The 110,129-nt window shown below is 66.9% G+C and carries 107 protein-coding genes (2 of these 107 only partly in view); 61 read left to right on the top strand and 46 right to left on the bottom strand.

Annotated elements, in window-relative coordinates; genetic code table 11:
• The 5 genes from ACXU4B_RS07840 to ACXU4B_RS07820 all read right to left on the bottom strand — a co-directional run.
• On the bottom strand, positions 1-829 hold the 5' portion of the coding sequence (locus tag ACXU4B_RS07840; RefSeq protein ID WP_205746537.1) for a sterol desaturase family protein. Its footprint begins 305 nt before the window's first position; only the first 829 of its 1,134 coding nucleotides appear in the window; the start codon lies at positions 827-829; the stop codon falls past the left edge of the window.
• A gap of 175 nt (positions 830-1,004) precedes the next feature.
• Complete coding sequence (gene murU, locus ACXU4B_RS07835; protein ID WP_131409326.1) at positions 1,005-1,718, bottom strand: N-acetylmuramate alpha-1-phosphate uridylyltransferase MurU; 714 nt, start codon at positions 1,716-1,718, stop codon at positions 1,005-1,007.
• Positions 1,715-2,728: an aminoglycoside phosphotransferase family protein gene (locus tag ACXU4B_RS07830; RefSeq protein ID WP_131409324.1), complete on the bottom strand. Its 1,014-nt coding sequence runs from the start codon at positions 2,726-2,728 to the stop codon at positions 1,715-1,717. Before ACXU4B_RS07830 ends, murU begins: the two co-directional genes overlap by 4 nt.
• A gap of 217 nt (positions 2,729-2,945) precedes the next feature.
• Positions 2,946-4,280 carry an ammonium transporter gene (locus ACXU4B_RS07825; RefSeq protein ID WP_131410449.1) on the bottom strand — a complete coding sequence of 445 codons (1,335 nt, stop codon included), beginning with the start codon at positions 4,278-4,280 and terminating at the stop codon, positions 2,946-2,948.
• A complete protein-coding gene (locus ACXU4B_RS07820; RefSeq protein WP_131409322.1) occupies positions 4,270-4,608 on the bottom strand; it encodes a P-II family nitrogen regulator in 339 nt (112 codons plus the stop codon). Before ACXU4B_RS07820 ends, ACXU4B_RS07825 begins: the two co-directional genes overlap by 11 nt.
• 333 nt (positions 4,609-4,941) lie before the next feature.
• On the opposite strand from ACXU4B_RS07820, the gene ACXU4B_RS07815 reads away from it, so the two are divergent.
• From ACXU4B_RS07815 to ACXU4B_RS07795, 5 genes are all read left to right on the top strand, one after another.
• A complete protein-coding gene (locus tag ACXU4B_RS07815) occupies positions 4,942-5,376 on the top strand; it encodes an SUF system Fe-S cluster assembly regulator (protein WP_131409320.1) in 435 nt (144 codons plus the stop codon).
• Between the two features lie 50 nt (positions 5,377-5,426).
• Positions 5,427-6,905: a Fe-S cluster assembly protein SufB gene (gene sufB / locus ACXU4B_RS07810; RefSeq protein ID WP_131409317.1), complete on the top strand. Its 1,479-nt coding sequence runs from the start codon at positions 5,427-5,429 to the stop codon at positions 6,903-6,905.
• 162 nt (positions 6,906-7,067) lie between these two features.
• Positions 7,068-7,838, top strand: a complete 771-nt coding sequence (gene sufC / locus ACXU4B_RS07805; protein ID WP_131409314.1) for a Fe-S cluster assembly ATPase SufC — start codon at positions 7,068-7,070, stop codon at positions 7,836-7,838.
• Positions 7,835-9,154: a Fe-S cluster assembly protein SufD gene (gene sufD, locus ACXU4B_RS07800; RefSeq protein ID WP_131409312.1), complete on the top strand. Its 1,320-nt coding sequence runs from the start codon at positions 7,835-7,837 to the stop codon at positions 9,152-9,154. The genes sufC and sufD overlap by 4 nt, the downstream gene beginning before the upstream one ends.
• Positions 9,155-9,212: 58 nt before the next feature.
• Positions 9,213-10,460 carry a cysteine desulfurase gene (locus ACXU4B_RS07795; RefSeq protein ID WP_131409309.1) on the top strand — a complete coding sequence of 416 codons (1,248 nt, stop codon included), beginning with the start codon at positions 9,213-9,215 and terminating at the stop codon, positions 10,458-10,460.
• Positions 10,461-10,556: 96 nt separating this feature from the next.
• Here the strand turns inward: ACXU4B_RS07795 and ACXU4B_RS07790 are convergent, their stop codons facing one another.
• Entirely contained in the window at positions 10,557-12,593 is a 2,037-nt protein-coding gene (locus tag ACXU4B_RS07790) for a M13 family metallopeptidase (protein ID WP_131409306.1), read from the bottom strand.
• A gap of 164 nt (positions 12,594-12,757) precedes the next feature.
• On the opposite strand from ACXU4B_RS07790, the gene ACXU4B_RS07785 reads away from it, so the two are divergent.
• The gene (locus ACXU4B_RS07785) at positions 12,758-13,306 is read left to right on the top strand and encodes a GNAT family N-acetyltransferase (RefSeq protein ID WP_131409303.1); all 549 of its coding nucleotides are present in this window, start codon (positions 12,758-12,760) and stop codon (positions 13,304-13,306) included.
• On the top strand, positions 13,303-13,623 hold the full coding sequence (locus tag ACXU4B_RS07780; RefSeq protein ID WP_131409301.1) for a non-heme iron oxygenase ferredoxin subunit: 321 nt from the start codon (positions 13,303-13,305) through the stop codon (positions 13,621-13,623). Before ACXU4B_RS07785 ends, ACXU4B_RS07780 begins: the two co-directional genes overlap by 4 nt.
• Positions 13,624-13,701: 78 nt before the next feature.
• Here the strand turns inward: ACXU4B_RS07780 and ACXU4B_RS07775 are convergent, their stop codons facing one another.
• The 5 genes from ACXU4B_RS07775 to ACXU4B_RS07755 are packed head-to-tail and all read right to left on the bottom strand — an operon-like array spanning position 13,702 to position 18,790.
• Positions 13,702-14,511: a MipA/OmpV family protein gene (locus ACXU4B_RS07775; RefSeq protein ID WP_240734039.1), complete on the bottom strand. Its 810-nt coding sequence runs from the start codon at positions 14,509-14,511 to the stop codon at positions 13,702-13,704.
• Between the two features lie 12 nt (positions 14,512-14,523).
• Positions 14,524-15,459, bottom strand: a complete 936-nt coding sequence (locus ACXU4B_RS07770; RefSeq protein WP_131409299.1) for an efflux RND transporter periplasmic adaptor subunit — start codon at positions 15,457-15,459, stop codon at positions 14,524-14,526.
• A complete protein-coding gene (locus tag ACXU4B_RS07765) occupies positions 15,456-16,214 on the bottom strand; it encodes an ABC transporter ATP-binding protein (RefSeq protein WP_131409295.1) in 759 nt (252 codons plus the stop codon). The genes ACXU4B_RS07770 and ACXU4B_RS07765 overlap by 4 nt, the downstream gene beginning before the upstream one ends.
• A 3-nt stretch (positions 16,215-16,217) precedes the next feature.
• Positions 16,218-17,351: an ABC transporter permease gene (locus ACXU4B_RS07760; protein ID WP_131409294.1), complete on the bottom strand. Its 1,134-nt coding sequence runs from the start codon at positions 17,349-17,351 to the stop codon at positions 16,218-16,220.
• Positions 17,351-18,790 (bottom strand): TolC family protein, encoded by a 1,440-nt coding sequence (locus tag ACXU4B_RS07755; RefSeq protein WP_458910854.1) that lies wholly within the window; start codon positions 18,788-18,790, stop codon positions 17,351-17,353. The genes ACXU4B_RS07760 and ACXU4B_RS07755 overlap by 1 nt, the downstream gene beginning before the upstream one ends.
• Positions 18,791-18,993: 203 nt before the next feature.
• Between ACXU4B_RS07755 and ACXU4B_RS07750 the strand changes: the two genes are divergently transcribed.
• Together ACXU4B_RS07750 and ACXU4B_RS07745 are read left to right on the top strand one after the other, a co-directional pair.
• The gene (locus ACXU4B_RS07750; protein WP_425481381.1) at positions 18,994-19,698 is read left to right on the top strand and encodes an MtnX-like HAD-IB family phosphatase; all 705 of its coding nucleotides are present in this window, start codon (positions 18,994-18,996) and stop codon (positions 19,696-19,698) included.
• Between the two features lie 55 nt (positions 19,699-19,753).
• Positions 19,754-21,163 carry an aspartate aminotransferase family protein gene (locus tag ACXU4B_RS07745; RefSeq protein WP_131409286.1) on the top strand — a complete coding sequence of 470 codons (1,410 nt, stop codon included), beginning with the start codon at positions 19,754-19,756 and terminating at the stop codon, positions 21,161-21,163.
• A gap of 132 nt (positions 21,164-21,295) precedes the next feature.
• On the opposite strand, the gene ACXU4B_RS07740 is transcribed toward ACXU4B_RS07745, so the two are convergent.
• Both ACXU4B_RS07740 and ACXU4B_RS07735 read right to left on the bottom strand, forming a co-directional pair.
• Positions 21,296-22,702 (bottom strand): sensor histidine kinase, encoded by a 1,407-nt coding sequence (locus ACXU4B_RS07740; RefSeq protein ID WP_131410445.1) that lies wholly within the window; start codon positions 22,700-22,702, stop codon positions 21,296-21,298.
• 44 nt (positions 22,703-22,746) lie between these two features.
• The gene (locus ACXU4B_RS07735) at positions 22,747-23,436 is read right to left on the bottom strand and encodes a response regulator (RefSeq protein WP_131409284.1); all 690 of its coding nucleotides are present in this window, start codon (positions 23,434-23,436) and stop codon (positions 22,747-22,749) included.
• Between the two features lie 227 nt (positions 23,437-23,663).
• Here ACXU4B_RS07735 and ACXU4B_RS07730 point away from each other — a divergent pair, with 227 nt between their 5' ends.
• From ACXU4B_RS07730 to ACXU4B_RS07700, 7 genes are all read left to right on the top strand, one after another.
• Complete coding sequence (locus ACXU4B_RS07730) at positions 23,664-24,308, top strand: PepSY-associated TM helix domain-containing protein (protein WP_131409282.1); 645 nt, start codon at positions 23,664-23,666, stop codon at positions 24,306-24,308.
• A 12-nt stretch (positions 24,309-24,320) separates the two neighbouring features.
• The gene (locus ACXU4B_RS07725) at positions 24,321-24,836 is read left to right on the top strand and encodes a DUF2271 domain-containing protein (protein ID WP_131409279.1); all 516 of its coding nucleotides are present in this window, start codon (positions 24,321-24,323) and stop codon (positions 24,834-24,836) included.
• 14 nt (positions 24,837-24,850) lie between these two features.
• Positions 24,851-25,663, top strand: coding sequence for a DUF4198 domain-containing protein (locus ACXU4B_RS07720; protein WP_131409277.1), 813 nt, complete (start codon positions 24,851-24,853; stop codon positions 25,661-25,663).
• A gap of 2 nt (positions 25,664-25,665) precedes the next feature.
• Complete coding sequence (locus tag ACXU4B_RS07715) at positions 25,666-26,658, top strand: FAD:protein FMN transferase (RefSeq protein ID WP_131409274.1); 993 nt, start codon at positions 25,666-25,668, stop codon at positions 26,656-26,658.
• On the top strand, positions 26,655-28,301 hold the full coding sequence (locus ACXU4B_RS07710) for a sulfite reductase subunit alpha (protein WP_240734038.1): 1,647 nt from the start codon (positions 26,655-26,657) through the stop codon (positions 28,299-28,301). The genes ACXU4B_RS07715 and ACXU4B_RS07710 overlap by 4 nt, the downstream gene beginning before the upstream one ends.
• Before the next feature lie 153 nt (positions 28,302-28,454).
• Positions 28,455-30,605, top strand: a complete 2,151-nt coding sequence (locus ACXU4B_RS07705) for a M1 family aminopeptidase (RefSeq protein WP_165583163.1) — start codon at positions 28,455-28,457, stop codon at positions 30,603-30,605.
• Positions 30,605-31,522, top strand: a complete 918-nt coding sequence (locus ACXU4B_RS07700; protein WP_338069382.1) for a hypothetical protein — start codon at positions 30,605-30,607, stop codon at positions 31,520-31,522. Before ACXU4B_RS07705 ends, ACXU4B_RS07700 begins: the two co-directional genes overlap by 1 nt.
• Before the next feature lie 28 nt (positions 31,523-31,550).
• Here ACXU4B_RS07700 and ACXU4B_RS07695 read toward each other — a convergent pair whose 3' ends face one another.
• From ACXU4B_RS07695 to ACXU4B_RS07680, 4 genes are all read right to left on the bottom strand, one after another.
• Complete coding sequence (locus tag ACXU4B_RS07695) at positions 31,551-32,120, bottom strand: HutD family protein (protein WP_131409269.1); 570 nt, start codon at positions 32,118-32,120, stop codon at positions 31,551-31,553.
• A complete protein-coding gene (locus tag ACXU4B_RS07690; RefSeq protein ID WP_131409266.1) occupies positions 32,117-32,656 on the bottom strand; it encodes a GNAT family N-acetyltransferase in 540 nt (179 codons plus the stop codon). The genes ACXU4B_RS07695 and ACXU4B_RS07690 overlap by 4 nt, the downstream gene beginning before the upstream one ends.
• Positions 32,653-33,141: an SET domain-containing protein-lysine N-methyltransferase gene (locus ACXU4B_RS07685; RefSeq protein WP_131409264.1), complete on the bottom strand. Its 489-nt coding sequence runs from the start codon at positions 33,139-33,141 to the stop codon at positions 32,653-32,655. Before ACXU4B_RS07685 ends, ACXU4B_RS07690 begins: the two co-directional genes overlap by 4 nt.
• A 90-nt stretch (positions 33,142-33,231) precedes the next feature.
• Positions 33,232-33,591, bottom strand: coding sequence for a ComEA family DNA-binding protein (locus ACXU4B_RS07680; RefSeq protein WP_131409261.1), 360 nt, complete (start codon positions 33,589-33,591; stop codon positions 33,232-33,234).
• 216 nt (positions 33,592-33,807) lie between these two features.
• Here ACXU4B_RS07680 and ACXU4B_RS07675 point away from each other — a divergent pair, with 216 nt between their 5' ends.
• From ACXU4B_RS07675 to ACXU4B_RS07665, 3 genes are all read left to right on the top strand, one after another.
• A complete protein-coding gene (locus ACXU4B_RS07675) occupies positions 33,808-35,232 on the top strand; it encodes a M20 family metallopeptidase (protein ID WP_131409259.1) in 1,425 nt (474 codons plus the stop codon).
• Between the two features lie 131 nt (positions 35,233-35,363).
• Complete coding sequence (locus ACXU4B_RS07670; RefSeq protein ID WP_131409257.1) at positions 35,364-36,077, top strand: YggS family pyridoxal phosphate-dependent enzyme; 714 nt, start codon at positions 35,364-35,366, stop codon at positions 36,075-36,077.
• Between the two features lie 248 nt (positions 36,078-36,325).
• A complete protein-coding gene (locus ACXU4B_RS07665) occupies positions 36,326-37,045 on the top strand; it encodes a C40 family peptidase (protein ID WP_131409255.1) in 720 nt (239 codons plus the stop codon).
• A 68-nt stretch (positions 37,046-37,113) separates the two neighbouring features.
• On the opposite strand, the gene ACXU4B_RS07660 is transcribed toward ACXU4B_RS07665, so the two are convergent.
• Positions 37,114-37,755: a Rossmann-fold NAD(P)-binding domain-containing protein gene (locus ACXU4B_RS07660; protein WP_131409252.1), complete on the bottom strand. Its 642-nt coding sequence runs from the start codon at positions 37,753-37,755 to the stop codon at positions 37,114-37,116.
• 291 nt (positions 37,756-38,046) lie between these two features.
• On the opposite strand from ACXU4B_RS07660, the gene ACXU4B_RS07655 reads away from it, so the two are divergent.
• The 3 genes from ACXU4B_RS07655 to ACXU4B_RS07645 are packed head-to-tail and all read left to right on the top strand — an operon-like array spanning position 38,047 to position 40,854.
• Positions 38,047-38,697 (top strand): rhomboid family intramembrane serine protease, encoded by a 651-nt coding sequence (locus tag ACXU4B_RS07655; RefSeq protein ID WP_131409249.1) that lies wholly within the window; start codon positions 38,047-38,049, stop codon positions 38,695-38,697.
• Positions 38,698-38,727: 30 nt separating this feature from the next.
• Positions 38,728-40,110, top strand: a complete 1,383-nt coding sequence (locus tag ACXU4B_RS07650) for an amino acid permease (RefSeq protein WP_131409246.1) — start codon at positions 38,728-38,730, stop codon at positions 40,108-40,110.
• A gap of 45 nt (positions 40,111-40,155) precedes the next feature.
• Entirely contained in the window at positions 40,156-40,854 is a 699-nt protein-coding gene (locus tag ACXU4B_RS07645) for an aspartate/glutamate racemase family protein (RefSeq protein ID WP_131409244.1), read from the top strand.
• 15 nt (positions 40,855-40,869) lie between these two features.
• On the opposite strand, the gene rapA is transcribed toward ACXU4B_RS07645, so the two are convergent.
• A complete protein-coding gene (rapA, locus tag ACXU4B_RS07640; protein ID WP_131409242.1) occupies positions 40,870-43,710 on the bottom strand; it encodes an RNA polymerase-associated protein RapA in 2,841 nt (946 codons plus the stop codon).
• A 475-nt stretch (positions 43,711-44,185) separates the two neighbouring features.
• Between rapA and ACXU4B_RS07635 the strand changes: the two genes are divergently transcribed.
• From ACXU4B_RS07635 to ACXU4B_RS07610, 6 genes are all read left to right on the top strand, one after another.
• Entirely contained in the window at positions 44,186-44,776 is a 591-nt protein-coding gene (locus ACXU4B_RS07635; RefSeq protein ID WP_425481405.1) for a GspH/FimT family pseudopilin, read from the top strand.
• On the top strand, positions 44,776-45,321 hold the full coding sequence (gene pilV / locus ACXU4B_RS07630; RefSeq protein ID WP_240734036.1) for a type IV pilus modification protein PilV: 546 nt from the start codon (positions 44,776-44,778) through the stop codon (positions 45,319-45,321). Before ACXU4B_RS07635 ends, pilV begins: the two co-directional genes overlap by 1 nt.
• Complete coding sequence (locus ACXU4B_RS07625) at positions 45,318-46,352, top strand: PilW family protein (RefSeq protein ID WP_240734035.1); 1,035 nt, start codon at positions 45,318-45,320, stop codon at positions 46,350-46,352. Before pilV ends, ACXU4B_RS07625 begins: the two co-directional genes overlap by 4 nt.
• Before the next feature lie 118 nt (positions 46,353-46,470).
• A complete protein-coding gene (locus ACXU4B_RS07620; RefSeq protein ID WP_131410437.1) occupies positions 46,471-47,046 on the top strand; it encodes a pilus assembly PilX family protein in 576 nt (191 codons plus the stop codon).
• Between the two features lie 71 nt (positions 47,047-47,117).
• Positions 47,118-50,822 (top strand): pilus assembly protein, encoded by a 3,705-nt coding sequence (locus tag ACXU4B_RS07615; protein ID WP_131409238.1) that lies wholly within the window; start codon positions 47,118-47,120, stop codon positions 50,820-50,822.
• 11 nt (positions 50,823-50,833) lie between these two features.
• Entirely contained in the window at positions 50,834-51,337 is a 504-nt protein-coding gene (locus ACXU4B_RS07610) for a type IV pilin protein (RefSeq protein ID WP_131409236.1), read from the top strand.
• 146 nt (positions 51,338-51,483) lie between these two features.
• Here the strand turns inward: ACXU4B_RS07610 and ACXU4B_RS07605 are convergent, their stop codons facing one another.
• Both ACXU4B_RS07605 and ACXU4B_RS07600 read right to left on the bottom strand, forming a co-directional pair.
• Entirely contained in the window at positions 51,484-52,161 is a 678-nt protein-coding gene (locus ACXU4B_RS07605; protein ID WP_131409234.1) for a Fe2+-dependent dioxygenase, read from the bottom strand.
• Between the two features lie 87 nt (positions 52,162-52,248).
• A complete protein-coding gene (locus ACXU4B_RS07600; RefSeq protein ID WP_205746536.1) occupies positions 52,249-54,567 on the bottom strand; it encodes a catecholate siderophore receptor Fiu in 2,319 nt (772 codons plus the stop codon).
• Positions 54,568-54,908: 341 nt separating this feature from the next.
• On the opposite strand from ACXU4B_RS07600, the gene panE reads away from it, so the two are divergent.
• The gene (panE, locus tag ACXU4B_RS07595) at positions 54,909-55,841 is read left to right on the top strand and encodes a 2-dehydropantoate 2-reductase (protein WP_131409230.1); all 933 of its coding nucleotides are present in this window, start codon (positions 54,909-54,911) and stop codon (positions 55,839-55,841) included.
• Between the two features lie 98 nt (positions 55,842-55,939).
• On the opposite strand, the gene ACXU4B_RS07590 is transcribed toward panE, so the two are convergent.
• The 3 genes from ACXU4B_RS07590 to ACXU4B_RS07580 all read right to left on the bottom strand — a co-directional run bounded on the left by ACXU4B_RS07590 (position 55,940) and on the right by ACXU4B_RS07580 (position 59,494).
• The gene (locus ACXU4B_RS07590; RefSeq protein WP_131409228.1) at positions 55,940-58,066 is read right to left on the bottom strand and encodes a M13 family metallopeptidase; all 2,127 of its coding nucleotides are present in this window, start codon (positions 58,064-58,066) and stop codon (positions 55,940-55,942) included.
• Positions 58,067-58,276: 210 nt separating this feature from the next.
• Positions 58,277-58,951, bottom strand: a complete 675-nt coding sequence (locus ACXU4B_RS07585; protein ID WP_131409226.1) for a DUF502 domain-containing protein — start codon at positions 58,949-58,951, stop codon at positions 58,277-58,279.
• Between the two features lie 48 nt (positions 58,952-58,999).
• Entirely contained in the window at positions 59,000-59,494 is a 495-nt protein-coding gene (locus ACXU4B_RS07580) for a DUF4442 domain-containing protein (protein ID WP_131409224.1), read from the bottom strand.
• Between the two features lie 193 nt (positions 59,495-59,687).
• On the opposite strand from ACXU4B_RS07580, the gene ACXU4B_RS07575 reads away from it, so the two are divergent.
• A complete protein-coding gene (locus ACXU4B_RS07575) occupies positions 59,688-61,682 on the top strand; it encodes an alpha/beta hydrolase family protein (protein ID WP_131409222.1) in 1,995 nt (664 codons plus the stop codon).
• A 64-nt stretch (positions 61,683-61,746) separates the two neighbouring features.
• On the opposite strand, the gene trxA is transcribed toward ACXU4B_RS07575, so the two are convergent.
• Positions 61,747-62,613 carry a thioredoxin gene (gene trxA / locus ACXU4B_RS07570; protein WP_131409220.1) on the bottom strand — a complete coding sequence of 289 codons (867 nt, stop codon included), beginning with the start codon at positions 62,611-62,613 and terminating at the stop codon, positions 61,747-61,749.
• Positions 62,614-62,763: 150 nt separating this feature from the next.
• Here trxA and ACXU4B_RS07565 point away from each other — a divergent pair, with 150 nt between their 5' ends.
• The 8 genes from ACXU4B_RS07565 (at position 62,764) to nadD (ending at position 71,495) form a co-directional block, all read left to right on the top strand.
• Positions 62,764-63,405 (top strand): paraquat-inducible protein A, encoded by a 642-nt coding sequence (locus tag ACXU4B_RS07565; protein ID WP_131409218.1) that lies wholly within the window; start codon positions 62,764-62,766, stop codon positions 63,403-63,405.
• Positions 63,402-64,025: a paraquat-inducible protein A gene (locus ACXU4B_RS07560; protein WP_131409216.1), complete on the top strand. Its 624-nt coding sequence runs from the start codon at positions 63,402-63,404 to the stop codon at positions 64,023-64,025. Before ACXU4B_RS07565 ends, ACXU4B_RS07560 begins: the two co-directional genes overlap by 4 nt.
• The gene (locus ACXU4B_RS07555) at positions 64,018-65,706 is read left to right on the top strand and encodes a PqiB family protein (protein ID WP_131409214.1); all 1,689 of its coding nucleotides are present in this window, start codon (positions 64,018-64,020) and stop codon (positions 65,704-65,706) included. The genes ACXU4B_RS07560 and ACXU4B_RS07555 overlap by 8 nt, the downstream gene beginning before the upstream one ends.
• A complete protein-coding gene (locus tag ACXU4B_RS07550; RefSeq protein WP_131409212.1) occupies positions 65,703-66,317 on the top strand; it encodes a PqiC family protein in 615 nt (204 codons plus the stop codon). The genes ACXU4B_RS07555 and ACXU4B_RS07550 overlap by 4 nt, the downstream gene beginning before the upstream one ends.
• Before the next feature lie 129 nt (positions 66,318-66,446).
• Positions 66,447-69,203, top strand: coding sequence for a leucine--tRNA ligase (gene leuS, locus ACXU4B_RS07545; RefSeq protein ID WP_131409210.1), 2,757 nt, complete (start codon positions 66,447-66,449; stop codon positions 69,201-69,203).
• A 5-nt stretch (positions 69,204-69,208) separates the two neighbouring features.
• Positions 69,209-69,757: an LPS-assembly lipoprotein LptE gene (locus tag ACXU4B_RS07540; protein WP_131409208.1), complete on the top strand. Its 549-nt coding sequence runs from the start codon at positions 69,209-69,211 to the stop codon at positions 69,755-69,757.
• A gap of 6 nt (positions 69,758-69,763) precedes the next feature.
• Positions 69,764-70,774 (top strand): DNA polymerase III subunit delta, encoded by a 1,011-nt coding sequence (gene holA / locus ACXU4B_RS07535; protein WP_131409206.1) that lies wholly within the window; start codon positions 69,764-69,766, stop codon positions 70,772-70,774.
• Between the two features lie 82 nt (positions 70,775-70,856).
• On the top strand, positions 70,857-71,495 hold the full coding sequence (nadD, locus tag ACXU4B_RS07530; protein WP_131409204.1) for a nicotinate-nucleotide adenylyltransferase: 639 nt from the start codon (positions 70,857-70,859) through the stop codon (positions 71,493-71,495).
• A gap of 15 nt (positions 71,496-71,510) precedes the next feature.
• Here nadD and msrB read toward each other — a convergent pair whose 3' ends face one another.
• Together msrB and ACXU4B_RS07520 are read right to left on the bottom strand one after the other, a co-directional pair.
• Positions 71,511-72,131 (bottom strand): peptide-methionine (R)-S-oxide reductase MsrB, encoded by a 621-nt coding sequence (msrB, locus tag ACXU4B_RS07525; protein WP_131409202.1) that lies wholly within the window; start codon positions 72,129-72,131, stop codon positions 71,511-71,513.
• A 29-nt stretch (positions 72,132-72,160) separates the two neighbouring features.
• The gene (locus tag ACXU4B_RS07520; protein WP_131409200.1) at positions 72,161-73,882 is read right to left on the bottom strand and encodes a cytochrome c biogenesis protein DipZ; all 1,722 of its coding nucleotides are present in this window, start codon (positions 73,880-73,882) and stop codon (positions 72,161-72,163) included.
• Positions 73,883-74,365: 483 nt separating this feature from the next.
• Here ACXU4B_RS07520 and ACXU4B_RS07515 point away from each other — a divergent pair, with 483 nt between their 5' ends.
• Both ACXU4B_RS07515 and ACXU4B_RS07510 read left to right on the top strand, forming a co-directional pair.
• Complete coding sequence (locus tag ACXU4B_RS07515) at positions 74,366-74,890, top strand: sigma-70 family RNA polymerase sigma factor (protein WP_240734090.1); 525 nt, start codon at positions 74,366-74,368, stop codon at positions 74,888-74,890.
• Positions 74,891-74,895: 5 nt separating this feature from the next.
• Positions 74,896-75,555 carry an NrsF family protein gene (locus tag ACXU4B_RS07510; RefSeq protein ID WP_131409196.1) on the top strand — a complete coding sequence of 220 codons (660 nt, stop codon included), beginning with the start codon at positions 74,896-74,898 and terminating at the stop codon, positions 75,553-75,555.
• A 318-nt stretch (positions 75,556-75,873) separates the two neighbouring features.
• Here the strand turns inward: ACXU4B_RS07510 and ACXU4B_RS07505 are convergent, their stop codons facing one another.
• Positions 75,874-76,053 carry a hypothetical protein gene (locus ACXU4B_RS07505; protein ID WP_131409194.1) on the bottom strand — a complete coding sequence of 60 codons (180 nt, stop codon included), beginning with the start codon at positions 76,051-76,053 and terminating at the stop codon, positions 75,874-75,876.
• Between the two features lie 65 nt (positions 76,054-76,118).
• Here ACXU4B_RS07505 and ACXU4B_RS07500 point away from each other — a divergent pair, with 65 nt between their 5' ends.
• The 7 genes from ACXU4B_RS07500 (at position 76,119) to ACXU4B_RS07470 (ending at position 81,406) form a co-directional block, all read left to right on the top strand.
• On the top strand, positions 76,119-76,475 hold the full coding sequence (locus tag ACXU4B_RS07500) for a hypothetical protein (RefSeq protein ID WP_131409192.1): 357 nt from the start codon (positions 76,119-76,121) through the stop codon (positions 76,473-76,475).
• Between the two features lie 91 nt (positions 76,476-76,566).
• A complete protein-coding gene (locus ACXU4B_RS07495; RefSeq protein ID WP_131409190.1) occupies positions 76,567-77,634 on the top strand; it encodes an NAD(P)H-dependent flavin oxidoreductase in 1,068 nt (355 codons plus the stop codon).
• Between the two features lie 75 nt (positions 77,635-77,709).
• Entirely contained in the window at positions 77,710-78,102 is a 393-nt protein-coding gene (gene rsfS, locus ACXU4B_RS07490) for a ribosome silencing factor (RefSeq protein ID WP_131409188.1), read from the top strand.
• An 85-nt stretch (positions 78,103-78,187) separates the two neighbouring features.
• Complete coding sequence (gene rlmH, locus ACXU4B_RS07485) at positions 78,188-78,658, top strand: 23S rRNA (pseudouridine(1915)-N(3))-methyltransferase RlmH (RefSeq protein WP_131409186.1); 471 nt, start codon at positions 78,188-78,190, stop codon at positions 78,656-78,658.
• 92 nt (positions 78,659-78,750) lie between these two features.
• Positions 78,751-79,200 carry a GNAT family N-acetyltransferase gene (locus tag ACXU4B_RS07480; protein WP_131409185.1) on the top strand — a complete coding sequence of 150 codons (450 nt, stop codon included), beginning with the start codon at positions 78,751-78,753 and terminating at the stop codon, positions 79,198-79,200.
• Positions 79,201-79,293: 93 nt separating this feature from the next.
• Positions 79,294-80,805, top strand: coding sequence for an acetyl-CoA hydrolase/transferase family protein (locus ACXU4B_RS07475; protein WP_131409183.1), 1,512 nt, complete (start codon positions 79,294-79,296; stop codon positions 80,803-80,805).
• A 31-nt stretch (positions 80,806-80,836) separates the two neighbouring features.
• Entirely contained in the window at positions 80,837-81,406 is a 570-nt protein-coding gene (locus tag ACXU4B_RS07470; protein ID WP_131409181.1) for a Maf family protein, read from the top strand.
• An 11-nt stretch (positions 81,407-81,417) separates the two neighbouring features.
• Here the strand turns inward: ACXU4B_RS07470 and ACXU4B_RS07465 are convergent, their stop codons facing one another.
• Positions 81,418-82,236, bottom strand: a complete 819-nt coding sequence (locus tag ACXU4B_RS07465; protein WP_131409179.1) for a CPBP family intramembrane glutamic endopeptidase — start codon at positions 82,234-82,236, stop codon at positions 81,418-81,420.
• A gap of 212 nt (positions 82,237-82,448) precedes the next feature.
• Between ACXU4B_RS07465 and ACXU4B_RS07460 the strand changes: the two genes are divergently transcribed.
• Positions 82,449-84,005 (top strand): TerC family protein, encoded by a 1,557-nt coding sequence (locus tag ACXU4B_RS07460; RefSeq protein WP_131409177.1) that lies wholly within the window; start codon positions 82,449-82,451, stop codon positions 84,003-84,005.
• 69 nt (positions 84,006-84,074) lie between these two features.
• Here ACXU4B_RS07460 and ACXU4B_RS07455 read toward each other — a convergent pair whose 3' ends face one another.
• Positions 84,075-84,470: an MAPEG family protein gene (locus ACXU4B_RS07455; RefSeq protein ID WP_131409175.1), complete on the bottom strand. Its 396-nt coding sequence runs from the start codon at positions 84,468-84,470 to the stop codon at positions 84,075-84,077.
• A 117-nt stretch (positions 84,471-84,587) separates the two neighbouring features.
• Between ACXU4B_RS07455 and ypfJ the strand changes: the two genes are divergently transcribed.
• Together ypfJ and ACXU4B_RS07445 are read left to right on the top strand one after the other, a co-directional pair.
• A complete protein-coding gene (gene ypfJ / locus ACXU4B_RS07450) occupies positions 84,588-85,445 on the top strand; it encodes a KPN_02809 family neutral zinc metallopeptidase (RefSeq protein WP_131409173.1) in 858 nt (285 codons plus the stop codon).
• Between the two features lie 86 nt (positions 85,446-85,531).
• Complete coding sequence (locus ACXU4B_RS07445; protein WP_131409171.1) at positions 85,532-85,897, top strand: YkgJ family cysteine cluster protein; 366 nt, start codon at positions 85,532-85,534, stop codon at positions 85,895-85,897.
• A gap of 13 nt (positions 85,898-85,910) precedes the next feature.
• On the opposite strand, the gene ACXU4B_RS07440 is transcribed toward ACXU4B_RS07445, so the two are convergent.
• Complete coding sequence (locus tag ACXU4B_RS07440) at positions 85,911-86,690, bottom strand: anti-sigma factor family protein (RefSeq protein ID WP_131409169.1); 780 nt, start codon at positions 86,688-86,690, stop codon at positions 85,911-85,913.
• On the bottom strand, positions 86,677-87,249 hold the full coding sequence (locus tag ACXU4B_RS07435) for a sigma-70 family RNA polymerase sigma factor (RefSeq protein WP_131409167.1): 573 nt from the start codon (positions 87,247-87,249) through the stop codon (positions 86,677-86,679). Before ACXU4B_RS07435 ends, ACXU4B_RS07440 begins: the two co-directional genes overlap by 14 nt.
• 178 nt (positions 87,250-87,427) lie before the next feature.
• Here ACXU4B_RS07435 and ACXU4B_RS07430 point away from each other — a divergent pair, with 178 nt between their 5' ends.
• Both ACXU4B_RS07430 and ACXU4B_RS07425 read left to right on the top strand, forming a co-directional pair.
• Positions 87,428-88,369: a metallophosphoesterase family protein gene (locus ACXU4B_RS07430; RefSeq protein ID WP_131409165.1), complete on the top strand. Its 942-nt coding sequence runs from the start codon at positions 87,428-87,430 to the stop codon at positions 88,367-88,369.
• A complete protein-coding gene (locus ACXU4B_RS07425) occupies positions 88,366-88,701 on the top strand; it encodes a cupredoxin domain-containing protein (RefSeq protein WP_131409163.1) in 336 nt (111 codons plus the stop codon). The genes ACXU4B_RS07430 and ACXU4B_RS07425 overlap by 4 nt, the downstream gene beginning before the upstream one ends.
• Here ACXU4B_RS07425 and ACXU4B_RS07420 read toward each other — a convergent pair.
• Both ACXU4B_RS07420 and ACXU4B_RS07415 read right to left on the bottom strand, forming a co-directional pair.
• Entirely contained in the window at positions 88,688-89,488 is an 801-nt protein-coding gene (locus ACXU4B_RS07420; protein ID WP_131409161.1) for a dioxygenase family protein, read from the bottom strand. The genes ACXU4B_RS07425 and ACXU4B_RS07420 overlap by 14 nt on opposite strands.
• A gap of 151 nt (positions 89,489-89,639) precedes the next feature.
• A complete protein-coding gene (locus tag ACXU4B_RS07415) occupies positions 89,640-91,496 on the bottom strand; it encodes a DEAD/DEAH box helicase (protein WP_131409160.1) in 1,857 nt (618 codons plus the stop codon).
• Positions 91,497-91,616: 120 nt separating this feature from the next.
• Between ACXU4B_RS07415 and ACXU4B_RS07410 the strand changes: the two genes are divergently transcribed.
• The 3 genes from ACXU4B_RS07410 to rimJ are packed head-to-tail and all read left to right on the top strand — an operon-like array spanning position 91,617 to position 93,821.
• Entirely contained in the window at positions 91,617-92,366 is a 750-nt protein-coding gene (locus ACXU4B_RS07410; protein WP_131409158.1) for an SDR family NAD(P)-dependent oxidoreductase, read from the top strand.
• A 58-nt stretch (positions 92,367-92,424) separates the two neighbouring features.
• Positions 92,425-93,273 (top strand): S-formylglutathione hydrolase, encoded by an 849-nt coding sequence (fghA, locus tag ACXU4B_RS07405; protein ID WP_131409156.1) that lies wholly within the window; start codon positions 92,425-92,427, stop codon positions 93,271-93,273.
• Positions 93,270-93,821 carry a ribosomal protein S5-alanine N-acetyltransferase gene (gene rimJ, locus ACXU4B_RS07400; RefSeq protein WP_131409154.1) on the top strand — a complete coding sequence of 184 codons (552 nt, stop codon included), beginning with the start codon at positions 93,270-93,272 and terminating at the stop codon, positions 93,819-93,821. The genes fghA and rimJ overlap by 4 nt, the downstream gene beginning before the upstream one ends.
• Positions 93,822-93,854: 33 nt before the next feature.
• On the opposite strand, the gene ACXU4B_RS07395 is transcribed toward rimJ, so the two are convergent.
• Together ACXU4B_RS07395 and ACXU4B_RS07390 are read right to left on the bottom strand one after the other, a co-directional pair.
• A complete protein-coding gene (locus ACXU4B_RS07395; protein ID WP_131409152.1) occupies positions 93,855-95,183 on the bottom strand; it encodes a DEAD/DEAH box helicase in 1,329 nt (442 codons plus the stop codon).
• Between the two features lie 141 nt (positions 95,184-95,324).
• A complete protein-coding gene (locus ACXU4B_RS07390) occupies positions 95,325-95,990 on the bottom strand; it encodes a class I SAM-dependent DNA methyltransferase (RefSeq protein ID WP_240734032.1) in 666 nt (221 codons plus the stop codon).
• Between the two features lie 159 nt (positions 95,991-96,149).
• Here ACXU4B_RS07390 and ACXU4B_RS07385 point away from each other — a divergent pair, with 159 nt between their 5' ends.
• Both ACXU4B_RS07385 and ACXU4B_RS07380 read left to right on the top strand, forming a co-directional pair.
• The gene (locus tag ACXU4B_RS07385; protein ID WP_131409150.1) at positions 96,150-97,394 is read left to right on the top strand and encodes an MFS transporter; all 1,245 of its coding nucleotides are present in this window, start codon (positions 96,150-96,152) and stop codon (positions 97,392-97,394) included.
• Positions 97,395-97,442: 48 nt separating this feature from the next.
• Entirely contained in the window at positions 97,443-97,928 is a 486-nt protein-coding gene (locus tag ACXU4B_RS07380; RefSeq protein WP_131409148.1) for an FKBP-type peptidyl-prolyl cis-trans isomerase, read from the top strand.
• A gap of 1,040 nt (positions 97,929-98,968) precedes the next feature.
• Here the strand turns inward: ACXU4B_RS07380 and ACXU4B_RS07375 are convergent.
• The 4 genes from ACXU4B_RS07375 to ACXU4B_RS07360 form a co-directional block, all read right to left on the bottom strand.
• Positions 98,969-99,397 carry an organic hydroperoxide resistance protein gene (locus ACXU4B_RS07375; protein ID WP_131409146.1) on the bottom strand — a complete coding sequence of 143 codons (429 nt, stop codon included), beginning with the start codon at positions 99,395-99,397 and terminating at the stop codon, positions 98,969-98,971.
• A 3-nt stretch (positions 99,398-99,400) separates the two neighbouring features.
• Positions 99,401-99,859, bottom strand: a complete 459-nt coding sequence (locus ACXU4B_RS07370) for a MarR family winged helix-turn-helix transcriptional regulator (RefSeq protein WP_131409144.1) — start codon at positions 99,857-99,859, stop codon at positions 99,401-99,403.
• A gap of 78 nt (positions 99,860-99,937) precedes the next feature.
• Complete coding sequence (locus ACXU4B_RS07365) at positions 99,938-100,507, bottom strand: C40 family peptidase (protein ID WP_131410432.1); 570 nt, start codon at positions 100,505-100,507, stop codon at positions 99,938-99,940.
• A 95-nt stretch (positions 100,508-100,602) separates the two neighbouring features.
• Positions 100,603-101,955 carry a hypothetical protein gene (locus ACXU4B_RS07360; protein ID WP_205746535.1) on the bottom strand — a complete coding sequence of 451 codons (1,353 nt, stop codon included), beginning with the start codon at positions 101,953-101,955 and terminating at the stop codon, positions 100,603-100,605.
• Positions 101,956-101,985: 30 nt separating this feature from the next.
• On the opposite strand from ACXU4B_RS07360, the gene ACXU4B_RS07355 reads away from it, so the two are divergent.
• The 4 genes from ACXU4B_RS07355 to ACXU4B_RS07340 all read left to right on the top strand — a co-directional run bounded on the left by ACXU4B_RS07355 (position 101,986) and on the right by ACXU4B_RS07340 (position 105,909).
• Positions 101,986-103,266: an NAD(P)/FAD-dependent oxidoreductase gene (locus tag ACXU4B_RS07355; RefSeq protein WP_240734031.1), complete on the top strand. Its 1,281-nt coding sequence runs from the start codon at positions 101,986-101,988 to the stop codon at positions 103,264-103,266.
• A gap of 58 nt (positions 103,267-103,324) precedes the next feature.
• On the top strand, positions 103,325-104,671 hold the full coding sequence (gene gorA / locus ACXU4B_RS07350) for a glutathione-disulfide reductase (RefSeq protein WP_131409142.1): 1,347 nt from the start codon (positions 103,325-103,327) through the stop codon (positions 104,669-104,671).
• A 22-nt stretch (positions 104,672-104,693) separates the two neighbouring features.
• Complete coding sequence (hutG, locus tag ACXU4B_RS07345) at positions 104,694-105,473, top strand: N-formylglutamate deformylase (protein WP_131409140.1); 780 nt, start codon at positions 104,694-104,696, stop codon at positions 105,471-105,473.
• A 187-nt stretch (positions 105,474-105,660) separates the two neighbouring features.
• Positions 105,661-105,909 (top strand): hypothetical protein, encoded by a 249-nt coding sequence (locus tag ACXU4B_RS07340; protein ID WP_131409138.1) that lies wholly within the window; start codon positions 105,661-105,663, stop codon positions 105,907-105,909.
• A 64-nt stretch (positions 105,910-105,973) separates the two neighbouring features.
• Here the strand turns inward: ACXU4B_RS07340 and ACXU4B_RS07335 are convergent, their stop codons facing one another.
• The 6 genes from ACXU4B_RS07335 to ACXU4B_RS07310 all read right to left on the bottom strand — a co-directional run.
• On the bottom strand, positions 105,974-106,402 hold the full coding sequence (locus ACXU4B_RS07335) for a RidA family protein (RefSeq protein ID WP_131409136.1): 429 nt from the start codon (positions 106,400-106,402) through the stop codon (positions 105,974-105,976).
• Positions 106,399-107,067 carry a carbonate dehydratase gene (gene can / locus ACXU4B_RS07330; protein ID WP_131409134.1) on the bottom strand — a complete coding sequence of 223 codons (669 nt, stop codon included), beginning with the start codon at positions 107,065-107,067 and terminating at the stop codon, positions 106,399-106,401. Before can ends, ACXU4B_RS07335 begins: the two co-directional genes overlap by 4 nt.
• Positions 107,068-107,077: 10 nt before the next feature.
• Positions 107,078-108,529, bottom strand: coding sequence for an aldehyde dehydrogenase (locus ACXU4B_RS07325; RefSeq protein WP_131409132.1), 1,452 nt, complete (start codon positions 108,527-108,529; stop codon positions 107,078-107,080).
• Positions 108,530-108,599: 70 nt separating this feature from the next.
• Positions 108,600-109,388 (bottom strand): SDR family oxidoreductase, encoded by a 789-nt coding sequence (locus ACXU4B_RS07320; protein ID WP_131409130.1) that lies wholly within the window; start codon positions 109,386-109,388, stop codon positions 108,600-108,602.
• A 22-nt stretch (positions 109,389-109,410) separates the two neighbouring features.
• Positions 109,411-109,725 carry a hypothetical protein gene (locus ACXU4B_RS07315; protein ID WP_131409129.1) on the bottom strand — a complete coding sequence of 105 codons (315 nt, stop codon included), beginning with the start codon at positions 109,723-109,725 and terminating at the stop codon, positions 109,411-109,413.
• 44 nt (positions 109,726-109,769) lie between these two features.
• On the bottom strand, positions 109,770-110,129 hold the final stretch of the coding sequence (locus tag ACXU4B_RS07310; RefSeq protein ID WP_131409127.1) for a MalM family protein. 510 nt of this gene lie beyond the right edge of the window; the window shows 360 of its 870 coding nt (coding positions 511-870); the start codon falls outside the window, past its right edge — the gene reads right to left on this strand; the stop codon is at positions 109,770-109,772.

The following is a 110,129-nucleotide window of genomic DNA, read 5'->3' as shown; positions in this document are numbered from 1 at the left end:
TGTACAGCGCCGTGCCGAACAGCACGTCCCAGACCGAAAGCACCTGCCCGAAATTGCAGTTGTGCAGCTTGGGGCGCGTCGGATCGACCAGCATGTGGTGCAGTCGATGGAACTTCGGTGCCACGAACACGCGGTTGAACACGGGTCCGAAGCCGATGCGCACGTTGGCGTGCGAGAAGTTCTGCACCAGTTCGCCGACCAGTACCAGCCAGGCGAACTGGTCCGGTTCCACGCCCATCACGATGCCGACCGTGGCCAGGATCATCGACTGGATGAAGCCGTCGATCAGGCTGCCGCGGTCGTTGGTCCAGCAACTCATCTGGCGCGTGCTGTGGTGCATGCTGTGCAGCGCCCACCACCACGGCAGCGCATGCTGCAGGCGATGCATCCAGTAGTACACGAAGTCGTAGACGACGTAGTAGCAGAAGAACAGCAGCAGCGGGTGTGCTTTCAGCCCCGGCAGCCAGTGCGTGATGGCCAGGGGCGAGGCACTGGCGTCGCCGGGTCCGGTGTCGGGGCCACCGAAGTAGTTGGCGACCGGCGTCAGCACGAGGTAGCTGAAGACGGGGAAGATGCCGACCAGCATCATCACCGTGTACTGGAAGTCGACCCGGGTGAGCTTGCGGTCGGTCCAGCGCTCCGCCGGCACCAGGCTTTCCAGCGGGCGGAACACCAGGCCGATGATGCCCAGCTGCAGGGTGGCGATCAGCAGCGATTCGGCGATGTCCAGGGGATCGCCGGCCAGGCCATCGATATGCAGGAACTGCAGCAGCGGAAGCACGCCATGGCTCGCAAACCAGCTGACCAGGTGGGACCACAGTTCGGACATCTTCGACACCTTGCAATGAGAACGAGGCGGTCCTGCAGGCAAAGCCGGGAGGGCGTGGCCGGCCGGGTGGCCTGTCGTGCGCAAGGCACGCGTTCTACAGAACCGAGGAGTTTAGGATAACGCCGCCTGCCGGAGGCATCCAGCCGGCAGGATTTTGCGCCGGGTCACCTTTCGCTCAGCTGCCGCTGCGCAGGCGCGCGTCCAGTTCCGCCAGGCGCTGGGGCGTGCCGACATCGGTCCAGGCGCCGCGGTGATGGCTGCCGCCGAGCTTGCCCAGTGACATGGCGTGGTGCAGCAAGGGCCGCAGTTTGAAGGCGGGCGGGCGATGTGCGTCGTCTCCCGCGGGAGCGATCAGCTGCCGCCAGCCGTCGAGGAAGGCGGGGCGGAACACGCCCAGGCCGCTGTAGGTGAGGCCGGGCCGCGCCTCGTCGTCATGCAGCAGGCCGTGCTCGTCCAGCCAGAAATCGCCATGCGGATGGTGGGCCGGATTGTCCACCATGAGCAGATGTGCCAGGCCTTTCGGCTCAGCGGGCAGGCTGGCGAAATCGGCGTCGGTCCAGACATCGCTGCTCAGCGCGATGAAGGGCTCCGGCCCGAGCAGGGGCAGTGCGTTGAGCATGCCGCCGCCGGTTTCCAGCGGAGTCGGCCCCTCATAGGCATAGCGAATGCGCAGGCCCCAGCGCGAACCGTCGCCCAGCGTTTCGGGAAACTGTTCGGCCAGGTGCGAGGTGTTGATCACCACGTAGCGCACGTCGATGGCGGCGAGCTTTTCCAGGTGCCACTCGATCAGCGGTTTGCCGCCGGCTGGCAGCAGCGGCTTGGGCGTGTGGTTGGTGAGCGGACGCATGCGCTCGCCCAGGCCCGCCGCAAAGATCAGCGCGTGCCTCATGCGGCCGTGGCCTGCGTCAGGTCACGGCCGTGCGCATGTCGCTCAAGCAGCGCGACGAAGGCGGCCAGCTCCGGATAGCTGCGCGCCACCGACACGACATACTGGTAAACGCGCGGCACGTCGGCGAGATAACCCGGTTTGCCATCGCGGTACCACAGCCGATAGAACTGGCCGAGCACGCGGATGTGGCGGTGCATGCCGGTGAGGTCGAACCAGCGCAGGAAGCGTTCGCGGCCCACGCTGCCGTCGATGAGCCCGGCCTCTCGCAGGCGCAGGCGGTATGACTCCACCCAGCCTTCGACGCGTTCGCGCGGCCAGACGATATAGGCGTCGCGCAACAGCGAGGCGAGGTCATAGGTGACCGGCCCGGCGAGGGCACCCTGGAAATCGATCACGCCGGGATTGTTGCTCTCTACCAGCAGCAGGTTGCGACTGTGGAAATCACGGTGAACAAAACAACGCGGCTGTTCCAGCGCATTGCGGATGACCACGTCGAAGGCGGCTTCCAGCACGTCCCACTCATCGCAATCCGGGGTGTGGCCAAGATGGCGGCCGAGGAACCATTCCGGCATCACTTCCAGGCCGCGCACCAGCATCGCGTGATCGAACGGCGGCAGGTCGCTGTAGTCCATGCGGGTCTGCATGCGCAGCAGCGCGTCCATGGCATCGCCATAGAGCCGGTCCGCGTTGTCATGGGTCAGGGTCGGCAGGTACAGGCGCGAGCCGAGGTCCTCGATCAACAGGAAGCCTTGCTCCAGGTCTTTCGCCTGCACCGCGGGCACATGCAGCCCGGCCGCAGCGAGGCGCTCGCCGATCGCCAGCCACGGGCGCGGGTCTTCCAGCGCCGGCGGCGAGTCCATCACGATCCAGCTCTGCCCATTGTGGCGCGTGCGCCAGTAGCTGCGGAAGCTGGCGTCGGCCGAGGCCGGTTCGAGGATCAGGGTAGCGTCGCCGAGGGTGGCACGGGTCCAGGCGAGGCGGGCGGCGGCGCGGTCGGAAGCGGTGGTCATGGCGTACGGCGAGTGATGAGGCCTGCAGCTTAGCGGCTCTTCGCGCTTCCTTCCTCTCCCCTGGGGGCGACCCGAAAGCAGTTCCTGTGGGAGAGAGGACCGAGGTGAGGCGAGGGCGCTTGCGGGAATGCTGCTACAAAGCCAGCTTCGATCGAGTCTTTGCGCAAGATTGGCCCCTCACCCCAACCCTCTCCCCTGCGGGGAGAGGGCGCACGGATCACGACAGGTTGTAGGCCTTCTCTTCATGCAGGGCCAGGTCGAGGCCGAGCTGCTCCTGTTCCTCGTCCACGCGCAGGCCCAGCGTCCAGTCGATCAGCTTGAGGATGAGCAGGCTCAGCAGCGCGCTCCACACGACGGTGAAGCCGACGCCCTTGGCCTGGATCCACAGCTGTCCCCACGGCGAAGTGACCGTGCCGAAGCCACCCAGCCGGGGCGACGCCAGCGGGCCGGTGAGGAGGGCGCCGACGATGCCGGCGATGGCGTGCACGCCAAACACGTCCAGCGAGTCGTCATAGCCCAGCCGGTGCTTGAGCCGCGTGGCGCTGAAAAAGCACACGATGCCGGCGACCAGGCCCAGCACCAGCGCGCCACCCGGACCGGCCGTGCCCGCGGCGGGCGTGACGGCCACGAGGCCCGCCACGGCGCCCGACACAATGCCCAGCACGCTCGGTCGTCCATGCGCCAGCCATTCGGCACCGAGCCAGCCGAGCGCGGCTGCGGCCGTGGCTACCTGGGTCACCAGCATGGCCATGCCGGCGCTGCCGTTGGCGGCGACCGCCGAGCCCGCGTTGAAGCCGAACCAGCCCAGCCACAGCAGACTGGCGCCGACCACCGTGTAGCCGAGGTTGTGCGGCGGCATCGGCACGTTCGGATAGCCGCGACGCCTGCCGATGACCAGGCAGGCGACCAGGCCGGCGATACCGGCATTGATGTGCACCACGGTGCCGCCGGCAAAATCGAGCACGCCCAGGTCACCCAGGAAGGAACCCGGCCCGCTCCATACCATGTGCGCCACCGGCAGGTAGACGATGCTCAGCCACAACCCGCTGAACCACAGCAGGGCGCTGAACTTCATGCGCTCGGCGAAGGCGCCGATGATCAGTGCCGGGGTGATGATCGCGAAGGTCAGCTGGAACATCACGAACACGCTTTCCGGCACGGTCTGGTAGCGCGAATCGGGTTTCAGGCCCGCCAGCAGGATGCGATCCAGGCCCCCGATGAACGAGTGCAGGTTGGTCGCGCCGGCCTGCATGCCTTGCGTGCTGAAGGCCAGCGAGTAGCCGTAGAACAGCCACAGCACGGTCACCAGCGCCGTGATGGCAAAGCATTGCATCAGGATCGACAACAGGTTCTTGGCGCGCACCATGCCGCCGTAGAACAGCGCCAGCCCCGGGATGGTCATCAGCAGGACCAGGGCGGTAGCGGTGAGCATCCAGGCGGTGTCGCCGCTGTCGATATGGGCGGGGGCGGCCGCCTGCGCCAGCGCCGGCAGGCTGGCGAACAGGCCGGACAGGCCAAGCGCGGCCGTGCAGGCCTTGCGGTCAAAGCGCATCGGCATCGACCTCCTGCGTGCGGATACGAATGGCTTGTTCCAGCGCGCTCACGAAGATCTTGCCGTCACCGATCTTGCCGGTGCGTGCGGCCCCCATGATGGCTTCGATGGCGTGGTCGAGCTGTTCGTCGGCCACGGCCACTTCCAGTTTCAGCTTCGGCAGGAAATCCACCACGTATTCCGCGCCGCGATACAGCTCGGTATGCCCGTGCTGGCGGCCGAAGCCCTTGACCTCGGTGACGGTCATGCCCGTCACTCCCGCGTCGGTCAGCGCCTGGCGTACGTCGTCCAGCGTGAAAGGCTTGATGATCGCCGTGATCCATTTCATCCCCATCGCTCCCCGTGCGGTCTGTATGTGGCAGTGCAGCATGATGCGTGCCACGGGGTGGTCCGGCGCAGGCGTGCGCGCTGCCCGCCCGGGTGCCGGCCTGCCGGCGAACGCAGGAATCGAGTGTCTTCAGTGGGTTGCAAAGGTGCCGGGCCCCCGGCCTCGCGGTGGTGACGGCGCGGGGTGGCGCTGGCGGGAGATCCTGCTTGCGCAGGAATGGGGCGTTGGCGTGTCCATGCGCCCCCTTTTGGTGCGGCGCTACCACGTTGACCGGCGTATCATTAATCAGTACCATTTTGGTCCCGATTCCCGCAGCCCTGGCCAAGCCTCCCCATGCTCCGCGTCAGCCGCCTGACCGACTACGCCACGGTGGTGATGACCTGCATCGCCGCCCATCCCGACGACGTGCTCAGCACGGCGCAGATCGCCGATGAGGCGCGCCTGGAGCTGCCCACCGTGAGCAAGCTGCTGAAGTCGCTGGGCCATGCCGGACTGGTGGAATCGTTCCGCGGCGTCAACGGTGGTTACCGGCTGGCGCGTCCTGCGCACGAGATCACCCTGGCCCAGATCGTCGAGGCGCTGGAGGGTCCCATCGGCATGACCGAATGCAGCCTCGCCGAAGGCCTGTGCGACCGCGAGTCGCAATGCGGCGTTCGCTCCAACTGGCAGCACGTAAACAGCATGGTCGACACCGCGCTGCGCGCCGTCAGCCTGTCCGACATGCTCAAGCCACCCAGTCGCCGCATCGACGCGACCCTGATCGGATGAGCCCCCGGCCATCCACCACGCCAGCGACCGACACCGACACGAATGCCATCATGACCATCGAAACCTCCGAACGCAGCGACATTTCCCCCACGCTCCGCGACAACGCCGAAGTCGCGGCCGCGCTGGGCCGCCGCTACGAGGCTGGCTTCGTCACCGACATTGAAACCGACAGCCTGCCGCCGGGCCTGTCCGAAGACATCATCCGCCAGCTGTCCGCGCTCAAGCAGGAGCCGGAATGGATGACCGAGTGGCGCCTGAAGGCGTACCGTCACTGGCTGACCATGCCGACGCCGCACTGGGCCAAGCTCAAGATCGGGCCGATCGACTTCCAGTCGATCAGCTACTACGCCTCGCCGAAAAACCGTCCGAAGTCGCTGGACGAAGTCGACCCGAAGCTGCTGGAAACCTACGACAAGCTCGGCGTGCCGCTGCACGAGCGCGCCAGGCTGGCCGGCGTGGCAGTGGATGCGGTGTTCGACTCGGTCTCCGTCGGCACCACCTTCCGCAAGGAACTGGCCGACGTCGGCGTGATCTTCTGCTCGATGAGCGAAGCCATCCGCGAATACCCCGAGCTGGTGCAGCAGTACCTCGGCAGCGTGGTACCCACGGGCGACAACTATTTCGCCGCGCTCAACTCGGCGGTGTTCTCCGATGGCTCGTTCGTGTTCATCCCCAAGGGCGTGCGCTGCCCGATGGAGCTGTCCACCTATTTCCGCATCAATGCCGGCCACACCGGCCAGTTCGAGCGCACCCTGATCATCGCCGAAGACGGCGCCTACGTGTCCTACCTCGAAGGCTGCACGGCGCCGATGCGCGACGAGAACCAGCTGCACGCGGCGGTGGTCGAGCTGGTCGCGCTGGAGAAGGCGCAGATCAAGTATTCCACCGTGCAGAACTGGTACCCCGGCGACGAGAACGGCGTCGGCGGCATCTACAACTTCGTGACCAAGCGCGGCGACTGCCGCGGCGACGACTCCAAGATCTCCTGGACCCAGGTGGAAACCGGCTCGGCCATCACCTGGAAATACCCCAGCTGCGTGCTGCGCGGCGACCGCTCGGTGGGCGAGTTCTACTCGGTGGCGCTCACGCACCATCGCCAGCAGGCCGACACCGGCACCAAGATGATCCACATCGGCAAGGGCACCAAGTCCAAGATCGTGTCCAAGGGCATCAGCGCCGGCCGCAGCAACAACAGCTACCGCGGCCTGGTGAAGGTGGAGAAGGGCGCCGAAGGCGCGCGCAACTACACCCAGTGCGACAGCCTGCTGATCGGCAAGAAGTGCGGCGCGCACACCTTCCCGTACATGGAAGTGAAGAACCCCAGCGCCATCGTCGAGCACGAGGCGACCACCTCCAAGATCTCCGACGACCAGATGTTCTATTGCCGCAGCCGCGGCATCGGCGAGGAAGACGCCGTGTCGATGATCGTCGACGGCTTCTGCAAGCAGGTGTTCCGCGAGCTGCCGATGGAATTCGCGGTGGAAGCGAAGAAGCTGCTGGAAGTGTCGCTGGAAGGCGCGGTCGGCTGATGATTTTCCTTCTCCCTCCGGCGGCCCGAAGGTCGTCCCCGTGGGAGAGAAGGTGCCCAAAGGGCGGATGAGGGTACGGCGCGCGCAAACGTCGCGGCGATGCCGAACCCTCTCCCCAACCCCTCTCCCGGTGGGAGAGGGGCTCCAGACCAGGAACGAGACATGCTGAAAATCGAAAACCTGCACGCCCGCGTCGAGGGCAAGGACATCCTCAAGGGCCTCACGCTCACCGTCAACGCGGGCGAGGTGCACGCGATCATGGGGCCGAACGGCGCCGGCAAGTCCACGCTGGGCCACGTGCTGTCCGGGCGCGACGGTTACGAAGTGACCGCCGGTACGGTGACCTTCAACGGCGTCGACCTGCTGGCGCTCGAGCCTGAGGCACGTGCCGCCGCCGGCGTGTTCCTGGCCTTCCAGTACCCGGTGGAAATTCCCGGCGTCAACAACACCTACTTCCTGCGTGCCGCGCTCAACGCGCAGCGCAAGCAGCGTGGCGAGGCGGAACTCGATTCCATGCAGTTCCTCAAGCTGGTGCGCGAGAAGCTCAAGATCATGCAGATCTCCGACGAGCTGCTGCATCGCGCGGTGAACGAAGGTTTTTCGGGCGGCGAAAAGAAGCGCAACGAGATCTTCCAGATGGCGGTGCTGGAGCCGAAGCTCGCGATCCTCGATGAGACCGACTCGGGCCTGGACATCGACGCACTCAAGCAGGTGGCGCAGGGCGTCAATGCGCTGCGTTCATCCGAGCGCGGCTTCCTGGTGATCACCCATTACCAGCGCCTGCTCGACTATATCGAACCCGATTTCGTGCACGTGCTGTCCGACGGACGCATCGTCGAAAGCGGCGACAAGACACTGGCGCTCAAGCTCGAAGAGCACGGTTACGCGTGGGTCGCCGACCACGATCCCGAGCTGACGGGAGCCTCGGCATGAGCGAGCCGCAACGCACGCCGTTTGTCGATTCGCTGCTGGAGGCGGCGGCACAGGCGCGCCTGCCGGGCAGCGAGATCGGCTGGCTGGCTGCGGCGCGACGCGAAAACCTGGATGCCTTCGCGGCGGGCGGCCTGCCTGACACGCGGATGGAGGCCTGGAAGTACACCGCGCTGCGCGCGCTGGGGCAGCGTCGTTTCGCGCCCGGCGACGACCAGGCGGCCGCGCGTGCGGTCGACGTGGCGGCGTTCGCCTTGCCGGGCATCGATGGTCCGTCGCTGGTCTTCGTCAACGGCGTGTTCCGGCCCGACCTGTCGCGGGTGGACGCGTTGCCTGCGGGCCTGAGCCTGCAGCCGCTGTCGCAGGCATTGCAGGGCGATGCCGAGCCGCTGCGGTTTGCACTGTCGCGCCATTACCGCGAGGGCGGCGACGAGTTCGCGCGCCTCAACGCGGCGCTGGCCGGTGACGGCGTGGTGCTGCGCGTGGCGGCCGGCGCCAAGATCGCCCAGCCCGTGCACCTGCTATTCATCGGGGCGGCGGCCGACGATGACCTGGCCTGGCACGTCCGCCACGTGATCGAACTGGGCGAGGGCGCCGAGCTGTCGCTGGTCGAGCACCACGCGGCGAGCGCCGCGCACCAGCATCTCGGGACGCAGGTGGCGGATGTCGTGCTTCGCAAGGGCGCGCGCCTCCAGCACGTGGCGCTGCAGGACGCCGCCGAAGGCAGCACCCTGATACGCCATGACAGCGTGCAGCTCGACACACAGGCGCAGGCGTCCCTGTACCTGCTGGAGCTTGGCGGTTCGCTGGTTCGCCATGACCTGCATGTGGCGCTGGCGGGCGACGAATCGCGGCTCGATACGCGCGGCGTCTTCGTGCTGCATGGTCGCCAGCACATCGACACGCAGATGGCCATCCGCCACCAGGCGCTCAATACGGCGTCGGAATCGGTATGGCGCGGCGTGGCGGACGGGCGTTCGCGCGGCGTATTCCGTGGCGCCATCGTGGTGGCTGAAGGTGCCGACGGCAGCGATGCCAGCCTGAGCAGCAAGAACCTCCTGCTTTCCGGGCAGGCGGAGATCGACACCAAGCCCGAGCTGGAAATCTACGCCGACGAAGTCAAGGCGGCGCATGGCGCCACCGTCGGCCAGCTAGACGAACGCTCGCTGTTCTACCTGCGTTCGCGTGGCATTCCGCTGGTCGAGGCACGGGCGATGCTGACGGCAGCCTTCTGCCGTGCGGTGTTCGAGTCGCTGCCCCAGCAGGGCCTGCGCGAGCACCTGAACCACCAGCTGCTGGCGCGCCTGCCTTCCAGCTGAAGCCTGGTGCGGCAAGGGCAGTAGTCACGATGTTCGGCAACAAGGCGAAATCACCACGATGAACGCACAGACCAAATCGCTTCCGACCGTTTTCGACGTGCAGCGCATCCGCGCCGACTTTCCCTTGCTGTCGCGCACCGTGCACGACAAGCCGCTGATCTATTTCGACAACGCCAATACCAGCCAGAAGCCGCTGAGCGTGATCGAGGCGGTGGACAACCATTACCGCGAACACAACGCGAACGTGTCGCGCGCGGTCCACCTGCTGGGCGAGGAAGCCACTACGGCCTACGAAGGCGCGCGCGACAAGCTCGCCCGCTTCATCAACGCCACCTCGTCCAACGAACTGATCCTTACTTCCGGCACCACGCAGTCGATCAACCTGGTCGCCTATAGCTATGCGCTGCCGCGCCTCAAGGCGGGCGACGCGATCCTCACCACGGTGATGGATCACCACGCCAACATCGTGCCCTGGCAGCTGGTGGCCGCGCGTGCCGGCGCCATCGTGAAGCCGGCGCCAATCAACGAGCGGGGCGAGCTGATCGTCGAGAAGTACGTCGAGATGCTCACGCCCGACGTGAAGCTGGCTTGCGTCACGCATGTCTCCAACGTGCTCGGCACGGTCAACCCGGTGCGCGAGATCGCCAAGGAATGCCGCAAGCGCGGCATCCCGCTGCTGGTGGATGGCTCGCAGGCGGTGCCGCACCGGCCGGTCGACGTGCAGGCACTGGGCTGCGATTTCTACGCGCTCACGGGTCACAAGATGCTGGGGCCGACCGGCACCGGCGCGCTCTGGGCCCGCAAGGAACACCTCGAGGCGATGCCGCCGTTCTTCGGTGGCGGCGAGATGATCCGCGAAGTGCGCTTCGACGGCACCAGCTTTGCCGAGGCGCCGCACAAGTTCGAGGCCGGCACGCCCAATATCGCCGGGTTTGTCGGCCTTGGTGCGGCGATCGACTATTACGAATCGATTGGATTCGAAGCGATCCATGCCTGGGAGCAGCAGTTGCTTGCCTATGCCACCGAGCGCCTGCGCGAGATTCCCGGCCTGCGCCTGTTCGGCGAGGCGAAGGAGAAGGAGCCGGTGATCTCGTTCCTGATCGAAGGTGCGCAGGCGACGGACCTGGCCACCCTGCTCGACCTGCAGGGCGTGGCCGTGCGCTCGGGCCACCACTGCGCGCATCCGCTGATGCAGTTCTACCAGGTGCCGGCCACGCTGCGCGCCTCACTGGCGTTCTACAACACTCGCGAAGAGATCGACGCGTTCGTCACCGCGTTGCTGAAAGTGCGCAAGCTGCTGATGTGACGCCACGTCGTCGGCGAGGCCGACTGGCAGGAAAAAGGCGCCGCGGTTTCCCGCGGCGCCTTGCTTTCCAACCCTGGGCATCCGCCCTTGGGCTGATTACCAGATCTTCACTTGCTTGTCGCTGTCGCGAACCATCTTGTCACCGGCCTTGCACTGGAACGCCTGGGCGAAGGCGGGCATGTTGGACGGTGCGCCGATGGCGCGGAACTGCGACGGTGCGTGCGGGTCCGTGTTGAGCAGGGTGAGCTGCGCTTCCGGGCGGATGTTGCCGCGCCACACGCGACCCCAGTTGAGGAAGAAGCGCTGGTCCTGCGTGTAGCCGTCGATCTTGCCCTGCGCTTCGGCGGGGTTCTTGGCCAGTGCCATCTGCAGTGCATCGTAGGCCGCGTTGAGGCCGCCGAGGTCGCCGATGTTCTCGCCCATGGTCAGCTTGCCGTTGACGTACTTGCCCGGCAGTGCCTCGTATCCGTTGAACTGTTCGGCGAGCTTGTCGGTGCGGGCGTCGAAGGCCTTGCGGTCCTCGTCGGTCCACCAGTTGACGTTGTTGCCCTGCGCGTCGAACTTGCTGCCCTGGTCGTCGTAGCCATGGCCCATTTCATGGCCGATCACGGCACCGATGCCACCGTAATTGAGCGCATCGTCGGCCTTGGCATCGAAGAACGGCGACTGCAGGATGGCGGCAGGGAACACGATCTCGTTCTTCTGCGCGTTGTAGTAGGCGTTGACCGTCTGCGGCGTCATGCCCCATTCGGTGCGGTCCACCGGCTTGCCGATCTTGGCGACCATGTAGTCGTAGTTGAACTTGCCGGCCGCTTCCACGTTGCCGAAGTAGTTGCCCTGGGCGATCTGCAGGCCGCTCCAGTCGCGCCACTTGTCGGGGTAGCCGATCTTGGGTGTGAAGCTGGCCCACTTCTCCAGCGCCTTCTGCTTGGTCGCCTCGCTCATCCACGGCAGGTTCTGGATGCGCTCCTTGTAGGCGGCACGAAGGTTGCCGACCAGTTCCTGTGCGCGCGCCTTGGAAGCGGGCGAGAAGGTCTGCGCCACGTACAGCTGGCCCAGCGCCATGCCCATGCCTTCCTCGACGCTGTCGAGCGTGCGCTTCCAGCGCGACTTCATTTCCTTCTGGCCGTTGAGCGTCTGGGCGTTGAAGGCAAAGTCTTCCTGCTGGAAGGCCTTGGAGAGGAACGGTGCGGCCTCGTCGATGGCGTGGAAGCGCAGGTAAGCCTGCCAGTCGGCCACCGGAACGTCACCCAGCATCTTGTCGAACTCGGCGAAGAACTTCGGCTGCGACAGCGAGAAGCCCGCCGTCACGTCGGCGTGCTGGGCCTTGAAGAACGACGCCCACTCGAAATGCGACGTGACCTTGTCGGCGTCGGCAATGCTCACGTAGTGGTAGCGGTTTTCCGGCTGGCGCAATTCGGTCGGCACCAGCGACGCGGACGCCAGGCGCGTCTCGAAGGCCATCACGGCGCTGGCCTGCTTTTCGGCGTCGGCCGCGCTCACGCCGACGAGTTCGAGCGTGCGGGCGACGTGGGCCACGTAAGCGGCGCGGATCTTCTCGAAGTCCGGCTTGCTGTAGTAGTCGGCGGTGGGCAGGCCCAGGCCGCCCTGGGCGGCATAGGCGATCTGCCGGGTGGAATCCTTGAAGTCCGGGTTGCCGTAGAAGCGGAAGGCCACCGGCTGGCCCTTGGCGTAGCTGTCGCGGATGTAGGCGGCAATGTCGGCGCTGCTCTTGAGGCCCTCGATGCTGGACAGGGTCGGCTTGATCGGGTCGAAGCCCGCCTTTTCGATGGCGGCTTCATTCATGCCCGATGCGTAGAGATAACCGATCTTCTGTTCGATGGAGCCCGGCGTGGCGTGGGCCGCACCCTTGGCGGCCTTCTCCACGATGGCGTGCTGCACGTTGAGGCTGGCCTCGCGCAAGGCGTCGAACGAGCCCCAGCGCGTGCGATCGGCGGGAATCGGGTTGGCGGCTATCCACTTCGCATTGACGAAGCCGTTGAAGTCGTTGCACGCGTTCCTCGTGGTGTCCAGCTCCTTTACGTTGAAGGGAGCCGTCGGGGCCGCCAGCACGCCGGTGCACATGGCCATGCCCACGGCGAGCGCGAGCGGTTTCACAATGCGGTTCTTCATGGATTCTCCCTTGAGGGGATGCGCCTGGCGCATCCGGACGGCCGATGGTTCGTGCTCGGGGCGACTTGCCCCATCGGACAGGCTAGGCAGGGGCTGCAGAGCGCGCCCAGTGTCGAAGGTCATTGTGCAGTGCGATTGCGCCGGCTGCGTCTTATCATCAGCGGATGACTACCCTCGTGCGCCCCCACTACCGTCCGGCCGTTGCCGCCGACGTCGCCGCCATTGTTGCCCTGGTCGAGTCCGCCTACCGTGGCGAATCGGGCCAGCGCGGCTGGACCACCGAAAGCCACCTGCTGGATGGCCAGCGCACCGACGCCGACAGCGTCGCCGGACTCATCGCCAGGCCGGGCAGCAGCATCCTGCTGGCCGAGTGCGATGGCGTGCCCGTGGCCTGTTGCCATATCGAGCAGCATGGCGACGAAGGCTACTTCGGCATGTTCGCGGTGAGCCCGGATCTGCAGAAGGCCGGTCTTGGCCGCAGCCTGCTGGCGGAAGCCGAGCGCGTCGCGCGCGACCAATGGCGCAGCCAGTCGATGCGCATGACGGTGATCGAGCAGCGCGCCGAACTGATCGCATGGTACGAGCGGCGCGGCTATCGGCTCACCGGGGAGACGCGCCAGTTTCCGTATGGCGACGCCCGCTTCGGCATTCCGCGCTGCGAAGGCCTGCGCTTCGTCTGGATGAGCAAGCCGCTGCACGAGGTGGTGGCATGAACCTCGCCGACTGGATCTTCGTGGGCACGCGCAGCGAGATGCTGCCGGGCGAGTTCAGGGTCGTATGGGACGGCGACACGGCCATCGCGGTCTACAACATCGACGGTGACCTCTACGCCATCGAGGACGTGTGCAGCCATGACGGCGGCGATCTCGCCGGTGGCGAAGTGCACGGCTTCGAGGTGGAGTGTCCGCGGCATGGGGCGCGTTTCGACGTGCGCACGGGCGCGGTCACCTGCCCGCCGGCCTATGAGCCGATCGCCAGTTTCCCCGTGCACGAAGTGGACGGGCAGATCTGGACGCGGGACGACCGGTAAATCCTGGCGCGAGTGCAGGGGCGGGGCGGCGAGAGGACCAGCCACCCTCCATCCCCACTCCCGTGCATTCGCAGCGGCTCAAAGCCGGTAGACGAACGCCAGTGTCGTGCTGAGCTGTTTCGGCGAGCCGAAATGGCGCACCAGCGGGCTGTCCGCCGCATCGCCCAGCAAGCGCGTGTAATTGACTGCCAGGGCGAAGCCGGTGTGCATGCTGGTCGGCATGTAGGCGTCGTATTCCAGCGCGACCTGTTGGCTGCCGCCGCCCGGTGACCACGGCGACACGCCAAGCTGCGTCGCCTGCTCGGGCGTGACCTGGAAGAAGCGCCGCATGGCCGGCCCGTTCATGACCTGCCACTGCAGTTGCAGGCTGTGGTTCAAATAGCCGACGGCGGGCAGGTCGTAGTCGGCATACATGTTGAGGTAAGCCCCGGCACCCTGGGTGTCGTGGCTGAGCGTGGCGCCCAGGCTTAGCGGCACGGTGACCTGGTATTCGAGATAGCCGCCGCCGTTGAGGCGCGGCGACAGCGAGTCGACGATGCCACCGAGCCGCGGGCCCAGTTCATCGTGGTCGCGGCCCCACATGTAGTTGCCGTACAGGCCGCCGTGCCAGTGCTCGCCGTGGATCAGGTCGACGGTGAGCCCGTCCAGCGTGGACAGCGTGATATGCCACGGGAGCTCGGCCTGCACATAGGGAATGGGCTGGTTGCGATGATCGCTCGAGCCCAGCCACGCAGGCATGCGCTGGATGCCGACGCCAAAAAGGTCTTCCGGGCCATCCGTGACATTGTCGGCGTCGGCGGCACCGGTGACGGCCAGTGCCAGCATCAGCACGACGCTGCGCAGGATGGGCGCCTTGATCGATGCGAGGCGTGGCGTATGTCCGAACATCGCGCAAGCGACTCAGGGGCCGGCTTTGGCGGGCTGTCCGCTGCCACTGACGAACTGCACGATGACACGCTGCCCGATGCGCAGCGAAGCGGGCGGCGGCTGGTCGAAGGCCAGTACGCATTCGACCGTGCGCGTGTTGGCGCGAATGAGCGGATCTTCTTCCAGCGCGCTTGGACCAAAGACCGTGCCGATGCGTTTCACGTGCGCGGTCAACGTGGGTACGCCGCTGCCGCTGTCGTCGACGATCTGGGCCTGCATGCCCTCGTGCACGGCGCCGACGAACGATTCGTTGAGTTCGGCACGCACCAGCCGGGTCTCTTCGGGCAGCAGCACGAAGGCGGGGCCCGTCTGCGGCGACACGGCGGCACCGGGCTGGATGCTGCGCTCCACGACCTGCGCATCGACCGGTGCGACCAGGCTGCGCTGCGCCAGTTCGTAGCGTGCGGCATCGAGCTTCTGCGTGGCCATGGTGGCGGCCGCGCGGGCGCTGTCGAGTTCGCCCTGCAACTGCTGGGCGGCCTCGCGGGCGTCGTCGGCGCCCTGGCCGTCGGCCGCGCCTGCGGCCGCGGCGGCGGCAAGCCGGCTGGCGCGCTGCTGCGCCGCCTTGAGGCGCGTGTCGAGCAACCGCCCCTGGGCCAGGGCCTGCTTCTGCTCGGCCTCGGCGGCGCTCACCGCCAGCTGCGCCGGCCGGGTATCGAGCACGGCCAGCAGCTGGCCCTTGTGCACGTGGTCGCCTTCGCGCACCTTGATCTCGGCCACCACGCCTTCGCGCGGCATGCCGAGCTTGAGCAGGCCACCTTCGATGTCGATGCGCCCGCGCGCCACTGCCGCATACGCAGGCGCTGTCGCCTCGGTGCCGGCCTTGCCGTTGTCGCCATGCGAGCAGGCGACCAGCAGGGAGGCGGCGATGGCCAGGGCGAGCAACGGGTGGAGCGGGCGCAAGGTCATGCAGTAGGTTCCTCGGTACCCGGCATCGGCGTCGACGACGGGGACGGCACACGGTCGCTTAGGATACGGCCATCCTCCATGGCGAGCACGCGGTCGGCGTGGCCCACCAGGCGTGGATCGTGGCTTACGCACAGCACGGTGGTGCCGTGCGTGCGCGCAATGCGATGCAGGATGTCGATGATGGTCTGGCCGTTCGCCGCGTCCAGCGCACTGGTCGGTTCGTCGGCGAACAACAGGTCGGGCCGCTTGGCCAGCGCGCGCGCGATGGCCACGCGCTGCTTCTCGCCGCCGGACAGTTCGGACGGGCGCAGGCTCATGCGCGGTCCCAGGCCGACTTCCTCCAGCGAGGCCATGGCGCGACGCCGTGCCTCCTGGGGCGCCAGGCCCAGGTAGCTCAGCGGCAGTTCCACCTGTTCCAGCGCATTGAGCGCCGGGAACAGGTTGAAACCCTGGAACACGAAGCCGGTGTGCAGCAGGCGGAAGCGTTCAAGGGCACGCAGGTCGAGCAGGCCAAGGTCCTGGTCGAGGGCGCTGACCTGGCCGCTGTCGGGGCGTTGCAGGCCACTCAGGATGGCCAGCAGCGTGCTCTTGCCGCAGCCGGACGGGCCCGAGATGAGCGTCAGTTCGCCGGCGCGGATGTCCAGCGTGAGGTCGTGCAGCACGGTGCTGCGCACCTGGCCGGAGGTGAATGACTTGCCGACGCCGCGCGCCTGCAGGGAAATGGAAGAGGTGGGCTGTGCCAGCGCGCTGTTCATCGCTTACCTCAGCAATGTGGCCGGATCGGCGCGATGCAGGCTGCGCATGGCCGCCAGCCCCGACACGATGGCCAGGCCCATGCCCAGCGCCAGGCAACCGAGTGCGGTCCATGGGTCCAGCGCCACCGGCACGCTGCGGCTGTGCGCGAAGACCAGCGCGATGAGGCCGAGCACGGTGCTGCCGATCAGTCCGAGCGCACCCACCCAGAACGCCTGCTCCATCACCACCTTGCGCAGCGCGCCCACGCCCACGCCCAGCGCGTTGAGCGTGGCGTATTCGCGCACGGAGCCGATCACGGCGGCCACCAGGGTCTGGCTGGTGATCACCGCTCCCACCAGGAACACGATGCCCGCCAGGAACAGCACGCCGGCGCCGGCGCCGGTATCGAACATCCAGTACAGCTGCGAGCGACGCGCGAAGTCCCGGGCGGTCCACACGTCGTAATTGCCGAAGGCGCGATTGCCGCGCAGGCGTGCGGCCACGTCGTCGGCGTCCTCGGGCACGCGCACCTTGGCCACGAAGTAGGTCATGCGGCTGGCATTGGACGGGTCGGTATCCAGCGTCGTCGCCGTGGCCAGCGAGGCAACCACGTTGACGCCGCCCAGCGCCCGCAATCCGTTGCTGACGCCCACCACGCGCACGCGGTGACCATTGATCACGGCGCTGTCGCCGACGCCGACGCCGAGGCTGTCCAGGTCGGCGCGATCGACGATCACCGCATCGGGCTCGTTCAGTCGGGCGCGCAGGGCCGGCGGCAGCGCCTGAGCGAACAGCATGCCGTCGGGACGCGCATTGATGCCGGAGACGAAGACCGACACGCCGCCGGTGTCATTGGGACCCCGCCAGTCGGCGTCGACCCAATGGAACGGCTCCACCGCCGTGACGGCCGGGTCCATGCGCAGGCGCATTTCCACGCCGGCATCGATCGAGCGGCCAAGGTTGACGCTCTGGGTACCGGGATAACCGGCCCACAGGTCCGCCGACGAGCCGGTGATATAGACGCTGGCGCTACCGAAGATGCCGAGCACGAGCGCGGCCTGCAGCAATTGCAGCAGGCCGGCAAAGCCCACCGCGAGAATCGCCGGCAGGAAGCGGCGCCATTCGTAGATCAGGGTCTTGCGCGCCAGCGCCACCATCAGTCGACGCTCCGCGGCAGCGGCGGGGTGGGTACGGGGGCGCCGCCAAGCGCCTTGTACAGCGCCACGTAGGCGAGGTCGCGCGCCGCGATCGCGTTGACGACTTCCAGTTCGGCCTTGTGGCCTTCGATCAGGCTGTCCTGCACGTCGAGGTTGCTGCTGAGCTTCAGTTCGGTCCGCTTGCGCACGGCCGACATGCTCGTCTTCACTGCATCCAAGGCCTGTTGCGTTGCCGTTTCGCGGCCGCGCAACTGTTCCAGGTCACCCATTGCCGTTTCCGCTTCCGCCACGCCCACCAGCACGGCCTGGCGATAGGCCAGCACGGCGGCGCGCAGTTCATGGTCCTTGGCGTGGGCATTGGCGACGCGCTGGCCCCAGTCGAACAGCGGGATGTCGATGATCGGTCCGTACGAGAAGATCGCCTCGCCGGTATGCGCACGATAGTTGCTGGCGATGTTGGCTGACCACTGCAGCGAGGCGCCGATGCCGATGTGCGGGTAGATGTCGGCGCGGCTCATGCCCAGTTCGCCGGCCGCACGCAGCACGTCGGCCTCGGCCGCGGCAATTTCCGGACGGGCGCGCAGCATGTCGGCAGGGGCGGTGGTCAGCTGCCAGTCACCCAGCCGGGGCTGTGCGCCAGGTTGCAGCCATTGCGGGTCGGGTTCGCTCTGGCCCAGCAGGACGGCCAGCTGCTGGACATTGCTGTTGATGGCCTGCAGCGGTTCGGTCAGGGCCACCTGCGCGCGGGCCAGTTCCGCCTGCGCCTGGGCGACTTCGGTCGGCGACACCAGCTGCAGCTGTTGCCGCACCTGCAGCAGGCGGAGCTTTTCCTGCTGGGCGTCGCGCACGGCCGTCAGCAATTGCGCCTGCTGCTGCGCCGAGCGCAATTCGATCCAGCGCCGGCTGACTTCGGCGACCAGGGTCACCTGTGCGCCACGCACCGCGACGTTGGCGCTGTCGAACTGGCCCTGCGCCACCCGCTTGGCGCTTTGCCAGGCGCCGAACAGGGGCAGTTCCCACAGCGCGTCGAAGCCGGCCACGAAGTACGCCGCCGTGGTGTCGGGGTCGATCACGTCATTGGTGCGCCCGTGCAGCGAAGGCAGGTACGGGTCGTGGGCATGGCGATTCAGCAGCCGGGCCGCGCGCATGCGCTCGGCGGCCTGTGCCACGTCGAGATTGCCCTGCAGGGCCCGGTCGATCAGGGCATCGAGTTCGGGGTCGCCCAGTGCCTGCCACCAGCCGCGAAGGTCGGCGGACGGCGGCGCGACGCCGGCCGGCGCGTTGCGCCAGGCGTCCGGCAGCGGCGGCTTCAGTTCGGGCAGGGGCGCCACCGAGCAGCCGGCCAGGGCCGACGCGAACAGGCCGGCGGCCAGCCAGGGGAGCCTGCGTGGCACGACGTCCGAGGTGGTCAGTTGCATGTTGTTTCGACGCTGAAACACGAAATTCCTGATGGTTCAGGTGACAAGTGGGTGGGCTTGTGACCGGCGACAGCGCCAAGGGACGCTCAAGCATACCGGACCTACCCTTCAGGAGGCTTATGGGTCCTGAAGGGCCCTGTTGTCGCGCAGTTTCCTTCGGAAAGAAAGGGCGCCGAAAGGGGTAGGTACCTATGGTGTTGCCATTCTGCAAGGCGGAGCTATACGTGACTGGCTGGACCATTCTCTGCGATTTCGACGGCACCATTTCCGTCGAGGACGTCATCGACTCGCTGCTCGACCGTTTCGGCCGCCCGGGCTGGGAAACGCTGGAGCAGGACTGGCGCGCCGGCCGCATCGGCTCGCGCGACTGCATGACCGGCCAGGTGGCCCTGCTGGACATGACCCGCGAGGAGCTGGACAAGCACCTGTCCTCGCTGTGGATCGACCACGCCTTCCCGGCTTTCGTGGCCCGGGCCCGTGAGCTGTCCACCCCGATCCGCGTGGTCAGCGACGGCCTCGATTACGCCATCCACAAGATCCTGGGCCGCTATGGCCTCGACGACATGCCGCTGGCTGCCAACCATTTGGCGCCGGCCGTGCCGCCGCGCCAGTGGCAGCTCACCTCGCCGTTCCAGGCCGAGGGCTGCCGCAGCGGTACCTGCAAGTGCGCCGTGGCGGCCAAGGCCAGTGCCAACGGCACCAAGACATTGCTGATCGGCGATGGCGCCTCCGACTTCTGCGCTGCTGATCGCGTCGATTTCGTGTTTGCCAAGCATCGCCTGATCGAGCATTGCCGCGCCGCCGGCATTCCTTATGTGCCGATCACCGGCTTCGAGGACGCGCTGGAGATGCTGCCGCGCCTGCTCGACGGCAGCCTGCTGGCCGAGTCCACGCAGGACGAGCCCGCGCTGGCCGTTTCTTCCTTCTGACCGGGTCCCCACCCGGTCATTCCACTATCTACCTGAACGTTTCCGGATCTTTCCCATGAACGCTTACGACAAGAACGCTGCCGGCGTTGTGATTCCCGATGCGCAGCTGCTGGCCGACGAGGCCGAGTGGAGCTCGTTCGGCGATACCGTGCACTACGTCGACCCGCCGAAGATCTTCCGCCACGGCGAAGGCAGCTGGATGTACGACACCGCCGGCACGCCGTTCCTCGACCTGCAGATGTGGTACTCGGCGGTCAACTTCGGCTACGGCAACAAGCGCCTGAACGACACGCTCAAGCGCCAGATCGACGTGCTGCCGCAGGTCGCCAGCCAGTACCTGCACCAGACCCGCATCGAGCTGGCCAAGACCATCGCGGTCGACGCGCAGCAGAAGTTCGGCCTCAAGGGCCGCGTGCACTTCAACGTCGGCGGTGCGCAGGCGGTGGAGGATTCGCTCAAGCTGGTGCGCAACTTCAAGAACGGCAAGAGCCTGATGTTCGCCTTCGAGGGCGGCTATCACGGTCGTACGCTGGGCGCCTCGTCGATCACCTCCAGCTACCGCTATCGCCGCCGCTTCGGCCACTTCGGCGAGCGCGCGATGTTCATCCCGTTCCCGTATCCGTTCCGTCGCCCGAAGGGCATGACGCCGGAGGAATACTCCGATGCGTGTGTGCGCCAGTTCGCGCGCCTGTTCGAAACCGAATACAACGGCGTGTGGGACCCCAAGGTCAACCAGGCCGAATACGCCGCTTTCTACGTCGAGCCGATCCAGGGCACCGGCGGCTACGTGATCCCGCCGATGAACTTCTTCAAGGACCTGAAGAAGGTGCTGGACCAGTACGGCATCCTGATGGTGGTCGACGAAATCCAGATGGGTTTCTGGCGCACCGGCAAGCTGTGGTCGATCGAGCACTTCGGCGTGACGCCGGACGTGATCGTGTTCGGCAAGGCGCTGACCAACGGCCTCAACCCGCTGTCGGGCCTGTGGGCGCGCGAAGAGATGATCAACCCGACCATCTTCCCGCCGGGCTCCACCCACAGCACGTTCAACTCCAACCCGCTGGGCACCTCGCTGGGCCTGGAAGTGATCAAGATGGGTTACGAGCTGAACTACGAGAAGACCGTGGCCGAGAAGGGCGCCCACTTCCTCGACGCGCTCAAGGACCTGCAGAAGCGCCACAAGGAAATCGGCGACGTCGACGGCCTCGGCCTGGCCCTGCGTGCCGAAATCTGCACCGACGACGGCTTCACGCCGAACAAGGCGCTGCTGGACAAGATGGTCGACATCGGCCTGGCCGGCGACCTGCAGCACAACGGCAAGAAGATCGGCCTCGTGCTCGACGTGGGCGGCTGGTACAAGAACGTGATCACCTTCGCACCGTCGCTCGACATCACGCATGAAGAGATCGACCTGGCCGTCGCGCTGCTCGACCAGCTGCTGACCAAGGCCAAGAAGGCGATGTAATGCGACGCCGCGGGGAGCGATCCCCGCGGCGCTTGTTTGACGGTTTGTCTCAGGTAGTTCCCATGCAGGGGATGTGTGTGACAGCGGCGGCGCAGATGCGCCGCCGTTTTTTTGTGGCCCCGACGTGGGCGCTCAGCCCAGGGCCTTCGACGTGCGCGCCGGCGGAAACACCACCTCCACGCGCAGGCCGCCGCTGGCGCCGCTGAGGTAGCGCACCCGGGCGCGATGGCGCTCGGCGATGCGCTGCACGATCGCCAGGCCCAGGCCGGTGCCTTCCTCGGTCATGCCGGGGACGCGGAAGAAGCGTTCGCCCAGGCGCTCGAGGAAGGCCGGCGGCACGCCGGGGCCGTTGTCCTCGACACTGAGGCATGCGCCGTCCGACGAGACCGAAACGCCCACCGTGACGATGCTGTCGCGGCCCGCATAGCGCAGGCTGTTGTCGATCAGGTTGTCGAGCATTTCCTGCAGCGAGAGGCGGTCGCCGTCGATCCACAGGGGACCCGCCGGGCCCTCGTAGCCCAGGTCCACGCCTGCGGCGATGGCATCGTGCACGCGCAGGCCGAGCAATTCGGGGACCAGTTGCGCCAGATCGAGCAGGCACTGCACACCGACCTCGCTGAGCTCCGGTGACTGCGCACGCGTCAGTGCCAGCAGCTGGCTCGAGGTGCGGCTCGCGCGCTGGGTGAGGCGAAGGATGTGGTGCAGCGCATCGCTCACGGTCTCCTTGCTCGGGTCGGCCTGGGCGCGCTCGACGTGCACGCGCAAGCCCGCCAGCGGGGTCTTGAGCTGATGGGCGGCATCGGCGATGAAGCGCTCCTGCAGGGCGAGCATGCCGCGCTGTCGCGCAAACAGGCCATCGATGGTGCGCGTGAGCGGCAGGATCTCCACCGGCACGTCGGCATCGCCGATGGGCGAGAGGTCATGCTCGCGGTTGGCCAGTCGCGCCGTGAGCGGGTCGAGCTGGCGCAGGCCCACGCGCACGCCGTAAAGCACCAGGAAAAACACGCTGGCGATCAGGATGGCCTGTGCCGGAATGCTCAGCAGCAGGATCTCCCGCGCCCGCTGGTGACGGTCGTGGAAGGTCTCGGCCATGGTCACCGTGAGCCGGTCGCTCGGATCGTGCAGGTTGGGAATGCGCACGGTGGCCGCGCGCAGCTCGCGGCGCCGGATCAGCGTGGTATAGAGCTGGGGCTCGCCGTCCAGCGCGGCACGGGTGAGCGACGCCGGCCGCAGCTCGGGGCTGCCGGCCAGCAAGCCATGTTTTTCGCTGCTGACGTTGAAGTAGTTGTGTCCCTCGGGCGCGTATTCGAGCAGGAAGCGCGCCTGCGGCGCGACCTGGCCGCCAAGGTCTTCCTGGCTGAGCATCTGCGCCAGCGTCATTGCATCGTCGGCGAGGTCACGGTCGTGCACATGGTTGGAATAGATCAGCGCGCCGCTGTAAGTGACCAGGCTTTCCAGCACCAGCAGCAGCATCAGCGGCACCAGCAGCGATGCCAGCAGGCGGCGCCGCAGGCTCGGACGGCCATCCGGCTCGACCATGCGGTAGAGCCAGGGTTCGTGCACCGGCCTGGGCGCCGCGTCGTTCATGCCTTGCCTTCCTTGGCTTCCTTGACCTCTTCCAGCAGGTAGCCCAGGCCGCGGATGGTGCGTACCTGGGTGCCGGAATCGACCAGCTTGCGGCGCAAGCGGTAGATGGCGATGTCCAGCCCGTTGTCGGTGAGTTCCTCGTCCCAGCTGCACAGCGCTTCGACCAGCTGGGCGCGGCTGGTGACGCGATCGGGGCGTGCCGCCAGGGCCTCGAGCAGGCCGAATTCGCGAGCGGTCAGTTCGAGCGGTGTCTCGTCGATCCAGGCGCGGTGGCCGGGCAGATCCAGGCGCAGCCGGCCAAGCGTCAGCTCAGGTGCGCCCTGTGCGGTGTAGCGCCTGAGCAGCGCGCGCACGCGTGCTTCGAATTCGGCGAGCGCAAACGGCTTCACCAGATAGTCGTCTGCGCCCAGGTCGAGCACGCGCACGCGTTCGCGCAAGCCTTCGCGCGCGGTGATCACCAGCACCGGCAGGCCGGTGCCGCGCTTGCGCAGGCGCTGCAGCACGTCGGCGCCATCGAGTTGGGGCAGGCCAAGGTCGAGGATGAGCAGGTCGTAGGGCGTGTCGCGCAGCGCGGCATCGGCCTTGGCGCCATCCGTCACGCTGTCCACGGCGTGTCCGCCCTGGCGCAGCGAGGCGCTTACGCCGGCGGCAATGGACGGATCATCCTCGGCAATCAAGATACGCATGTTGAAGTCCGGTGGGGGCAGGCGGCGTGGCGACAGGTCGCCGGGCGACCGGGTCTTGCATAATTGCGAGTGATTCTCATTTGTGGCAAGATCCCGGCGTGGAGTCAGGGAGCGCGGCCGGAGTCGGCAGCTTAGCGCCCTGACGATGTGCTGGGACAGCTTGCGGGCGCCATCGTTGCATGGCCCTTCATGCACCATCGCGCGGATCGGACAGGCAAGAACACGGCATGGCAGCAGCGACGCGGTCGCACCCCAACCAGAACGCGCCGGGCCGGTCTTTCTGGCTCAAGCAGTTGCATCAATGGCACTGGATCAGCTCCGCGCTGTGCCTGGTGGGCATGCTGCTGTTCGCGATCACCGGCTTCACGCTCAATCATGCGGGCCAGATCGAGGCACAGGCGCAGACGGTGCACCGCGAGGCCCGCTTGCCCGCTCCGTTGTTTCACGCGATCGCCGGCGATGACGAGCGCAAGGGCGCCGCGCTTCCTGCCGCCGTCGCGGACTGGCTGTCCGGCGCGCTGGATGTCGACCTCGACGGCCGAACCGGTGACTGGTCGTCCGACGACATCTACCTGTCGATGCCGCGGCCGGGCGGCGATGCTTGGCTCAGCATCGACCGCGCAAGCGGCAAGGTCGAATACGAACGCAGCAGTCGCGGCGTCCTCGCCTATCTCAACGACCTGCACAAGGGACGCCATGCCGGCCCCGCCTGGGGCTGGTTCATCGATGTGTTTGCGCTGGCTTGCGTGATCTTTTCGGTCACCGGCCTGTTGCTGTTGAAAATGCATGCCGCGCAGCGCGGCGCCACCTGGCCGCTGGTGGCCTTCGGCCTGGTGCTGCCGCTGTTGCTGGCCTTGATCTTCATTCACTGACGGGGAATGCCCATGCGTCGCCTGTTGTTCTCCATGCCTGCCTTGCTGCTTGCCGCGCCCGCGGTGGCGGCGGATCTCAACGTGACCGTGCAGGTTCCGAAACTCGACGTGGCCGAGTACCACCGCCCGTATGCGGCCGTGTGGATCGAGCGCGAGGATCACAGCGTCGCCTCGCAGCTGGCCGTGTGGTACGCGCAGAAGGAATCGAAGGAAGGCGCCGGTACCAAGTGGCTGCCGGAGCTGCGCCAGTGGTGGCGCCGCGGCGGCCGCGAGCTGCAGATGCCGGTGGATGGCGTCTCCGGCGCCACGCGTCCGTCCGGCGAGCAGAAGCTGAGCTTCCATGAAGGCAAGGCGCCGCTGGGCCAGTTGCCGGCGGGCAAGTACGAGCTGGTGGTGGAAGCCGCGCGGGAAGTCGGCGGGCGCGAAGTCGTGCGCCTGCCGTTCACCTGGCCGGCCGGCGCGCCGCAGCAGCTCGTCGCGCAAGGCAGCACCGAGCTCGGCGCCGTCAAGCTCGACCTCAGCCCATGATTCCGGAGAGCGACATGATCAGGCACACGATGAAGTGGAGCGTGCTGGCGCTGGCCATGGCACTGCCGTTGGCAGCGCAGGCACACAAGATGTGGATGGTGCCTTCGGCGACCAATGTGTCCGGCGCCGACCCCTGGGTCACGGTGGACGCGGCCGTATCCAACGACCTGTTCTATCCCGACCATATGCCGGTGGCACTGGACCGCGTGGCGATTACCGCGCCGGACGGCCAGACGGCCAGACCGGAGCACGCGCTGACCGGCCAGTACCGCAGCGTGTTCGACGTGCATCTCACCCAGCCGGGCACCTACAAGATCGCTTCCGTCAACGATGGCCTGTTCGCCAGCTATGAATTGAATGGCGAAAAGAAGCGCTGGCGAGGTGAGGCGGCGAACCTGGCGAAGGAGATTCCGGCCGGCGCGAAGAATGTCGACGTGTCCGAATCGATCAACCGGGTGGAAACCTTCGTGACCAACGGCAAGCCCGGCGGCGAGGCACTCCGGCCCGGCGGCAAGGGGCTGGAACTGGTGCCCGTCACGCAGTTCACCGACCTGGCGGCGGGTGAGGCGGCCACCTTCCAGTTGCTGCTGGACGGCAAGCCGGCGGCCGGCCTCAAGGTCACCGCCATCGCCGGCGATACGCGGTATCGCAATGCGCAGGAAGAACTCGACAGCACCACCGGCAAGGACGGCAAGTTCAGCCTTACCTGGCCGCACGCCGGCATGTACTGGATCAACGCCAGCACGCAGGACGACAAGACCAGCGCAAAGCCGGCCAGGCAGCGTCGCCTGTCGTATTCGGCCACGCTGGAAGTGCTGCCGCAATAATCATGCACGTCGGCACGCCACCATCCGCGATCCCGGCCGTGCAGGTCATGCACGGCCACACCATGGGCACCACGTGGACGGTGCGCGCCGTGCTGCCGGCGGGATCGGCTGCGCAGGCCTTGCAGGACGGCATCCAGGCCACGCTCGACCTGGTCGACGGGCAGATGAGCACCTACCAGCCGCATTCCGCGCTGTCGCGCTTCAACGCCGCGCCGGCGGGTACGTGGCAGCGTCTGCCGGCCGAGTGCTTCGAGGTCATTGCTCATGCACTCAAGGTGGCGCGTGCCAGCGATGGTGCCTACGACCCGACCGTGGGGCCGCTGGTGAACCTGTGGGGCTTCGGTCCCGATGCGCCACGTCGCGAGCCGCCTTCGGAGCAGGCCATCGCCGCCGTGCGTGAACGCGTCGGCTGGTGGAAGGTCGAGGTCGATGCCTCGATCCACGGCGTGTTCCAGCCAGGTGGCATCTATCTCGACCTTTCCTCGGTGGCCAAGGGCTACGGCGTGGATCGGGTCGGGCGCTATCTCGACAGCATGGGGGTGGCTTCGTGGCTGGTGGAAGTCGGCGGTGAACTGAAAGGCAAGGGCACCAAGCCGGACGGTTCGCCCTGGCGCATCGGCATCGAACGCCCCGGCGCAGCGGCAGGCGCGGTGGAACGCATGGATCAGCTGAGCCAGGTATTGACGCTCCGCAACCGGGCCATTGCGACATCCGGCAACTACCGCCGCACGTTTGCGGCGTCGGGCATGAGCTTCTCGCACCACATCGACCCGCGTAGTGGATGGCCCGTGGCGCACGCCGTCGCCTCGGTGAGCGTGCTGGCCGACGAGGCGATGCAGGCCGATCCGATCGGCACGCTGATGACCGTGCTGGGACCGGAGCAGGGGCTCGCCTTCGCACGCCAGCGCGGCCTGGCCGTGCTGTTGATCCTGCACGGCGAGCACGGCCTCGAGGAACGCCTTACTCCTGCGTTTGCCGAGGCGCTCGCATCGTGAATCATCCGGTGGCGGCAGCAACGGAACGCATGGCGTGGGGCAATCGCGTGCTGCTCGCTGCACTGGCCGTGCTGGGTGTCGGCCTGCTCGCCTTGCATTCAGGCGAATGGGAGTGGCATGACCCGGGCAAGGGACGCTGGCTGGTGGCGGCAGCCGTGCTGGTGGCGTGGAGCGCGTTCACCGCATGGCTGGCACAGCGACGCCGCCGTGTAGCGCGCCCGGGCGAAGTACCGGAACGTTCGGTCGAGGCGCCGCCGGGCGACGTACTGTGGATCGCCTTCGCCAGCCAGACCGGCCATGCCGAACAACTGGCGCAGCAGACTGCCACGAGCCTGCAGCAGGCGGGCGTGGCCGTGAGCCTGGTAGAGCTGGGCTCTCTCGATGCGGACCGCCTGGCGCGGTGCGCTCGCATGCTTTTCATCGTCAGCACCACCGGCGAAGGCGATGCGCCAGACAGCGCCGCGAATTTCGTCAGCCGCTGGATGCGTGCGCCGTTGCCGCTGGGCCATCTGCACTACGGACTGCTGGCGCTGGGCGACAGCGACTACGACGATTTTTGCGGCTTCGGGCGCCAGCTGCAGCACTGGCTGCAGCGCGGCGGTGCGCAATCGTGGTTCGACGCGGTGGAGGTGGACGATGGCGACCCGTCCGCGCTGCGCCACTGGCAACACCATCTCTCGTTGTTGTCCGGCGCAGCCGAACTGCCGGACTGGGTGCGTCCCGACTACCAGCGCTGGCAACTGGTGGAACGGCGACTACTCAATCCACAAGGCACGGGTGGCCCGTGTTTTCATCTCGCCCTGCGTCCGCTGGACGGCGAAGCCACCTGGCACGCCGGCGACCTGGTGGAGATCGGGCCAAGGCACGCACCGGAGGAGGTCGAGCGTTGGCTCGCCCAGCAACCGCGCGACGGCAACGTCATGGTCGAGCACCTGGGACAGCGCGCCACGCTGAGGGAATGGCTGGCCAGCAGCCACCTGCCTGCGCCGGATGACGTCAGCGAGCTGGGCGCGGCTGACATCGTGGCGGCACTGCAGGCGCTGCCGCACCGCGAATACTCCGTTGCGTCGCTGCCTGCCGACGGCTCGCTGCAACTGCTGGTGCGGCGCATGTGGCGCGAAGACGGCACGCCGGGCATCGGCTCGGGCTGGCTGGCCGAGCACGCCTGCGTGGGTGGGGAGATCGCGCTGCGCATCCGCGGCAACAGCGGGTTCCACGCGCCGCGCGACGATCGCCCGCTGATCCTCATCGGCAACGGCACCGGCCTGGCGGGACTGCGCGCCCTGCTCAAGGCGCGCGAGGCGGCAGGCCATGCGCGCAACTGGCTGCTGTTCGGCGAACGACAGTCCGCACACGACTTCTATCATCGCGACGAGATCGAGCAGTGGCAGCGTGACGGCCATCTTGCGCGGCTGGACCTGGCGTGGTCGCGTGATGGCGCAGGCAAGGTTTACGTACAGGACCTCCTGCGCGGTGCCACGGAAGAACTCCGCCAGTGGGTGGCCAGCGGCGCGGCCATCTACGTCTGCGGCAGTCTCGCCGGCATGGCGCCGGGCGTCGATGCCGCCTTGCGCGATGTGCTGGGTGACGACAAGGTCGCGCAGTTGCGAGACGAAGGGCGTTACCGCCGCGACGTCTACTGACGACGCCGCACTGCCGCGCAAGCGTGACCTTTGGCCTATAGGAGCATCGTGCGTCGATGCCGCAGGCTGCCCGTTCCTTCGGGGGAAGGTGACATGGGGAAGCGGATGGTAGGCAGTTTCGGCCGATGGCCAGTCTTGGCGTGGTGCCTGGCGATGATGGGGAGTGCCTACGCACAGGACACCACGGTGCCGGTTGTCGCGCCGCCGCCGGTGGTGGTCCCGTTTGCCCGGCCGCACGCCGCCGCGCCTCGTGTCGCCAGCGCCGCCGAGGCATGGGGCGGCGAGCGCACCGGCCAGGAAGCAACCCTGTCGGATCGCGTGGTCGCTTATCGCATCGACGCCGAGCTGGACGCCGCCAGGCACAGCATCAAGGGCAGCGAACAGCTGACCTGGCGCAACCGCAGCGACCAGCCGATCGATCGCGTCTACCTGCACCTCTACCTCAACGCGTTCCAGAACGAGGGCAGCACGTTCTTCACCGAACGCAGCGTGCTCACGGCCCACGGCCATTCCCGCGGCGCGGCCACGCTGAAAAAGAACGAATGGGGCTGGATCGACCTCAAGCGCGTGCAGCAGGGCAACGCGGCGCTCAAGTGGACTTTCGTGCATCCCGACGACGGTCCGGCGACCGACCAGACGGTGGCGCGCATCGACCTGGCCGAGCCGGTGCCGGCCGGCGGCACGCTGACGCTCGACATCGATTTCCTCAGCCAGCTGCCCCGCGTGGTCGAGCGCACCGGCTGGTGGGGCGATTTCAATCTCGTGGCGCAATGGTTTCCCAAGATCGGCGTGCTCGAGCTGCCGGGCGAGCGTGGCGCGACGCAGGTGCGCTGGAACGTGCACGAGTTCCATTTCAACAGCGAGTTCTACGCGGATTTCGGCAGCTATGACGTGCGCCTCACGGTGCCGACCGGCTACACGGTCGGCGCAGTGGGAGAAGCGCAGGGCGCGGCGATCGAAGGCAACGGCACCAGCACGTATCACTTCCGGCAGGACGACGTGCACGACTTCGCGTGGATCGCCGCCAAGGGCTACAAGACGCTGGACGGCAGCTGGCAGGGTCCGGGGAGTCCCCGGGTCGCGGTGCGCGTGATCTATCCGCCGGAATACGCCGCCAGTGCGCCCCCGGTACTGAAGGCCACGCTCGATTCGCTCAGCTATTTCTCCAGCACGCTGGGCGCCTATCCGTACCGCACGGTCACCGCCGTGGTGCCGCCGTTCAATGCGGACGAAGCGGGCGGCATGGAATACCCGACGTTCTTCACGGCCGAGGGCTACAGCAAGATCGACCCGGCCACCTACGATCAGTGGGACATCGACTTCGTGACCATCCACGAATTCGGCCACGGCTATTTCTACGGGCTGCTCGCTTCGAATGAATTCGAGGAACCCATGCTCGACGAAGGCATGAACGAGTACTGGGACCAGCGCATGTTGCGCGCGCGCGACCAGCGCATTCTCGCGCCCGGTTCGTGGCTGCGGCGCGCGGGCATCACCCCTTCCATGGAAGTGTTTTCCTACGAGCGTCGCTGGGCCGGCCTCGACCGTGCCCTCGATCCCCTGGGCGAGAACAGCTGGGACCGCTATTCCAGCTCAAGCTATGGCACCGTCTATTCGCGCACGGCCACCGCCATGCACGACCTGGAGGAGCGCCTGGGCAAGGACGTGATGGAGCGCGCGTTTCGCGAGTACTACCGCCGCTGGCACTTCCGTCACCCGTCGGTGGCTGATCTGCGAGCGGTGCTGATCGAGGTGTCCGGCGACGCCCGCAACGTCAACGACATCTTCGACCACTATGTGTACGGCACGGCGCGCATTGACGATCGCGTCGAAGCCATCGACAACCAGGAAGTCCTGCCGCAGGCGGGCAGCTGGGTGAAGCAGGGCGAGCGCAGCGAGCTGGTGGCTGACGATCGCGATGCGCAGGTCGAGAAGCAGCGCGACGCGTGGAAGCAGGCCCACCCGCATGCGAAATCGGGCAGTGCCGGGCCGTTCCTCTGGCGCGGTACGGTGACCGTCGTGCGTGATGGTGCGCCGGTGCCGCAGACATTGCGGGTCATCTTCGCCGACGGCAGCAACGAGGACGTGCGCTGGGACGACGATCGTCGCTGGGCCCGTTTCGTGTTCACCCGACCGACCAGGATCGTCTCGGCCGAGCTTGATCGCGAGCGCAAGATCCTGCTCGACGCCAACAAGCTCAATGACAGTCGCACGGTCAAGTCCGACACCTCCGCCTCGCGCCGATGGACCGCCGACGTGGCGGCCGCGCTGCAGGCTTTCTACGCATTCGTGGTGACGCTGTGATGGCTTACAAGAGTTCCCGTCGTGTCGATGCCGGCGCCGTGATGGGCGCACCCTTCGCCGCGCTGCAATGGCGGCTGCTGCTGTTGTGGGTGCTGTTCCTGCTGTTGCCGGTCGTGCTGGCGGCGTTGCCACTGATGGGCGCGCTCGGCGGCCTGCTTGATCACTCGACGCATGCGCGCGCGTGCGCGCAGCAGTTCGATGCGTTGATGTTCAGCGACCTGGTGCATGAGCTCGCTGGCGAGCACGCCATGTTGCATGGTGCGCTCCTGGCCAGCCTGCTGTTCGTCGCGCTGCTGCTGCCCTGGCTCAACGGCATGGTGGTGGCGAGTGGTCGCGCCGCGCGCGCACTCGGCTTCGGCGCCTTGCTGAAAGGCGGGCTGGTGGAATACGGGCGCATGTTCCGCCTGTTGCTGTTGTCACTGCTGCTGTATGTGGCGGCCGCAGGGCTGGTCCGGCTGGGCCTGGATATCGCCGATGACCGCAGCGATGCGGCGGTGCTGGAATCGCGTGCGATGACGGCGCAGCACGTGGCGTGGTGGGTGTCGGGCCTGGTCGTAGTGGTTGCGCAGGCGTGGGTCGAATCCGCCCGCGCCGCCTTCATCGCGGATGCCGGCTTGCGATCGGCGGCGGTGGCGATGATGCGTGGTCTGCTGCAACTGTTGCGGCGCCCGCTGTCCACGCTGCTGACCTATCTGCTGATCACCCTGGTCGGTTTCGCCATGGCGCTTGCCATCGGCCTGGCGCGGGCGCACACCACCGCCGTCGGCACGCATGGCCTGCTGTTCGGGTTCCTGCTCAGCCAGCTCGTGGTGGTGGTGCTGGGGTGGACGCGGATGGCGCGCCTGTTCGCGTTGGCGGAAGTCGCGCGTTCGCTGGGTGGCTCCTCGCGTCGCGCCGGCTTGTCGGAAGTGCTCTGAACTGCGCGGCGCCGCCGGTACGGGGAAATCAGTGGGCTGGCACGCGCGCGAGCACCAGCTCGCCGCCGCCTTCGATGCGCACCGGGTGACCGGGAATCGGGTCGATCCAGAGCATGTCGTCGGGTGACATGACCTGGGAGCGGTGATCGGCGATCACGTTGGCGCCGCCCGACAGCAACAGGACGAACCAGCGCCAGCCCTGGGGTGCCACCAGCACCATCGCACCATTGAGCGGTCGGGCGATCAGCTCGCCCTGGACGCCGTCCTTCAGCTTCAGGTTGAAGGCGCGGGTGGCGGCGGCAGGGATGCAGGTTTCCGGGTCGTTCGCGCGGTCAAAACCGGCCATCTGCAAGCGGTTCAGCTGCTGGGTCCGGCCGTCGGCAAAAGTGACCTCGACAGCGGCGTCCAACGGCACAAACTGCCTCCGAATGTCGGCATGTGTCGGAAATGCCACATCCTGGCCGATGCTGACCATGGTCAGCTGCCACTGCCAGTCCCCGTTGGCGGGGCCGCTGGCGATCTCGGTGATGATCGCGCCACCTTCAGGTAGTGGCCGGGTATGCAGCATCTCCGGCGGAAGGCGCAGCAGCTGGCTCATGCCCAGGCGCGGCGCTGTTCGGCGTAGGGGCGGTAATAGGCAAACACGTGGTTGTGGGCGCCGAAGAAGTCCATGTCTTCGATGTGTTCGCCGCCCAGCCGTTCGGCAACGCGGTCGGAGGCTTCGTTGCCTATCTTGACCAGGCTGATGACGCGAGGGGCATTGAGCGTATGCCAGGCGAACTCGAGGATGGCGCTGCCGGCCTCGGTGGCGTAGCCGTGGTGCCGGAATTCGGGCTTGAGCATCCAGCCGAGCTCCAGGTCCGGCCAGCCTTCGGGGCGCATCAGGCCGGCGCGACCGATGAACTCGCCGGTGGCCTTCAGTTCGAGCGCCCACATGCCGAATCCACGCAGCTGCCAGTGGCCGATCAGCATGGCGAGCGAGCGCCACGCATTGGTGCGGTCCAGCGGCAGGCCGTCGCCCACCCAGCGGGTGCTGGCCGGGTCGGCCAGCATGGCAGCGTAATCGTTGAAGTGACGCTCGGCCAGGGCGGTCAGGCGCAGGCGCGCCGTCTCGATAACAGGTATGTCGATCATGGGCTTGGGTATGCAATACGAGTGCCATCGAGTAGCGCCGCCAGGGCGAGCGTGCTCGTGGTCAGGCTTTCGATCCAGGGCAGGCCAACGATCCTGCGGCCGGTCTCGGTGTCGACGAAGGCCTCCTCCTCGCCGGGCGGGAGCAGGTGCCGGTAGTCCACGGTGATTTCGGTGCCCGCGGGCAGGTCCCGCGCGGCAAAGATGAAACCCAGATGCCACAGCCCGGTGGGCGCAAAGCTGTGGTTGACGTAACACTCGTCCGGCCAGTCCGGCGACACCGTGTAACGGTCTTCGAACCAGCGCGCGCTGGCATAAAGCTGGGCCTGCATCTCGGGTGAGCCGGTCAGCTCGGCATAGGTGTAGGTGCGGTCGATGGCATCGGGTGCGGTGACGATCTGTCCGGCCGCGACATCCTGTTCGAGGAACAGACCCTGGCCGGCACCAGCGATGGCTGACGCGGCAATGCGGTAGCGCGGAACGATCATGATGGCCCGGACGGATGGCAAGGCGGGCGAGTGTAGCGCAACCGGCCGGCGTCGCCAGCGCCGGCCGATGGCGCGGTTTCTGTACGCAAGTTACTGACTGGTTTGATTATTCGCCGAAGGGCTTGGCCGGCTTGGTTTGGCCCTGGCGGGGGCTGCCTTGGCGGGGGCCGCCTTGTTGTCGCCAGGCCCGTCGCTGAGCAGGATGGCGTCGCGATTGCGCTGCAGCGTGGCCGGGCCAATGCCCTTCACCTGCGAGAGGTCATCGACGCTCTTGAAGGGGCTTTTCTCCTCGCGCCAGGCCACGATGGCGGCCGCCTTGGTGGCGCCCACGCCGTCCAGTGATTTGGCCAGCGTCGCGGCGTCGGCCTTGTTCACGTTCACCGGCGTCGCGGCGAAAACCGGCAGGCTCAGTGCAAAAGCGATAAGACAGGCTGCGATCTTGTGCAACACGGCTGTTCTCCCTGTGAGTGAATGCGGCATCCGTAGCGGCCGCGATGGCGACTCTGCCCAAGCAGACAGCAAATGGCAGTCGGCAGGCCCGCACGATCGCTGTGGGGAAGGGTGAGCCATGCCTGTGCGAGCCCCGTCCCCGGCCTGTAGGCAGCGGCGGGTTTCTCGCCCGCGCTGATACAATTCGGGCTTTCCCCCGTTGCAGGAGTCAGCCCCATGGATACCGCTCGCCTCAACCGATTTGTCAGCGGACTCTGGGATGACGAGATCGTGCCGCAGCTGGTCGAGTACATCCGTATTCCCAACAAGTCGCCGATGTTCGATCCCAAGTGGGTGGAGCACGGCTATATGGATGCAGCGGTCAAGCTGATGGAGACCTGGGCGCGCAGCAAGTTGCCGTCGCTGCCCGGTGCCACGCTGGAGGTGGTGCGCCTGGAAGGCCGCACCCCGCTCATCTACATCGAAGTGCCGGGCACCGGCGATGACACCGTGGTGCTGTACGGCCATCTCGACAAGCAGCCTGAAATGACCGGCTGGGCGGAAGGCCTCGGTCCGTGGACGCCGGTGCTGAAAGGCGACAAGTTGTATGGCCGCGGCGGCGCCGACGATGGCTACGCGATCTTCGGTTCGCTGGCCGCGCTGCTGGCGCTGCGCGAACAGGGTATTCCGCACGCGCGCTGCGTGGTGCTGATCGAAGCCTGTGAAGAGTCGGGCAGCTACGACCTGCCGTACTACGTGGATCACCTGGCCGACCGCATCGGCAACCCGTCGCTGGTGGTGTGCCTGGATTCGGGTTGCGGCAACTACGACCAGCTCTGGCTGACCACCTCGCTGCGCGGCATGACCGGCGGCGAGCTGACCGTCCAGGTACTGGAAGAGGGCGTGCATTCGGGTGACGCCTCGGGCGTGGTGCCGTCGAGCTTCCGCATCCTGCGCGACCTGCTCAGCCGCCTGGAAGATCCGCAGACCGGCACGATCAAGCCCAGGGAGCTTTACGTCGAGATTCCGCAGCAGCGCGTCGAGCAGGCCAGGACGTCGGCCGAGGTGCTGGGCACGGCCGTGTACGACAAGTTCCCGTTCGTGGCGGGCATGCAGCCGGTCACCGAAGACCTGACCGAGCTGGTGCTCAATCGCACCTGGCGCCCGCAGCTGGCCGTCACCGGCGCCGATGGACTGCCCCCGCTCGAGAGCGCCGGCAACGTGTTGCGCCCGAAGACGGCCGTGAAGCTGAGCCTGCGCGTGCCGCCGACACTGTCGGGCGCGAAGGCCGGGCAGTTCGTCAAGGAACTGCTGGAGAAGGATCCGCCGTACGGCGCCAAGGTCAGCTTCAAGCTGGAGAAGGACGGCAGCGGCTGGAACGCACCGCAGCTGTCGCCCTGGCTGGAAGCCGCCGTGGCGAACGCCTCGCAGAGTTACTTCGGCGCGCCGGCCGCTTACATGGGCGAGGGTGGCAGCATCCCGTTCATGGGCATGCTGGGCGAGAAATTCCCCAAGGCGCAGTTCCTCATTACCGGCGTGCTGGGTCCGCATTCCAACGCGCACGGCCCGAACGAGTTCCTGCACATTCCCACCGGCAAGAAAGTGTCGATGGTCGTGGCCGACGTGGTGGCGCGCCATTACGAGCAGGGCGCCAAGCGCTGACCTTTGGCGTCGCCGTCCCGGCCAGGGCCGGGCCCGGCGCCGGCCGGCGCGCCCCGGGGCAGGGGCAGGGGCAGGGGCAGCGGGCCGGCGACGGCATCCGACGTGCGCGTGACTTCCAGGGTGTGCCAGCGATGAACTCTGTTCCGGACGACTATTCCCACCTGGCGGCCAACTGGGCCGCCGTGCGCGAGCGCGTCGACGCGGCCTGCCATGCGGTAGGTCGCGATCCGTCCGAAGTTTCGATCCTGCCGGTCAGCAAGACCTTCGGTCCCGAGGCGGTGCGTGCCGCGATGTCGCTGGGCATGAAGCGCTTCGGCGAAAACAAGGTTCAGGAGATTCGCAGCAAGGCCGAGGCGCTGGCCGGCTGCGACATCGAGTGGGTGGTCATTGGCCACCTGCAGACGAACAAGGCCCGCGACGTGGCGCGCCTCGCCAGTGAAGTGCAGTCGCTGGACCGGCTGGAACTGGCCGAAGCGCTGCATCGCCGACTGCAGCACGAAGGCCGGCGCATCGATGTGCTGGTCGAGGTGAAGACCTCGCCGGAAGAGAGCAAGCAAGGCCTGCCGCCTGCCCAGTTGCCGGGCTTGCTGGATGCGCTGCGCGGCTTCGACACCCTGCGCGTGCGCGGCCTGATGACCATGGCAGTGCAGTCCGAAGACCCCGGGGCGGTGCGATCCTGCTTCCGCCAGTTGCGCCTGTTGCGCGACGAGGCCCGGCAGCAAGGCCATGACCTGCCACGACTTTCCATGGGCATGAGTGGCGATTTCGGGCTGGCGATTGCCGAGGGTGCCACGGACATACGCATCGGTACGGCCATCTTTGGCGTACGTCTCAAAACCAGCTGAAACATACGGTACCGAATTGACTAATTAGTTTACTAATTGATCAAAAAGTAATCACGTTAGGTACATTTTCTTATTTAGATCAATGCTTTACCTGTAAAGCATGGGCCGTGCCAAGTTTCGAAACGACGGGGTTTAGTTAACCCCAATCGAACATACGGCCTATATCCCTTTGCTAAGTTCACATGGTCATCACGGCCGCCAGCTCCAACGACGGCTTAACCCATGAACTGCAAAGGGATTTGTCCCACATGCCAACGAAGCGATTGATCGCCGCTGCTGCGCTTGCTGGTGCACTGCTGACCTCCCTTCCGCTGTTTGCTGCTCCTCTCGGCACCGTCAGTGCACCGTCAACGGTGAACGTCACGCCGAACCTGCTGGGCCAGTTGCCGGTGTTCGCCCCGGCGACGATGCTGGCGCAGTCCGTCGTTCCCGCCCAGGCCAGCGCAGGCGCGCCGGCCGCCAAGGGCAATGCCTCCGGCTGGGCCGTGGAAGAAGACGAGCTCGAAGCTGACGGCATGCCGGGCTCGGGCGTCGACAGCGTGGCCGCGCTGGGCAATGACACCTCCGATCTGCGCAAGACCCTCGTCGGCCTTGCCATGCAGCTGCGCGACATCCGTTACGTGCGCGGTGGCCGCGATCCCTCCACCGGTTTCGATTGCAGCGGCTTCGTCCGTTACGTGTTCGCCCATGCCGTGGGCCTGGAACTGCCGACCAACTCGGCCTCGCAGTTCGTCGCCGGCTTCAAGGTGGACCGTGGCGACATGAAGCCGGGCGACCTGGTGTTCTTCCGCACGGCAGGTCGTCGCGGCCAGGGCCGCATCTCGCACGTCGGCATCTACATCGCCAATGGCCAGTTCATCCATTCGCCCTCGCGCGGCAAGACCGTGCGCGTGGACAGCCTGGACGAGTCGTACTGGGCCCAGCGTTTCGCCGGCGCCAAGCGCCCGGGCGCGCTCGCCCGCAGCTGATTGCACATGCTCCGCAGTCAAAGGCCGCCCCAGGGCGGCCTTTTTTTATGCGTGCGGTTGCGGGACGGTCAACGGCCCAGCGCGTGCAGTTCGTCGGATTCGACGATGCGCAGGCCGGTTCGCGGCATGCCGGCCAGCTTGAGCAGCGCACGCGCCACCGCGGTGGCCTCGATGCCGCGGTAGCGGCCGGGCAGGGCGCGCGAGAGCGGCTTGGCGACGAGCTCGCCCAGGCGAAACTCGCGCCGCGCACCCAGCAGCAGGGACGGACGCACGATCGTCAGTTGGGGCCAGCCCTGTTTCTGCAGCGCCAGCTCCAGTTCGCCCTTGGTGCGGTTGTAGAAGATCCGCGAAGCGGGATTCGCGCCAAGCGCGCTGATGGCCAGGTAATGGCGCGCGCCCAGCGCCAGCGCGTGGCGCCCCAGTGACAGGGGCAGGTCGTAGTCGACCATGCGGAACGCCTCGCGCGAACCGGCCTGGCGGATGGTGGTGCCCAGGCAACAGAACACCGTGTCGATCTGGCCGTGCAGTTGTCCCGCCAGGTGGGCCACCATGCCGACCGGATTCTCGAGTTTCGGATGCGGCGGCAGCGCGTGCCGCGTCGGCGCCAGCACGTGCTCGATGCCGCGATCGTCCAGCAGCAACGACAGCAGCGCGCCGCCGGTGAGGCCGGTGGCGCCCGCAAGCAGGACCTGGCGTGGCAAGTCGCTCATGGCAACCATTCTACGGTGTGCGGGGCCTGCGCCGTGGACAATCGCTGTTAGGTTTCCGCAAGCCTCGAAGGGCAGGCGGAGGGAGCGGTACGCGTCGGGCAGGCCTGGGTCGTCCGGCGCGCCTGCACGCAACCGCCCGGGTGCACGGCCGGCCACGGTCGTGGCGATCCGGCGCCGGCCGGCAGCATGGCGTGGCTTGCCGCGATCGGAGGTGTCCCTGGTGACCGTCCGCGTGGCGGCAATCGGCGCGTGCGGTTACGCTTGGAAGGATTTTTCCGGAACTGGTCGCGAATGCCCTTCGATCTGCCCCCCGTCACCCGCAACCTGCTCATCGCCAACGTAGCGGTCTTCCTGTTGCAGCAGCTGATGGGTGACACCCTGCTGATGCACTTCGCGCTGTGGCCGTGGGGGCCGGACCAGGTGGCCCAGACGGCCGATGGCATCGTTTCCATCGGGTTCCGTCCGTGGCAGCTGGTGTCCTACGCCTTCATGCACGGAAGCACGCTGCACCTGCTGTCCAACATGCTCGCCCTGTACATGTTTGGCGGGCAGATCGAGCGCCTGTTCGGTTCGCGCAACTTCACCCTGTACTACTTCGTCTGCCTGCTGGTCGCCGCACTGGCGCAGCTGGTGGTGGTGAAGTGGTTTACCGGCGGGTTCTATCCCACGCTGGGTGCCTCGGGTGCGATCTTCGGCATCCTGCTGGCGTTCGGCATGATGTTCCCGCATGCGAAGATGATGCTGATCCTGCTGCCGATACCGATCTCGGCATGGTTGTTTGTCACGCTCTACGCACTTTACGAACTGGTGCTTGGCGTCACCGGTACACAGGCGGGCATTGCGCACTTCGCCCACCTGGGCGGCATGCTGGGTGGCTACGTGCTGATCCAGTACTGGCGCGGCAAGTTGCCCATCAAGCCCCGGCGCAGCCTCTGGCGCTGATCGCACGTTACTTCTTTCCTTGGCCATTCCATGACGCAGCATCTCCAGCGCCGACTCAATCCGCGCCACATCACATTCATGGCGCTGGGCATGGCCATTGGCGCGGGCCTGTTCCTGGGTTCGGCCGACGCCATCAAGCTGGCGGGTCCTTCCGTGTTGTTCGCCTACCTGTTTGGCGGCCTGATGATCTACATCATCATGCGCGCCCTGGGCGAGATGACCGTGCGCGATCCCGTCGCCGGCTCGTTCAGCGTCTATGCGCAGAAATACCTGGGCCCGTTCGCCGGCTACCTCACCGGCTGGAACTACTTCATCCTCATGGTGGGCGTCGGCATGGCGGAAAGTACCGCCGTGGGCATCTACATGAAGCAATGGTTCCCCGAGCTGCCGCAGTGGATCTGGGTGTTCGGCAGCGTCGTGCTGATCGGCGGCCTGAACCTCATGGCGGTGAAGGTCTACGGCGAAATGGAATTCTGGTTCACCCTGATCAAGGTGCTCGCCGTGATGCTGATGATTGCCGGCGGTCTGTCGATCATTGCGCTGGGCTGGGGCAATGGCGGTCGCCCGATGGGGCTGGGCAACCTCTGGCAGCACGGTGGCTGGTTGCCGCATGGGATCACCGGCATGGTGATGGCCTTGCCGGTGGTGGTGTTTGCCTTCGGCGGCATCGAAACCATCGGTATCGCGGCCGGCGAGGCGGCACAGCCGGAACGCACGATTCCGCGCGCGGTGAACTCGGTGCTGTGGCGTATCCTGATCTTCTACGTCGGCGCGCTGTTCGTGATCATGGCGTTGTACCCGTGGGACGCGCTGGGCACCACGGGCAGTCCCTTCGTGACGACGTTTGCCAGGCTCGGCATTCAGCAGGCGGCGGGACTGATCAACTTCGTGGTCATCACGGCGGCATTGTCCGGTTTCAACTGCACGACCTTTGCAGGCAGCCGCATGCTCTACAGCCTGGCCAGCAAGGGACAGGCGCCGGCCATGCTTACGCACGTCAACGCGCACGGCGTGCCGGTCCGTGCGGTGATCGTGACCCTGGTCTGCCTGGTGTTCGGCGTGCTGCTGAATTACCTGCTGCCGGAAGACATCTTCAAGAAGATGATGTCGGTGCTCTCGTTCAATACGGTGTGGACGTGGTCGATGGTGTTGCTGGCGCACTACAGCTTCCGTCGCTGGCAGCGACGGCACGGGGAGGCGCCGATGCCGTTCCGCCTGCGCTGGTGGCCGTTGAGCGGGGTGGTCTGTCTGGCCTTTCTCGCCTTCGTCGTGGTCATGCTGGGGGTGAGCCCCGACACGCGCGTCGCGCTGTACGTGGGCGCGATTTGGATAGCCTCGTTGTCGGCGGCATACAAGTGGTTCGGCGTCGGTCGGCGCATGCACATCGCCGCCGCGGCGCCGGCTTCGACCTGATGACCTGGGCGGCGCGCGCCGGCGCGACCGCGGAGGACTGCAAGCGTGCGTACCATCGGCCTGATTGGCGGCATGAGTTGGGAATCCACGGTGCTCTACTACCAGTGGATCAATCGTGGCGTGCGTGGCCGGCTGGGCCCGCTCAGTTCGGCGCGGCTGCTGCTCGATAGCCTCGACTTCGCCGCCATCGAAGTCTTGCAACGGCAGGGCGACTGGACGCGCGCCGGCGAGGTGTTGGCCGCATCGGCGCGCCGCCTCGAGGCGGGCGGCGCCGAATGCATCGTGCTGGCCACCAACACCATGCACAAGGTGGCCGATGCCATCGTGCAGGCCACCCCGCTGCCATTCCTGCATATTGCCGACGCGACCGGCGCGGCCATCGGCGCCGCCGGTATCCGCACGGTCGCCTTGCTCGGCACGGCCTTCACCATGGAAGAAGACTTCTACCGCGGACGCCTGCGCGACGCGTTCGGCATCCGTTGCGTGGTGCCACCCGCGGATGTGCGCCGGGAAGTGCACCGGATCATCTATGAAGAGCTGTGTGCCGGCGTCGTGAGCGAGCGATCGCGGGCGTTCTTCCGCGCCGTCATGGCGGCATGCGTGGTGGACGGTGCGCAAGGCATCATCCTGGGCTGCACCGAGATCGGCCTGCTGGTGGGGCCGCAGGACAGCGTCGTGCCGCTGTTCGATACCGCCGCCCTGCATGCGGCGGCGGCCGTGGATTTCTCCCTCGCCGGCGCGTGACCGGCGAGGTGTCCGTCAACGCAGGGCGAGGAAGTCCGGGCTGACCACGAAGCGCACGGCATCGAGCCGCAGCCGCGATTCGGGCAGGGCGGACAGCAGTGCCGTGCGCTCCGCCGCGACCGTGCCGATTTCCGCCTCGCTGATCGCAGGATTGACGTCACGCAGGGCGATCAGGCGCGACAGTTCCGCATCGAGCGTGTCGGTGGCCTGGGCCAGGGCCTCGGCAATGCTGGCCTGCGCGCGCTCGGCGGCCAGCGCTTCGGCCCGTTCGAGCATGGGCGGCACCAGCTTGGTGAGGAACTTGCGATAACGCGGCACTTCGATGCTGCGGTCGGCCGCCTTGCGCAAGCCCACGTCGCCGGGGCGGAAGTCGGCGCGTTCGGCCAGCCGCGTATCGACCGTGACGACGACGGGCTGGGTAGGCAAGAAGCGCTCCGCATCGAGCTTGCGGTCGGCCACGCATTCCAGCAGGTACACCGCCTGCAGCAAGGCCGTGCGCGGCGGCAATGCGTCATCCACCAGGAAGGCCGCATTGCCTTGCTCGCTGGACAGGGCCAGGTCGAGCGCACCCAGCACCAGCGGATGATCCAGTCGCAGCAAGGGGAGCTCTTCGCGTGCCAGTGCGACCTCGCGCGCAAACGTCACCGCCTGCGGGCCCTCGGCGAAGCCGGGCAGGGCATCGGTGGAGAGATACTGCGGGTCGAGCAGCAAGACCTTGCCGCCCAGTTCCTCGGCGTGGATGCCGAAGCGCTCGAGCAGGCCCTGGATGAACGCATCGCGGGTCGGGTCGTGGTCCTCGCGGGTGAACGCCTGCTGCAGTTCGTCCGCGTGCAGGTCGCGACTGGCGGCCAGTTCCAGCAGATGGTCGCGGCCTTCGCGGATCAGTTCGGCCATTTCCTCGTGGCTGCCGCGCGTTTCCGCCAGCAGCACCTCGAGTTCCTGGTCGCGGTTGTCGTCGCCGCGGGCGTGATCGGCGGCCAGCTGCGCCAGTGATTCGCCGTATCGGCGCAGCAGTTCGCGGCCATCGGCGGGGCTGGAGCGGAACGCATCCACGCCTTCGTCATACCAGCGTGCCAGCACGTGCTGCGCACTGTCCGCCACGGCCAGGATGTGGATGCTGATGTCGTGCTTCTGGCCAATGCGGTCGAGGCGGCCGATGCGCTGCTCCAGCAGGTCGGGATCGAGCGGCAGGTCCCACAGCACGAGCCGGTGCGCGAACTGGAAATTGCGACCTTCCGAGCCGATTTCGGAGCACAGCAGCAGGCGGGCGCCATCGGGCTGCGCGAAGTAGGCCGCGTTGCGGTCGCGCTGCACGATGCCGAGCCCCTCGTGGAAGCGCGCGATGCCCGCGCCGGTGCGCGTGCGCAGCGCTTCTTCCAGTGCCAGTACCTTGGCCTGGCTGCGACAGATCAGCAGGAATTTGTCCTGCGGGTACGCGTCGAGCAGGGTGACCAGGGCTTCCAGGCGCGGGTCGGCGCCGTAGTCGATCTCGAGGGCCGGTGCCGGTTGCTGGATGTCCGCGTGGAACTCGGCCAGCAGGGCCTGGCGGCCATCTTCACCCAGCGTGGCGGCCTCGAGCAGGTGCCACACCGGCAGGCGTTTGGGAAAGCCGCCGATGCTGGCCCGCCGGTTGCGGAACATCACGCGGCCGGTGCCGTGGCGGTCGATCAGCGCGGCGAGAATGGCGCGCGCGTGCTCGGGCCGGGTGGTGTCGGACAGCAACGACAGCAGCGGCTCGTCGCCGGCGAAGGCGTCGTGCAGCGTGGCGCGCTGGGCATCGTCCAGTGCCTGGCCATCGAGCAGGCGGTCGGCGATCTTCGACAGATTGTGGAAGGCATCCGCTTCGGACAGATAGACATCCAGGTCGTGGTAGCGCTGCGGGTCGAGCAGGCGCAGGCGCGCGAAATGGCCGCTGCGGCCGAGCTGCTCCGGCGTGGCGGTGAGCAGGATCACCCCGGGCGTCGCCTCGGCGAGCTTTTCCACCAGCGTATAGCGCGGACTGGCCACATCGGGCGACCACGCCAGGTGATGCGCCTCGTCCACCACGAGCAGGTCCCACGGCGCCGCCAGCAGCTGCTGGGCACGCTTGGGCGATTGCTCGAGAAAGCTGAAGTCGGCGATGACCAGCTGTTCGTCCTCGAACGGATTGCGGCCGTCGCCGGATTGATCCAGCGCTTCGCAGCGTTCCTCGTCGTAGATCGCAAAGCTGAGGTTGAAGCGGCGCAGCAGCTCGACGAACCATTGGTAGACCAGGGTGTCCGGCAGCAGCAGCAGGACGCGCGCGGCGCGACCCGTGGCCAGCTGGCGAGCAATGATCATGCCGGCTTCGATGGTCTTGCCCAGCCCCACTTCGTCCGCCAGCAGCACCCGTGGCGGGCGACGCGAGGCAGCGATGCCGGCCACGCGCAACTGATGCGGCACCAGGCCGATGCGGGCCGCGCCGAGGCCCCAGGCCGGCGAGCGGCGAGCAGCGGCGCGCCGCTTGAGGCCTTCCAGGCGCAGTTCGAAATGCGCGACAGGGTCGGTGCGGCCACCGATCAGGCGATCGTCGGCCTGGCTGACGCTTTGTTCATCGTCGAGCTGGCCTTCTTCCAGCTCGCGGCCTTCGCCGCGGTAGATCAGCAGCTCTTCGCGGATCTCCACCCGCTCGACCAGGAAGGCCAGGCCCTTGCCCGCCACGCGCTGGCCGGGACGGAACTCCGCGCGCACCAACGGCGCCGAGTCGACTGCATAAGGCCGCAGCACGCCAGCCTTGGCGAACAGCACCTGCACTCCGCGTCCTTCGACGCGCAACACAGTGCCGAGGCCGAGCTCAGGCTCGGCGGTAGAGATCCATCGTTGACCGGGAACGAACATCAGGGGTACCGCAAGCTGCAAGGACCGCCAATTATCCGCCCAGTGGTTGTGGATGCCTAGCGAAAGCGGCAAGACCGGCCGTGACGCTCGCGGGCGTGCCGATTCCAGGCAGGCACGAGGTCTGCATGCGAGGGCCCGCGTCGCTGGAAGGTGCGCCCTGCGATGATGAACCGTGGCGTGAAATCTGCCATGCAGCCAGCCAAGGCCGATACGCGGGGCTGGCTTTCATCCCTGCCTGAAGCCTTGTGATGCCCATCACCGTTGTGGGTCAAGGGATTGCCACTTGTCGGAAAATTCCTCCCTCCTGTCGGCCGAGGACTGGTCCGCGAGGGGGCAACGGATAGATTAAGGGCTGGGGAACCAGGGGGAATCCATGCAAGTCTTGTCGTGTCGGCGTGGTAACTCGTTGATCGAGATGCCGGAGGCGAGTGCCTTCGGCGGTCGACCGTGGGAGCGTGGGTTGGCCCTGCGCGAGGTGCATGGCGCCCGTCCAAGGGGCAACGCTTGGGCATTGCGTGCGGTCCGGGCAGTACGTCGTGGCCGCGGCTTTACCATGGTCGAGCTGATGATCACGCTGGCCGTCGCGGTGATGCTGATCGCCATTGCCGTGCCCAGCTTCAATTCCATCATCCTCACCAACAAGCTCACGACCGCGGCGAATGACGTGGTCGGCGCGCTCACCACCGCGCGCATGGAGGCGGTGAAGCGCAACGCCAACGCCCAGTTTTGCAGCAACTCCGCGGCCAGCAACACGTCCGACACGCTGGGTACCCAGTGCGGCACGCTGGCCGGTGCCGTGTATGTGATGACCAGCGGCACCACCACGGCGCAGGTGCACGCCGGCACGGTCGGCATCACGGCTCCGGTGCAGTTGAGCGGAAACATGACGGCCTTGCGCTTCAACGGCCAGGGCCTGGGCTACACCATCGGTGCATCGACGCCCTATGGCGGCGCGGTGGCGGACATCTGCACCAGCTCGCTCAACCTGACCAATAACCATCGCGTCATCACCATGACTGCCGGGTCGATCATCACAGTGACGACTTCGTCGGGAGCTTGCCCCTAATGAATCATTCAATCCTTCCTGCATCGATGATGCGTAGCGGCCTGGCCGGGGCGGGGCATCGCCAGGCGGGCGCACGCGCTGGCCTCGGTCGTCGACGCCGTCAGCAGGCGGGTGTCGGCCTCATCGAGGTGCTGGTGGCCGTGCTGATCCTGTCCATTGCGTTCCTGGGCATCGCCGCCCTGCAGGCGATGTCCCTGTCCACCAACAACAGCGCCATGGCGCGCAGCATGGCGACGATCTCGAGTTACTCGATCCTGGACGCCATGCGTGCCGATTACGCCAATGCGACCACCGGCGCCGCCTACAACACCACCACGCCGCTCAAGGCCAATGCCTGTCCGACGGGCACGGCCAGCCTGGCCGCGGCGCAGCTCAGCCAGTGGTGCAACCAGCTGGGCAGCAATCTGGGCGTGGCCGCCACCACGACGGGGGCGATCAACTGCTCGGCTGCCGGCGACTGCACCATCACGATCACCTTCGATGACAGCCGGGCGGGCGTGGGCGGTTCAAGTACACAGACGGTCGTGACCAGGGCGATGCTATGAAGATGCGTTCCACCCATCGCAACGCCAGCCGGCGAGCGGCAGTCTGCGCGAACAAGTCGACCGCGGGCTTTACCCTGGTCGAGCTGATGGTGTCCATGCTGCTTGGCCTGGTCGTCATCGCGGGCGTCGGCAGCGTGTTCCTGTCGAACCAGCAGGTATACCGGACCAACAAGGCGCTGGGCGACGTGCAGGACAGCTCGCGCATCGCCTTTGAAATGATGGCTCGCGATATTCGCAGTGCCGGGTTGACCGGTTGCGATACCACCAGCGGGCGCATGGCCAACGTGCTCAAGAACGGCCCCAACAACGGCGGCACCACCTGGTGGGCGAACTGGAACAACACCATCGTCGGCTTCGCCAGCAGCCAGACCGACACGGCGGTGCAGGCGGCCGGCGCCACGCGCGTCGCCAACACGGATTCGCTGATGCTGCTCGGCCTCGAAGGCTCGGGCGTCAGCGTGAAGACCGACAGCGAGCCGGCCGGCTCGTTCACCATCAATGAAACCACGTCGGACCTGCAGACCGGCGACGTGGTGGTGGTCTGCGATCCCGACCACGGCGCGGTGGTGCAACTCTCGAACGTGGCCGCCGGCACGCTCACGCATGCCACCAGCGGCACGCCGGGCAACTGCACCACCGACCTGAGCTATCCCACGGTGTGCAGCAGCGGCAGCAGCTACGCCTTTGCGCCCAACGCACAGATCGCCAAGCTGACCGCGGCTGACTGGTACGTCGGCCAGAACGCGGTCGGCGGCAGTTCGCTGTATCGCATCGCGTTGACCAACACGGCTGCGGCGCTGACGACGCCATCCTCGGAAATGGTGAGGAATGTGACGGCCATGAACATTACTTACCACCAGACCGGCAATGCGAGTTTCGTGACCGCCGACCTGGTCGCCAACTGGGCTGCCGTGGACGCGGTGCAGGTCAGGCTGGTCATGACCAGCACCGACCAGCGGGCCGGTACCAACATCAAGCCCATCTCCCGCACGTTCACCTCCACGACCACCGTGCGCAACCGGGTACGCTGACATGAGCCACGTCCTTTCACGCAGCAGTTCGTCCGCTCGTGCGGTCAGTCACCAGGATGGCGTTGTCGTCGCGGCTGCTCATGCGCATCGTTCCGGCAGGGGCATGCCGGGGGCGCGGATGCGGCGCGCCCGGTGCGGCGCAAAGGGCCGCCAGGATGGCGTAGCCCTGGCCGTGGCGCTGATCCTGCTGATCGTGATCACCCTGGTGGGCTTTGCCGCCGTGCGCGGCACCATCATGCAGCAGAAGATGGCGTCCAACATGTACGACCGGCAGATTGCGTTCCAGAGCGCGGAAGCGGCCATACGCGCCGCCACCGCCCGCATCGCCAGCAATCCGGGCGACATCGCGCGCAACTGCCAGGCGGGCGGCGTGGTGTGCCCGGCCAATCCTTTCAATGATCCCAATCTCGATACGACCAAGATCATTTCGGTGACCTCGGGCACCGGGACGGGGCAGTTCACCGCCAGCGCGGTTTCCACCGGCCAGCCCCAGTATGTGATCGAGAACATGGGCAACTGGTACGACCCCAACACCAGTACGGGTTACAACCAGACGGCCAATGCACACAACTACGGTGCCCAGGGCACCTCGACCACCGCGGTGTACTACCGGGTCACCGCGCGTAGCGGCGACCCCGCCACGGTGGGCAACCGCGCGGTCGTGACCCTGCAAGCCATGATCAAGCAGGGCTGATCGACAGCCCTGGTCACCGATACAGCATGAGCAACCTTTCCATGTCGCTTCCTTTCGAGAGCACAGCCGCCATGAACACCTCATTTCGACTGCGCAACAAGATTGCCGGTTTTCTCGGCAAGTTGTTCTGCACCAGCCTGGTGGTCTGTGGCCTGGGGGTGGCAAGCGAGCCCGCTTATGCGGCCGTGACCATCGACAAGGCGCCGCTGATCATCCAGGCATCGCTGCCGCCGGATATCGTGCTGATGCTCGACGATTCCGGATCGATGGCGTCCGACTACATGCCGGACCAGGGCTACCTGCCCAGCGATATCGCCAATGGCAGCACCTCGACGGACGGTTACCGGAATTCCGCCAACAACGGGACGTACTACAACCCGGCGGTTACCTACTTGCCGCCCCCGAAGGCGAACGGCACCAACTTTTACAATGCGCCGACCGGCGGCGTAGGTTCTGCTTTCAACGATGGATTTCTCGACCAGTCGGCCGTCGATGTGACGCAGTACAAGGGAACCTATAACTACTACACGCGCTTCACGATCACCACGACCTCCACGTACGCCGCGACGGGCACCACGACGTATTCGTGCCCCAATCAGTACACCCTGATCAATGGCAACCAGTGCAAGAAGACCAGTGGCTCCAATCAGGGAACCATCATCGCTGCCAATTCAAACACGACGTATAGCTGCAACAACGGCGATTCCCTGAGCGGCCAGACATGCACGAACACGGTCTCGTCCTTCAAGTACTATTTCACCTATACCACCGGTCCGGCCATCGGGCCGTACGTCCAGCACTATGTGGGCAAGACCGGCGACTGCGCGAGTCTGTCCGCGGCGAACCAGCTGGTCTGTGACGACGGCACGACGACCCAGCAGAACGTCGCCAACTGGTTCTCGTACTACCGAACCCGCATCCTGATGGCCAAGAGCGGCCTGATGAATTCGTTCGTCGGCATCGACGCCAAGTACCGCGTCGGCTTTGGCTCGATCAATAACAACAACACCAACGACATCAAGGCCGTCAGCTATACCAATAGCTACAACGGGAACTACATCGCCACCGTGAAGCCGTTTGGCGATGGTTCCACGGGTACGCAAAAAGCGTACTTCTGGACCTGGGTCAACAATATTACGCCCAACAATTCCACGCCGTTGCGTGTGGCGCTGGACTCGGTGGGCCAGTATTACCAGAAGTCCAGCCAGCCCTGGTCGACGATGTCGACCGACCCCAATCCCAATGACCCCACCGAGCTGGCCTGTCGCCAGGCGTATACGATCCTGACCACGGACGGCTTCTGGAACGAGACGAACTACAATCCGAGCCCGGCAAACAACGCGGACAACGTGGCAGGCACGAAAGTCACCGGGCCGAACAGTCAGAACTATACGTACTCGCCCGCCGCGCCTTACTCCGGTTCCACCTCCAATACGCTCGCCGACGTGGCGATGCAGTATTGGGAGACGGACCTGCGCAGCAGCACGGCCAACGAAGTGCCCACCAGCACGGAAGACCCTGCCTTCTGGCAGCACATGGTCACCTTCACCCTCGGCCTGGGCTTCACTCCGCTGTATGCGGACAAGGTCACGCCCATTCCGATGAATCAGGTCTTCGCCTGGGCCAATGGCGACACGACCAAGGCCATCAGCGGCTTCGCGTGGCCCGCGCCGGCTTCCAATTCGATCAACAACATCGCCGACCTGGCGCATGCCGCGGTCAACGGCCACGGTGGCTTCTATTCGGCGACCACGCCGCAGTCGTTTACCAATGGCCTGAAGGATGCGCTCAAGCGCGCCTCCGAGCGCGTCGGTACCGGCGCCAGCCTGGCGGCCAACTCGACGCAGCTGCAGACGGGAACGGTCGCCTACCAGGCCAATTACTACACGGCCAAGTGGAAAGGTGACCTGAAGGCGCTCGCCATCAACTCCACCACCGGTGCCATTTCGACCACGCCCAGCTGGACCGCATCCAACGTGTTGCCGGCGGCCGCGAGCAGGAACATTTATTCCTATAACCCCTCGTCGTTGACCTACATGGCGTTCAAGGTGGCTGCCGACGGCACGCTGCCGGCATTGTCGACGGCCCAGCTCAATGCGCTGGGTGCCAGCACGTCCTTGCAGACGAACATGATCAACTACCTGCGTGGCGATGCGACGCAGGAAGTGAAGAGCGGCGGTGCCTTCCGCAACCGCGACACGCCCATCGGCGACATCGTCAATTCGCAGCCGGTGTACGTGGGCGCGCCCTCCACCAACCAGTTCAACAACCAGACCTTCACCGGGTCGACCAGCTTCGCCACCTATGCGAGCAACAAGGCGTCGCGCACGGGCCTGATCTATGTCGCCGCCAACGACGGCATGCTGCACGCGTTCAACGCCAGCACCGGTGCTGAAACGTATGCCTACCTGCCTGGCGCGGTCATCACCAGCAACCTGACCGACCTGTCCAGCACCGACTACGGCACCAACGTGTCGCACGAGTTCTTCAATGACGGCGAGCTCACCGTCGCTGACGTCTATATCGGCAGCGCCTGGAAGACGGTGCTGGTGGGTACGACCGGGCGTGGCCTGGCCAAGACGGTGTATGCCCTGGACGTCACCGACCCGGCGAACATCCAGTTCCTGTGGGAGCGTTCGTCCGGCGATGGCCTCACCAACAGCACCTATATCGGCCAGATGACCGGCAAGCCCGTGATCGCGCAGACCGCCGATGGCACCTGGTCGGTGCTCATGGGCAACGGTTACAACAGCCCCGCGGCTACGGCTGCGCTGCTGCAGTTCAAGCTCTCGGACGGCACCCTCAACGTGCATGCCACGACCGATACCAGCGGCCTGGCGGCGCCCGCCGTGTGGATCGACCCGTCCAACAACGGCATCAGCACCATGGCGTATGCCGGCGATGCCGATGGCAATGTCTGGTCGTTCACGCTCAATACGGTGTCCGTCGATCCGAACACCGGGCTTTCGACGCTGACCGCCACGCCGAGCAGCTCGGGCGTGAAGCTGTTCACGGCCAAGGATTCGGGCAACAAGGCCCAGCCCATCACGTCGGGCATGCTGGCCGGCAAGGATCCGCAGACCGGCAATGTCTGGTTGTTCTTCGGTACCGGCAAGTACCTGACCGCAACGGACCTGACCGACCTGAGCACGCAGACCTGGTACGGGCTGGTCGTCACGTCCGGCACGAGCAACAACCCGGCGATCACCTCGAGCATGGGGCGCAGTTCGCTGGCCCAGCGGTCGATCACGTCCGAGACGGCTGCGTCCGGCTCGGCGCCGGGATCGCGCACCGTCACCACCACCACCAACGCGACCTCGATGACCGGCAAGTCCGGCTGGTATATCGACCTGTTGTCGCCGGGCCTGGATGCGAGCGGGAACCTCGCTCCCAACATCACGGCGCAGGGCGAGCGGATGGTCACGCCCAACCAGTTCCAGGGCAACCTGCTGCTGGGCACGACGCGCATTCCCAAGGCCTCCGATGCCTGCAATCCCTCGGGCAGCGGCTGGGTCATGGCGGTGGATCCGTTCACCGGTACCAATCCGCAGTCGAACTTCTTTGACATCAATGGCGACGGGTCCATCAACTCGTCGGACTCGGTCAATGGTACGCCGGCGGCCGGCATCGGCTTTAGCTCCTTGCCCAACAACCCGATCTTCGTCGGCGGCACCATGCTGATGAGCTTCGACAACGGCAGCAACAGCAGCATCCAGACGTCGGGATCGACCAGCGGCACGACGCGTGTGTCCTGGCGTGAGCTGATCAACCAGTAAAGGATCGAATGATGAAAGGTATTTCCTCACTGACTGGTGCAGCCCCCGCGCATGGACTGTGGAGCTCGCACGCGCGACGACCGGGCTGGCGCCAGCTCGGCTTCACGCTGATCGAGACGATGATCGTGGTGGCGATCATTGCCATCCTGGCGGCGATTGCTTATCCGTCGTATGTGTCGCACATCGCCAAGGCCAATCGCGTGGCGGCCGAGGGCTGCCTGTCCGAGGTGGCCAACTACATGGAGCGTTACTACACGACCTATCTGCGCTACGACCAGGATCCGAGCACCGCGACTGCGAATCCGTACACGCTGCCCGGTTGCGCCAGCGCCACGCAGACGGGCGCGAATTACACCTATCCGGCGCCCACCGTGCTGACCGCGACCGCCTATACGATCACGGCCGTGCCGACGGGCACCCAGGCCGCCCGCGATGCGCGCTGCGGAACGCTTACGCTGGACCAGACCGGCACGCGCACGGTTTCCGGTTCGAACGGGACGGCTGCCTGCTGGTAAGCAAGGGGCGTGCTGCGCGCAGCCCAGGCTGCCGCGGCGTCGCGTAGAAGGATTAGTCGCTGGGGGCGCCGCCTCCGGCATCGCTGGCTGAGGGAAGGCACGTCTTCCCGCTCGCGGCAGGCTTCAGCGCAGCGGATGAGCCTGCATCAGCTCTCCGCCCATTGCCGCAGCAGGTTGTGGTACACGCCTGTCAGCTGCAACACGGCCTGCGCATCGGCGCCGGTCCGGGTGAGGGCCTGGATGGACGTATCCAGTTCGAACAGCATGCGGCGCCGGTGGTCGTCACGCACCAGGCTCTGCACCCAGAAGAAGGCCGCCAGGCGTGCGCCGCGTGTCACCGGTGCGACGCGGTGCAGGCTGCTCGAGGGGTAAATGATGATGTCGCCGGCGGGCAGCTTCACTTCGTGTTCGCCGTAGGTGTCGCTGATCACCAGTTCGCCGCCGTCGTACTCCTCCGGATCGGCCAGGAACAGCGTGCATGAGATGTCGCTGCGCAACTGCTCGCCATCGGGCAGCGCCATCACGGCGCCATCGACGTGGAAGCCATACTGGCCGCCGCCCTCGTAGCGGTTGAAACGAGGCATGAGCGTGCGCCGGGGCAGGGTGGCGGCGTGATAGAGCGGGTGGCGGGCGAGCGCGTCGAGCACGACGCGCCCCAGTCCTTCGCGCAACGGCGAGGCGTCCGGCAATTGCAGGTTGCGCTTTACCTGGGCGCCTTGCGCGCCGACGGTTTCGCGGCCGTCGGTCCAGTCGGCGCGGTCCAGCGCCTGGCGGATGCGGGTGACCTGCTGGCGATCGAGGATGTCCGGGATGTGCAGCAGCATGGTCGTTCCTCGAAAGCAGCCTGGAAGCTTTGGATACTCCGCGCGCGTCATGCCGGACTTCGCCGGCATGACGATGCCAGGACGGGGTCAGAACCGGAAGTTGGCCGTGAGCATGGCCGAACGCGGCGAGCCAGGCGTGTAACGGTAGCCGCTCTTGTTGATGGCGGCCACGTAGTCCTTGTCGAACAGGTTGTACAGATTCAACTGCAGGTCGAAGGACTTGTTCACCGGGTACGATGCCATGGCATCGAACACCCAATAGGCTTCGGTGTAGCTCGGGGTGCCGATGGCGCCGTCGACGCCGCGCTTCATCTCGCCGGCGTAGCGCGCACCACCGCCAATGGTCAGGCCCAAGGGCAGGCGGTAGGTGGTCCAGCTGGTGAAGGCGCTCCTGGGTGTATAGGCAAGGTCGGACGAGCCGTCGTTGCTCACGGCGGTGCCGCTGACCACGCTGGTGTCCATGGTGGTGAAGCCCGCGCTGACCGCCCAGTTGTCGGTCAGCTTGCCCACGGCGCTGAGCTCCACGCCCTGCACGCGCTTCTTGCCGACCTGGTAGTAGAGCAGGGTGACCGGATCCTGCACGAGGTCATTGGTGACCGTGGTGCGGTACAGCGCGCCGGTCAGCAGCAGGCGGTGGTCGAGCAGTTCCCACTTGGCGCCGACTTCGGCGGTGCGCGCCTTCTGCGGATCGAGGTTGGGGTTGTCCGCGCTGTTGGCTGCATTGCTCAGCGTCAGCGTGGCGCCGCCCGGCGGCTCGGCCGATACGGCGAAGTTGGCGTAGATGCTGCCGTTCGGTGCCGGCTTGTACAGCAGGCCGAGCTTCCAGTTGAAGAGGTTGTCGCTCTTGCTGGTATCGAGGCCCGGCACGACGGCGCCGAGGGGCAGGTTGCCGCACGCCGGCGCATTGCGCGCGCCGCACTGCACCTGGCTGGTGAAATCGGTGTCGTAGTGATCCAGGCGCACGCCCGCATTCAACTGCCAATGCTCGTTGAACTTCAGCGTGTCGAACACGTAGCCGGCAGCGGTGTTGGTCTTGGCATTGCTGTAGGCACCGGTGGGGCCGTAGGCCAGGCCCGTCACATCCCAGTCCGGGGCATACAGGTTGGCAGCGGGCCAGGTCGTGCCATTGAGTGCTGCGATGCCTTCCGTGGTGGCCTTTTCCTGCGTGAGCTCGATGCCGGTGCTGAGGTTGTGCGTGATGCCACCGGTGTCGAAGTTCGCCGTCAGGTTGGTCTGGTTGGTGATGATGCGGTTGGCCTGGTGCTTGAACGTCGGGTTGCTGCGCGCAAGGGTCCAGGTCGATGGATCGTTGAGGTTGGGCGTCAGCAGGTTTGCCGCGCTGCCCATGAACGAAGTGAGCAGGTAGTCCTCGCGGGTGCGGCCCCAGCGCGTGGTGCTGTGCAGCGCCATGTCGGCGCTGAACTCGTGCTCGACCAGCGCGGTGAACATGTCGGCGGTGACATGGTCATGGTCGGCGGTGGTGCCGTAGAAGTGCGAGGAATCGACCATTGGCGCCTCGCCGATCTGCGGACGCTTCGGGTCGGGGCTGCTGTAGCCAGGGAGGCCGATGGTGGGCACGCCGCCGTCGGGCACGTTGTTCTGCTTCACGTGCAGGTAGTCGAGGTAGACACGGGTTGCCGTGCCCAGGCCCAATGCCAGCGTCGGCGCCACACCCCAGCGGTTGTTCTCCACCTTGTCGCGCCCCGGCACGCCGCTGTCCTGGCCCATCACGTTGAGGCGGAAGGCCGAGCTGTCGCCGATGGACTGGTTCCAGTCGGCGGTGGCGCGGCGGCGATCGGCGCTGCCGTAGGAGACCGAGCCGGTCACGCCGCTGCCCAGTTCCGCCTGCTTGCTCACCATGTTGATCGCGCCGGTGGGCGCCGTGCGACCGTTGTCGGTGCCGGCGGGGCCCTTGGTCACTTCCACCTGCTCGATGTTGAACACGTCGCGCGAGATGCTGCCCAGGTCGCGCACGCCATCCACGAAGATGCTGGTGGAGGTGTCAAAGCCGCGCATGTAGATGCCGTCACCGGTGGACGTGGTGCCGTTTTCGCCGACGTAGAAGGTGCCCACGCCCGGGCTGTTGCGCAGGGCTTCGGTGAGCGTGGAGGCGCCCTGTTCCTGGATCAGCTGCCGGCTGATCACGTTGATGGTCTGCGTGGTGTCCAGCAGCGGCTGCGTGAATTTGGGCGAGGAGACCTTGTCGACCTTGTAGTCGTTGGCGACGGTGCCATCGACCTGCACGCCCGGCAGGTTCCTGGTCTCGGTGGTCGTGGCCGCATCCGGCGTCGTGTCACCCGCCAGCGCGGGGTGTGCCATGGCCAGGCCGGTGATCAGGGTGGCGGCAGTCGCGGCGCCCAGGGCAGTGCGGGTGACAGGGTGCTTGCGGCTCTTGATGTGGGCCATGGAGAAACTCATCCAATGAGGTGAACGGGGGATCAGTCAGCAGCCGTCAGGGGGACGGGGATGACGGCTGGCGATGGCGGGCGTCGATCCGGGCGTGTTTTCTTGCGGTTCGAGGGGCCGTCGAGCGCGCCTGGTGGGCGCGAGCGGCACGGCCATCGTCGTTTCCCTGGGCTGGCCGACGGCCAAGCATTCATTAAATGTTATTGGGAATGAGAATGAGTTGCAATAGCGTGACGGGCGCTGCCGCCGAGGCACCGCCAGGACGGCGCGCATGCCCAGTCCGATAACGGACGGCAGGGTTCGGTTAGCCTGATGAGTCTGGAAAGCGGGAGACCGATGTCATGCGGATGCTGGTAGTGGGTGCGGGAGCCACCGGTGGCTATTTCGGGGGACGGCTGCTCGAGAGCGGGCAGGACGTGACCTTCCTCGTGCGCGCCGGGCGCGCGGCGTCGCTGGCACAGCACGGCCTCGTCCTGCGCAGCAGCCTGGGCGACGCGAGCCTGCCTGCGCCACCGACGGTGCAGGCCGGCCAACTTCGTGGGCACTTCGATCTGGTCCTGCTCAGCTGCAAGGCTTACCACTTGCCCCAGGTCATCGACGACCTGGCGCCCGCGGTAGGGCCGGAGACGACCCTACTGCCGCTGTTGAACGGCATGCGGCACCTAGACCTGCTTGACGCGCGCTTCGGCGCCGATCGCGTGCTCGGTGGCCAGTGCGTCATCGCCGCGACGCTGGATGCGGCGGGCGCCGTGCGTCATCTCAACCAGTCGCACAGCCTGACCTTCGGCGAGCGCGACGGCTCCCGCTCGCCGCGGGTGGAGCGCATCGCCATGGCCATGGCGGGAGCACGCTTCGAACCGCGCCTGAGCACCACCATCCTGCAGGACATGTGGGACAAGTGGGTGTTCCTGGCCTCGCTGGCCGGCATCACCTGCCTGATGCGCGCGCCGGTCGGTGACATCGTGGCCGCGCCGGGCGGCCTGCAGGCCACGTTGCACCTGCTTGAAGACTGCCACCGCGTCGCCGCCGCCAACGGCCACGCACCGGCCGATGCGGTGCTGGCACGCGCACGCTCGGTGCTGACCGAGGCGGGATCGACGCTGAGTGCGTCGATGATGCGCGACCTGGAGCAGGGCGGCCCGATCGAGGCCGATCACGTCGTGGGCGACCTGCTGGCGCGCGCCCATGCCGACGAGCAGGAGTTCGCCATGCTGAGCACGGCCTATGCGCATCTGAAGGCGTATGAGGCGAGGCGCGTGCGTTCCGCCGCCTGACGCGGTCGTGCTGGACCACGCAAGAAAAAAGGCGCCGTGCTTTCGCACGACGCCTTTCCCTTGAGGCGAGGTCGCGGCTCAGGCCGCGACGCCGGGACTTACCAGATCTTCACCTGCTTGTCGCCCGAACGCACCATGGCGTCGCCCGGCTTGCACTGGAACGCGCTGGCAAACACGTCCATGTTGGACGGCGCGCCGATCGCGCGCAGCGAGGCCGGTGCGTGCTCGTTGGTGTTGATCTGCAGGATCAGCTGCTTGTCGCGGATGTTGCCACGCCACACGCGGGCCCAGTTGAGGAAGAAGCGCTGGTCCTGGGTATAGCCGTCGATCTTGCCGCCGGCTTCCTGCGGGTTCTTCTTCAGCGCCATCTGCAGCGCGTCGTAGGCCGAGTTGAGGCCGCCGAGGTCACCGATGTTTTCGCCCAGGGTCAGCTTGCCGTTGACGTGGATCTCGGGCTTGCCCGGCACCGGGGTGTACGCGTCGAACTGCTGCACCAGCTTGTCGGTACGCGCCTTGAACTGCTTGCTGTCGGCATCGGTCCACCAGTTGGCGTTGTTGCCTTCGCCATCGAACTGGCTGCCCTGGTCGTCGAAGCCGTGGCTGGCTTCGTGGCCGATCACGGCGCCAATGCCGCCGTAGTTGATGGCGTCGTCGCCGTCAGCGTAGAAGAACGGCGGCTGCAGGATCGCGGCCGGGAAGTTGATGGTGTTGTCGGTCGGGTTGTAATAGGCGTTGACCGTCTGCGGGGTCATGCCCCAGTCGAGGCGGTCCGTCGGCTTGCCGATCTTGGACAGGTCGTAGTTGTAGTTGAACTTCGCCGCGGCCATGACGTTGCCGTAGTAGTCGCCCTGCTTGACCTCCAGGCCCGACCAGTCACGCCACTTTTCCGGATAGCCGATCTTGGGCAGGAACATGTTCCACTTGGCGATGGCCTTGGCCTTGGTCTCGTCGCTCATCCAGTCGAGGTGCTGGATGCGCTCCTTCAGGGCATTGCGCACGTTGTCGACCAGTTCCTTCGCGCGCTCCTTCGCCTCGGGCTTGAACACCTTGGCCACGTACAGCTGGCCCAGCGCTTCGCCCATCGACTCGTTCACGCCGCCCAGCACGCGCTTCCAGCGCGGCTTCTGTTCCGGCTGGCCGGCCAGCGTCTTGCCGTAGAACTCGAACTTGTTGTCCTGGAACGCCTTGCTCAGCAGGGGCGCGGCATCGTCAATCGCATGGAAGCGCAGGTAGGCCTGCCACTGGTCCGCCGGCGCGGTGGCCAGCAGCTTGTCGAACTCGGCGAAGAACTTCGGCTGCGACAGCGAGAAGCCCTTGTCGATGGTCACGCCCTGCGCCTTGAAGAAATCTTCCCAGCTGAAGTGCGGGGTCACCTTGTCGGCTTCCTTGACGCTCACGAAGTGGTACTCGTTGGCGGGGTCACGCAGTTCCACCGGCGACAGCGATGCCTTGGCCAGCTCGCTCTCGAAGGCCAGCACCTGGTCCGCCTGCTTCTTCGCGTCGGCCTCGGCCACGCCGGTCAGCTCGAGCGACTTGGCGATATAGCCGACGTAGGCGTCGCGGATGTCCTTGTACTTCGGGTCGGCGTAGTAGTCCTTGGTGGGCAGGCCCAGTCCGGCTTCCTGGGTGAAGCCGATCTGCATCTTGGCGTTCTTGAAGTCGGCGCCCGAGGCGAACTGGAACACCTGCATGTCGCCGTGGCTGAAGCTGTTGGTGATGTAGCTGGCGACGTCCTTGCCGCTCTTGATCGCGGCGATTTCACCGAGCTTGGGCTTGAGCGGGTCGAAGCCGGCCTTCTCGATGGCGGCGTCGTCCATGCCCGAGGCGTACAGGTAGCCGATCTTCTGTTCGATCGAGCCGGCCTTGGCGCTGGCGGCATCCTTGGCGGCCGCGTCGACGATCTCGTGCTGGGTGTTCAGGCTGTCATCGGCCAGCTTGTCGAACGCGCCCCAGCGGGTGCGATCGTTCGGGATCGGGTTGGCGGCAACCCACTTGGCATTGACGAAACCGTTGAAGTCCTGGCAAGCCTGGATCGTGTTGTCCAGCTCGCTGATGTCGAACACGCTCTTGGGAGCGGCAGCCGCCGTGGCGGCCGTGCCGGCGGCGGCAGGCGCAGTGCTGCTGGCAGCCGGGGCCTTTGCGGCCTCCTCGTGCTTGCCGCAGGCGCTCAACGACAGGGCCACGCTGACGGCGAGCGCGATGGGCTTCATATACGGTTTGGTCATAAATTCCCTCGATGGTTCGTTGGCCAGGTGGCAGCGATCGCGTGGGTTCCGGACGCTACCCCGTATCGCATGTCTGACTTTTGAGGCTAGGCCGCAAGTCACGGTCCAGAAAGTGTCAAAGGTCAGGGGGCCTGGCGGCCGCCGGGTTGGCGGCCTGGGCGTTCATTGCGGCAAATCCCGGTAGCGTCGGCGCGACCGGGTGACGCCGCTTCACGCTGGGTCTTGCTGCGCATCGCGCAGGGTGGCGGGCGAAGCGGGCAGGGTGTCCGGCGCGACGGCGCCACCGGAAATGATGAAGGCCATGGCCTGGTCCATGGTCCAGTCGGTGGGCGTGAGTTCGTCCACCGGCACCACTTCCAGGTAGCCGCCCGTCGGGTTGGGCGTGGTGGGGATGTACACGGCCGCCATCTCGCGGCCCGTGCCGTCCTCGATCATCACGCGCGTGACGAAGCCGACCACCTTCATGCCGCGGCGGGGAAAGTCGATCAGCACCACGCGCTGCACGCCCGAGGGCTTCTGTTGCAGTACCGCCATCAATTTCTTGGTGCCGCCGTAGATGGTCTGGACCAGCGGGATGCGCGCGAGCAGGGCGTCAAACGCATCGAACAGCCGCTTGCCGATCATGCGGTTGGCCAGCCAGCCGAGCAGGTACAGCACCACCAGCGTCAGCAGCAGGGCCAGCACGGACGTGATCAGCGCGCTGTTGAGCGCAGCCGCTGCCTTGGGCGAGCTCGGCGAGAGCGAGCCGAGCAGGGCGGAGACCAGCGGCGCGCCGATGCCGGCAAGCATGCCGAGCACGAATTTGAAGACGACCCACGTCACCCATAGCGGGATGAAGGTAAGCAGGCCGGTGAACAGATAGCGTTTGAGGCGCAGTCGGGGCATGAAGTGGCGTCGGGAATGGGGACGCCGCATTGTAGGCGACAGGCTGGCCTACGGCGCTGCGCTCGGCACGCGGGTGCCAACGATGGGTTCGACGCGCGCCTTCGGCTTCAGGCGCACATACAACTGCTTGCGCACCACCGCCACGACATCTCCTCTGGCCGTCGTCACGTCCACCGTGAACCAGCGCAGCACCTTGTGGCCGCCGGCCGCCTCGGCGCGCAACTCATCCACCACCGTGGGTTCGAGGCGGAAGTGGGCGTACACGTTCTCGCGCCCCGGCGCCACGAAGTCGATGGCGCCCGCCTTGTCCCACACGAAATAGTCATTGCCCAGCTGGTGCATGGCCAGCAGCATCCAGAACGGATCGGTCATGGCGAACAGGTTGCCGCCGAACTGGGTGCGCACGTAATTGCGATTCCACGGGCGCAGTCGCAGCACCACGCGCAATTCCGACCAGTCCTCGCTCACGTACTGCACGCGGATGCTGTTGAAGAAAAACGGTGGCCAGAGGTTCATCAGCCGGCGGAAGGTCGAGGCGCGCATAACGTGGTCAGGGGCGAGGAGGGGCGCAGTATAACGCAAACATACGCTCGCGTATGGGCGATGTGCCTGCAAGCTTCGTGAGCTTCCGCGGTCGTTCGCTGGCGGGATCGGGGTCGCTTTGACTGCCGGTTCGCGTGTCTATACTTTTGCGACACGCGACGGCGCAAGGGGCGCCGCGCCACAGGGGGATTGCATGGAAAAGCTCTTCAGGCGCGCGGCATGCGGCGTGCTTTGTCTACTGGCGTGGCCGGCGGTGGCGGGCACGGTCTCGATGGCCGATCTCGCGCGTCACCAGCAGTATCTCGACGTAAAGATTTCAGGGGATGGCAAACACCTTGCCGCGACCACCGTGGTCAAGGGCAAGCCCATGCTGGCCCTGATCGACCTGACCACGCACAAGGGCGGCATGGTGACGCCGCGCGAAGGCAACCAGGTCGTCAACTTCTGGTGGATCAACAACAACCGCGTGCTCTACACCGAGGGCACCAAGGTCGCCGGCTGGGACAGGCCCTTCTCTACCGGCGAAATCATGGCCATGAACGCCGATGGCAGCAACCCGCAGATCCTGTTCGGTTATCGCGCGGGCGGCCCGGTCAAGGCGACTCACATCCAGCAGCCGAAATCGGAGTACGCCTACGGCGAACTGATCGATCGCTTGCGCACGGGGGATGGCAATCACGTGCTGATCGGCGTGACGCCCTGGGAAACCGGCGTCGAGGGCGCATTCACCCAGATCTTCAAGATGGACGTCAACAGCGGCAGCAAGCATCAGGTCGCGACGGCGCCGGTGCGTGATGCCAGCTTTGTCGTCGACAACCATGGTGTCGTGCGCTTTGCCTACGGTCGCGACGTGCACTCGAACCTGCAGGTCTATTACCGCGAGGGCGAGGACAAGCCGTGGGCCTTGCTGTACCAGGCAACGACCGACCATAACGTGCCCTGGCCCGCGACCTTCAGCAGGGACGACAGCCACGTCTACATGTGGTGCCGCAGCAAGGGCGCCGTCGAAGCGTTGTGTTCCTGGGACGTTGCCAGCAAGACGATGGAAGAGCCGCTGTGGACGAGCGACACCGTCGAGGCCGACGGGCTCATTCGCAGCCTGGATGGCTTTGACGTGGTAGGCGTCTATTCGACGCCGGGCACGCCGGCGGCTTCGGCGTTTGTCGCCGGCACCGACACCATCAAGGCGATCAGCGCGTTGTCCAAGAAGCTACCGGGCGAGAGCGTGCGCATCGTTTCCAGCACCGATGACGGCAGCAAGGCGGTGGCGCTGGCGTCGTCGGACATGGATCCGGGTACGTATTACCTCTGGGACAAGGCCACGGGCGATATCACGCCCTTGTTCCAGCGCGCGGAATGGATCAATCCGAACCTGATGGCGGCCAAGCAGCCGATCGAATTCAAGGCGCGCGACGGGCTGACGATCCATGGTTACCTGAGTACGCCGCCCGGCAAGGAGCAGGCCAAGCACATGCCTCTCGTCGTGTACATCCACGGTGGCCCCTATGGCATCCGGGATGACTGGGAGTTCGACGAATACGTGCAGATGATGGCCACCCGCGGCTACGCCGTGTTGCAGGTGAACTATCGCGGTTCCGGTGGGTATGGCGAAGGGTTCACGCACGCCGGCTACCGGGAGTGGGGCGGCAAGATGCAGGACGACGTGACCGACGGCACGAACTGGGCGATCCAGCAAGGCATCACCACGGCGGGCCACATCTGCATCTTTGGCGGCAGCTACGGCGGGTATGCCGCCCTGGAAGGCGCGGTGAAGGAACCCGATCTCTATCGTTGCGCGATCGGCTACGTCGGTGTCTACGACCTGCCGCTGTCGCAGCAGCGCAGCAACGCCACCGAAAGCCTCAGGGACGGGAATTTCTGGCGTTCGCGCATGGGTGACAACGCAGAGCAGCTGGCTGCGCATTCCCCGATCAATCAGCTCGATCACCTGAAGGCCAGCGTGATGCTGGTCGTGGGTGGCCAGGACACGACGGTGTTGCCCAACCAGGGTGAAAACCTGCACACCGCCCTGCAGAAGCGCGGCATCGCCCACGAGTGGCTGTACAAGTCCGATGAAGGGCATGGCTTCTACGACGAGAAGCACGCCACCGAACTGTTCGATCGCATAACCCAGTTCCTCGACCGCAACATTGGCCAGGGCGCGGGCAGCGCGGTCGGTTCGCCGTAAAGCGCTTTCACGCACGGCCAAAGGCGCTGCATCACCGGGAGGTGGTGCAGCGCCTTTTCTTTGGTCAGAACAGCAGCGATGCCATCCGGCGGCGGTAGCGGCCCACCAGTTCGGCGTCGTCGAGCGTGGCAAACGCGGCCAGCAGGCGCTTCTTGGCCTGGCCGTCATTCCAGTCGCGTGCCTTTTCCAGGATGGCCAGGAACTGTTCCAGGCCAGCGGGCGCGTCGCCTTCCAACAGCAGGCGCACGCCCAGCAGATCGCGCGCCGCCCAGTCGGCTCCGTCGGCCTGCAGGCGTTGCTGTAGCTCCGGCAGCGACGGCGCGCCCTTGAGCGCGCGGGCGAGGTCGAGCTGGCTGCGCAGGCGTACGGCGCGCGCATCGGTGGCGAGGTTGGCGGGCAGCGAGCCGAGTTCGGCTTCGGCGGCGTCGGCCTGGCCAGCCTGCATCAGCGCGAGCGCGAGATCCAGCTTCAGTTCCGCCTTGTCGGGCTCGGCGGCCATGGCCTGCTGGATGCGGTTGATGGCTTCTTCGGGTGACTCGATCGCCTCGGGCTCGGCGTCGTCGTTGGCGGCGCCGTCGAACGGCTGCAGGTGGCGCGAAAGGAATTCGCGCAGCTGGCCCTCGGGCAGGGCGCCGGCGAAGCCGTCAAGAATCTGCCCGTCCTTCACCAGCATCACCGTGGGAATGCTGCGGATGCCGAACATGGCCGCCAGCTGCTGTGACTTGTCCACGTCGACCTTGGCCAGCCGGAACGCGCCGTTGAACTCGGCGGCGAGCTTCTCGAGCATGGGGCCGAGCGTCTTGCACGGGCCGCACCAGGTTGCCCAGAAGTCCACCAGGATCGGGGTGGTCAGCGAGGCCTGCAGCACCTCGGCTTCGAAATTGTCCTCGCGCACTTCAAAAACATGCGCATCGGCGGTCGTGGCACTCACAGGGAACTCCCGTTGACGGATGGGCCTCAGATCAGGGCGCCGGCCAGCATATCAAGGGCGCAAGGGCCTGCGGCGGCCTGGAAGAACGGGCCCGAGACGGCTTTGGCGGCCGGATCAGCGCTTTGCATCGATATTTGCGAAAATCCCCCAATGACCATGCCAGCGCAAGGCATCAAACCCAGGATCGCGCCACCCACGCTGTGGATCTGCGAGCACTGCGACACGGTGTATCACCGGCGCACGCTCGTGTGTGGCGAGGTGGCGCGGTGCGCCCGTTGCGATGCCATCCTGGAGCGGCACCACAGCCTTGGCGTGCGGGGCATGCTGGCGCTGGTGCTGACGGCGATGATCGCCTTTGTCCAGGCCAACATCTGGCCCATCGTGACGCTGGGCCTCAGCGGCCAGATGATCAGTGCCACGCTGTGGGGCTGCATCGTGATGATGTGGCGCGAACATGCGCAGGTGGTGGCGGTGATCACCGCCTGCACCCTGTTTTTCTTTCCGATCGGCAAGATGTTGCTGCTTGGCTGGGTGCTGCTGTTCGCCCGCCGGGGCCAGCGCGCACCGGGATTCCGCCTGGCCATGGTGACGCTCTACCGCATCGGGCCGTGGACGATGAGTGAAGTGTTCGTGCTCGGCACCTTCGTGGCCATCGTCAAGGCGCGCATGTATTTCGACGTGATCCCCAACCCAGGCATCTTTGCCTATGGCGTGCTGATGGTGATCATCACGGCGTTTTCCAGCATCGACGTGCGAAGGCTGTGGGACGTCACCGAGGAGCGTCCGGCATGAACGCATTGCCGCGCGCTGGCGAACTGGGCCTGATCGGTTGCCACGTCTGCGGGCTGGTGTGCCGCGACGTGGCGACGCCCGACGCGGCATGCCCGCGCTGTGGCTCGGCCCTGCATCGACGCAAGTCGGCCAGCTACACGAGGACCTGGGCGTTATTGCTGGCGGCGTTTTTCTGCTATATCCCGGCCAACGTGCTGCCGATCACGCGCACGGCGAGCCTGGGCGAGGTGGACGACAACACCATTCTCAGCGGCGTGGTCGAGCTCTGGGTGAAGGGGTCGCCGGACCTGGCGGTCATCGTCTTCACGGCCAGCATCGTGGTGCCCATGCTCAAATTCTTCGCGCTGTCGCTGCTGCTGGTGAGTTCGCAGCGCGGCAGCCAGTGGGCCCAGCGGCAGCGGTCGAAGCTGTATCGGCTGGTCGAGTTCATCGGCTACTGGTCGATGCTCGATGTCTTTGTGGTGGCGCTGTTGACCGCGCTGGTGCAGTTTGGCTTCTTCAGTCTGGTGGAACCGCTGCCTGGAGTGGTGTTCTTTGGCCTCACGGTGGTGATCACCATGCTGGCCTCGATGACGTTCGATCCACGATTGATCTGGGATGGCAGGGAAAGCGATGACTGACGAAAACAAGCCGATCACCAACGGCGACCTGCCCGAACCGGTCGTGCAGCGCCCGCGCATCAACGCGTCGCTGGTGTGGCTGGTGCCGATCGTGGCGGCCCTGGTGGGCCTCTCGCTGGTCATCCATGCATGGGTACAGGCCGGCCCGGCGATCACCATCAGCTTTCAGAGCGCCGAGGGCCTGGAGCCGGGCAAGACCCCGGTGAAGTACAAGAACGTGGTGATCGGTCGCGTGACCACGGTGCGCCTGAGCCAGGATCGCTCCCATATCGTGGCCAAGGTATCGCTGGAAAAGAGCGCCGAGGGCTTTGCCACGGCGGACACGCGCTTCTGGGTAGTGCGCCCGCGCATCGGCCTGGGCGGCGTATCGGGCATCGATACGTTGCTGTCAGGTGCCTTCATCGGCGCCGACGTGGGCGAGTCGCAGGAGCCCAAGGACGATTTCATCGGCCTGGAGGCACCGCCCACCGTCACCCATAGTGCGCTGGGCAGGACCTTTGACCTGCACGCGGACGACCTGGGCTCGCTCGACATCGGCTCACCGATCTACTACCGCCGCATCCAGGTCGGGCGCGTGTCGTCCTATCACCTGGATACCGACGGCAAGGGCGTGACCGTGCAGATTTTCGTCGATGCGCCGAACGACCAGTTCGTGACCCGCTCGACGCGCTTCTGGAATGCCAGCGGCGTGGATGTGTCCCTGGGCGCCGATGGCCTGAAGGTCAACACGCAATCGCTGGCGACGGTGCTGGCCGGCGGCGTGGCGTTCCAGGACCCGGCGGGGCCGCATGATGCGACGCCCGCGGACGAAAATGCCGCCTACACGCTCTTCAACAACCGCGCCACGGCGATGGCCCCGCCGGACGGTGAGCCGCGCTACATCCGCATGCGCTTCAACCAGTCCATGCGTGGCCTGGTCGTGGATGCGCCGGTGGAGTTCCTCGGCGTGTCGTTCGGCCGGGTGGTGTCGATCAACCTCGACTTCGACGAGAAGACCCAGGCCTTCTTCACCGTGGTCGGCGCCGTGGTCTACCCGCAGCGACTGGGCAAGGCGCACGACAAGCTGGTGGCGCTGGCCAAATCGCGCGGCGACGACGAGCAGATGTCGCAGATGATGGGCCGGCTGGTCGATCATGGCCTGCGTGCGCAGGCGCGCACGGGCAACCTGCTGACCGGCCAGCTCTACATCGCCATGGACTTCCTGCCCAACGCCCCGAAGGTGGCCTTCGACGGTACCGCCAAGCCGCTGGAGATTCCCACCGCGCCAGGCAGCTTCGACAAGCTGCAGGAGCAGGTGGCGGATATCGTGGGCAAGGTGCAGAAGATCCCGTTCGACAGCATCGGCCGGAACCTGGACCAGTCGCTGGGTGAGCTCAATCGCACGCTCAAGCACGTCAACGGCGATGTCCTGCCCGAGTTGAAGACCACCTTGCGTGGCGCGCAGCAGACGCTGGGCAGCGCCAACAATGCGTTGTCGCCCGATTCGCAGCTGCAGCAGAACCTCGGCGGGACCCTGCAGGAACTGCAGCGCGCCGCGCGTTCGCTGCGTGTGTTGACGGATTACCTGGGTGACCACCCGGACGCGCTGTTGCGTGGGCGCCGGGCCGACGCCAGGCCGACCGAGGCGCCGCCCGCAGCCACCCCGTCACCCGGCGCGCAGCCACAAGGGAGCAAGCCATGATTCGTGCGCGATATTGGAGCCTGGCCGCGTGCATTGGCGCGCTGGCCCTGGGCGCCTGCGGTTCCGCCCCGACGCACTTCTACACGCTGGTGCCGCCCGCCGGTGATCTCGTGCAGCCCGCGGCGCCCGCTTCGCCCGCCTTCCAGTTCGAACTGTTGCCGGTATCGGTGCCGCCCCAGGTCGACCAGCCACCGCTGGTGGTCCGGCAGGGTGGCCAGGGCATGGCCGTGTTGCAGGGCGAGCGCTGGGTCGCGCCGCTGGGCGACGAGGTGCGCAGCGCCGTGGCGGCCGACCTGGTGCATGGCTTCAACGCCCAGGACATGAGCGGCCTGCCTGGCAGCGGCAAGGCCGGGCTGCGCATCAAGCTGGACATCCGCCGGTTCGATTCGGTGCCGGGCAGCTACGCCTTCATCGACGCCGCATGGAGCGTGCGCCCGCTCAAGGGTGGCGAGCCGCTGGCCTGCACCAGCCGCATCAGCGAGCCGGTGGGCAGCGGTTATGACCGCCTGGTGGAAGGCCACCAGCGTGCCGTGGCACGGCTGGCGGGCCAGATCGGTGCCGCGGCGGGCGCCATGGCCTCCGGCCAGGCGGCGGCCTGTCCCGGCAGCTGACGCCGGCGTTCGCCGGCATTTGCCCCTCTTTGGCGCGGATCAGGGCCCAATTCTGCTAGTCTGCCGAGTTCCCAGCAGCCATCGGATCAGGCCGGCGGCTGCCAGCAGAAAACACACGGCGCCGGACACATGCAGGACATTCAGGATCAGGGTTCCCCCGAGGGCAATGAACAGGGCTACCAGCCGCAGTCGGTGGAAACCACCGCGCAGCAATACTGGCGCGACCAGCGCGCCTACGAGGTAAGGGAAGACGCCTCGCGGCCCAAGTTCTACTGCCTTGCCATGCTGCCGTACCCCTCCGGGGCGCTGCACATGGGCCATGTGCGCAACTACACCATCGGCGACGTGATCAGCCGCTACCAGCGCATGCAGGGCAAGAACGTGCTGCAGCCCATGGGCTGGGATGCGTTCGGCCTGCCGGCCGAGAACGCCGCGATCAAGAACAAGACCGCGCCGGCCAAGTGGACCTACCAGAACATCGAGCACATGCGCAGCCAGCTGCAGCGCATGGGCTTTGCCTATGACTGGACCCGCGAGTTCGCCACGTGCCGCCCTGAGTACTACCGCTGGGAACAGCTGATGTTCACCCGGCTGATGAAGAAGGGCATGGCCTACCGCAAGAACGCGGTGGTGAACTGGGATCCGGTGGATCACACCGTGCTGGCCAACGAGCAGGTCATCGACGGCCGCGGCTGGCGCTCGGGCGCGCTGGTGGAAAAGCGCGAGATCCCGCAGTGGTTCCTCAAGATCACCGACTATGCGCAGGAGCTGCTCGACGGCCTGGACACGCTGCCCGGCTGGCCGGATGCCGTGAAGACCATGCAGCGCAACTGGATCGGTCGCAGCGAGGGCCTGGAAATCCATTTCGAGGTGGCGGGCGAGGGCGAGCCGCTCACCGTCTTCACCACGCGTCCCGACACGCTGATGGGCGTCACCTTCGTCTCCATCGCCGGCGAGCATCCGCTGGCGCTGAAGGCTGCCCGGGACAACCCGAAGCTGGCCGCCTTCCTGGAAGAGCTCAAGCACGGCGGCGTGTCCGAAGCCGAGCTGGAGACGCAGGAAAAGCGCGGCATGGATACCGGCATCGAAGCCATCCATCCGCTCACCGGCGAGAAGATCCCGGTATTCGTGGCCAACTTCGTGCTGATGGGCTACGGCACCGGTGCCGTGATGGCCGTGCCGGGCCATGATCAGCGCGACTGGGAGTTTGCCAAGAAGTACGGCCTGCCGATCCGCATGGTGGTGGTCGACCGCGCCGTGCTCGACGCCGTGGCCGAGATCCAGCATGACCTGTCCCGGGGTGTCGGGGCCGACCCGATGCGCGCGGCGCTGGGCGGCGGCAACATGGACGCCTATGAAGCCTCGGCCGCCGTGCAGCTGATCGAATCGTTCGAGCAGAGCATCCAGGAAGACAGCGCGTTTACCGAGCGCGGCTACCTGGTGAACTCGGGCGAGTTCGACGGCATGGATTACAACCAGGCCTTCGACGCCATGGCGGCGCGCTTCGAGCGCGAAAGCAAGGGCGTGCGGCGCGTGAACTGGCGCCTGCGCGACTGGGGCGTGAGCCGCCAGCGCTACTGGGGCTGCCCGATCCCGGTGATCTATTGCGCGACCTGCGACGCCGTGCCGGTGCCGGAAGACCAGCTGCCGGTCGTGCTGCCGGAAGACGTTGCGTTCTCCGGCGTGCAGTCGCCGATCAAGGCCGACCCCGAGTGGCGCAAGACGACGTGCCCGCAGTGCGGCGGCCCGGCCGAGCGCGAAACCGACACCTTCGACACCTTTATGGAGTCGAGCTGGTACTACGCCCGCTACACCAGCCCGGGTGCCAACGATCAGGTCGACGCACGCGCCAACTACTGGCTGCCGGTGGACCAGTACATCGGCGGCATCGAGCACGCCATCCTGCATCTGCTGTACTTCCGCTTCTATCACAAGCTCATGCGCGACGCGGGCCTGGTGCAGGCGGACGAGCCGGCCACCAACCTGCTGTGCCAGGGCATGGTGATCGCCGAGACGTTCTACCGCGACAACGCGGACGGTTCGAAGGACTGGATCAACCCGGCCGACGTCGAGATCCAGCGCGACGAGAAGGCGCGCGTGGTCGGCGCCGTGCACAAGCTCGACGGCCAGCCGGTGAAGATCGGCGGCACCGAGAAGATGTCCAAGTCCAAGAACAACGGTATCGACCCGCAGGCGATGGTGGACAAGTACGGCGCCGACACCGTGCGCCTGTTCTCCATGTTCGCCGCGCCGCCGGAGCAGTCGCTGGAGTGGAGCGAGGCCGGCGTCGAAGGCATGGCCCGCTTCCTGCGCCGCTTCTGGCGCGAAGTGACCACGCATGCCTCGCAGCCGGATCACCCGGTGGTCGATCCGTCCGCACTGGACGCCGGCCAGAAGACGTTGCGCCGCCAGGTGCACGAAACGATCCAGAAGGTCAGCGACGACCTCGGTCGCCGCCACTCCTTCAACACGGCCATCGCCGCGCTGATGGAACTGCTCAACGCGCTGAACAAGTTCAACGACCAGAGCGAGCAGGGCCGCGCCGTGCGCCACGAGGCGCTGGAAGCGATGGTGCTGCTGCTCAATCCGGTGGTGCCGCATGTGAGCCACGCGCTGTGGCAGGTGCTGGGCCACCCGGAATCGGTGCTGGAAGACCAGTCCTGGCCGAGGGTGGACGGCGCCGCGCTGGTACGCGACTCGCTGACCCTCGCGGTTCAGATCAACGGCAAGTTGCGCGCTACCATCGAGGTCGCGGCCCAGGCTTCGAAGGAAGAGGCCGAGGCACTGGCCCGCGCGCATCCCCAGGTGGTCGCCTTCCTTGAAGGCCAGACTGTCCGTAAAGTGATCGTGGTGCCCGGCAAGATCGTCAACATCGTCGCAGGATGAAATCCATGAGCCGTGTGTTCAAAGCTTCGCTGTGGTTGGTGTCCACCCTCATGCTGGCAGCGTGCGGATTCCACCTGCGCCAGAGCGCGGCGTTGCCACCGGCCATGCAGCGCGTGCATGTGGTGGTCGCCGGCAACAACGACCTGCAGCGCGGCCTGGCGCGTGCGCTGGTGGCCTCGGGGGTCACGGTGGAAGACCAGGCAGGCACCGGCATCGCCGACCTGAACGTGCCCGTGGCGATCTTCAGCACCGATACGCTCACGGTCAGCGGCCAGGCGCGCGTCACCGAATACACGGTGCGCTACCAGGTGCAGTTCGAAGTGCATGACGGCACCGGCCAGATCATGATCCCGCGCCAGCGCATCGACATGTCGCGCGAGTTCAGCTACGACGCGACCAATACGATCGGCACCACGGCCCAGGTCGACGCGATCCGCGGCAGCCTCAACGACGACATGATCCAGGCGATCCTGTTCCGCCTGCAGGCCGCGACCCGGCATCCGGCCCAGACCGCCGGGGCGGCGACACCGGCCCCGGCATCCAGCACGCACTGAGTCGTCATGCCGTTCAATGCCGCCCAATGGCAGAAGTCCCTCGCCGCCGACAGCCTGCAGCCGGTCTACCTGCTGGCCGGCGAGGAGCTGCTGGTGCTGGAGGCCGCCGATGCCCTGCGCGCCCAGGCCCGCCGGCTCGGCTACGCCGAGCGTGAAGTGCTCGACGTCGGCAACCATTTCGACTGGGACGACCTGGCCCGCGCAGCGGCGGGCATGTCGCTGTTCGCCAGCCGCCGCCTGCTGGACCTGCGCCTTCCCACCGGTCGCCCCGGTACCGAAGGCGCCAAGGCGATCAACGAATTCTGCGCCAACCCGCCGCCCGACGTGAGCTTGCTGATCACCGCCACCGAGTGGAGCAGCAAGCACGAGGGGGCATGGACCAAGAACCTCGACGCGGCCGGCGCGCTGGTCGTGTTCAATGCGCCGCGCCCGAACGAGTGGGCCGGCTGGATCGGCGCGCGGCTTACCTCGCGCGGTCTGGCCGCCACGCCGGACGCGGCGGCGTTGCTGGCCGAACGCGTGGAGGGCAACCTGCTCGCTGCGGCGCAGGAGATCGACAAGCTGGTCGTACTGCACGGCCAGGGCAAGATCGATCTGAAGGAGATGGAAGACCTCGTCGCCGACAGTGCCCGCTACGACGCCTTCAAGCTCACCGACGCCGCGTTTGCGGGCGAGGGTGGTCGCGCGCTGCGCATCCTTGCCGGGCTGCATGCGGAAGGCGACGAACTGATCGCGCTGATGGGCTGGCTGGTCAATCAATTGCAGTTGGCGCTGCGCCTGGCCAATGCGCGCGACTTCGCCGCGCAGGCGCGTGCGGAACGGTTGTGGCCCGCGCGCGAACAGCTGTTCCGCAAGGCGCTGCGCCGCGCGCCGCGCGAACACTGGCTGCAATGCCTGGCGCGCGCGGCGCGCATCGACCGCATGGCCAAGGGGCGCGAGCAGGGCAATCCGTGGCTGGAGGCGGAGCGCCTGATTGCCGCCATTGCCGAGCCGCGCGCGGCGTCGGCACTGTCATGAGCCGGTTCACGCCGGTTGTCCCTGCCGTGCAGGGTGAGGGGCGAGTGCTTGCCCCGGCCATCCCCCGCATCGGGAGTGGGCGATGAGCGCGCGTCCGCTGGCGATTTTCGGCGGCACGTTCGACCCCGTGCACCTGGGCCACCTGAGCGTCGCATGGGAAGCCTCCGAACTGCTCGACGCAGACGTTTGCCTGATGCCGGCGAACGTGTCACCGCTCAAGACGCCGCCCATTGCCAATGCCGCGCAACGCGTGGCGATGTTGCGGGCTGCGCTGCAGAAGCAGTCGCGCCTGTCGCTGGACACGCGCGAACTGGAGCGCGGTGGCCCGTCCTACACCATCGATACGCTGACCGAATTGCGCGCCGAGCAAGGCAGCCGGCCGCTGGTGCTGCTGATCGGCGCGGATGCCTTTGCGGGGCTGACCTCGTGGCACCGCTGGCGCGAACTGTTCGACGTCGCGCATGTCGGCGTGCTTAACCGGCCCGGGGTGGAAGCGACCCTGCCCGAGGCGCTCGAGCGGGAGCTGGCTGCCCGACGCGTGGATGATGCGACGTCGCTGCACACGCTGCCGGCCGGCCGGGTGATCGAACTGGCGGTGACGCCGCTGGAAATTTCCGCCACGCGCGTGCGCGAGCTGCTCGGTGAAGGGCGCGACCCGCGCTACCTGCTGCCTTGCGGCCTGTTCGACGATCCCGCGGTTCTCGCCCCGTACCGCCGCTAGCTGCCGTCGCCTCACTCAGGACCTGTGCGGCACAAAGCGCAACGCCAGCGAGTTCATGCAGTAGCGCAAGCCGGTGGGCGGCGGGCCGTCATCGAACACGTGGCCCAGATGGCTGTCGCAACCGGCACAACTCACGGCCGTGCGTTCCAAACCGAAAGTGCTGTCACGCCGCTCGATCACGTTCTTTTTCGCGATCGGTTGCCAGAAGCTGGGCCAGCCGGTCCCCGAATCGAACTGGGTGGCGGCGTCGAACAAGGCCGTGTCGCAGGCCGGGCAACGATACAGGCCGGGCACGGCGGGTTTTTCGTGCTGCCCGCTGAAAGCGCGTTCGGTGCCCTCGCGCCTCATCACGTAGTACGCGTCGTCACTCAGCCGCTGGTGCCATTGCGCATCGTTGAGCACGAGCTTGCGCACATGGCAGGGCCCGAGGTGATGGCCGTCGTCGGCAAAGCATTCCAGCAGCACGTCATCGCCCTGGGTCGCGGGCGCAGTGGCCATGGCCGCGCTGGCGGCGGGGCCACGCCCGGGCAGCAGCGGCCACAGCAGGCCACCGACTGCGGCGATGGCGCCTCCCGTGACGGCCACGCCGAGGAAACGACGGCGTTCCAGCATCACGATGTCCTGGGTGCGAGACATGGTTACCTCCATCTGGCGTGTTGGACGACTCAACCGAAGGTGAAGGCGTAGGCCTGCACGCCCGGGTCGAGGAAGGTGATCTCGAAGGTGCGTTCGTCGCTGCCCCTGGCCTGGCGGACCAGCTGGTACAGGCGCTGCGCCGTCACCGTGCCGTTGCCGTCCGCATCGATATCCATGCCGTGGTCGGCGCCTGGCGCCTTGCCATCGATGTGCACGCGGAAACGCACGGGCTTGCCGTCGCTGCCGGGGCCCAGCACCAGGTGCAGGTCGCGTCCGCGGAAGCGGTACACGATGCGGCCGTTGGCGCCGTCGAGCCGGGCGTTTTCATCGCGGACCGTCCAGCGTCCGTCGAGCGCCCACTGGTTGGTCATCAACGTGCCGGGTGCGCGGTAGGTCCATGCATCGTCGTGCGCCACCTGGCCGCCGGCGAAGTTTTCCGCACGGGCATAACCCACGTAGGTTTCCGGCGAGCGCGTGGCGTCGCCCGATCCCGCCGCCTCGGCGCCCTGTGCGCCGGGTTGCACGTAACCGCCCGGCAGGTTCTTCTGGCCCGCCTCGGTCAGCAACTGGCGGATCACGTCCTCGCTCTGGTCGTACTCGCCTTCGCCGAAATGGTGGTGACGAATGTGGCCCTGCGTGTCGACGAAGTAATGCGCCGGCCAGTATTCGTTGTTGAAACCCTTCCAGATCGCGTAGTCGTTATCCAGCGCGACGGGATAGTTGACGCCCAGATCCTTCACCGCCTTGCTGACGTTCTGCGGTTCCTTCTCGAAGGCGAACTCCGGCGCATGCACGCCGATCACCACCAGGCCGTAGTCCTTGTACTTGTCGGCCCAGGCGTGGACATAGGGCAGTGCGCGGATGCAGTTGATGCACGAGTACGTCCAGAAATCGACCAGCACCACCTTGCCGCGCAGCGACGGCGCCGTCAGCGGCGGACTGTTGAGCCACTGGGTCGCGCCTGCCAGCGACGGCAGCTCGCCTTCGACCGGCAGCGCCTCACCTGGCTTCAGGGCGGGTTGCGGCGCGGGCGCGGGTTTCACCGCGTCGATCAACTTCTGTTCGATCCCACCCGTGCTCGCCAGCGACACGCGCGTCAGCAGGCCGGTATCCACGCCCAGCGCGATCATCGCGACGCCCGCCAGCACCAGCGCGCCCAGCGCGCGACGCACCCATTCACCGGCGCCAAGGGAGCGCTTCATCACGGCGAATACGCGCCCGCCGATCAGCAGGGCCAGCCCAAGCGAAGTGGCGGCACCGGCGGCATAAGTGAGCAGCAGCAGGGTGGTCTGCACGCTGGCGCCATTGAGTGCGGCCCCGGTCAGCAGGAGGCCGAGGATCGGGCCGGCACACGGAGCCCACAGCAGGCCGGTGGCCACGCCAAGGCCCGCGGCGGAAAACACCGAATCCCCGTCGCTGTCCGCGCGTTGCGTCAGCCGGTTGCCCAGCGCCACGAACGGGCGGCTGATCCACTCGGCCAGATGGCTGGACAGCAGGGTCAGGCCGAGCATGGCCAGCACGACCATGGCCACGATGCGCCCATACTGATTGGCCCGGATGGCCCAGCCACCGCCCAGCGCCGCCAGCGTCGCCACGAGGGCAAACGTCAGCGCCATGCCCAGCAGCATCGGCAGGCCGTTGCGGGCGAAGGGGCGGTCGGCGCGTGCAAACACGAACGGCAGCACCGGCAGGATGCAGGGGCTGAGAATGGTCAGTACGCCGCCGAGGTAGGCGAGGATCAACACGATCATGCGGGCAGCATCCGATGGGAACTCCACACATTATTCGCCAGCGTGCCAGGCATGGTTACCTCGGCCCGCGTTGTCGCGGCAGCGGCGATCGCGGTGAAGCCATGCCGTTGCTGAAGCTCGCGGCATCCTGGTTGTTCATGAGCCCACGGCATGCACCGCCGCGTCCAGGTGGCGAGGTCGCGCAGGCAACGCTCATGGCAAGCCTTCGCAACAAAACGAAATCTTCACGGAATGGCGAGGTCGACGATGCGGGCTGGACGGCCGCCGCGGGCCATGTGCGGACATCGAGGTAACGTCCGCCTGCTGTGCGTCGAAGGTAAAAGATGAGACCTCGATACCGATGCGCCGATGACATCCAGCTTGACCGCCACTGGCACGATGGTTCTAGATAGCGTTCTTCCCGCTTGGGCAAGGACTTGTCCCACCGTGACTGACGCCTCCCTCAACGCCAGCGATTCGCCGGAACGGCGGCGTGCGGCGTGGATGGCGGCGGCGCAGGAGGGTGATCGACGTGCCTACGAACGCGTGCTGGCCGAGTCGGTGCCGTTGATTCGCGCGGCGGCGCGCCGGCAGGGCGTGGTGCTCGATCAGCTCGACGACGTGGTGCAGGAAACCCTGCTGGCGGTGCATCGCGTGCGCCACACCTATGACCCGGCCCGTTCCTACGATGCCTGGCTCAGTGCCATTGCGAGCCGCCGCGCCGTCGACGCGTTGCGCAGCCTCGGCCGGCGTGGTCGTCGCGAGCTGCATGACGATGACGCGCTGGAGGCGCACCCGGACGCGGACGACGCCACCACGGCGACGCAGCGCGAGCAGGAGGCACGGCGCCTGCGCAAGGCCATCGCTTCCCTGCCACCGGGGCAGCGCGAAGCGGTCGAACAACTCGGCCTGCAGGAGCGTTCGCTTGCCGAAGCTGCTGCGCATACCGGCCGACAGACCGGAGCGCTGAAGGTCAACCTGCATCGCGCGCTGAAGGCGCTGCGTACCCACTTTCACGGAGATCCCTGAGCATCATGTCCGAGCCGCGACTCACCGAGTCACTGATCGAGTCACTGGGCGACCAGCTCACGCCGGTGCGGCGGCTGCTGCCGCCCTGGCTGCGCACCGCCGGCTGGCTGCTGGCGGTGGCGGCGATCGCGGCCGGCTTGCTGTGGCATTTCGGGGCCGCGCACATGATCCGTCGCTGGAGCATGGAGCCGGACATCGCCATGGCCGGCATCGGCGCGATCGTGACCGCGGTGTGTGCGGCCTGGGTCGCGTTCACGCTGGGCGTGCCGGGGCGCTCGGCGCGTTGGGCGTGGCTGCCGTTGCCGGGGCTGCTGCTGTGGGTGGGTGCGAGCGGGCTCGGCTGCCTGCGCGACTGGATCCTGCCCGGGGCGCCCGTGGCCAGCGTGCACCAGGCCGGCGACTGCCTGATGTTCATCATCAGCTTCTCGATACCGCTGTCGGCGCTGTTGATCTGGCTGCTGCGGCAGGCTTGTCCACTCAGGCCCGTGTTGACCGCCGTCATGATCGGCCTCGCCAGCGCGGCGTCGTCGGCGGCCCTGCTTGAGATCTGTCACGGCTTTGCCGTGGCGGCCACCGACCTGCTGACCCATGCGATTGCGGTGCTGGTCGTCGTGCTGGCAAACGCCCTGATGGGTGGGCGCCTGCTGCAGCCTGCGCTCAGGTAGCCGGTGCCGGCGGGGCGACGTGCCCTGTGATGCATGTCGCCTTCCGTTGCGCCGACCGCAGCCGGGCGCGGCCTGCAAGGCGAACGGCGTGACTCACTGAACGGGATGTCGCGATGCAACACCTGGCCCTGACCAACGACATGCCTGCACGCCGGGCTGCCGGCGGCGCCAGGTCGCGCGGCTGGCAAGGCCGCGCCTGTCCCATCCGTACCCCGGCATGTCCGCGCCATGGCGTGAGCGGCGCAGCAAAGCCTCCGGCGTGTCCACGGCCTGTTGATATTGATGCTGAACGACCCATTGGCCCGACCGTTTCCTTCGCTATGCGGAGGTATAACCTTGCGCTGCCTGGGGTGCGCAGCCGATGGAAGTTGCGCCTTGGGTATCGGTTTTACGGACCAGGGACGGGCTGTTCGCATCGCACAGGATCGCTGATGCGGCGTGACCGGAACCGGCTTTAGCCAGCTCCGGATCGCCGGCGCCATCCAGGAAGGAAGGCATCGGCAGCTCCATGGAAGTGCGGCGCCGCCGCACGGTTACTTCACCGCCTCAGGAGATATGTACCCATGAAAGTTTCCCGTTACGCCGTACTCGCCCTCGCGACCTCGGTCGTCTTCGGTCTCGCCATGTCGCCCGTCATGGCGCAGAGCTCGACCCCGGCGCAGACCGCCCAGGACGCCAGCAAGGACGCGATGAAGTCCAGCTCGAACGCGATGAAATCCAGCTCGGATGCCATGAAGTCCAGCTCGGACGCGATGAAGTCCAGCTCGGATGCCATGAAGTCCAGCAGCGACTCGATGGATTCGATGAAGAGTGACGCCAAGGGTTCCGCCACGGACGCCACCAAGAGCAGCACGCACCACAAGAAACAGCACAAGAAGGCCCCGGCGGAAACCACCACGCCGCCCACCAGCGGTGGCTGAGCGCGGACCGCTTGACCGGACGCTCCCTCGATAACGAGGGCGTCACCAGGGCATGGTGTAATACGTCGCTGCAAGTTGCGGAGTAGACACCATGCCCTCCTTGTTTCTTGACCGGCTCGGCATCAGGCAACCCCTCGTGCTTGCGCCGATGTCCGGCGCATCGACGCCGGCACTGGTGGCCGCCGTCTCCAATGCAGGCGGGCTCGGCTCGCATGGCGCCGGCTACCTCGCGCCGCAGACGCTGCTCGACGATGCGGCGCGCATCCGCGAACTGACCGACCAGCCGTTCGCGCTCAATCTTTTTGTCCTGCCGGACGAATTCCACGAAGACCAGCCCGCGATCGATTTCGCCCGCGCCACGCTCGACACGCTGATGGAGCGCGAAGGGCTGGCGGTGCGCACCAGCCTGCCCGAACGTTGGGCACCGCGTTTCTCGGATCAGTTCGCCGCCTTGTGCGAAGCGCGCCCGGCCGTGGCCAGCTTCACCTTCAACCTGCTGACACCGGCACAGTTGCGTGAACTGAAGCGACTGGGCATCACCGTCGTTGGGACCGCCACCACGGTGGCCGAGGCACGCGCCTGGGCGGAGCTCGGCGTGGATGCGGTGAGCCTGCAGGGTGCAGAGGCCGGTGGTCATCGCGGCACCTTCCTGCACGAGCCGGAGGAGGGCATGATCGGCCTGTTTGCCTTGCTGCCCCTGGCCGCCCGGGCGGTCGAGGTCCCGTTGCTGGCGGGCGGCGGCATCATGGACGGACGCGCCATGCTGGCGGCGGAGTTGCTTGGCGCCACGGTCAGCCAGTTGGGCACCGCGTTCCTGGCCTGCCCCGAATCCTCTGCCGCCGCGGCCTGGAAGCAGGATCTCCCGACCGTCGATGACACCCGCGTGACCACCATCCGCAGCTTCTCCGGACGTCCGGCGCGCGGCCTGCGCAATCGTTACGTGGACGCCATGAGGGCGCACGAGTCGCGGTTCCCGGCCTATCCGGTGATGAACGCCCTCACGGCTCCGCTGCGCCGTGCGGCGGCCGCGGCCGGGCGGGGCGACCTGATCTCCGAGTGGTGCGGCCAGGCCGCAAGCATGAGCCGGGCCATGCCTGCCGCGGCGCTGGTGGAGACCCTGCTGAAGGAATATGCCCAGGCACGGGACAGCCTCGCTTGACGTTCGCTTCAGGCCGGGGCGGTATACTGGCGCCGCGCCATCCCGCGTATCGATCCCGCATCGAGGCAACCGCACTTGAGTCAGACTTCCCAGCGCAGCACCAAATCCGCCACCACGGCGGTCGTTCGCAAGCATGTCATCGACGCGCTCGACGAACTGAAGGCCAAGGACGTTCGTGAAATCGATGTCCGCGGCAAGACCTCCATCGCCGATCTGCTGGTCATCGCGTCCGGCACCTCCGCGCGCCACGTGAAATCCATCGCCGACGAAGTCGTCAAGTTCGCCAAGAAGGCGGGCGTGATGCCGCTCGGCGTGGAAGGCGAGCAGGAAGCCGAGTGGGTACTGGTGGATCTGGGTGACGTGATCGTGCACGTCATGCTGCCGCGTATCCGCGAGTTCTACGGCCTGGAAAGGCTGTGGACCGTGGGCGACCGCGAGATCGAACACGAAGCCGTCAGCGTGGGCTGATGGTCCGCGCCAGGGTGCCACTCGCCGCGCGCAGCGCCCTGCGCGCGGCGCGGAACGTTGTTTTCCCTTGCATCGGCCATGACGCATGCGCGCGCGCCTGATCGCCGTCGGTGAACGCATGCCGGCCTGGGTGGCCGAGGGCTTCGCCGAATATCGCAAGCGGCTCTCGCACGAGCTGCCGCTGGAACTTGTTGAACTCAAGCCCGGTGCGCGCGGCAAGGGGCGCGACGACGCGCGCGCGATCCAGGACGAAGGGGCGGCGATTCTCGCCGCACTGCCGCGCGACATCCACGTGGTGGCGCTGGACGGGCGCGGCAAGGCCTGGTCCAGCGAAGAACTGGCCGCGCAGCTGGCCCGGTGGCGCATGTCCGGCCGCGACGTGGCCTTCCTCATCGGCGGTCCCGATGGCCATGCACCCGAGGTGCTCGCGCGCGCCGACCAGAGCTGGTCACTGGGCGCCCTGACCTTGCCCCACATGCTGGTGCGCCTGCTACTGGCCGAGCAGCTGTATCGCGCCACCACGCTGCTGTCCGGGCATCCCTACCATCGGGCCTAAGCCGAGGGCGGCCCTCGCGTACCCGGTTGGATTCGCACGGGCCAATCCACGCATACTCGGCCTGCGTCTTCCACTTGCATGGGGAGTTGGGCATGTCCTTCGCGGTACGCCAGGCCACGATCCACGACCTTGATCTCGTTGCCCCGCTGTTCGATGCCTATCGGCAGTTCTACGGCCAGCCGGCGGATCCGGGGCTGGCCAGGCGATTCCTCGCCGAGCGCTTCCAGCACCACGAATCGGTGGTGTTGCTGGCAGTCGATGGGCAAGGGGATGGCATCGGCTTTACCCAGCTGTATCCGTTGTTTTCGTCCGTCCGTGCAGCACGAAAATACCTGCTCAACGATCTTTTCGTGGCGTCGCAGGCACGCCGGGGCGGCGTTGCGGTTGCGCTGCTGCGCGAGGCGGCCGACTACGCGCGTGCGGCGGGCGCCGTGGGCATGTCGCTGAGCACGGCCCACACCAACGAGGCGGCACAACGCCTGTACGAGTCGCTGGGATGGAAGCGCGAGCTGGAATTTCGCGAGTACAGCATCGCGTTCTGAGCGGCTGGCTGCATCCGACCATCGTCGGGCTTGCCAAGAGTTTGACGTACCCGGGCGCTAACATGGCTGGATGGCATCTCAGGAGCAGCCTCCATGGACCAGCGCATTCGCCACGCCGGGCTCGCCAGCAAGGTCATGACGGCCGCCGAGGCGGCCGAGCTGATCGATCCCGGCATGACGATCGGCATGAGCGGCTTCACCGGCGCGGGTTATCCCAAGGCCGTGCCGCAGGCGCTGGCGGCCCGCATGGTGGCGACGCACGAGCGCGGTGAGCCGTTTCGCGTGCGCGTACTCACGGGTGCCTCCACCGCACCCGAGCTGGACGGCGAGCTGGCGCGCGCGGAAGGCATCGACCTGCGCCTGCCTTATCAATCCGACCCCGAGCTGCGCGCACGTATCAATCGCGGCGAGATGGATTACCTGGACATCCATCTCAGCCACGTCGCGCAATATGCCTGGTTCGGCTTCTTCGGCAAGCTCGATCTCGCCGTCATCGAGGCGACGGCGATCATGCCCGATGGCCGGCTGTTGCCGTCTTCGTCGGTGGGCAACAACAAGACCTGGCTGGATCTCGCCGACAAGGTGATCGTGGAGGTCAACCACTGGCAGCCGATGGGGCTGGAGGGCATGCACGATGTCTATTACGGCACGGCCCTGCCGCCGGACCGCAAGCCCATTCCGCTGCTGAAACCGGATGACCGCATCGGCGAGCCGTACCTGCGGCTCGATCCGGCCAAGGTCATCGCCGTGGTGGAAACCCATGCACCGGACCGCAACAGCGCCTTCTCGCCGCCCGACGAAGGCTCGCGCCAGATTGCCGGCCACCTCATCGATTTCTTCCGCCACGAAATCGCCAGGGGACGTCTCTCGCCGCAGCTGCTGCCGCTGCAGTCGGGCGTCGGCAACATCGCGAACGCGGTGCTGGGCGGCTTGCGCGACGGCGGATTCAGAGGCCTGTCGGCGTTCACCGAAGTCATCCAGGACGGCATGCTCGACCTGCTGGCCAACGACGTGCTCAGCGTTGCTTCGGCCACGTCGTTCTCGCTGAGCCCGGCGGGCATCGAACGTTTCCTCGACAACCTCGATTTCTTCCGCAAGCGCATCATCCTGCGCACGCAGGAGATCTCCAATCATCCGGAACTGGTGCGCCGCCTCGGCTGCATCGCCATGAACGGCATGGTGGAAGCGGACATCTACGGCAACGTCAATTCCACCCACGTGGCCGGCACCAGCATCATCAACGGCATCGGCGGTTCCGGCGATTTTGCGCGCAATGGCTTCATGTCGTGCTTCCTTACGCCGAGCACGGCGAAAAATGGCGCCGTGTCGTGCATCGTGCCGATGGTGAGCCACGTGGACCACACCGAGCACGACGTGGCCGTGGTGGTGACCGAGCAGGGGCTGGCCGATCTGCGCGGGTTGTCGCCGCGGCAGCGTGCGAAGGTCATCATCGAGCGCTGCGCGCATCCGGACTACCGTCCGCTGCTGCAGGACTATTTCAATCGCGCCCTGCACGACAGTCGCGGCAAGCACACGCCCCACCTGTTGAACGAGGCGCTCTCCTGGCACCAGCGTTTCCTCGAGACGGGGGATATGCGACCTTAGGCGTCCTTACGCCACCGGGTACGCGTTCGCCATGCTCTATCTCGCCTCGCAGTCGCCTCGTCGCCGCCAGTTGCTCGAGCAGATCGGCGTGAGCTTTCGCCTGGTGGACGTCGACGTACCCGAGCACCGCGCGATGGCGGAATCACCGCGCGAATACGTCAGCCGCGTGGCGCGCGAAAAGGCGCTGGCCGGGCTGGCCAGCCTGGGCGATGCGCGCGCCTTCGTGCTTGGCGCCGACACCGAGGTCGTGCTCGACGATGAAGTGTTCGGCAAGCCCGTCGACGCCGCCGATGCCGCGGCAATGCTGCGCCGGCTGGCCGGCCGCGTGCACGAGGTGATATCCACCGTATGGCTGGTCAGTCACGCGGGCGAGTGGAGCGATACCAGTCTCTCGCGGGTGCGCATGCCCGAGATGGGCGAGGCCGTGGTTGCTGCCTACATCGCTACCGGCGAGCCGTTCGGCAAGGCTGGCGCCTACGCGATCCAGGGGCACGGCGCCATGCTGGTCGAACATCTCGACGGCAGCCATTCCGGGGTCATGGGGTTGCCGGTGTTCGAGACGGCGCGCCTGTTGCGCGCGCATGCGCTGATCGGCGGCTGACCGACGGGAGCCTAGTGCCCTGGCGTCATCACGAACCAGGACACCACGGCCAGCAGGTTGTTCATGCCGTGGGCCAGCACGGCCGGCCAGATCGATCCGGAGCGCACGCGCAACCAGCCGAGCATCAGGCCCAGCAGGGTGAGGTTGGGTAGCGCGTACCAGAGAAAGGACAGGTCCGGCAGATGCACGCATGCGAACAGCACGGCCGTCAGCACGATGGACCAGCCGTTGCCGACGTGGCGCGCCACGGACGAAAGCAACACGCCGCGGAACAGCAGCTCTTCCACCAGCGGGCCGAGGCTCACCACCAGCAGCGCGAGCGGCAGCCGCAGCCATAGCGAAGTATTGGCGCCCAGTTGCTTGATGTCCTGGCTGACATCATGGCCTTGCGCCAGCCATTGCGTGAGCATGCCGCCGATGACGGGCGTGAGCACGCCCACGAAGAGTGCGGCGAAATACATGCCGATCGGCGACGCCAGGGTGAAGCCCAAACCGGGCGGCTCAGCCTGCGCCCACAGGCGTGGCCACCAGCGGCGGGCAAGCCGGAGGATCAGTGATGCCGAGACCAGCAGGGTCGCCATCACCGTGATGGCCGTCGCATCGGAATGGGCCAGCCATGCCCGGCCTTGCGCCACCACCGTCGTGATGGAGTCGTGATGTTGCAGGATGGAAACGACGCCGACGGCCATGCCCACCAGTCCGCCGACCGCCAGTTGCAGGGCGAAGTACAGCGCGATCAGGCCCAGTGCATGCCAGACGCCTGGCGCCGAGGAAACCGGCGATGCGGATGCGGGTGAAACGGGGCCGTATTTGAATCGGTTCGCATCCATCGAGGACGGGTCCTGCGTACACGCGTGCGGGATGTTTCGGCCAGGACGCAACGCGCTCGCCACCTGACATGGACACGCTAGCCCTTGCCGCCGCGCACGCGCAATCCTGTCCTTTGGCACGGGCGTCGACGCGGCCTGCACGGCGTTCACAAGAGCGCCCTGTATAGTGTCAGGACGTTCCAAGGAGGAAACCGGCGCCCCGGTGCCGACCCATGTTCGCTTTTGACTGGCTGGCCGACCCTACTGCGTGGGCCGGTCTCCTCACCCTGGTGGTGCTGGAGATCGTGCTCGGCATCGACAATCTCGTTTTCATCGCGATCCTCGCCGACAAGCTGCAGTCCAGCGGGCGCGACAAGGCCCGCGTGCTCGGCCTATCGCTGGCCCTGCTCATGCGCCTGGTGCTGCTGGGGGCGATGTCGTGGCTGGTGAAGCTCACCGCGCCGATCGTCGAGTGGGGCGCCGTGTCACTCTCCTGGCGCGACATCATCCTGCTGCTGGGTGGTGCCTTCCTGCTGTTCAAGGCCACGGTCGAACTGCACGAACGGCTGGAAGCCGGCGACGACAGTGATGCGGCCAAGCGCGTGCCTGCGCGTTTCTGGCTGGTGGTGGCGCAGATCGTCGCGCTCGACGTGGTGTTCTCGCTCGACTCGGTGATCACGGCCGTGGGCATGGTCGATCACCTGTCGGTGATGATGATCGCGGTGGTGCTGGCGATGATCCTCATGATCAGCGCGAGCAAGCCGCTGACGACCTTCGTCAATTCGCGCCCGACCGTAGTCATCCTGTGCTTGTCCTTCCTGCTGATGATCGGCTTCAGCCTGGTCGCGGAAGCTTTTGGCTTCCACATTCCGAAGGGCTATTTGTACGCCGCGATCGGTTTCTCGATCCTGATCGAGGCCTTCAACCAGACCATGCGCCGCAATCGCCAGCGCAGCCTGCTGGGAAGCGCGCGCTCCCTGCGCGACCGCACCGCGACGGCCGTGCTCAACCTGCTTGGCGGCGTGGGGGGCGACGATGAAGCCGATGCGCCGCACGCCGCGGCGACGGCGACCGACGGCAACATGGCGGTGTTCGGCAAGGATGAACTGGCCATGGTGCAGGGCGTGCTCGATCTCGCGCACCGTCCGGTGCGCTCCATCATGACGCCGCGCCCCGAGATCAACTGGATCGATCCGCGCGAGAGCGCCGAGCTACTGCGCGCGGAAGTGGCCACCTCCAGTCACGCCTGGCTCCCGGTGGCGGGGGACGACCTGGACCAGCTGGTGGGCGTGGCGTCTTCGCGCGACCTGCTGGCGAGCCTGCTCGAGCATGGCAGCATCGATGTCGAGCAGGTCGTGCGCAAACCGCTGACCGTGCTCGAATCGCTCAGCGTGCTGCGGCTGATCGAGGAATTCCGCCGCTCGACCCTGCAGGTGGCGCTGGTGGTGGACGAATACGGCAGCGTGCTTGGACTGGTGACGCCCACCGACGTTCTGGAAGTGATTGCCGGTGAATTTCCCGATGAGGGAAGTGGCGATCCATCGGCCGTCCAGGAGGCCGATGGCAGCTGGCTGCTGGATGCGAGCCTGGACTTGCGTCGGGTCGAACATCTGCCGGGTTTCAAGCTCACCGGCGACGACAGCTTCTCGACGCTGGCCGGCTACGTCCTGCAACAGCTCGGCCGCTTGCCCAGCGTGGGCGACAGCTTCACCAGCGAAGGCCTGCACTTCGAGGTGGTGGCGATGGACGGCGCGCGCATCGAGCGGCTCAGGGTCCATCGGGTCGAGTGAGGCCGGCGGCAGCGCCGGGCAGGCTCGCTTCGCCCAGGAAGCGAGCCCGGCCTTGGCCGAGGATTCGCCTCAGCCTGTGAGCAGGCCGCGTGCCAGCCCGAACACGCCCAGCACCAGCACGGCCAGCCAGCCTGCCGATGCCACCATGTAACCCGGGCCGCGCTTGGCCGGATCCTGCAGGTACGCCACCGCGTACCACACGCGGCCGAACACCCACACCAACCCGGCCACTCCACCCCACAGCGGGTAGCCATATTGCGCGGCCAGCCACAGCGTGGGCAGGAAGATCGCCGTCGATTCCAGCGTGTTCATCTGCACGCGCCAGGCCCGCTCGAAGCCCTCGTGGCCGCTGATGGCCGGTGCCTGGATGCCGTATTTGCCGCGCGCATGGCCGGTAGCCCACAAGGTGCCGACCTGCAGCAGGATGGTGAGCAGGACGACGATGGCGGGAAGATGCTGGGTCATGGCGGGCGCTCAGGGAAAAGGTAGTGCACTGTAGCCAGCGGCGGCGGATGGCGGGAGGGGCCGCAAGGCGGTATCGTCACGGCGATACCCGTGCGGCATGCGATCGAGGGTCGACTCATGGACTGGCAGAAAGGCGAGCGCAGCGAAAACGTCGAGGTCGACAGCGGAGGCGGCGGTCCGCGCTTCGGCGGCGGCAGGGGCATGGGCATCGGCGGCATCATCATCCTGGCGATCCTCGGGCTGGTGTTCTTCAAGGACCCGACCGCACTGTTGAGCCAGGTGGACAATGGCGGGCAGGCGGCGGCGCCCACCGGCGAGCCCGCGCAGGTCGATCCGCAGACCAAGGACTTCGTCAGCGCGATCCTCGGCTCCACCGAAAAGACCTGGGGCGACATCTTCGCCTCGCATGGCCAGCAGTACGTCGACCCCAAGCTCGACCTGTTCAGCGGCGGCGTGAATACTGCCTGCGGCATGGCCTCGACCGCGGTGGGTCCGTTCTACTGCCCGGGCGACCAGAAGGTTTACCTCGACGTGGCGTTTTTCCAGGAGCTGCAGAACCGCTTCCACGCCTCCGGCGATTTCGCGCGCGCCTATGTGATCGCGCATGAAGTCGGTCATCACGTGCAAAAGCTGATCGGCGTGTTCGACCAGGTGGAGCAGGCCCGTCGCCGTGGTGCGCGGATGGAGGGCGCCGAAGGCCTTTCCGTGCGGCAGGAACTGCAGGCGGACTGCTTCGCCGGCGTGTGGGCCAACCACAGCCAGCAGCGACTGCAATGGCTGCAGCCGGGTGACATCGAATCGGCGCTCAATGCGGCCAGCAAGATCGGCGACGACGCCTTGCAGCAGCAGGCGCAGGGGCGGGTGGTGCCCGACTCGTTCACCCACGGCACGTCCGAGCAGCGCGTGAAATGGTTCCGCGCCGGCTTCGACGGTGGCGACGTGGCCAGCTGCAATACCTTCGCCGGCACCCCCTGAGCGGGCACGGATATCGCTGCGCCTGAGTCGCCGCCGTTCTAGAATTCCCCTGCTGCGCGCCTTGGGGTGCGCATTGAGCGAGCTTGATGCCTCATCCCTGCCTGACGTGCGGCGCCTGCTGCGCGCATTTTCGCGTGGCGTTCCATTGGTCCGAAGCCGATGCGTCCATGGGCGGCGTGGTACCGCCGGAGCTGACCGAAAAACTCGACCCGCATCGCCTGGTCATGCGCGGCACGCAGGCGTCCCGCCCGCGTTGCGTGGCCCTGGTGGGCACGGTGGGCGAGGCCGCCCATTGCGGCATCTACGAGCGGCGCCCGTCGGTGTGCCGCGAAGTCGAGCCATCGTGGGAGTTCGGCGCCCAGAGCCCGCAATGCGACAAGGCCCGCATCGCGCACGGGCTGTCGCCGCTGACGCCGGCAAGCTGGACAGCGCCGGCGCCCGGCGCAGCCTGATCCGCCCGCGGGCTCAGCGTGCGCCGGGCGTGGCCGGCTGATTCTGGAAGGCGAGCGCGAACTGGCGCAGGTCACCCTGGTTGACGTCGGAGACGGCGACATAGTTCATGCCATCGGCGCTCCAGCGAATGATGGTGTAGCCGTGTTGCTGCTGGACTTCCTGCGCGGCCCTGGCGGACTCCGCCGGCCACTGGTACAGGTTGATCACATGCAGCCGACGCTTGTACACGAGCGCCGCAACGGTGTGCCCTTCGAGGGCGTCCAGCCGCCCGCCGATCAACGGGAAGCCTTCGCCGGAGAGGTCCCTGACCTGCGGCGAGAAGTCGAGCTTGCCTTCGAACCATGGCTTGACCGTGTGCTGGTCGGTCGACACCACGTCCATCAGGTGCTGCTCCTGCAGCGAGCGCAGATGGCCCGAGATCGCCTCGGCCACGACCGGGTCGTTGCCGCCGGGTTGCCGCCAGGCCGGGAACCAGCCCGGGCTGGTCAGCAGCAGCGCGCCCGCGAAGCCCGCCGCTGCGGCCAGCGCCATCCTCGCGCGGCGGGGCTGGCGTGGCGATGCGGTGGCAACGCTGGCGACCCGGGCGGGCTGCCAGCGTTGGCGCAGTGCGTCTGGCGCGCGGCGGTATAGCGCCGGCTGCGCGAGTGCCTTGTGCAACGTGGCGTACGCGGCATAACGCGCCGTGCATGCCGCGCATTCCTGCATGTGACGCGCCACCGACGCGCTGTGGGCGGCGTCGAGCTCATCGTCGAGGTAGGCGTGCAGCAAGAGCCTGGCGTCATCGCACATCATGGCGACGTACCTCCCTGGTGTGGCCACTCAAATCGGTCCTCAGGTGCTCACGGGCACGGGCGAGCCGGGACATGACGGTGCCGATCTTCTGTCCGGTGATCACGGCGATCTCCTTGTACGAACACTCCTCGAGTTCGCGCAGCACGATCACTTCGCGCCATGGCGGCGGCAGGCGCGCCAGCGCGCCTTGCAGGGCTTCAATGTCCACCGCGAGCAAGGTCAGCGTTTCCGGCGAGGGGCCTTCGTCGACCAGCGGGTGGGCTTCCTCTTCCCGGTCGGCAGGCACGCTGTCCTGGGGTGCCTTCGCACGCAGCGTGTAGAACGTGTTGCGCACGATGGCGAGCAGCCACACCCGCGCATCGCCGCCATGGAAGCTTTCGAAGTAGCGCAGGGCGCGCAGCATCGACTCCTGCACGACGTCCTGCGCGTCGGCATCGTCGCGGGCCAGCCAGCGGGCAAGGTTGTAGGCCGCATCGAGGTACGGCAGTACCAGCGACTCGAAGCGGGCGCTCCGTGCCGGAACCGGGCCTGGCGTGCTGGCAAGCGTATCGACGGGCATATCAGGGAATACCTCCCGTGGCGCCACTTTATTCCAAGCGCGCGCCCTCGGGGGCAAAGCCGGCAGCAGCGCGGAATAGAAGTGCCGTGCGGCGGGTATTGCTCGGTGAGGGCACGGTGCATGCCGGCCTGATTGCCAGTTGGCGCGTTGGGCGTCCTATTGCCGGGAGTGGATGATCATGCAGGGCACGACAGACAACGAAGACCGCGGTCGCCGCGATTTCCTCAAGTGCATGGCCTGGGCCGGGGCCGGAACCCTATGGCTGATGCATGGCGGCGTGTTGCGCGCGCAACCACTCTCGGCGGGCACCGCCGGCGCAGCCGCGGATGCCAGCTTCAGCTTCGTGCAGATCAGCGACTCGCACATCGGCTTCCACAAGGCACCGAACATGGACGTAACCGCCACGCTACGCGAGTCGCTCGCCATGATCCGCGCGCAGGCGCGGGCGCCGGAATTCGTCCTGCACACCGGCGACCTCACCCATCTGTCGAAGCCGGAGGAGTTCGACACGCTGGCCGGCGTGATGAGCGAGGAGCGCATGGGGAAAGTGTTCTACGTGCCGGGCGAGCACGATGTCATCGGCGACAACGGCGCCGAATTCTTCCGCCGCCATGGCGAGCGGCAGCAGCCGGGCGGCTGGTACAGCTTCGATCACCGCGGCGTGCATTTCGTCGGCCTGATCAACGTACTGGACCTCAAGGCCGGTGGCCTCGGTTCGCTCGGTGCCGACCAGCTCGCGTGGCTGAAGAAGGACCTGGCGGGCCGGTCCGCCGAAACACCGCTGGTGGTCTTTGCGCACATGCCGCTGTGGCCGCTCTATCCGCCGTGGGGCTGGGGTACCGACGACAGTGCCGAAGCCATGTCTTACCTGCGCCGGTTTGGTTCCGTGAGCGTGCTCAACGGCCACATCCACCAGATCCAGCAGAAAGTGGAGGGCAACATCACGTTCTACACCGCGCGTTCCACCGCCTATCCGCAGCCGGCGCCCGGCGTCGGTCCGGCGCCCGGGCCCATGAAGGACGTTCCGCCGGAGGCGCTGCACGGTTACCTGGGCATTCGCGAAGTGCGGCATGTGCGCGGCAGCCAGGCGCTCGCGCTCACCGACGAGGTGTTGTCATGAAGGCCTCGAGGCACGCGGTGGCAGGCCTGCTGCTCGGCCTGTGCTGCTGCGTTGTGGCGCCGTGCATGGCTGCCAAGGCGGCGACGTCGCAGGTCGAGATACGCAACTTCGCCTTCGCGCCGAATACCATGACCGTGCCCGTAGGCACGCGGGTCACCTGGACGAATCGCGACGACGAACCTCACGTGATCACCAGCGCGGGCAAGCAGTTCGCCACGTCGCCCGCGCTGGACACCAGCGACACCTATGCCGTGACGTTCTCCAAGCCAGGTACTTATGCCTACTACTGCTCGATCCACCCGATGATGGTCGGCACCATCATCGTGCAGTGACGGCGCCATCGAAGCGATAGATGTCCATCGCCAGCAGGCCATGCTCGATGCCGGCGTCGATGCGCGTGGCGTGCGCCCGCCGGCCCGCCGCGCCCAGTGCCACGAACAGCGGCAGCAGGTGTTCGTCGGTGGGATGGGCGCGTTCGGCGAACGGCGCCTGGCGGCGATAGTCGAGCAGCGCCTCGACATCACCCTCGCCGAGCTTGCGCTCGATCCACTCGATGAATGGGCGTACGTAGGGCGCCTCGCGCTCCTCGCTGTAGCCGGCGCGAAAGTCGTGCAGGTTGTGCGTGATGCTGCCCGAGCCGATCACCAGCACGCCCTCGTCGCGCAGCGGCGCCAGTGCGCGACCCACGGCGTATTGATGGGCAGGGCCCAGTTGCGGCTGGATCGACATCGGCACCACCGGGATGTCGGCGTCCGGATACAGCAGTCGCAGCGGCACCCAGGCACCGTGGTCCAGTCCCTGGGTGGGGTCGAGCGTGGTGGGCAGGCCGGCCTGGTCGAGCAACTCGGTCACGCGCGCGGCCAGGGCGGGCTCGCCGCGCGCCGGATACCGGATCTCGAACAGTTGGCGCGGAAATCCATGGAAGTCATGGATCGTTTCCGGACGTGCGGCGCCGCCGACGTGCGGCTGGCGCGCCAGCCAGTGCGCCGTGGCGATCACGATGGCCCGCGGACGCGGCAGGGTCCTGGCCAGTTCGGCCAGCCGCACGCCGACCTGGCGCGGCTGGATCGCGGTCATCGGGGATCCGTGGGAGACATACAGGCTGGGTAGCGGGGCCATGGCGGTTACCTCGGGGGGACCACCCTAGGGTAGGCGCCTGGCGAAAAAATGCAGCGCGCGTGCGGTGAACGCAGCGTCACCCCAGTCGAACGATCACGGGGTCTCCCGCCGTGCCGGCACGGGCCGGCATGGCGGGGCAGGGGTACCGGGCCTACTTCGCCCGACGCGGCGGCTTGCCGCCGCCATGGGCGTGCGGACGCGGCTTGCCGCCGTGCGGCTTCTTGAAGCCGCCAGGGCGATAACCGCCCGGTTTGTGCGACGGGGCCTCGCTGGCGCCGCTGTCGTCGCCGTCCCATTCCTTGATGCGCAACTGCTGCTGGCTCACCCACACTTTCTTGAGGTGTTCGAACACTTCCTTGGGCATGCCGTCGGGCAGGTCGATCAGGCTGTATTCGCCGCGGATGCTCAGGCGACCGATGAAGCCGCTTTCTAGGCCAGCTTCGTTGGCGATGGCGCCGATGATGTTGCCCGGCTTCACGCCGTGCTCATGGCCCACTTCCACGCGATAGGTGCGCTTGCCTTCCTCGGTGTGATGCGGACGCACCGGGCGCGTGCCGAACTCGCGCGGCGCGCTGTCGCGGTCGCGCGGCCTGTTTTCGCGTGCCGCGTGCCGGGTGTCGGCGTGTTCGCGGGGGGCGTGCTCGCGCGGGGTGAATTCGCGCTTCGGCGGCGGCGTCAGCAGCAGCGGCTGGTCGCCCTGGGAGATGCGCGCCAGCGCGGCGGCGATCTCGATGGCCGGGATGTTGTGTTCCTGCTCGTACTGCTCGATCAGTTGCTGGAACAGCCCCAGCTCGCCGACCGCCAGGGTGTCGCTGATGCGCTGCTTGAAGCGGGCGATGCGCACGTCGTTCACCGCTTCCACGGTCGGTAGCTTCATCTCCTCGATGGGCTGGCGCGTGGCGCGTTCGATCGCGCGCAACATGCCCTTTTCACGCGGCGTCACGAACAGGATCGCCTCGCCGCTGCGGCCCGCGCGGCCGGTACGGCCGATGCGGTGCACGTAGCTTTCGGTGTCGTACGGAATGTCGTAGTTCATCACGTGGCTGATGCGGTCCACGTCGAGGCCGCGCGCGGCCACGTCGGTCGCCACCAGGATGTCGAGCTTGCTGTCCTTCAGCTGCTGGATCACGCGCTCGCGCTGCGGCTGGGCGATGTCGCCGTTGATCGCCGCGGCGGCAAGGCCGCGTGCCTGCAGCTTCTCGGCGAGTTCCTCGGTGGCCGACTTGGTGCGCGCGAAGATGATCATCGCGTCGAACGGCTCGGCCTCGAGAATGCGGGTCATCGCGTCGAGCTTGTGCATGCCGCTGACAAACCAGTAGCGCTGGCGGATGTTAGCGGCCGTGGTGGTGGACGACTTGATCGTCACTTCCACCGGATCCTTCAGGTGGTGCTGAGCGATCTTGCGGATCGGCGCGGGCATGGTGGCGGAGAACAGGGCCACCTGGCGTTCCGGCGGCGTGGCCTGAAGCACCTTTTCCACGTCGTCGATGAAGCCCATGCGCAGCATTTCGTCGGCTTCATCGAGCACGAGGAACTTCAGCTCGGACAGGTCCAGCGTGCCGCGCTCGAGATGGTCGATCACGCGGCCGGGCGTGCCCACCACGATCTGCACGCCGCGCTTGAGCGAGTGCAGCTGCGGCCCATAGCTCTGGCCGCCGTAGATCGGCAGCACCTGCAGGCCGGGAAGATGCGCGGCATAGCGCTGGAACGCTTCAGCCACCTGGATGGCCAATTCGCGCGTGGGCGCGAGCACCAGCGCCTGCGGCTTGCCGGGCTTCAGCTCGATGCGCGAGAGGATCGGCAGCGCGAACGCCGCGGTCTTGCCGGTGCCGGTCTGCGCCTGGCCGAGCACATCGCGACCTGCCAGCAGCGGCGGAATGGTGGCGGCCTGGATGGGCGAGGGCGATTCATAGCCGACGTCGGAAAGCGCACGCTGCACCTCCGGCTGAAGACCAAGCGCAGCGAAACCGGCGGCTGCCGGCTGGGAATCGGAAGACGGGGAGGACATGGGGGAACCTCGACATGGCATGCACGGCGGCATGCGGGAGAATGACGCTATTGTAACAGGCTGCTGCGTCGCGGCAGGCCTTTTCTTCCACCCGGCTAGCCCATTCACCGAGGAATTCCCATGTCCCGACGTCTCGACGGTCGCGTTGCGCTGGTCACCGGTGCCTCATCCGGCATTGGCGAGGCCACCGCGTTGGCGCTGGCCGAGGCAGGCGCGCGCGTGGCCGTGGCGGCGCGGCGGCGCGAGCGGCTGGAAGCGCTTGCGGCGCGACTGGAGGCGCTCGGGGCCGAACCACTGCTGCTGGTGGCCGACCTGGCCTCGGAAAGCGAAGCGCAGCGCATCGTGGCCGAGACGGAAGCGCGCTACGGCCGCCTCGACATCCTGGTGAACAACGCCGGCGTGATGTACCTCGAGCCGGTGGCCGAGGCGGACCTGGGCCGGTGGCGCCACATGCTGGAGCTGAACGTGCTCGGCCTGATCGCCTCGACGCAGGCGGCACTTCCCGGCATGCGCGCGCGACGCGACGGTCACATCGTGAATATTGCGTCGACGGCGGGTCGCATCGCCAATCCGAATTCGGCCGGCTACTCCGCCAGCAAATTCGGCGTGGTGGGCTTCAGCGAGGCCTTGCGGCGCGAGGTGTACCAGCACAACATCCGCGTCAGCGTGATCGAGCCGGGCGTGGTGGAGACGGAGTTGCGCGAGCACATCGGCCACGCCGAAGTACAGGCCGCCATCAATGCGTGGGCCGAAGGCATGCGCCAGCTGCAGCCCGGCGACGTCGCCGATGCCGTCGTGTTCTGCGTGTCGCGCCCGGCGCACGTCAACATCAACGAAGTGCTGATGCGGCCCACCGACCAGGAACGCTGAGCCTGTTCGCACCCCGGACTTGAGCCTTCGCCACGCGGCGACCATAGGGAGACTCACCATGGCAGGGATCGAAACCATCTCCGAGCAGCGCTGCCACGATGGCGTGCAGGGCTTCTATCGCCATCATTCGGAAAGCTGCGGCGGGCCGATGCGCTTCGCGCTGTTCCAGCCGCCCCAGGCCGCGCACGAAGAGTGTCCGGTGCTGTATTTCCTCGCCGGCCTCACCTGCACCGAGGAGACCGCCACCATCAAGGCCGGCGCGCAGCGGCTGGCCGCCGAACTGGGCCTGATCCTGGTGATGCCCGATACGAGTCCGCGCGACACCGCGATCGAGGGTGCCAGGGGTGACTGGGAATTCGGCGAGGGCGCCGGCTTCTACGTCGATGCCACGCAGGCGCCGTGGTCGTCGCGCTTCCGCATGCACAGCTATGTCGCGAGCGAATTGCCGGCGCTGATCGCGCGGGAGTTTCCGGTGGACGGGGAGCGCAGCGGCATCACCGGGCATTCGATGGGCGGACACGGCGCGCTGACCATCGCGCTGCGCCATCCGGGGAAGTACCGCTCGGTGTCTGCCTTCGCACCCATCGTGGCGCCGAGCCAGGTGCCGTGGGGCCAGAAGGCGTTGCCGCGCTACCTTGGCGAGGAGGCTTCGGCCTGGGCTGGGTACGACGCCTGCGAGCTCGTGCGTCGCCGGACCTTCGACGGCACCATCCTGATCGACCAGGGCGAAGCCGATGGCTTCCTCGCGACGCAGCTGAAACCCGAATTGTTCGACCAGGCGTGTGCCGAAGGCGGGCAGTCGCTGCTGCTTCGACGTCATCCGGGCTACGACCACAGTTACTACTTCATCGCCAGCTTCATCGATGATCACCTGCGTCATCACGCGAGGGCACTGGGGCGCCTGTGAACCTGCTGCATCCCATCACCACCGAACGCAGCCGCATCCGCCTGGGCGATGCGTCCGACGCGTCACGCCTGCTGCGCTATCGCGTGCAGAACCGCGATCACCTGGCGCCGTGGGAACCCCTGCGCGAAGCGGCGTACTACACCCTTTCGCATTGCGTGCAGACGCTGGCCGAAGCGCGCGAGGCCGTGCGCCTCGATCGTGCCTATCCGTTCTTCGTGTTCGACCTGGCCGAAACCGAGATCATCGCCTCGCTGACCTTTGCCAATGTCGTGCGCGGCGCCTTCCAGGCCTGCCACCTCGGCTACAGCATCGCGGCGCCATGGCAGGGACGCGGGCTCATGCAGGAGGCACTCGGCGCCACGCTGCCCTGGGCATTCGGCGAAATGGACCTGCATCGCGTGATGGCCAACTACATGCCGCGCAACGAGCGCAGTGCGCGCCTGCTGGAACGGCTTGGCTTCGAGCGCGAGGGCTATGCCCGGCGCTACCTGCAGATCGCAGGCGTGTGGGAGGACCACGTCCTCACCTCGCGCATACGCGCGGACTGACTCCCCCGCCCGGCAGGGCGGGGGAGTCGGGGGTCAGGCCTTTGCCGCCGGGCGACGGCTGCGCTGACGATTGCGGTTGCCTTCGACCGGGCGATCGCCACCCTGCGACTGGCCATAGCCATGGCCGTGCGGACGATGCGACGGCTTGCCCTGGCGCTGCGGCGGGCGTGCCTGGCGCTGGCTCTGGCCCTGCACCGGGCGCGGTGCGGCGGCATCGGTACGCAGCGGATGCGACGGCTCGAAGCCGGGCACGTCGCTGATGGCGATGTCCTGCTTGAGCAGCTTGCGGATGTCGCGCAGCAGGCCGGCTTCCTCATGGCTCACCAGCGACACGGCCATGCCGTCGGCGCCGGCGCGGCCGGTGCGGCCGATGCGGTGCACGTAGTCCTCGGCCACCATCGGCAGGTCGAAGTTGATCACGATCGGCAGCTGGTCGATGTCGATGCCGCGTGCGGCGATATCGGTGGCCACCAGCACCGTGGTGCGGTTGGTCTTGAAGTCGCTGAGTGCACGCGTACGCGCATTCTGGCTCTTGTTGCCGTGGATGGCGGCGGCGCGCAGGCCGGCCATTTCCAGCGACTTCACGAGCTTGTCGGCGCCGTGCTTGGTGCGGCTGAACACCAGCGTCTGGCGACGGCTGTCCTGCGACAGCAGGTGCAGCAGCAGGTCGCGCTTCTTGGCGGCATCGACCGGATGCACGTGATGCGTAACGGTGGTGGCCACCGTATTGGGCGGTGCCACCGACACTTCGCGCGGCTGGTGCATGAACTGCATCGCCAGCGCCTTGATCGGCGGCGCGAAGGTGGCCGAGAACAGCAGCGTCTGGCGCTGGCGCGGCAACGCGGCCAGGATGCGCTTGAGCGCCGGCAGGAAGCCCATGTCGAGCATGCGGTCGGCTTCGTCCAGCACCAGGATTTCGACCCCGGACAGGTCGAGCGAACGCTGCTGCATGTGGTCGATCAGGCGGCCCGGCGTGGCGATGACGACATCGACGCCGCGACGCAGCGCCTGCATCTGCGGACCCATGCTGACGCCACCGAAGATGGTGGTGCTGCTGACGCGCATGTGCTTGCTGTAGTCGCGCAGGTTGTCATGCACCTGGGCAGCCAGCTCGCGGGTCGGGGTCAGCACCAGGGCACGCGGGCGACGCGTCTGCGTGGCGCCGGCGTTGGAAAGGTGTTGCAGCAGCGGCAGCGCGAAGGCGGCCGTCTTGCCAGTGCCGGTCTGCGCGGCAGCGAGCAGGTCGCCGCCTTCAAGCACGACCGGAATGGCCGCTGCCTGGATGGGGGTGGGATTGGCGTAGCCCTGATCGGCAAGCGCGCGCAACAACGCGGGCGCAAGGCCCAGCGATTCGAAAGACATGGAAGCTCCTGAGCAACCCGGAGCGTTCTTAGAACCGCGTTGCAGTATTCAATGAGGGAGGGACGGCGATACACCGTGCCGTGCAGTATAGCGCAATTGTGGCCGCCGCGCCCGTCGGCCCTGAACAGGCGTTCCAGCCGTTCAGAACGGGCGGTGCGCCACCAGCAGATAGCAGTCGAACGGCGTCCTGCCGTGCAGGGATCGCAGGCTTACCTGGAGCCCCGCCGCTTCCAGTGGCGCCCGCAATTCGTCCGCGCTGGGGTAGTGCTGCGCGCCCACCTTCATCCAGCCACTGATGCGCAGGAAAAACTCCGACCCGCGCGTGACGTAGTAGCGCCAGCTGGATTCGCGCAGCACATTGCGCACGATCAGCAGGCCGCCCGGCGCGAGGTGTGCGACGGCGTTCTCCAGCATGGCGCGCTGGCCCGCCGCCGGCAGGTAGTGCAGCACGTCGAGCAAAACGACATGCCCGTGCACGCCATGCGCCGTCGTGCCGTCGGCCTGGCGTAATTGCAGCGCCGGCTGCAGGCCGGCCTGGTGCAATGCGCGCGTGCCCGCCTCGATCTTGCGCGGGTCGGAGTCAAGGCCGAGGTACTGCGTGACGATGCCGCGCGCGTGCAGGTACTGCCCCAGTAGGCCAATGCCGCAGCCGATGTCGAGCAGCGGCATCGGCTTGTCCGCGATCAGCTCGGCCGTGGCGGCGTAAGCGGGATCGGTGGCGAGCTTGGCCCTGGCGTAGCGACGCTGCAGCCAGTGGTCGTAAGACTCGGCAATGCGATCGCGCGCGGTGATGTCCATGGGCATCATGTCAGCCGACTCCATGACTGTTCAGGGTGAAGCCTAGTACGTCGGCCGGCACGGAACCATCCACGCCGACGCTTGCTCTTGCTTCGCCGCGAGCATGATGGTTCGCTTGGCACCCAGCGTGCCGCGCCGGCGGACACGACCACTGTGATGGAGTTGCACATGTCGCCGTTCGCGCCCCTGCGGGAGCTCAGCACCACCCAGCGCCATACCGTGCTGGCCAGTTTCCTGGGCTGGACGCTCGACGCCTTCGATTATTTCCTGCTCACCTTTGTGATCGTCGGCGTGGCGCAGGAGTTCCACGTCGACAAGGCGCAGGTGACCTTCGGCCTGTTCCTCACGCTGGCGGCGCGGCCGCTGGGTGCGCTGCTGTTCGGGCGCCTGGCCGACCGCTACGGCAGGCGCCCGATCCTCATGCTGGACGTGATCCTGTTTTCGCTGTTCGAGCTCGCCACCGCGTTTTCCACTTCGCTGACCATGTTGCTGGTGCTGCGTTTCCTGTTCGGCGTGGCGATGGGCGGCGAGTGGGGCATCGGCGCCTCGCTGGCGATGGAGTCGATCCCGCCGAAGGCGCGCGGCGTCGTGTCGGGGCTGCTGCAGAGCGGTTACCCCTGCGGCTTCTTCCTGGGCGCGCTGGCGAACTGGCTGCTGATCGATCACATCGGCTGGCGCGGCCTGTTCGTGGTCGGCGCGGCGCCGGCGCTGCTGGTGCTTTACATCCGCCGCTCGGTGCCGGAGTCGGAGGTATGGCAGCAGGGTCGCGAGGCGCGCGCGAAGCGCGGCCTGTTCGAGGCCATGCAGGGCCACTGGAAGCTCGCCATCTACCTGATGCTGCTGATGATGGCGTTCAACATGTTCAGCCATGGCTCGCAGGATCTGTACCACACGTTCGAAGAAGTGGGCCTGCATTTGCCGACCGGCTCCGGGGCGGCCTTCATGCTGGTGGCCATGCTCAATCTGGGCGCGCTGGTGGGCGGGCTGTTTTTCGGCGCGCTGTCCGAGCGCATCGGTCGGCGCCGCGCCATCACGCTGGCCGCGCTGCTGGCCATACCGGTGATTCCGCTGTGGACCCACGGCGGTTCCCTGCTGCTGCTGGCCCTGGGCGCCTTCCTCATCCAGGTGATGGTGCAGGGCGCCTGGGGCGTCGTCCCGACCCACCTGAACGAGCTTTCGCCGGACGAGGTGCGCGGCACCTTGCCCGGCTTCGCCTATCAAACCGGCAACCTGCTGGCCGCCGTCACGGCCAACGCCCAGCTCTGGCTGGCGCAGCGGCACGGCGGCGACCTGGCGTTCGCCATGTCGCTGTGGATCGCCGTGGTGGCCGTGCTGCTGGCCCTGCTGGCCTGGCTGGGGCCGGAGGCGCATGGCGTGCGTTTCGGCCAGGGCGCCCGCCGGGCGGACGGCTAGGCGGGGGGACTGGTAGAATCCCCGTTTTGATCCATCACGAGACATGCAATGAAGGCTGGCAAGGACAAGGTCATCTCGCTCCACTACACGCTGACGGTGGACGGTGAAAAGGTCGAGAGCTCCCTCGATCGCAACGAGCCGCTGTGGGTGTTGCTTGGCCACGGCCAGCTGATCCCCGGCCTGGAAAAGGCACTGGAAGACCACGAGGCCGGCGCAAGCCTGCAGGTCGAAGTCGCCCCGGCCGAAGGCTATGGCGAGCGCCAGCCGGGCATGACCCAGCGCGTGCCCAAGAAGTACTTCCAGCAGGGCGGCAAGCTCAAGCCGGGCATGACCACGGTGCTGGCGCTGAAGGAAGGCGGCCACCGCGTGGTGGTGGTGCAGAAGGTGGGCATGACCACGGTCGACGTGGATCTGAACCACCCGATGGCCGGCAAGACGCTGAACTTCGATGTGACCATCAATGAAGTACGCGAAGGCACCGAGGAAGAGATTGCGCATGGTCATGCGCATCCGCCGGGTGCAGAGGCGCACTAAGGGTTCCTCGTTGCTCTCCTTCGCAGGGAGGGGCAAGGTTCTTGGTCTGCAAAAAGCCGCTCCTCAGGGGGCGGCTTTTTTGTTTTGGCTCGTTATGCCTGCGAAAGCAGGAGGCGCCTCTCAACAGCTGAAGGCTGGTCGTCCAGTGACTTTGTTCGCCGGGTGTCGCGATACCGCGACCGGGCTCGCCTGCGACCGAAGGGAGTCCCCGTGGGACGGCGGGCTTCCGTCCTCCTGCCGGAGGCCGGGTCACTTTTCTTTGCTTGCCCAAAGAAAAGTAACCAAAAGAAATGGCCCCCCGGATGCCGCGCCTTCCGGGCCTTTGGCCCTCCAGGTGCGCGGGCGGGTTACGGGGTTTGTCGACAGGGCTTCCTGCCCTGACGACAAACTGGCTCGCATCCATGCGAGCCACCCTGCGGGCTTTCCTCCACCCGCCCGCCGCGTCATACGGGGACCCCGAAGAACCAAGGCGCGAGCCAGCAGCGCTTCCGCGAGCACCCGCCCCTCACCCCAACCCTCTCCCCGGATGGGAGAGGGAGCAAAAACGCGCAGCGCTCGGCTTTAAGTCCTCTCCGCTGAGGCGCATTGCAGTGAAGCGGCTATGTAGAGGCGGAGGTGTCCCGCGTCGAGACCCTGAGACCGTTCCGGCCTGTATCCAACGCTGGGCCGCGAGCTCTTGAGGCCATTCTCTTTGGGTTACTTTTCTCTTGGGCCAGCAAGAGAAAAGTGACTCGGCCTCCGGCAGGAGGTCGAAACGCCCGCTGCGCAAGCGGCAAGCTGGCGACTGCGCCTGCGAACGAGCCGAAGAAAAGGCCACACGACTTGGCCCGATCGCGCCACCGCGACAACCAGACAGCCAAGTCACTGGGTTCCTGCATTCGCTGGAATGACGAGCCCACAACCAACGATGCCTTGTGCTGGCGTCGCCCGCGCCACACCCACGGCGCCTACCCCTATCCGAACATCGCCCGCCCATCGCCACACGCAAACAACAACGGCACCTCACGGTGCCGTCGTCATTCCCGCCATGTGAAGCACGCTTACACGAGCGTAATCGTCACATCCACATTGCCGCGCGTCGCATGCGAATACGGGCAGATGTCGCGATGGGCCACGTCCACCAGTTCCTGCGCCACGGCGCGGTCCAGGCCCGGCAGGCTCACATCCAGCTTCACGGCGATGCCGAAGCCGGTCGGTTCACGCGGGCCGATGCCGACATGTGCGGTCACCGAGGCGTCCTTCAGGGCAATGCTCTTCTGGCGGGCGACGAAGCGCATCGCGCCCTCGAAGCAGGCCGCATAGCCGGCGGCAAACAGTTGTTCCGGATTGCTGCCGGCGCCGCCCGGGCCGCCCAGTTCCTTCGGTACGACCAGCTGCAGGTCGAGTACGCCATCGCTGCTCTTGGCGTGGCCTTCGCGGCCGCCGATGACGGTGGCGGTGGCGGTGTAAAGAATCTTGGTGCTGCTCATGGGTCAATCCTCGGTGGGGGTGTGTTGGAGTTGCCGGGTAAATTGCTTCAGTTGGTCACGCAGGTCTTGCAGCCGGTCCATCGACAGGTTCAGGCGTTGGGCCAGGCATGCCGGTACGTCGGTGGCCTGCTCGCGCAGGGCGAGGCCGGCTCCGGTAAGACGGATTTCAACCTCACGCTCGTCTTTGCTACGTCGTTGGCGGTCAACCAGACCCGCCGCCTGCAGGCGCTTGAGCAGCGGCGTGAGCGTTCCCGAATCCAGCTGCAGGCGCTGGCCCAGCTCGCGGACGCTGAGGCCATCCCGTTCCCACAGCACCAGCATCACCAGGTATTGCGGGTAGGTCAGCCCCAGTGGCTCCAGCAGCGGCCGGTACAGGCCGGTGACCGAGCGGGATGCCGCGTACAGCGCGAAGCACAGTTGCTGGTCCAGCAGCAGGTCAGCGGGGGTCGGTTGCCGTTTCATGGGAGCCATCCTATGTGCAAAATTCAATTGCGTACAATTCAATGTTTCGATGGCGACGATAGGCCTGGCCTCTGGATCTCAGTCGAGCAGGCGTTTGCCGAAGGCGAAGTGGTCGCGCCAGTAGGGGCCGTCGATATCGTCGAGCCGGACGGTACCGCCGCTGTTGGGTGCGTGCACGAAGCGCCCCTTGCCCACGTATACGCCGACATGGCTGATGCCGCCGCTGCCGGCAAAGAACACCAGGTCGCCGCTGATCAGGTCGTTCATCTGGCGCACCTGCGCGCCGCTCAGCTGGGACATTTCGCGCGAGCTGTGCGGCAGCATCAGGCCGGCCGCGTTGCGGTAGATGTAGTCGACCAGTCCGCTGCAGTCGAAGCCGCCATCAGGGGTATTGCCGCCCCAGCGATAAGGCGTGCCGACCAGGGCGATGGCGCGGAACAGCACGTCGTTGGCCGTGCCCGGGTTGCCCGGGGCGCGCGCCGGAAGATCAGCCAGCGAGGAGCGGGAATCCTTGTAGGTGGGCTGCGGCTTGCTGGGGCCGCTGGCGCAGCCGGCCAGCAACAACAGGGCGGCTCCCAGCAGCAGGTACCGCCCCTGGCGCCATGCTGCTGGCGGACATAAGGACGGCTCGGCAAGGTCCGGATGCATCATGCTTCCCCTCGGCATGGATTGCGGCCGAGGTTAGCAAATCAACAAGTTGTACGAAAGTTCTCAGTGATTACGCGAGATCGGGTCTCGGGGCCTCATGAGCCGGGCTTGTCGACGGTGAGATTGCGCTGGCTGACCGTGCGGCCGTCCCGGTCCCAGGCCCGCAGCTTGTACTGGCCGGGCCGCAGGTACAGCGAGTTCATGCTGTTTTCGGTCAGGAAGACATAACGGTCGGCGGGAATGGCGTCGTCGGATTCGTTGGCGTAGCGCGCCTCGACCACGCAGGGCAGCTGGCGCTGGCACATCTCGCTGGTGATCACCCGCTTTTGCCGCGCGCCGTCCAGGCCCAGCCAGTGGGGACGCCGCTCGTGTCCCGAGGGGGGCAGGATCACGTCCACGTCGTGCCGGGTCGGGTCGGATGTCCACACGCTCCCGTTCTGCCGGCTGAGGAGTACCGACGGGCGCTCCACCGGAAACAGCGTGTACAGCTGCTTGTACAGGTCGGTATCGGGCATCGGGCCGATGTCGCGCCAGCGCGTCTGGTCGATCGAAAGCGGATCGAACCCGGTGAGCAGCTTCAGCTGCATGGCCATGGGCTGGATGGTGCCGCCGAGATTGCCGGGCGCCTTGTCGATGTGCGCGTAGCCTGCATGCACGAACAGGCGCGCCTTGGCATCCTTGGCGAATACCTCGTGGTAGAGCAGGCGGGCCTGTCCGGCCTCGCGGTCGGACAACTTGTCGGCGTCCGATTCATAGGCCACGACCTGGAAGCCCAGCCGGATAGCCTCGCGGATGATGTCGCCGTACAGCGGCTCGTGCAGGTACTCGCTGCCGCTGCTGGCGATGGCATAGCCGCGCTTCATCAGCCCGGTGTCGCCGTTGCTGAGGGCCTCGGCGGCGAAATGGGTGAATCCTTCCGCGCGCAGTTTGGGTAGCAGGGCGAGTGTCAGCTCGCGGGTGTGGGCGTCGTGATGTGCTTCGTTGATCATCACGATGCGCCGGCCGCTGGCGAGCTTGGCGATCTGCTCCGCGGCGTCTGCGATCTGCCAGTCGGCGGGCACCGGCAAGGGCACGGGCGTCTGCACGCGGTTGTCGAACGGGAAGTCCAGGTTGGCTTCGTCGTAGAGGCCAAGCTCGTCCTCCACCGAGGCCAGCAATTGCTGGTCGATCAGGCGGTCGTCCTTGGTGAGTTGCGGCATCGCCTCGCGCAGGTACAGATAGCGACCCAGGTCGTTCTTGATGTGCGCGGTTTCGGTGAACAGGTCGCGGGACACCTGTGTCTCCGACGACGCGGTGGCGGGCCGCGGTTCCTGCTGCTGTGGTTGCTGCTGCTTTTGGCCCGAGGCGAGGGCGCCGACGGAAAGCAGCATGGCCAGGGTGGTGGCGCCTGCCAGGGAGATTCGGCTCAGCCACATCATGTTGCTGGACTTCACATCGGACAGGGTCATGCTCAGGTCCCCGGGGCTAGGGTTGGGCAAATGCGACGCTACAATAACGTGATGGATGCTTCGCGCAGTGATGTTCTGATTCTTGGCGGCGGCGTTATCGGCCTGGCCTGTGCTTATTACCTGCTGAAGTCCGGGGCTACCGTGCGTGTGCTGGAGCAGGGTACCCCGGGTTGCGGAAGTTCGCACGGCAATTGTGGAACGATCACCCCGAGCCATGCCGCCCCCCTGGCGATGCCGGGCATGTTCGGCGTGGCGTTGCGCTCCATGCTTCGCGCCGACGCCCCGCTTTACCTCAACCCCCGTTTCGACGGCCCGCGCCTGCGCTGGCTGCTGGGCTTTGCACGGCACTGCAACTGGCGCGATTTCGAGCATGCCACCATGGCGCGCTCGGCCATCCTGCAGCGTTCGCGCGCCTTGCTCGCGCCCCTGGTTCGCGACGAAGGGCTGGCCTGCGAGTTCGGCGAAGGCGGCGAGCTTTACGTGTACCGCAGCGCAGCGGCCCTGCAGAAGGATGAGCAGCACCATGCCCGCGTGCTGGACCAGCTCGGCGTGGAAGTGCAGCGGCTGCGCGGCGACGAAGTCGAGGCGATGGAGCCGGCGGTAAAGCCCGGGGTGACCGGTGGCCTGTTCCATCCCGAGGATGCCCACCTGCGCCCCGATCGCTATGCGGCCGAGCTGGCGCGACGGGTCGTCGAACTGGGCGGCTCGATCGAAACGGCTGCACGCATCGACGGCTTCGACACCCGCGAGGGACGCATCGAGCAGGTACGCACGACGCGCGGTACGTTTTCCGGCGACCGCCTCGTCATGGCGCTCGGCGCCTGGTCCCCGCTGCTTGGCAAGACGCTTGGCCTGCATCTGCCCATGCAGCCCGGCAAGGGCTATTCGCTGACCTATACGCGTCCCGCGCTGGCGCCGCGCCATTCGCTGGTGCTGCGCGAGGCGGCCGTGTGCGTCACCACCTGGGCCAGCGGTTACCGTCTCGGCAGCACCATGGAGTTCTCCGGCTATGCCGAAGGGCTCAATCGCACCCGCCTGGATGCATTGCGGCGGGGCGCCGCCGCCGGCTTGCACGAGCCTGAAGGGCCCGAGCTGCTCGAAGAGTGGTGGGGGTGGCGACCGATGAGCGTGGACGAGGTGCCGATCATCGGCCCCAGCTCGCGCTGGTCCAACCTGATGTTCGCCACGGCGCACGGCATGCTCGGCGTCAGCATGTCGGCAGCGACGGGCGAACTGGTCGCCTCCCTCATGCGAGGAAGCACGCCGGCCATCGACCCGACGCCGTACGCACCGGCGCGTTTTCGGGTGTGACCTTTACGCGGCCTGCTCGTTCGCTGGCCTAGGGTGCACGCTGCAACGGGAGACAGGCATGGCCGACACCTTCGATCTGATCGTGCTGGGCGCGGGGTCCGGCGGGCTCGCCACCGCATTCCGCGCGGCGCGACACGGCGCCCGCGTGGCGTTGCTGGAGCCGGGCGCCATGGGCGGCACCTGCGTCAACGTCGGTTGCGTGCCCAAGAAGGCGCTCTGGTTCGCCGCGCAGCTCGCGCAGCAACAGCAACTGGCGCTGCACTATGGCTTTGCCTCCACCCCGGGCCCCCTCGACTGGGAGCATTTCAGGCAGTTGCGGCAGACCTATATCGACGGCATCCGGCAACGCTATGCAAGGCGCCTCGCGGAGGCGGGCATCCAGGTGTACGCCGAAACCGGGCGCTTCGTCGCGGCCGACACGGTGGCTACTTCCGGCGGCGACGAACTGCGCGCGATGCAGATCGTCATTGCCACCGGCGGCCGGCCCGGACGGCTGGAAGTGCCCGGCTTCGACCTCGGCATGGTGTCCGACGACATCTTTGCCTTGCGCACCCTGCCGCAACGCATCGCCATCGTCGGCGGCGGTTACATCGCGGTGGAATTTGCCGGCCTGCTGCGCGCGCTGGGCAGCGAAGTCTCGATGCATGTCCGCCGCGGACTGCTGGCCGATTTTGACGCCGAGGCGGTGGCCGCGCTGAAAGAGCACATGCAGGCGCAGGGCATCGTGATCACGCAGGGCGTGAAAGTCGCCGGTCTGCACCGCGACGATGGCGGACTGGTGCTGCACGACGAGGTCCATGGCGAGAGTGGTCCTTACGATGCGGTGCTGTGGGCGCTCGGGCGCGTGCCCAACAGCGATCGCCTGGATCTCGATGCCGCCGGCGTGCAGGTGGACGAAGCCGGACATGTCGTCATCGATGCGTGGCAGAACAGCAACGTGCCCGGCATCTGCGCCGTGGGCGACATCAGCGGGCGCGCCGAGCTGACGCCGCTGGCCGTGGCGGCCGGTCGCCGGCTTGCCGATCGCCTGTTCGGCGGGCAGCCCGGCAGCCGCCTCGACGACGAGTACACGCCCACGGTGGTGTTTGCCGAACCGCCACTGGGCATGGCCGGCCTGACCGAGGCGCAGGCGCTCGAGCTCCATGGTGACCAGGTGCGCGTCTATCGCAGCCGCTTCGCGCCGTTGCAGTGGGCGGTAGCCGGACACGCCGGGCAAAGTCTCATGAAGATCGTCTGCGTGGGGGACGACGAACGCGTGGTCGGCATCCACGCGCTGGGGCCGGGCGCCGAGGAAATCCTGCAGGGATTTGCCGTCGCGCTGAAGATGGGGCTGCGCAAGCGCGACCTGGACAACACCATCGCCATCCATCCCAGTTCGGCCGAGGAGCTGGTGCTGCTGTCCTGAGCCGACGCGTTAAACTTCGCCGATGAGTACATACAGCCTCCACCGCGGCAGCGCACCGCTGCTGATCAGCCTGCCGCACGATGGCAGCGACATTCCCGCCGCCATCGCCGGGCGCATGCTGCCGACGGCACGGCGCTCCGTCGACACCGACTGGCATGTCGGGCGTCTGTACGAGCCGTTGGCGAGGGCGCTCGGCGCGAGCCTGCTGCGTCCCGTGGCATCGCGCTATGTGGTCGACCTCAACCGTCCTGCCGATGGCCAGGCGCTGTATCCGGGGCGACGTGAAACCGGCCTCGTGTCCACCATCGGCTTCGATGGCGAGCCGCTCTATCGCGATGGCGAGGAACCTGCGGCGGATGAAATTCAACAGCGGATAAACGAGTTCTGGCATCCGTACCACGGCGCACTGTCGCAAGAACTTGAAAGGCTGCGCGCAGCCCATGGTCGCGTCGTGCTGTGGGAAGGCCATTCCATCCGCAGCCGCGTGCCCATGCTGTTCGACGGCCAGCTGCCCGACATCAACGTCGGCACGGCCGATGGCGCCAGTTGCACGCCCGCCTTGCAGCAGCGGCTGCAGGCCGCGCTGGAGAAGCAGTCGCGATACAGCTTCGTGGTCAACGGCCGCTTCAAGGGCGGCTACATCACCCGCCACTACGGCCGGCCGGGCACCGGCATCGACGCGGTGCAGCTGGAACTGGCACAGCTCAACTACATGGACGAAGACAGCTTCGAATACGACGAGGCCAAGGCTGCGCGCCTGCAGGAAACCATCGCCGGATTGCTGGACCAGTGCCTGGCCTGAGCGCAAGAAGATTCGAGCCGCGTTAGGGAGTCGGAAAGTCAAGATCCGCGCGAGGAAAATCGCGCGCGACGCCTCGAATAATTCCATTCCAGCCGCTGGCGAAACATGCCATGTTGCAGCCGTCGCGCCGCCCGTGTTGCCGGGGTCCGGCCGGGTCCGCGGCAACCGACGTTCGAGGCTCATCATCATGCGTAAGTTCGCGATCGCTTCCCTGCTCGTGGCAGGCGTTGCCCTCTCTGGTTCCGTGCTGGCTCAGGACGCCGCCCCGCAGGCTGCGCCCGCGACCAAGGCGGCCTCGGCACAGCCGGCCGCGTCCAGCAGCAAGCATCACAAGAAGAGCCACAAGTCCGACGGAACCCAGTCGAGCGCGAAGAAGGGCAAATCCGCCAAGAAGTCCGCCAAGGCCACGCTGCCGGCGACCACGGCCAGCCACTGATCATCGTCAGTCCGGCAACGAAAAGCCCCGACGCTCGCGTCGGGGTTTTTCATGGGTGCCGCGCTTATGGAACGTCAGGCGGCAAGGCGGCTATGCATTTGAGTTCGATCGCGATGGGCGTGGGCAGGGCGGTGATGCCCAGGGTCGTGCGGCAGGCATCCACGCCGGCGAAATACTCTGCGTAGAGCCGGTTGTAGGTGGCGAAGTCGTTCGCCATGTCGGTAAGGAACACCGTCACGTCGACCAGTTGCTCCCAGCGCGCGCCGCTGGCCTCGAGCACTGCGCGGACATTGGCGAACACCTGGCGACACTGCGCCTCGATGTCGTACCCGACCAGCTTGCCCTGGGCATCGTGGACATTGCCGGGAATCGCGTTGCTGCCCGGCACGCGCGGCCCCACGCCCGAGAGGAACAGCAGGTCGCCCACGCGCCGCGCATGCGGATACGCGCCTACGGGCGCCGGTGCCTGATCGGTGCGGACGACGTCGCTCATCGGTTGAACTCGGGCACGGTGCCGAGGCGCTGAAGTGCGCCTTCGTAGGCGGGCCACAGTTCGTCGCGCGAACTGACATGCATGCCCAGGTCGTTCACGTGGCCGTCGAACAGGCTGTAGCACCACGCGTGCACGGAGAGCTTCTGGCCACGTTCCCATGCGTCCATCACCATGGTCGTGTGGCAGACGTTGACTACCTGTTCCATGGCGTTGAGTTCGCACAGCCGGCTGTTGCGCAAATTCATCATGTCGATGGACGACAGCATGGTGGAATGCTTTTGCGCCACATCGCCCACGTGGCGCAGCCAGTTGTCCACCAGGCCGAGGCGTCGCTGATCGAGCACCGCCTGCACGCCGCCGCAGCCGTAGTGACCCACGACGAGGATGTGCTCGACCTTGAGCACGTCCACCGCGAACTGGATGGTGCTCAGGCAGTTGAGGTCGGTATGCGACACCACGTTGGCGACATTGCGCTGCACGAAGATGTCGCCGGGCGGCAGGTCCACGATCTGCGTGGCGGGCACGCGCGAGTCGGAGCAGCCAATCCACAGGTAGCGTGGCGCCTGCTGCTGGGAGAGGCGCTCGAAGAACCGTGGATCCTGGGCGCGCACGGCGGCGGACCATTGGCGGTTGCTGTCGATGAGGTTCTGTAGGGGGCTCTTCACGGCGGCGTTCTCAATAGCGAATGCAGATGTTTTTCGGCTCGGTGAAGAAGCGCAGCGCTTCGGTGCCGCCTTCGCGGCCGAGCCCGGATTGCTTCGTGCCGCCAAAGGGCGTGCGCAGGTCGCGCAGCAGCCAGCAGTTGATCCACACGATGCCGAAATCGAGTTGTCCGCCGAAGCGATGCGCGCGCGAAAGGTCGCGCGTCCACACCGAGGCGGCCAGTCCGTAACCCGTGCCGTTGGCGATGGACAGGGCCTCCGCTTCGTCCTCGAAGGGAATCAGGCTCACCACCGGACCGAAGATCTCGTGCTGGTTGGTGGCGGCGTCGCCGTCCAGCCCTTCGATGACCGTAGGCGACACGAACCAGCCGTCGGCGCAGCGGCCTGGCACATCCACCGCTTCGCCGCCGCACAGCACGCGGCCGCCTTCGTCGCGGGCCTGGGCAATGCAGCCCATCACCTTGTCGAAATGGGCTTGCGAAACCAGCGCGCCGAGGTCGACCTGCGGGTCGTCCGGGTCGCCGATGCGCAGTGCCTGCACGCGCGCCAGATACCGTTCGCGGAAGGCGTCGTAGATCGAACGCTGCACCAGCAGGCGCGAACCGCACAGGCAGATCTCGCCCTGGTTGGCAAAGCCCGAGCGCACGATGGTGTCCAGGTTGGCGTCACTCAGGTCGACATCGTCGAACACGACGGCGGGATTCTTGCCGCCCAGTTCCAGCGAGAGCTTTTTGAACTGCGGCGCCGCGGCCGTCGCAATCTGCGCGCCGGTTCGCGTGCTGCCGGTGAACGACACGGCCTTGACGCCGGGGTGTTCCACGATGGCCTGGCCGACTTCCGGGCCACGGCCCTGCACGATGTTCAGCACGCCGGGCGGGAAGCCCGCCTCGATGCTCAGCTCGCCGAGCAGGGCAGCGGTGCAGGGCGTGATTTCCGATGGTTTGGCCACTACCGCGTTGCCCGCCGCCAGCGCGGGCGCGATCTTCCAGGTGAACAGGTAGAGCGGCAGGTTCCACGGACTGATGCAGCCGACCACGCCGAGCGGCTGGCGCAGCGTGTAGTTGATGGCCCCGGTCTCCATCGCGTGCGACTCGCTGCTCCACGGCACGATGGCCGCCGCGAAGTAGCGCAGGTTGGATACCGCGCGCGGAATATCGAGGCTGCGCGCCAGGCTCAGGGGCTTGCCGCTGTCGCGGGACTCCAGCGCGGCGAAGGTTTCCAGCCGCGCCTCGATCAGGTCGGCCAGTCGATGCAGCAGGCGGGCCCGTTGCTCGGCGGGCGTCGCGGCCCAGGCCGGCGCGGCACGCCGGGCTGCCGCCACCGCATCGGCCACATCCTCGGGGGAGGAGTCGGGACATTGCGCGAACGCCTGGCCGATGGCGGGCTCGAAGACATCCAGCCAGCGATTGTTCCGTGGCGCCTGCAGGCGACCGTCAATGAGGTTGGCGAGGCGCAGGTTTGGCATCCGCACAAGCTTAAGGCCAGCGGCGCCCAATTGCACCGGACGCCGGCGTACGCCCGGCTCTGGTCGGGGCTCAGCTCAGCGCGCGCGTGCGGCCGCCATCCACGGCAATACTGACGCCGTTGACGTAGCCGGCCGCTGGCGTGCACAGGAAGGCGATGACAGCAGCCACTTCGGTCGCCTCGCCAAAGCGGCGCGCGGGTACGGTAGCCAGCATGCCCTGGGCGATTTCTTCCTCGCTGCGGCCGCTGCTGCGCGACTGCGCGGCGAGCAGGCCGTCGAGCCGCGCCGTGCGCGTGTAGCCGGGCAGGACGTTGTTCACCGTAATGCCGTCGGCCGCCAGTTCGCCGGACAGCGTCTTGGCCCATGCAGCGACCGCCGCACGCACGGTATTGGAGACGCCCAGTCCCGGGATGGGCTCCTTCACCGAGGTCGAGATGACATTGACGATGCGGCCATAACCGCTGGCGCGCATGCCGGGGAGCAATGCCTGCACCAGTGCCTGGCCCGCCAGCAGATGCTGGCGGAACGCTGCCGCGAACGCATCCGCCTCGGCCGCATGGGCCGGACCACCGGGCGGACCGCCGGTGTTGTTGATCAGGATGTGCACGGGGCCGCCGGCGACGACATCGGCCAGCGCGCCCTGCAGCTTGTCGGTGTCCTGCATGTCCACGGCGAGCCAGCGATGTTGCTGGCCCGGGCGATGCGGCAAGGCCTCGGCAACCGCCTGCAGCTTGTCGGCGGAGCGGGCCAGCAGGGTGACGCTGGCGCCGAGCTCGGCCAGCTCAACGGCGCTGGCGCGACCGATGCCCTGCGAGGCACCACAAACCAGGGCGTGACGTCCGCTCAGATCCAGCAACATGGGCGTTCCTAGGCAAGAAGAGTTAGCGGGCGGCCCACTGCATGGCCAGTGCGCCGAACCAGCACAGCCAGGCGACCCAGGGAGCGTAGCGCCAGACGCGGCGCCACTGGGTGATGGCGGCATGCTCGAGTGCCGGCAGCACCGGCGACTTCAGCGCCAGCTGCAGGCGGATCCAGGTGCGCAGGGGGCTCGCCGGCTGGCCATCGGGTTCGGCAATGATTTGCCACTCGTGGCGATGGTCGCGGCGCAGCAGGGTGGCGACACGGTACTGCGCCAGGAAGTGGAGCAGGAAGCACGCCACGCCTGAGGCCAGTAAGGTTAGGTAGAGCTCGATCATGCCGTGCCTGTCTTCGAAGTAGGAGGGTGGGGGCGCCTGGGCGTCTAGCCCTTGGCCGCACCGCCGGTCGAGGCGTTGTCGGTCGTCGTGCCGGTGTCGGCCTTGGCATCCGCTGCCTTGCTGTCAGGCTTGCTGCCCCAGGACGGCACCGAAATGGAGTTGCGCAAGGTGCTGAGCACGCCGCTGCCCTGGGCCGCCTTGGCGCAGATGGCGTTGTCCACGGCGTCCTTGTAGGTCTTGTCCATCAGCCCGATCCACACCGTGCCATCCGGGCCATGCGGCAGCTTGAACGAGCCGACGGCAGCCATCTTGACCGGCGCCTCGGCCGAAAATGCCGCCGGCGACTGCTCCCAGTAGGTACTGCCCGACTGCTGCTTGGCCGAGCTGTAGAGCACCAGGTAGCG

The sequence above is a fragment of the Dyella soli genome, from assembly GCF_054482295.1.
This window is presented reverse-complemented; position numbering and strand designations above follow the sequence as displayed.

Excerpts from the sequence above, each read along its gene's own strand:
- gorA (WP_131409142.1), top strand. The coding sequence starts at position 103,325 with ATGGCCGACACCTTCGATCTGATCGTGCTGGGCGCGGGGTCCGGCGGG.
- ACXU4B_RS07515 (WP_240734090.1), top strand. The coding sequence starts at position 74,366 with ATGGCGGCGGCGCAGGAGGGTGATCGACGTGCCTACGAACGCGTGCTG.
- ACXU4B_RS07580 (WP_131409224.1), bottom strand. The coding sequence starts at position 59,494 with ATGCGCGCCTCGACCTTCCGCCGGCTGATGAACCTCTGGCCACCGTTT.
- ACXU4B_RS07590 (WP_131409228.1), bottom strand. The coding sequence starts at position 58,066 with ATGACCAAACCGTATATGAAGCCCATCGCGCTCGCCGTCAGCGTGGCC.
- ACXU4B_RS07575 (WP_131409222.1), top strand. The coding sequence starts at position 59,688 with ATGGAAAAGCTCTTCAGGCGCGCGGCATGCGGCGTGCTTTGTCTACTG.
- ACXU4B_RS07440 (WP_131409169.1), bottom strand. The coding sequence starts at position 86,690 with ATGATGTGCGATGACGCCAGGCTCTTGCTGCACGCCTACCTCGACGAT.
- ACXU4B_RS07780 (WP_131409301.1), top strand. The coding sequence starts at position 13,303 with ATGAACCTCGCCGACTGGATCTTCGTGGGCACGCGCAGCGAGATGCTG.
- ACXU4B_RS07685 (WP_131409264.1), bottom strand. The coding sequence starts at position 33,141 with ATGATCGTTCCGCGCTACCGCATTGCCGCGTCAGCCATCGCTGGTGCC.
- ACXU4B_RS07740 (WP_131410445.1), bottom strand. The coding sequence starts at position 22,702 with ATGGTCGAGCCGGATGGCCGTCCGAGCCTGCGGCGCCGCCTGCTGGCA.
- ACXU4B_RS07665 (WP_131409255.1), top strand. The coding sequence starts at position 36,326 with ATGCCAACGAAGCGATTGATCGCCGCTGCTGCGCTTGCTGGTGCACTG.
- ACXU4B_RS07610 (WP_131409236.1), top strand. The coding sequence starts at position 50,834 with ATGAAAGGTATTTCCTCACTGACTGGTGCAGCCCCCGCGCATGGACTG.
- msrB (WP_131409202.1), bottom strand. The coding sequence starts at position 72,131 with ATGTCTCGCACCCAGGACATCGTGATGCTGGAACGCCGTCGTTTCCTC.
- ACXU4B_RS07465 (WP_131409179.1), bottom strand. The coding sequence starts at position 82,236 with ATGGATGCGAACCGATTCAAATACGGCCCCGTTTCACCCGCATCCGCA.
- ACXU4B_RS07560 (WP_131409216.1), top strand. The coding sequence starts at position 63,402 with ATGAACGCATTGCCGCGCGCTGGCGAACTGGGCCTGATCGGTTGCCAC.
- ACXU4B_RS07735 (WP_131409284.1), bottom strand. The coding sequence starts at position 23,436 with ATGCGTATCTTGATTGCCGAGGATGATCCGTCCATTGCCGCCGGCGTA.
- ACXU4B_RS07415 (WP_131409160.1), bottom strand. The coding sequence starts at position 91,496 with ATGTCCTCCCCGTCTTCCGATTCCCAGCCGGCAGCCGCCGGTTTCGCT.
- ACXU4B_RS07360 (WP_205746535.1), bottom strand. The coding sequence starts at position 101,955 with ATGACCCTGTCCGATGTGAAGTCCAGCAACATGATGTGGCTGAGCCGA.
- ACXU4B_RS07830 (WP_131409324.1), bottom strand. The coding sequence starts at position 2,728 with ATGACCACCGCTTCCGACCGCGCCGCCGCCCGCCTCGCCTGGACCCGT.
- ACXU4B_RS07475 (WP_131409183.1), top strand. The coding sequence starts at position 79,294 with ATGGACCAGCGCATTCGCCACGCCGGGCTCGCCAGCAAGGTCATGACG.
- ACXU4B_RS07470 (WP_131409181.1), top strand. The coding sequence starts at position 80,837 with ATGCTCTATCTCGCCTCGCAGTCGCCTCGTCGCCGCCAGTTGCTCGAG.
- ACXU4B_RS07715 (WP_131409274.1), top strand. The coding sequence starts at position 25,666 with ATGCACGTCGGCACGCCACCATCCGCGATCCCGGCCGTGCAGGTCATG.
- ACXU4B_RS07650 (WP_131409246.1), top strand. The coding sequence starts at position 38,728 with ATGACGCAGCATCTCCAGCGCCGACTCAATCCGCGCCACATCACATTC.
- ACXU4B_RS07705 (WP_165583163.1), top strand. The coding sequence starts at position 28,455 with ATGATGGGGAGTGCCTACGCACAGGACACCACGGTGCCGGTTGTCGCG.
- ACXU4B_RS07510 (WP_131409196.1), top strand. The coding sequence starts at position 74,896 with ATGTCCGAGCCGCGACTCACCGAGTCACTGATCGAGTCACTGGGCGAC.
- ACXU4B_RS07745 (WP_131409286.1), top strand. The coding sequence starts at position 19,754 with ATGAACGCTTACGACAAGAACGCTGCCGGCGTTGTGATTCCCGATGCG.
- ACXU4B_RS07380 (WP_131409148.1), top strand. The coding sequence starts at position 97,443 with ATGAAGGCTGGCAAGGACAAGGTCATCTCGCTCCACTACACGCTGACG.
- ACXU4B_RS07430 (WP_131409165.1), top strand. The coding sequence starts at position 87,428 with ATGCAGGGCACGACAGACAACGAAGACCGCGGTCGCCGCGATTTCCTC.
- ACXU4B_RS07790 (WP_131409306.1), bottom strand. The coding sequence starts at position 12,593 with ATGAAGAACCGCATTGTGAAACCGCTCGCGCTCGCCGTGGGCATGGCC.
- ACXU4B_RS07455 (WP_131409175.1), bottom strand. The coding sequence starts at position 84,470 with ATGACCCAGCATCTTCCCGCCATCGTCGTCCTGCTCACCATCCTGCTG.
- sufD (WP_131409312.1), top strand. The coding sequence starts at position 7,835 with ATGAGCGAGCCGCAACGCACGCCGTTTGTCGATTCGCTGCTGGAGGCG.
- ACXU4B_RS07785 (WP_131409303.1), top strand. The coding sequence starts at position 12,758 with ATGACTACCCTCGTGCGCCCCCACTACCGTCCGGCCGTTGCCGCCGAC.
- ACXU4B_RS07445 (WP_131409171.1), top strand. The coding sequence starts at position 85,532 with ATGCCTCATCCCTGCCTGACGTGCGGCGCCTGCTGCGCGCATTTTCGC.
- nadD (WP_131409204.1), top strand. The coding sequence starts at position 70,857 with ATGAGCGCGCGTCCGCTGGCGATTTTCGGCGGCACGTTCGACCCCGTG.
- ACXU4B_RS07725 (WP_131409279.1), top strand. The coding sequence starts at position 24,321 with ATGCGTCGCCTGTTGTTCTCCATGCCTGCCTTGCTGCTTGCCGCGCCC.
- ACXU4B_RS07720 (WP_131409277.1), top strand. The coding sequence starts at position 24,851 with ATGATCAGGCACACGATGAAGTGGAGCGTGCTGGCGCTGGCCATGGCA.
- ACXU4B_RS07605 (WP_131409234.1), bottom strand. The coding sequence starts at position 52,161 with ATGCTGCTGCACATCCCGGACATCCTCGATCGCCAGCAGGTCACCCGC.
- ACXU4B_RS07495 (WP_131409190.1), top strand. The coding sequence starts at position 76,567 with ATGCCCTCCTTGTTTCTTGACCGGCTCGGCATCAGGCAACCCCTCGTG.
- ACXU4B_RS07540 (WP_131409208.1), top strand. The coding sequence starts at position 69,209 with ATGAGCCGTGTGTTCAAAGCTTCGCTGTGGTTGGTGTCCACCCTCATG.
- ACXU4B_RS07395 (WP_131409152.1), bottom strand. The coding sequence starts at position 95,183 with ATGTCTTTCGAATCGCTGGGCCTTGCGCCCGCGTTGTTGCGCGCGCTT.
- ACXU4B_RS07365 (WP_131410432.1), bottom strand. The coding sequence starts at position 100,507 with ATGCATCCGGACCTTGCCGAGCCGTCCTTATGTCCGCCAGCAGCATGG.
- fghA (WP_131409156.1), top strand. The coding sequence starts at position 92,425 with ATGGCAGGGATCGAAACCATCTCCGAGCAGCGCTGCCACGATGGCGTG.
- ACXU4B_RS07410 (WP_131409158.1), top strand. The coding sequence starts at position 91,617 with ATGTCCCGACGTCTCGACGGTCGCGTTGCGCTGGTCACCGGTGCCTCA.
- ACXU4B_RS07385 (WP_131409150.1), top strand. The coding sequence starts at position 96,150 with ATGTCGCCGTTCGCGCCCCTGCGGGAGCTCAGCACCACCCAGCGCCAT.
- ACXU4B_RS07620 (WP_131410437.1), top strand. The coding sequence starts at position 46,471 with ATGCGGCGCGCCCGGTGCGGCGCAAAGGGCCGCCAGGATGGCGTAGCC.
- ACXU4B_RS07600 (WP_205746536.1), bottom strand. The coding sequence starts at position 54,567 with ATGGCCCACATCAAGAGCCGCAAGCACCCTGTCACCCGCACTGCCCTG.
- ACXU4B_RS07335 (WP_131409136.1), bottom strand. The coding sequence starts at position 106,402 with ATGAGCGACGTCGTCCGCACCGATCAGGCACCGGCGCCCGTAGGCGCG.
- ACXU4B_RS07460 (WP_131409177.1), top strand. The coding sequence starts at position 82,449 with ATGTTCGCTTTTGACTGGCTGGCCGACCCTACTGCGTGGGCCGGTCTC.
- hutG (WP_131409140.1), top strand. The coding sequence starts at position 104,694 with ATGAGTACATACAGCCTCCACCGCGGCAGCGCACCGCTGCTGATCAGC.
- rapA (WP_131409242.1), bottom strand. The coding sequence starts at position 43,710 with ATGTTCGTTCCCGGTCAACGATGGATCTCTACCGCCGAGCCTGAGCTC.
- ACXU4B_RS07695 (WP_131409269.1), bottom strand. The coding sequence starts at position 32,120 with ATGAGCCAGCTGCTGCGCCTTCCGCCGGAGATGCTGCATACCCGGCCA.
- ACXU4B_RS07500 (WP_131409192.1), top strand. The coding sequence starts at position 76,119 with ATGAAAGTTTCCCGTTACGCCGTACTCGCCCTCGCGACCTCGGTCGTC.
- ACXU4B_RS07325 (WP_131409132.1), bottom strand. The coding sequence starts at position 108,529 with ATGCCAAACCTGCGCCTCGCCAACCTCATTGACGGTCGCCTGCAGGCG.
- ACXU4B_RS07315 (WP_131409129.1), bottom strand. The coding sequence starts at position 109,725 with ATGATCGAGCTCTACCTAACCTTACTGGCCTCAGGCGTGGCGTGCTTC.
- ACXU4B_RS07775 (WP_240734039.1), bottom strand. The coding sequence starts at position 14,511 with ATGTTCGGACATACGCCACGCCTCGCATCGATCAAGGCGCCCATCCTG.
- ypfJ (WP_131409173.1), top strand. The coding sequence starts at position 84,588 with ATGGACTGGCAGAAAGGCGAGCGCAGCGAAAACGTCGAGGTCGACAGC.
- ACXU4B_RS07480 (WP_131409185.1), top strand. The coding sequence starts at position 78,751 with ATGTCCTTCGCGGTACGCCAGGCCACGATCCACGACCTTGATCTCGTT.
- ACXU4B_RS07505 (WP_131409194.1), bottom strand. The coding sequence starts at position 76,053 with ATGCCTTCCTTCCTGGATGGCGCCGGCGATCCGGAGCTGGCTAAAGCC.
- ACXU4B_RS07825 (WP_131410449.1), bottom strand. The coding sequence starts at position 4,280 with ATGCGCTTTGACCGCAAGGCCTGCACGGCCGCGCTTGGCCTGTCCGGC.
- ACXU4B_RS07820 (WP_131409322.1), bottom strand. The coding sequence starts at position 4,608 with ATGAAATGGATCACGGCGATCATCAAGCCTTTCACGCTGGACGACGTA.
- ACXU4B_RS07625 (WP_240734035.1), top strand. The coding sequence starts at position 45,318 with ATGAAGATGCGTTCCACCCATCGCAACGCCAGCCGGCGAGCGGCAGTC.
- ACXU4B_RS07550 (WP_131409212.1), top strand. The coding sequence starts at position 65,703 with ATGATTCGTGCGCGATATTGGAGCCTGGCCGCGTGCATTGGCGCGCTG.
- ACXU4B_RS07760 (WP_131409294.1), bottom strand. The coding sequence starts at position 17,351 with ATGGTGGCGCTGGCGCGCAAGACCCTGATCTACGAATGGCGCCGCTTC.
- ACXU4B_RS07700 (WP_338069382.1), top strand. The coding sequence starts at position 30,605 with ATGGCTTACAAGAGTTCCCGTCGTGTCGATGCCGGCGCCGTGATGGGC.
- ACXU4B_RS07655 (WP_131409249.1), top strand. The coding sequence starts at position 38,047 with ATGCCCTTCGATCTGCCCCCCGTCACCCGCAACCTGCTCATCGCCAAC.
- sufC (WP_131409314.1), top strand. The coding sequence starts at position 7,068 with ATGCTGAAAATCGAAAACCTGCACGCCCGCGTCGAGGGCAAGGACATC.
- ACXU4B_RS07670 (WP_131409257.1), top strand. The coding sequence starts at position 35,364 with ATGAACTCTGTTCCGGACGACTATTCCCACCTGGCGGCCAACTGGGCC.
- ACXU4B_RS07730 (WP_131409282.1), top strand. The coding sequence starts at position 23,664 with ATGGCAGCAGCGACGCGGTCGCACCCCAACCAGAACGCGCCGGGCCGG.
- ACXU4B_RS07370 (WP_131409144.1), bottom strand. The coding sequence starts at position 99,859 with ATGAAACGGCAACCGACCCCCGCTGACCTGCTGCTGGACCAGCAACTG.
- panE (WP_131409230.1), top strand. The coding sequence starts at position 54,909 with ATGCGGATGCTGGTAGTGGGTGCGGGAGCCACCGGTGGCTATTTCGGG.
- murU (WP_131409326.1), bottom strand. The coding sequence starts at position 1,718 with ATGAGGCACGCGCTGATCTTTGCGGCGGGCCTGGGCGAGCGCATGCGT.
- ACXU4B_RS07765 (WP_131409295.1), bottom strand. The coding sequence starts at position 16,214 with ATGAACAGCGCGCTGGCACAGCCCACCTCTTCCATTTCCCTGCAGGCG.
- ACXU4B_RS07615 (WP_131409238.1), top strand. The coding sequence starts at position 47,118 with ATGAACACCTCATTTCGACTGCGCAACAAGATTGCCGGTTTTCTCGGC.
- ACXU4B_RS07770 (WP_131409299.1), bottom strand. The coding sequence starts at position 15,459 with ATGACCTTGCGCCCGCTCCACCCGTTGCTCGCCCTGGCCATCGCCGCC.
- holA (WP_131409206.1), top strand. The coding sequence starts at position 69,764 with ATGCCGTTCAATGCCGCCCAATGGCAGAAGTCCCTCGCCGCCGACAGC.
- ACXU4B_RS07690 (WP_131409266.1), bottom strand. The coding sequence starts at position 32,656 with ATGATCGACATACCTGTTATCGAGACGGCGCGCCTGCGCCTGACCGCC.
- ACXU4B_RS07340 (WP_131409138.1), top strand. The coding sequence starts at position 105,661 with ATGCGTAAGTTCGCGATCGCTTCCCTGCTCGTGGCAGGCGTTGCCCTC.
- sufB (WP_131409317.1), top strand. The coding sequence starts at position 5,427 with ATGACCATCGAAACCTCCGAACGCAGCGACATTTCCCCCACGCTCCGC.
- ACXU4B_RS07660 (WP_131409252.1), bottom strand. The coding sequence starts at position 37,755 with ATGAGCGACTTGCCACGCCAGGTCCTGCTTGCGGGCGCCACCGGCCTC.
- ACXU4B_RS07425 (WP_131409163.1), top strand. The coding sequence starts at position 88,366 with ATGAAGGCCTCGAGGCACGCGGTGGCAGGCCTGCTGCTCGGCCTGTGC.
- ACXU4B_RS07520 (WP_131409200.1), bottom strand. The coding sequence starts at position 73,882 with ATGATCGTGTTGATCCTCGCCTACCTCGGCGGCGTACTGACCATTCTC.
- ACXU4B_RS07675 (WP_131409259.1), top strand. The coding sequence starts at position 33,808 with ATGGATACCGCTCGCCTCAACCGATTTGTCAGCGGACTCTGGGATGAC.
- ACXU4B_RS07420 (WP_131409161.1), bottom strand. The coding sequence starts at position 89,488 with ATGGCCCCGCTACCCAGCCTGTATGTCTCCCACGGATCCCCGATGACC.
- ACXU4B_RS07815 (WP_131409320.1), top strand. The coding sequence starts at position 4,942 with ATGCTCCGCGTCAGCCGCCTGACCGACTACGCCACGGTGGTGATGACC.
- ACXU4B_RS07565 (WP_131409218.1), top strand. The coding sequence starts at position 62,764 with ATGACCATGCCAGCGCAAGGCATCAAACCCAGGATCGCGCCACCCACG.
- ACXU4B_RS07320 (WP_131409130.1), bottom strand. The coding sequence starts at position 109,388 with ATGTTGCTGGATCTGAGCGGACGTCACGCCCTGGTTTGTGGTGCCTCG.
- ACXU4B_RS07355 (WP_240734031.1), top strand. The coding sequence starts at position 101,986 with ATGCGACGCTACAATAACGTGATGGATGCTTCGCGCAGTGATGTTCTG.
- ACXU4B_RS07795 (WP_131409309.1), top strand. The coding sequence starts at position 9,213 with ATGAACGCACAGACCAAATCGCTTCCGACCGTTTTCGACGTGCAGCGC.
- rlmH (WP_131409186.1), top strand. The coding sequence starts at position 78,188 with ATGCGCGCGCGCCTGATCGCCGTCGGTGAACGCATGCCGGCCTGGGTG.
- ACXU4B_RS07375 (WP_131409146.1), bottom strand. The coding sequence starts at position 99,397 with ATGAGCAGCACCAAGATTCTTTACACCGCCACCGCCACCGTCATCGGC.
- pilV (WP_240734036.1), top strand. The coding sequence starts at position 44,776 with ATGAATCATTCAATCCTTCCTGCATCGATGATGCGTAGCGGCCTGGCC.
- ACXU4B_RS07435 (WP_131409167.1), bottom strand. The coding sequence starts at position 87,249 with ATGCCCGTCGATACGCTTGCCAGCACGCCAGGCCCGGTTCCGGCACGG.
- ACXU4B_RS07390 (WP_240734032.1), bottom strand. The coding sequence starts at position 95,990 with ATGATGCCCATGGACATCACCGCGCGCGATCGCATTGCCGAGTCTTAC.
- ACXU4B_RS07585 (WP_131409226.1), bottom strand. The coding sequence starts at position 58,951 with ATGCCCCGACTGCGCCTCAAACGCTATCTGTTCACCGGCCTGCTTACC.
- ACXU4B_RS07555 (WP_131409214.1), top strand. The coding sequence starts at position 64,018 with ATGACTGACGAAAACAAGCCGATCACCAACGGCGACCTGCCCGAACCG.
- leuS (WP_131409210.1), top strand. The coding sequence starts at position 66,447 with ATGCAGGACATTCAGGATCAGGGTTCCCCCGAGGGCAATGAACAGGGC.